The organism is Corynebacterium callunae DSM 20147 (assembly GCF_000344785.1).
GTDB classification, from domain to species: domain Bacteria; phylum Actinomycetota; class Actinomycetes; order Mycobacteriales; family Mycobacteriaceae; genus Corynebacterium; species Corynebacterium callunae.
The window spans coordinates 1,094,410-1,209,752 of record NC_020506.1; the positions used below are offsets into that span (position 1 = coordinate 1,094,410).

At 52.3% G+C, this 115,343-nt stretch carries 98 protein-coding genes and 1 tRNA gene (2 of these 99 only partly in view); 60 read left to right on the forward strand and 39 right to left on the reverse strand.

Going from position 1 to position 115,343, the window contains the following annotated elements:
- The 3 genes in view from dapD to H924_RS05255 are tightly spaced (at most 42 nt apart) and all read right to left on the reverse strand, a layout consistent with a single transcriptional unit that may run on beyond the window.
- Nucleotides 1-112 carry the 5' end (the start) of a 2,3,4,5-tetrahydropyridine-2,6-dicarboxylate N-succinyltransferase gene (gene dapD / locus H924_RS05245; protein WP_015650921.1) on the reverse strand. Its footprint begins 809 nt before the window's first position, so only the first 112 of its 921 coding nucleotides appear in the window; the start codon lies at nt 110-112; the stop codon falls past the left edge of the window.
- Nucleotides 113-140: 28 nt separating this feature from the next.
- A complete protein-coding gene (aroP, locus tag H924_RS05250; RefSeq protein ID WP_029703157.1) occupies nt 141-1,541 on the reverse strand; it encodes an aromatic amino acid transport protein AroP in 1,401 nt (466 codons plus the stop codon).
- 42 nt (nt 1,542-1,583) lie between these two features.
- The gene (locus tag H924_RS05255) at nt 1,584-2,534 is read right to left on the reverse strand and encodes a DapH/DapD/GlmU-related protein (protein WP_015650923.1); all 951 of its coding nucleotides are present in this window, start codon (nt 2,532-2,534) and stop codon (nt 1,584-1,586) included.
- 50 nt (nt 2,535-2,584) lie between these two features.
- Between H924_RS05255 and dapE the strand changes: the two genes are divergently transcribed.
- The 7 genes from dapE (at nt 2,585) to H924_RS05285 (ending at nt 7,608) form a co-directional block, all read left to right on the forward strand.
- The gene (gene dapE / locus H924_RS05260; protein WP_015650924.1) at nt 2,585-3,706 is read left to right on the forward strand and encodes a succinyl-diaminopimelate desuccinylase; all 1,122 of its coding nucleotides are present in this window, start codon (nt 2,585-2,587) and stop codon (nt 3,704-3,706) included.
- A gap of 54 nt (nt 3,707-3,760) precedes the next feature.
- Nucleotides 3,761-4,531 carry an LOG family protein gene (locus H924_RS05265; protein WP_015650925.1) on the forward strand — a complete coding sequence of 257 codons (771 nt, stop codon included), beginning with the start codon at nt 3,761-3,763 and terminating at the stop codon, nt 4,529-4,531.
- A 21-nt stretch (nt 4,532-4,552) separates the two neighbouring features.
- On the forward strand, nt 4,553-5,386 hold the full coding sequence (gene folP / locus H924_RS05270) for a dihydropteroate synthase (RefSeq protein ID WP_015650926.1): 834 nt from the start codon (nt 4,553-4,555) through the stop codon (nt 5,384-5,386).
- Nucleotides 5,383-6,108 carry a glucosyl-3-phosphoglycerate synthase gene (locus H924_RS05275; RefSeq protein WP_015650927.1) on the forward strand — a complete coding sequence of 242 codons (726 nt, stop codon included), beginning with the start codon at nt 5,383-5,385 and terminating at the stop codon, nt 6,106-6,108. Before folP ends, H924_RS05275 begins: the two co-directional genes overlap by 4 nt.
- 6 nt (nt 6,109-6,114) lie before the next feature.
- Entirely contained in the window at nt 6,115-6,414 is a 300-nt protein-coding gene (locus tag H924_RS05280) for a hypothetical protein (RefSeq protein WP_015650928.1), read from the forward strand.
- 92 nt (nt 6,415-6,506) lie between these two features.
- The gene (locus tag H924_RS13905) at nt 6,507-6,674 is read left to right on the forward strand and encodes a DUF3117 domain-containing protein (RefSeq protein WP_015650929.1); all 168 of its coding nucleotides are present in this window, start codon (nt 6,507-6,509) and stop codon (nt 6,672-6,674) included.
- Between the two features lie 64 nt (nt 6,675-6,738).
- Nucleotides 6,739-7,608, forward strand: a complete 870-nt coding sequence (locus H924_RS05285) for a methyltransferase domain-containing protein (protein ID WP_015650930.1) — start codon at nt 6,739-6,741, stop codon at nt 7,606-7,608.
- Nucleotides 7,609-7,662: 54 nt separating this feature from the next.
- Here the strand turns inward: H924_RS05285 and H924_RS05290 are convergent, their stop codons facing one another.
- Together H924_RS05290 and glgA are read right to left on the reverse strand one after the other, a co-directional pair.
- Nucleotides 7,663-9,168 (reverse strand): GH32 C-terminal domain-containing protein, encoded by a 1,506-nt coding sequence (locus H924_RS05290; protein ID WP_015650931.1) that lies wholly within the window; start codon nt 9,166-9,168, stop codon nt 7,663-7,665.
- 161 nt (nt 9,169-9,329) lie between these two features.
- Nucleotides 9,330-10,502 (reverse strand): glycogen synthase, encoded by a 1,173-nt coding sequence (gene glgA, locus H924_RS05295; protein ID WP_015650932.1) that lies wholly within the window; start codon nt 10,500-10,502, stop codon nt 9,330-9,332.
- A gap of 117 nt (nt 10,503-10,619) precedes the next feature.
- On the opposite strand from glgA, the gene glgC reads away from it, so the two are divergent.
- Nucleotides 10,620-11,849 (forward strand): glucose-1-phosphate adenylyltransferase, encoded by a 1,230-nt coding sequence (glgC, locus tag H924_RS05300; RefSeq protein WP_015650933.1) that lies wholly within the window; start codon nt 10,620-10,622, stop codon nt 11,847-11,849.
- Nucleotides 11,850-11,891: 42 nt separating this feature from the next.
- Here the strand turns inward: glgC and H924_RS05305 are convergent, their stop codons facing one another.
- Nucleotides 11,892-12,533 carry an O-methyltransferase gene (locus tag H924_RS05305; RefSeq protein ID WP_015650934.1) on the reverse strand — a complete coding sequence of 214 codons (642 nt, stop codon included), beginning with the start codon at nt 12,531-12,533 and terminating at the stop codon, nt 11,892-11,894.
- Nucleotides 12,534-12,678: 145 nt separating this feature from the next.
- On the opposite strand from H924_RS05305, the gene sigE reads away from it, so the two are divergent.
- The 3 genes from sigE (at nt 12,679) to tatB (ending at nt 14,484) form a co-directional block, all read left to right on the forward strand.
- Nucleotides 12,679-13,320, forward strand: coding sequence for an RNA polymerase sigma factor SigE (gene sigE, locus H924_RS05310; RefSeq protein WP_029703154.1), 642 nt, complete (start codon nt 12,679-12,681; stop codon nt 13,318-13,320).
- 141 nt (nt 13,321-13,461) lie between these two features.
- Nucleotides 13,462-13,977 carry an anti-sigma factor family protein gene (locus tag H924_RS05315; protein WP_015650936.1) on the forward strand — a complete coding sequence of 172 codons (516 nt, stop codon included), beginning with the start codon at nt 13,462-13,464 and terminating at the stop codon, nt 13,975-13,977.
- A gap of 30 nt (nt 13,978-14,007) precedes the next feature.
- Nucleotides 14,008-14,484, forward strand: coding sequence for a Sec-independent protein translocase subunit TatB (gene tatB / locus H924_RS05320; RefSeq protein ID WP_015650937.1), 477 nt, complete (start codon nt 14,008-14,010; stop codon nt 14,482-14,484).
- 61 nt (nt 14,485-14,545) lie between these two features.
- Here tatB and H924_RS05325 read toward each other — a convergent pair whose 3' ends face one another.
- From H924_RS05325 to H924_RS05335, 3 genes are read right to left on the reverse strand one after another with little or no spacing between them, the layout of a single operon-like run.
- Nucleotides 14,546-15,670 carry an Mrp/NBP35 family ATP-binding protein gene (locus H924_RS05325; protein WP_015650938.1) on the reverse strand — a complete coding sequence of 375 codons (1,125 nt, stop codon included), beginning with the start codon at nt 15,668-15,670 and terminating at the stop codon, nt 14,546-14,548.
- Nucleotides 15,671-15,698: 28 nt separating this feature from the next.
- A complete protein-coding gene (locus H924_RS05330) occupies nt 15,699-16,286 on the reverse strand; it encodes a DUF1003 domain-containing protein (protein WP_015650939.1) in 588 nt (195 codons plus the stop codon).
- Nucleotides 16,279-17,571, reverse strand: coding sequence for a magnesium transporter MgtE N-terminal domain-containing protein (locus tag H924_RS05335; RefSeq protein WP_015650940.1), 1,293 nt, complete (start codon nt 17,569-17,571; stop codon nt 16,279-16,281). The genes H924_RS05330 and H924_RS05335 overlap by 8 nt, the downstream gene beginning before the upstream one ends.
- An 84-nt stretch (nt 17,572-17,655) precedes the next feature.
- On the opposite strand from H924_RS05335, the gene H924_RS05340 reads away from it, so the two are divergent.
- Together H924_RS05340 and H924_RS05345 are read left to right on the forward strand one after the other, a co-directional pair.
- The gene (locus tag H924_RS05340; protein ID WP_015650941.1) at nt 17,656-18,153 is read left to right on the forward strand and encodes a general stress protein; all 498 of its coding nucleotides are present in this window, start codon (nt 17,656-17,658) and stop codon (nt 18,151-18,153) included.
- A 15-nt stretch (nt 18,154-18,168) separates the two neighbouring features.
- Nucleotides 18,169-18,843 (forward strand): type 2 periplasmic-binding domain-containing protein, encoded by a 675-nt coding sequence (locus tag H924_RS05345; protein ID WP_015650942.1) that lies wholly within the window; start codon nt 18,169-18,171, stop codon nt 18,841-18,843.
- 77 nt (nt 18,844-18,920) lie between these two features.
- Here H924_RS05345 and H924_RS05350 read toward each other — a convergent pair whose 3' ends face one another.
- The 5 genes from H924_RS05350 to H924_RS05370 form a co-directional block, all read right to left on the reverse strand.
- Entirely contained in the window at nt 18,921-22,616 is a 3,696-nt protein-coding gene (locus H924_RS05350) for a multifunctional oxoglutarate decarboxylase/oxoglutarate dehydrogenase thiamine pyrophosphate-binding subunit/dihydrolipoyllysine-residue succinyltransferase subunit (protein ID WP_015650943.1), read from the reverse strand.
- A 142-nt stretch (nt 22,617-22,758) separates the two neighbouring features.
- The gene (locus tag H924_RS05355) at nt 22,759-26,469 is read right to left on the reverse strand and encodes an ABC transporter ATP-binding protein (protein WP_029703151.1); all 3,711 of its coding nucleotides are present in this window, start codon (nt 26,467-26,469) and stop codon (nt 22,759-22,761) included.
- Between the two features lie 151 nt (nt 26,470-26,620).
- Complete coding sequence (locus H924_RS05360) at nt 26,621-27,337, reverse strand: hypothetical protein (protein WP_015650945.1); 717 nt, start codon at nt 27,335-27,337, stop codon at nt 26,621-26,623.
- A gap of 28 nt (nt 27,338-27,365) precedes the next feature.
- Nucleotides 27,366-28,172, reverse strand: coding sequence for a shikimate 5-dehydrogenase (locus tag H924_RS05365; RefSeq protein ID WP_015650946.1), 807 nt, complete (start codon nt 28,170-28,172; stop codon nt 27,366-27,368).
- 79 nt (nt 28,173-28,251) lie between these two features.
- Nucleotides 28,252-28,722: a thioesterase family protein gene (locus H924_RS05370; protein WP_015650947.1), complete on the reverse strand. Its 471-nt coding sequence runs from the start codon at nt 28,720-28,722 to the stop codon at nt 28,252-28,254.
- 108 nt (nt 28,723-28,830) lie between these two features.
- Here H924_RS05370 and H924_RS05375 point away from each other — a divergent pair, with 108 nt between their 5' ends.
- Together H924_RS05375 and H924_RS05380 are read left to right on the forward strand one after the other, a co-directional pair.
- Nucleotides 28,831-30,510, forward strand: coding sequence for a carboxylesterase/lipase family protein (locus H924_RS05375; RefSeq protein ID WP_015650948.1), 1,680 nt, complete (start codon nt 28,831-28,833; stop codon nt 30,508-30,510).
- A 134-nt stretch (nt 30,511-30,644) separates the two neighbouring features.
- Entirely contained in the window at nt 30,645-31,496 is an 852-nt protein-coding gene (locus tag H924_RS05380; protein ID WP_015650949.1) for a hypothetical protein, read from the forward strand.
- Between the two features lie 56 nt (nt 31,497-31,552).
- Here the strand turns inward: H924_RS05380 and H924_RS05385 are convergent, their stop codons facing one another.
- Entirely contained in the window at nt 31,553-32,050 is a 498-nt protein-coding gene (locus tag H924_RS05385; RefSeq protein WP_029703149.1) for a hypothetical protein, read from the reverse strand.
- A 126-nt stretch (nt 32,051-32,176) separates the two neighbouring features.
- On the opposite strand from H924_RS05385, the gene H924_RS05390 reads away from it, so the two are divergent.
- Both H924_RS05390 and H924_RS05395 read left to right on the forward strand, forming a co-directional pair.
- Nucleotides 32,177-33,394 (forward strand): MFS transporter, encoded by a 1,218-nt coding sequence (locus tag H924_RS05390; protein ID WP_015650951.1) that lies wholly within the window; start codon nt 32,177-32,179, stop codon nt 33,392-33,394.
- Nucleotides 33,391-34,743, forward strand: coding sequence for a DHA2 family efflux MFS transporter permease subunit (locus H924_RS05395; protein WP_015650952.1), 1,353 nt, complete (start codon nt 33,391-33,393; stop codon nt 34,741-34,743). Before H924_RS05390 ends, H924_RS05395 begins: the two co-directional genes overlap by 4 nt.
- Here H924_RS05395 and metE read toward each other — a convergent pair.
- Entirely contained in the window at nt 34,736-36,976 is a 2,241-nt protein-coding gene (metE, locus tag H924_RS05400) for a 5-methyltetrahydropteroyltriglutamate--homocysteine S-methyltransferase (protein WP_015650953.1), read from the reverse strand. The two genes, H924_RS05395 and metE, sit on opposite strands and share 8 nt — an antisense overlap.
- 609 nt (nt 36,977-37,585) lie before the next feature.
- Between metE and H924_RS05405 the strand changes: the two genes are divergently transcribed.
- Both H924_RS05405 and H924_RS05410 read left to right on the forward strand, forming a co-directional pair.
- Complete coding sequence (locus H924_RS05405; protein WP_015650954.1) at nt 37,586-37,933, forward strand: hypothetical protein; 348 nt, start codon at nt 37,586-37,588, stop codon at nt 37,931-37,933.
- Between the two features lie 74 nt (nt 37,934-38,007).
- Nucleotides 38,008-38,895 carry a patatin-like phospholipase family protein gene (locus tag H924_RS05410; RefSeq protein WP_015650955.1) on the forward strand — a complete coding sequence of 296 codons (888 nt, stop codon included), beginning with the start codon at nt 38,008-38,010 and terminating at the stop codon, nt 38,893-38,895.
- Here the strand turns inward: H924_RS05410 and H924_RS05415 are convergent.
- Nucleotides 38,892-39,689, reverse strand: a complete 798-nt coding sequence (locus tag H924_RS05415) for an alpha/beta fold hydrolase (RefSeq protein ID WP_029703148.1) — start codon at nt 39,687-39,689, stop codon at nt 38,892-38,894. The two genes, H924_RS05410 and H924_RS05415, sit on opposite strands and share 4 nt — an antisense overlap.
- A 214-nt stretch (nt 39,690-39,903) precedes the next feature.
- Here H924_RS05415 and H924_RS05420 point away from each other — a divergent pair, with 214 nt between their 5' ends.
- Complete coding sequence (locus H924_RS05420; RefSeq protein WP_211208121.1) at nt 39,904-41,409, forward strand: condensation domain-containing protein; 1,506 nt, start codon at nt 39,904-39,906, stop codon at nt 41,407-41,409.
- On the opposite strand, the gene H924_RS05425 is transcribed toward H924_RS05420, so the two are convergent.
- Both H924_RS05425 and H924_RS05430 read right to left on the reverse strand, forming a co-directional pair.
- Nucleotides 41,402-44,314 (reverse strand): DUF3427 domain-containing protein, encoded by a 2,913-nt coding sequence (locus H924_RS05425; protein WP_015650958.1) that lies wholly within the window; start codon nt 44,312-44,314, stop codon nt 41,402-41,404. The two genes, H924_RS05420 and H924_RS05425, sit on opposite strands and share 8 nt — an antisense overlap.
- Nucleotides 44,311-44,709, reverse strand: coding sequence for a (deoxy)nucleoside triphosphate pyrophosphohydrolase (locus H924_RS05430; protein ID WP_015650959.1), 399 nt, complete (start codon nt 44,707-44,709; stop codon nt 44,311-44,313). The genes H924_RS05425 and H924_RS05430 overlap by 4 nt, the downstream gene beginning before the upstream one ends.
- Nucleotides 44,710-44,867: 158 nt before the next feature.
- Here H924_RS05430 and H924_RS05435 point away from each other — a divergent pair, with 158 nt between their 5' ends.
- Nucleotides 44,868-46,067, forward strand: coding sequence for a hypothetical protein (locus tag H924_RS05435; RefSeq protein WP_015650960.1), 1,200 nt, complete (start codon nt 44,868-44,870; stop codon nt 46,065-46,067).
- A gap of 11 nt (nt 46,068-46,078) precedes the next feature.
- On the opposite strand, the gene cydC is transcribed toward H924_RS05435, so the two are convergent.
- The 4 genes from cydC to H924_RS05455 are packed head-to-tail and all read right to left on the reverse strand — an operon-like array spanning nt 46,079 to nt 51,766.
- Nucleotides 46,079-47,635 carry a thiol reductant ABC exporter subunit CydC gene (gene cydC, locus H924_RS05440; RefSeq protein WP_015650961.1) on the reverse strand — a complete coding sequence of 519 codons (1,557 nt, stop codon included), beginning with the start codon at nt 47,633-47,635 and terminating at the stop codon, nt 46,079-46,081.
- On the reverse strand, nt 47,632-49,176 hold the full coding sequence (locus H924_RS05445) for an ABC transporter ATP-binding protein/permease (RefSeq protein ID WP_015650962.1): 1,545 nt from the start codon (nt 49,174-49,176) through the stop codon (nt 47,632-47,634). Before H924_RS05445 ends, cydC begins: the two co-directional genes overlap by 4 nt.
- On the reverse strand, nt 49,173-50,222 hold the full coding sequence (gene cydB / locus H924_RS05450; protein ID WP_015650963.1) for a cytochrome d ubiquinol oxidase subunit II: 1,050 nt from the start codon (nt 50,220-50,222) through the stop codon (nt 49,173-49,175). Before cydB ends, H924_RS05445 begins: the two co-directional genes overlap by 4 nt.
- A gap of 2 nt (nt 50,223-50,224) precedes the next feature.
- A complete protein-coding gene (locus tag H924_RS05455) occupies nt 50,225-51,766 on the reverse strand; it encodes a cytochrome ubiquinol oxidase subunit I (RefSeq protein ID WP_015650964.1) in 1,542 nt (513 codons plus the stop codon).
- A 321-nt stretch (nt 51,767-52,087) separates the two neighbouring features.
- On the opposite strand from H924_RS05455, the gene H924_RS05460 reads away from it, so the two are divergent.
- Nucleotides 52,088-52,810: a hypothetical protein gene (locus H924_RS05460; protein WP_015650965.1), complete on the forward strand. Its 723-nt coding sequence runs from the start codon at nt 52,088-52,090 to the stop codon at nt 52,808-52,810.
- An 86-nt stretch (nt 52,811-52,896) separates the two neighbouring features.
- Here H924_RS05460 and H924_RS05465 read toward each other — a convergent pair whose 3' ends face one another.
- Nucleotides 52,897-54,303: an amino acid permease gene (locus H924_RS05465; protein WP_029703145.1), complete on the reverse strand. Its 1,407-nt coding sequence runs from the start codon at nt 54,301-54,303 to the stop codon at nt 52,897-52,899.
- 315 nt (nt 54,304-54,618) lie between these two features.
- On the opposite strand from H924_RS05465, the gene H924_RS05470 reads away from it, so the two are divergent.
- Complete coding sequence (locus H924_RS05470) at nt 54,619-56,832, forward strand: DEAD/DEAH box helicase (RefSeq protein ID WP_015650967.1); 2,214 nt, start codon at nt 54,619-54,621, stop codon at nt 56,830-56,832.
- Nucleotides 56,833-56,953: 121 nt separating this feature from the next.
- Here the strand turns inward: H924_RS05470 and H924_RS05475 are convergent, their stop codons facing one another.
- From H924_RS05475 to H924_RS05480, 3 genes are all read right to left on the reverse strand, one after another.
- Nucleotides 56,954-58,597 carry a phosphatase PAP2 family protein gene (locus H924_RS05475; RefSeq protein ID WP_245533904.1) on the reverse strand — a complete coding sequence of 548 codons (1,644 nt, stop codon included), beginning with the start codon at nt 58,595-58,597 and terminating at the stop codon, nt 56,954-56,956.
- Between the two features lie 27 nt (nt 58,598-58,624).
- On the reverse strand, nt 58,625-58,885 hold the full coding sequence (locus tag H924_RS14550; RefSeq protein ID WP_245533905.1) for a hypothetical protein: 261 nt from the start codon (nt 58,883-58,885) through the stop codon (nt 58,625-58,627).
- 279 nt (nt 58,886-59,164) lie between these two features.
- Nucleotides 59,165-59,848, reverse strand: a complete 684-nt coding sequence (locus H924_RS05480; RefSeq protein WP_015650968.1) for a TetR/AcrR family transcriptional regulator — start codon at nt 59,846-59,848, stop codon at nt 59,165-59,167.
- A gap of 202 nt (nt 59,849-60,050) precedes the next feature.
- On the opposite strand from H924_RS05480, the gene H924_RS05485 reads away from it, so the two are divergent.
- Nucleotides 60,051-61,112, forward strand: a complete 1,062-nt coding sequence (locus H924_RS05485) for a maleylacetate reductase (RefSeq protein ID WP_015650969.1) — start codon at nt 60,051-60,053, stop codon at nt 61,110-61,112.
- Between the two features lie 105 nt (nt 61,113-61,217).
- On the opposite strand, the gene H924_RS05490 is transcribed toward H924_RS05485, so the two are convergent.
- The 3 genes from H924_RS05490 to putP all read right to left on the reverse strand — a co-directional run bounded on the left by H924_RS05490 (nt 61,218) and on the right by putP (nt 63,917).
- Complete coding sequence (locus H924_RS05490) at nt 61,218-61,691, reverse strand: hypothetical protein (protein ID WP_015650970.1); 474 nt, start codon at nt 61,689-61,691, stop codon at nt 61,218-61,220.
- A gap of 66 nt (nt 61,692-61,757) precedes the next feature.
- Nucleotides 61,758-62,309, reverse strand: a complete 552-nt coding sequence (locus H924_RS05495; protein WP_029703143.1) for a GmrSD restriction endonuclease domain-containing protein — start codon at nt 62,307-62,309, stop codon at nt 61,758-61,760.
- Between the two features lie 45 nt (nt 62,310-62,354).
- Nucleotides 62,355-63,917, reverse strand: a complete 1,563-nt coding sequence (gene putP / locus H924_RS05500) for a sodium/proline symporter PutP (RefSeq protein ID WP_015650972.1) — start codon at nt 63,915-63,917, stop codon at nt 62,355-62,357.
- A 301-nt stretch (nt 63,918-64,218) separates the two neighbouring features.
- On the opposite strand from putP, the gene H924_RS05505 reads away from it, so the two are divergent.
- The 4 genes from H924_RS05505 (at nt 64,219) to H924_RS05520 (ending at nt 72,067) form a co-directional block, all read left to right on the forward strand.
- The gene (locus H924_RS05505) at nt 64,219-67,323 is read left to right on the forward strand and encodes a DEAD/DEAH box helicase (RefSeq protein WP_015650973.1); all 3,105 of its coding nucleotides are present in this window, start codon (nt 64,219-64,221) and stop codon (nt 67,321-67,323) included.
- A complete protein-coding gene (locus H924_RS05510) occupies nt 67,316-68,194 on the forward strand; it encodes a hypothetical protein (protein WP_015650974.1) in 879 nt (292 codons plus the stop codon). Before H924_RS05505 ends, H924_RS05510 begins: the two co-directional genes overlap by 8 nt.
- Nucleotides 68,195-68,264: 70 nt before the next feature.
- Nucleotides 68,265-69,440 carry a metallophosphoesterase family protein gene (locus tag H924_RS05515; RefSeq protein ID WP_015650975.1) on the forward strand — a complete coding sequence of 392 codons (1,176 nt, stop codon included), beginning with the start codon at nt 68,265-68,267 and terminating at the stop codon, nt 69,438-69,440.
- A 5-nt stretch (nt 69,441-69,445) separates the two neighbouring features.
- Nucleotides 69,446-72,067, forward strand: coding sequence for an AAA family ATPase (locus H924_RS05520; protein WP_015650976.1), 2,622 nt, complete (start codon nt 69,446-69,448; stop codon nt 72,065-72,067).
- 76 nt (nt 72,068-72,143) lie between these two features.
- On the opposite strand, the gene H924_RS05525 is transcribed toward H924_RS05520, so the two are convergent.
- Nucleotides 72,144-72,683: a YceI family protein gene (locus H924_RS05525; RefSeq protein WP_015650977.1), complete on the reverse strand. Its 540-nt coding sequence runs from the start codon at nt 72,681-72,683 to the stop codon at nt 72,144-72,146.
- A 259-nt stretch (nt 72,684-72,942) separates the two neighbouring features.
- Here H924_RS05525 and H924_RS05530 point away from each other — a divergent pair, with 259 nt between their 5' ends.
- Together H924_RS05530 and H924_RS05535 are read left to right on the forward strand one after the other, a co-directional pair.
- A complete protein-coding gene (locus tag H924_RS05530; RefSeq protein WP_015650978.1) occupies nt 72,943-73,428 on the forward strand; it encodes a MarR family winged helix-turn-helix transcriptional regulator in 486 nt (161 codons plus the stop codon).
- A gap of 144 nt (nt 73,429-73,572) precedes the next feature.
- Nucleotides 73,573-73,785, forward strand: a complete 213-nt coding sequence (locus H924_RS05535) for a PspC domain-containing protein (RefSeq protein WP_015650979.1) — start codon at nt 73,573-73,575, stop codon at nt 73,783-73,785.
- Nucleotides 73,786-73,835: 50 nt separating this feature from the next.
- Here the strand turns inward: H924_RS05535 and H924_RS05540 are convergent, their stop codons facing one another.
- Entirely contained in the window at nt 73,836-74,252 is a 417-nt protein-coding gene (locus H924_RS05540; RefSeq protein WP_015650980.1) for a hypothetical protein, read from the reverse strand.
- 427 nt (nt 74,253-74,679) lie between these two features.
- A tRNA-Arg gene (locus H924_RS05545) sits at nt 74,680-74,752 on the reverse strand.
- A gap of 246 nt (nt 74,753-74,998) precedes the next feature.
- Between H924_RS05545 and argS the strand changes: the two genes are divergently transcribed.
- Nucleotides 74,999-76,651, forward strand: a complete 1,653-nt coding sequence (gene argS / locus H924_RS05550) for an arginine--tRNA ligase (protein ID WP_015650981.1) — start codon at nt 74,999-75,001, stop codon at nt 76,649-76,651.
- Nucleotides 76,652-78,019, forward strand: a complete 1,368-nt coding sequence (lysA, locus tag H924_RS05555) for a diaminopimelate decarboxylase (RefSeq protein ID WP_015650982.1) — start codon at nt 76,652-76,654, stop codon at nt 78,017-78,019.
- An 88-nt stretch (nt 78,020-78,107) separates the two neighbouring features.
- Here the strand turns inward: lysA and H924_RS05560 are convergent, their stop codons facing one another.
- Nucleotides 78,108-78,695, reverse strand: coding sequence for a hypothetical protein (locus tag H924_RS05560; RefSeq protein WP_015650983.1), 588 nt, complete (start codon nt 78,693-78,695; stop codon nt 78,108-78,110).
- Between the two features lie 356 nt (nt 78,696-79,051).
- Between H924_RS05560 and H924_RS05565 the strand changes: the two genes are divergently transcribed.
- Complete coding sequence (locus H924_RS05565) at nt 79,052-79,708, forward strand: response regulator transcription factor (protein ID WP_015650984.1); 657 nt, start codon at nt 79,052-79,054, stop codon at nt 79,706-79,708.
- Entirely contained in the window at nt 79,701-81,938 is a 2,238-nt protein-coding gene (locus tag H924_RS05570; RefSeq protein WP_015650985.1) for a hypothetical protein, read from the forward strand. Before H924_RS05565 ends, H924_RS05570 begins: the two co-directional genes overlap by 8 nt.
- Before the next feature lie 48 nt (nt 81,939-81,986).
- Here H924_RS05570 and H924_RS05575 read toward each other — a convergent pair whose 3' ends face one another.
- Nucleotides 81,987-82,694, reverse strand: a complete 708-nt coding sequence (locus tag H924_RS05575; RefSeq protein ID WP_015650986.1) for a hypothetical protein — start codon at nt 82,692-82,694, stop codon at nt 81,987-81,989.
- Nucleotides 82,695-83,151: 457 nt separating this feature from the next.
- Between H924_RS05575 and H924_RS05580 the strand changes: the two genes are divergently transcribed.
- A complete protein-coding gene (locus tag H924_RS05580) occupies nt 83,152-84,489 on the forward strand; it encodes a homoserine dehydrogenase (protein ID WP_015650987.1) in 1,338 nt (445 codons plus the stop codon).
- A gap of 9 nt (nt 84,490-84,498) precedes the next feature.
- Entirely contained in the window at nt 84,499-85,428 is a 930-nt protein-coding gene (thrB, locus tag H924_RS05585) for a homoserine kinase (protein ID WP_015650988.1), read from the forward strand.
- 41 nt (nt 85,429-85,469) lie between these two features.
- Here thrB and H924_RS13645 read toward each other — a convergent pair whose 3' ends face one another.
- Together H924_RS13645 and H924_RS05595 are read right to left on the reverse strand one after the other, a co-directional pair.
- Entirely contained in the window at nt 85,470-86,030 is a 561-nt protein-coding gene (locus H924_RS13645; RefSeq protein ID WP_015650989.1) for a TetR/AcrR family transcriptional regulator, read from the reverse strand.
- Between the two features lie 77 nt (nt 86,031-86,107).
- Entirely contained in the window at nt 86,108-87,823 is a 1,716-nt protein-coding gene (locus H924_RS05595; RefSeq protein WP_029703135.1) for a long-chain fatty-acid--CoA ligase, read from the reverse strand.
- A gap of 556 nt (nt 87,824-88,379) precedes the next feature.
- Between H924_RS05595 and rho the strand changes: the two genes are divergently transcribed.
- The 23 genes from rho (at nt 88,380) to H924_RS05705 (ending at nt 109,913) form a co-directional block, all read left to right on the forward strand.
- Nucleotides 88,380-90,758, forward strand: a complete 2,379-nt coding sequence (gene rho / locus H924_RS05600) for a transcription termination factor Rho (RefSeq protein WP_015650991.1) — start codon at nt 88,380-88,382, stop codon at nt 90,756-90,758.
- A complete protein-coding gene (gene prfA, locus H924_RS05605) occupies nt 90,758-91,834 on the forward strand; it encodes a peptide chain release factor 1 (RefSeq protein ID WP_015650992.1) in 1,077 nt (358 codons plus the stop codon). Before rho ends, prfA begins: the two co-directional genes overlap by 1 nt.
- 3 nt (nt 91,835-91,837) lie before the next feature.
- Nucleotides 91,838-92,674 (forward strand): peptide chain release factor N(5)-glutamine methyltransferase, encoded by an 837-nt coding sequence (prmC, locus tag H924_RS05610; RefSeq protein WP_015650993.1) that lies wholly within the window; start codon nt 91,838-91,840, stop codon nt 92,672-92,674.
- A gap of 115 nt (nt 92,675-92,789) precedes the next feature.
- Nucleotides 92,790-93,440 (forward strand): L-threonylcarbamoyladenylate synthase, encoded by a 651-nt coding sequence (locus H924_RS05615; protein WP_015650994.1) that lies wholly within the window; start codon nt 92,790-92,792, stop codon nt 93,438-93,440.
- Nucleotides 93,441-94,604, forward strand: coding sequence for an MraY family glycosyltransferase (locus H924_RS05620; protein ID WP_015650995.1), 1,164 nt, complete (start codon nt 93,441-93,443; stop codon nt 94,602-94,604).
- A 101-nt stretch (nt 94,605-94,705) separates the two neighbouring features.
- Nucleotides 94,706-95,143 carry a hypothetical protein gene (locus H924_RS05625; RefSeq protein ID WP_029703132.1) on the forward strand — a complete coding sequence of 146 codons (438 nt, stop codon included), beginning with the start codon at nt 94,706-94,708 and terminating at the stop codon, nt 95,141-95,143.
- A 637-nt stretch (nt 95,144-95,780) separates the two neighbouring features.
- Nucleotides 95,781-96,593, forward strand: a complete 813-nt coding sequence (gene atpB / locus H924_RS05630; RefSeq protein ID WP_029703129.1) for a F0F1 ATP synthase subunit A — start codon at nt 95,781-95,783, stop codon at nt 96,591-96,593.
- Between the two features lie 138 nt (nt 96,594-96,731).
- Entirely contained in the window at nt 96,732-96,974 is a 243-nt protein-coding gene (locus H924_RS05635; RefSeq protein ID WP_003854855.1) for an ATP synthase F0 subunit C, read from the forward strand.
- Nucleotides 96,975-97,004: 30 nt separating this feature from the next.
- Nucleotides 97,005-97,577, forward strand: a complete 573-nt coding sequence (locus H924_RS05640) for a F0F1 ATP synthase subunit B (RefSeq protein WP_015650998.1) — start codon at nt 97,005-97,007, stop codon at nt 97,575-97,577.
- A 5-nt stretch (nt 97,578-97,582) separates the two neighbouring features.
- Nucleotides 97,583-98,398, forward strand: a complete 816-nt coding sequence (locus H924_RS05645) for a F0F1 ATP synthase subunit delta (RefSeq protein ID WP_015650999.1) — start codon at nt 97,583-97,585, stop codon at nt 98,396-98,398.
- Nucleotides 98,399-98,458: 60 nt separating this feature from the next.
- Nucleotides 98,459-100,102, forward strand: coding sequence for a F0F1 ATP synthase subunit alpha (gene atpA / locus H924_RS05650; RefSeq protein WP_015651000.1), 1,644 nt, complete (start codon nt 98,459-98,461; stop codon nt 100,100-100,102).
- A 57-nt stretch (nt 100,103-100,159) separates the two neighbouring features.
- A complete protein-coding gene (locus H924_RS05655) occupies nt 100,160-101,137 on the forward strand; it encodes a F0F1 ATP synthase subunit gamma (RefSeq protein ID WP_015651001.1) in 978 nt (325 codons plus the stop codon).
- A 3-nt stretch (nt 101,138-101,140) separates the two neighbouring features.
- Complete coding sequence (gene atpD, locus H924_RS05660; protein WP_015651002.1) at nt 101,141-102,592, forward strand: F0F1 ATP synthase subunit beta; 1,452 nt, start codon at nt 101,141-101,143, stop codon at nt 102,590-102,592.
- A gap of 11 nt (nt 102,593-102,603) precedes the next feature.
- Nucleotides 102,604-102,978: a F0F1 ATP synthase subunit epsilon gene (locus tag H924_RS05665; protein WP_015651003.1), complete on the forward strand. Its 375-nt coding sequence runs from the start codon at nt 102,604-102,606 to the stop codon at nt 102,976-102,978.
- Nucleotides 102,979-103,225: 247 nt separating this feature from the next.
- Nucleotides 103,226-103,708 (forward strand): DUF2550 domain-containing protein, encoded by a 483-nt coding sequence (locus H924_RS05670; protein ID WP_015651004.1) that lies wholly within the window; start codon nt 103,226-103,228, stop codon nt 103,706-103,708.
- A 26-nt stretch (nt 103,709-103,734) separates the two neighbouring features.
- Complete coding sequence (gene nucS / locus H924_RS05675; protein ID WP_015651005.1) at nt 103,735-104,427, forward strand: endonuclease NucS; 693 nt, start codon at nt 103,735-103,737, stop codon at nt 104,425-104,427.
- A gap of 8 nt (nt 104,428-104,435) precedes the next feature.
- Complete coding sequence (locus H924_RS13910) at nt 104,436-104,723, forward strand: hypothetical protein (RefSeq protein WP_081602472.1); 288 nt, start codon at nt 104,436-104,438, stop codon at nt 104,721-104,723.
- A gap of 19 nt (nt 104,724-104,742) precedes the next feature.
- Nucleotides 104,743-105,051: a thiamine-binding protein gene (locus H924_RS05680; protein WP_015651006.1), complete on the forward strand. Its 309-nt coding sequence runs from the start codon at nt 104,743-104,745 to the stop codon at nt 105,049-105,051.
- Nucleotides 105,052-105,096: 45 nt separating this feature from the next.
- The gene (locus H924_RS05685) at nt 105,097-106,020 is read left to right on the forward strand and encodes a tetratricopeptide repeat protein (RefSeq protein ID WP_015651007.1); all 924 of its coding nucleotides are present in this window, start codon (nt 105,097-105,099) and stop codon (nt 106,018-106,020) included.
- A gap of 151 nt (nt 106,021-106,171) precedes the next feature.
- Complete coding sequence (locus tag H924_RS05690; RefSeq protein ID WP_015651008.1) at nt 106,172-107,311, forward strand: LLM class flavin-dependent oxidoreductase; 1,140 nt, start codon at nt 106,172-106,174, stop codon at nt 107,309-107,311.
- Nucleotides 107,312-107,368: 57 nt separating this feature from the next.
- Nucleotides 107,369-108,151: an ABC transporter permease gene (locus H924_RS05695; RefSeq protein WP_015651009.1), complete on the forward strand. Its 783-nt coding sequence runs from the start codon at nt 107,369-107,371 to the stop codon at nt 108,149-108,151.
- Between the two features lie 8 nt (nt 108,152-108,159).
- A complete protein-coding gene (locus tag H924_RS05700) occupies nt 108,160-108,912 on the forward strand; it encodes an ABC transporter ATP-binding protein (protein ID WP_015651010.1) in 753 nt (250 codons plus the stop codon).
- A 32-nt stretch (nt 108,913-108,944) separates the two neighbouring features.
- Nucleotides 108,945-109,913, forward strand: a complete 969-nt coding sequence (locus H924_RS05705) for an ABC transporter substrate-binding protein (protein ID WP_015651011.1) — start codon at nt 108,945-108,947, stop codon at nt 109,911-109,913.
- 68 nt (nt 109,914-109,981) lie between these two features.
- Here H924_RS05705 and glgB read toward each other — a convergent pair whose 3' ends face one another.
- Nucleotides 109,982-112,177, reverse strand: coding sequence for a 1,4-alpha-glucan branching protein GlgB (glgB, locus tag H924_RS05710; protein WP_015651012.1), 2,196 nt, complete (start codon nt 112,175-112,177; stop codon nt 109,982-109,984).
- A gap of 117 nt (nt 112,178-112,294) precedes the next feature.
- The gene (locus tag H924_RS05715; protein WP_015651013.1) at nt 112,295-114,322 is read right to left on the reverse strand and encodes a maltotransferase domain-containing protein; all 2,028 of its coding nucleotides are present in this window, start codon (nt 114,320-114,322) and stop codon (nt 112,295-112,297) included.
- Nucleotides 114,323-114,474: 152 nt separating this feature from the next.
- Between H924_RS05715 and H924_RS05720 the strand changes: the two genes are divergently transcribed.
- On the forward strand, nt 114,475-115,343 hold the 5' portion of the coding sequence (locus tag H924_RS05720; protein WP_015651014.1) for an ABC transporter ATP-binding protein. The gene runs 10 nt beyond the window's last position; only the first 869 of its 879 coding nucleotides appear in the window; its start codon is at nt 114,475-114,477; its stop codon lies off the right edge, out of view.

The window sequence follows — 115,343 nt, forward strand, 5'->3', positions numbered from 1 at the left end:
GGTCTGAGGACGCAGAAGACCCGACACCTAGTTCAGGTGCCGGGTACCAAACGTCAAGAACGTCGCCATTAGCGGTTAGGGTCGCAATTCCAGTTGCGGATGCAGAGGTCATGCCCTCCAGGATAATTTCAGGCTGATCATCACTTCAAGTCGGAGGTGTGTTTTCTTCCACCACGAAGTCGGCTGTTGACCGTAAAGAAGGACAAAGCTACCAAGAAACCATAAACAATAATCACTGAAAAGACCTGGCCGCGGCTGGATTCATCGGCAAGCATGAGCAGAATTAGACCAGCAATGAGCACGAGGGTGAAAATGCCTAGCCCCGGGTGCGCCCACATGCGCACAGTTGAGATTTCGCCATTGGCCTCGAGTTCTTTTCTTAGCTTGAGCTGGGACAGCGCGATCATGATCCACACCACGATCAAGCAACCACCGACGGCATTAAGCAAAAAGTCAAGCAGGCCAGCAGGGTTCCAATACTGCAATCCAACAGACACAAAAGCAAAGAACATGGACAGCAAGACGGCATTAGTTGGCACGTTATTCTTGCTCAGCTTGCGGAAAATCTTTGGCGCATCTTCACGCTTAGCTAGGGAATAAACCAGACGAGAGGTGCCATAAATCTGTGCATTAAATGCAGACAACAGCGCCATCACAATCACGGCTTCCATAAATCCAACCACTCCAGGGATATTAGCCATGGCCAAAATCTGGGTAAATGGGGAGTCTGCTGCGGTATCTGCGCCATCAATGGTTTCATAAGGCATGAGGAAGGTAATGACCAGCACGGAGCCCAGGTAGAAAATGGAAATGCGCCAGATCACCGCACGCACCGCCAAAGAGATCGCCTCGCGAGGTTTATCAGACTCAGCTGCAGCAATGGTGATCAGCTCAATGCCACCAAAGGCGAAGGCTACGGCCAACAAACCAGAAGCAACGCCGGAAAGGCCATTTGGCATAAAGCCGTGTTCGCCAAAGAAATTGGTGGTTCCAATGAAGTTTGTTCCAGGCAGCAGGCCGAAAATCAAAGCGACACCCACAATGAGGAAGGCGATGATTACAGCGACCTTGATAAACGCGAACCAATATTCAAATTCGCCGAAGCCGCGCACAGCAGCCAGGTTAACTACGGCAAAAAAGACGACACAGACCAGCGCAGGAATCCAAGGATCAACACCAAACCAAGCGCCCATCATGGCAGAGGCGCCGGTCATTTCAGCGCCCATCACCATGACCAGCATGAACCAATAAAGCCAGCCGAGGGAGAAACCCGCCCAGTGCCCAAAAGCATCTTCGCCATAACGGGAGAAAGATCCTGATGAGGGGCGTGCTGCTGCCATCTCACCCAGCATTTGCATAACCAGCACAACAATTGCGCCGGCGATGATATACGCAATAAGAACAGCGGGACCGGCAGCGCGAATGCCTACGCCGGTGCCCAGGAATAATCCCGCACCAATGGCGGAACCAAGACCCATCATTGTGAGGTGGCGGGTCCTTAATCCGGTCCCCAGCCCCTCTTTAGTTTCGGTGGTAGCCATGAGATAACCGTAAACCCACCAGGGCTTGGAAATGAAACAGGGTTAGATTTCTCGACGCGCTACTGGTTCGTGGTGGCCTGGCTCGCGCTTAATGCTCCAATTGTCTTCACCTTCAATGGACTTCACAGTGCGCAGTTCATTAAAGTCCGGGAACCAAATTGGGGTATCGCAGTCCAGCACGATGTTATTGCCAATATGGCAACCATTTCCCAAGCTCACGCCGATAATTCCAGAGCTGACTCCGAAGGTGCAATTGGTGCCAATATCAAGGCGGAGGCGACGCTGGTTTTCATCACGGGGAGACATAATGGTGGAGGACAAGCCGATTTCAGAACCTTCGCCAATGACTACACCTGAGCTGAGGCGACCTTCCACCTTGGCGGCACCGAGGGTACCCGAATTGAAGGAGACAAAACCTTCACGCAAGACAGAAGTACCCGGCGCTAAGTAGGCACCCAGGCGGACACGTTCTGCCTCGGAAATGCGTACCCCGGAAGGAACCACATAGTCCACCATGCGGGGCAGGCGGTCCACACAATAAACGTGGATGAGGCCTCGGGAGCGTAGTGCACCGCGGACCCATTCGAAGTTATCGGGCAAACATGGCCCCTTGTTGGTCCACACCACATTGGAGAGTAGTTCTAGGGCATTGGACATATCCAGCTCATGGGGGCGGACCAAACGATGGGAGAGAAGGTGCAAACGAAGATAAACATCATGAGCATCAACAGCAGGCGCAGAAAGGTCAGGAATAACGGTACGAACAGCAACCTGTTCAACCAATCGGTCTTGATCAAGTTTGATCAATTGCAGCATTCGTGGGGTGACATCGCTGGCACCTAAGCGGGTGGTTCCGACCTCGAGGGGATAGCGCTCCGACCAAAATTCAGGATCCACCAACTTTGGATCTGGGTACCAGGTATCCAATACAGTGCCGTCCATGGCGATATTTGCGATACCAATTCCTTGGGCGCCGATAAAATTTTTGCTCATTTTGTCTTTCACTTTCAGTCTGTACTGGAAAGATTTGTAGGCTGGTGGTTATGCAACTAGATCAGAATGAAAAAATTGCGCCAGAACTTGATCTGCTCGGCGATCCCATCACGTTGACCCAGCACTTGGTTGATATCCCAAGTCCTTCTGGAGAGGAGCGTGAAATCGCAGATGCCATTGAAGCGGCTCTTCGAAAGCTAAATCTACCGGGTGTAGAAATACTTCGCTTTAATAATAATGTGCTGGCCCGCACAAATAGGGGATTCGCTTCCCGCGTCATGTTGGCAGGCCACATTGATACCGTGCCAATTGCCGATAATGTGCCAAGCCGCACCGAGGACGGCATCATTTATGGCTGCGGAACGGTGGACATGAAGTCTGGCATGGCTGTCTACCTCAACACCTTTGCAGTGCTGGCAACGTCAGAGGATTTGAAATATGACCTCACTTTGATTGCTTATGAGTGCGAGGAAGTTTCTGCGCACCGTAATGGACTTGGTCATATTCAAAAGCAGTATCCAGAGTGGCTAAATGCCGATATTGCGCTATTGGGTGAGCCCACCGGTGGCTGGATCGAGGCTGGTTGCCAGGGCAATATTCGCATCAAGGTAAGTGCCCATGGCGTTCGTGCACACTCCGCACGTTCCTGGTTGGGGGATAACGCAATGCATAAACTCTCCCCATATATCGCCAAAGTTGCAGCTTATGAGCCTTTGCAGGTTGAAATTGACGGCCTTACCTACCGCGAAGGCCTCAACATTGTCCACTGCGAATCCGGCGTTGCCACCAACGTGATTCCAGATTTGGCATGGATGTACGTCAATTTCCGCTTTGCTCCAAACAGGCTTATCGACGAAGCGATTGCCCATGTAGTCGACACTCTAGGCCTCGAGGGGGCTGAAGGTATCGAGTGGGAGCTGGAAGACGCCGCAGGCGGCGCGCTTCCAGGACTGGGTAAGGAAGTAACTCAGGGACTAATTGAGGCAGTTGGTAGGGAAAAGATTCGTGCCAAGTACGGCTGGACCGATGTTTCGCGCTTTTCTGAGATGGGCGTGCCAGCATTGAACTTTGGTTCCGGCGACCCTAGCTTTGCGCATAAACGTGATGAGCAGTGCCCAGTTGAGCAGATCACCGAGGTTGCAGATATTTTGCGCGCTTACCTGAGCGCTTAGTTGTGTTCGGGGTTATCGTGGAACTCCATTCAAAAACTTTTGAGGAGGGTAACGATGGCCCCAAAACAAACGCCAAATCCAGATAAGAATCGCAATTTGGTTGGACCTGTGTTGCAGCGTCGCCAAAGTTCAGGAACCTTTGATCAGCGCTTGTTGGAAATGCGCGCCGATCACGATTGGAAGCACGCTGATCCATGGCGTGTATTGCGAATTCAATCCGAGTTTGTCGCTGGTTTTGATGCTTTGCATGAGATGCCAAAAGCTGTCACTGTGTTTGGTTCAGCTCGCATTAAAGAAGGCCACCCCTATTATGAGGCTGGCGTAAAGCTGGGCGAAAAACTCGTACAGGCCGATTATGCGGTAGTCACTGGTGGTGGCCCTGGCCTCATGGAAGCCCCTAATAAGGGCGCTTTTGAAGCCGATGGATTATCTGTTGGCTTGGGCATTGAATTACCTCACGAACAAGCACTAAACCCCTATGTGGATTTGGGCCTAAACTTCCGTTACTTCTTTGCTCGCAAGACCATGTTTTTGAAGTATTCCCAGGCCTTTGTGTGTTTGCCTGGCGGTTTTGGCACCCTCGATGAGCTTTTTGAGGTGCTCTGCATGGTGCAAACCGGCAAGGTTACCAATTTCCCTATTGTGCTAATCGGCACTGAATTCTGGGCAGGAATGGTGGAGTGGATCCGCACCCGGTTGGTTGAAGAGGGCATGATCGCGGAACAAGATATTGACCGCGTTCTTGTTACCGATGATGTGGAAGAGGCAGTGAAATTCATTGTTCATGCTCATGCAGGATTGGATGTAGCGCGCCGTCATAATTAGGCAGTGGCTACATTAGGTTCTATGAGTTCTTTGCCGGTCATCATGGCCATTGTTAATCGCACCCCTGATTCTTTTTATGACAAGGGTGCGACTTTTGCTGATTCTGCAGCGCTTGAACGAGTCTCAAAGGTGATCGCAGAAGGCGCTGGAATTATTGATATCGGCGGAGTTAAAGCAGGTCCAGGCGATTTTGTCGCTCCGGCTGAGGAAATCGATAGGGTAGTGCCCATCATTGCAGCAGTGCGGGAGAAATTCCCAGACATTGCTATTTCTGTTGATACCTGGCGCGCCGAGGTTGCTGATATCGCAATCCAAAATGGTGCAACCTTGGTTAATGACACCTGGGCTGGGCACGATCCACAATTACTTGAGGTCGCTGGCCAGCATCGAGTGGGATATGTGTGTTCGCATACCGGTGGAGCAATTCCACGCACCAGGCCTTATCGGGTGCATTTTGATGATGTGGTTGCTGATGTCATTAAGGAGACCACCGCATTGGCGGAAAGAGCAGTAAACGCGGGGGTTCCTGAGGATCAGATCTTTATTGATCCCACCCATGACTTTGGGAAAAACACTTTCCACGGATTGGAACTTTTAAGGCGCATTGATGAGATTGTGGCCACTGGCTGGCCCGTCCTTATGGCTTTGAGTAATAAGGATTTTATTGGCGAAACCCTCGATCGCAGCGTCGAAAAGCGGGTTCCAGGCACGCTGGCAGCCACCGCATGGGCTGCCGCGCACGGCGTCGCGGCTTTTCGGGTGCACGAGGTGGCTGACACCTTCGATGTTTTGCAGATGACCGCAGCAATTAAGGGCGAAGTCGCGCCACTGAACACCACAAGGGGCCTAGTATGAGCAGCATTAGCGTGGTAATTCCGGCTCTCAACGAAGGCCCCACCGTAGCCGCCGTGGTGCAAGCAGCGTTGGTCGATAACCCACTTGAGGTGCTGGTTATTGATGCGGACTCCACGGATAACACCGCTCAAGAAGCGCGCCGAGCCGGCGCCAGGGTGCTAAATTGGCGTGAAATTATGCCCCTGGAACCAATCCCTGGCAAAGGCGAATCCCTCTGGCGTGGCGTTTTTGCAGCGCGCGGCGAGGTCGTGGTTTTTGTGGACGCAGACCTTAGAAGTTTTCGCCCCGGCATGGTCAAGAAACTAGCTGCCCCCTTTGCCGACCCTAAGATTCACCTGGTCAAGGCTGATTATGAGCGCACCTTTGGGGACCGCCCAACCGGCGGAGGGCGCGTTACTGAACTCACTGCAAAACCGCTGCTACGCATCCTTTTCCCCGAGCTCAACCACATCCAACAACCACTCGGCGGCGAATACGCAATCCGGCGCAGCACCGCGCGTACTCTACCTTTTGTGGCAGGGTACGGGGTTGAAGTGGGGTTGCTTATCGACGTCGCCCGCCGCCACGGGGTTGCGGCCATAACGCAAGTTGACCTGGGCAGTCGCAGTCACAATCACCAACCGCTAGTGGCTTTAAGCAAGATGGCAGACGTGGTTGCTGCAACTATTTTGCAGCGCAGTGGTTCTAACATGACGATCACCCAGCGTGATCCACTAGACTGAGCAATCATGTTGACCTGGCTTCTCATGATTATCATTCTTGCGGCATTGATTGTGGTGCTTACCTGGATCTTTGCCAAATTCTTTGGGCGTGGCGAACAATCCCAACCCATGCCGGAAAATAATGATGTCATTGAGCACAATCGCCATGCTGTAGGTGCCGGCGAAATTGATGACATCATGTTTGAAACCGTGCTGCGCGGATATCGCCAAGACCAGGTTGATGATGTTATTGCCCACCTAAAATGGCAGGTTGATTCTTTGAATGCACAGCTTGCTGAAAAGGCAGCTACGCAGGACTTTTCCTAGGGTGCACGGGCAAAATTTACTAAAACCAGCTAAAATGGTCTTTTAGCCGCGTTGAATCGCGGGTTTTATCGTTGTGAGGAGCTGGAATCAATATGGCAGCAATGAAGCCTAGGACTGGTAGCGGACCAATGGAAGCCGTCCAAGAAAGCCGCAAGATTGTCATGCGGATCCCCTCCGATGGTGGTGGACGCCTCGTCGTGGAGCTAAACAAAGAAGAGGCTGCCGAGCTTGGCGCCCTGTTGTTGGAGGCATCCCAGTAACAGCCTGTGCAATTGCCATGGGTAGTATTTGTTAATCCACCCCGTCCCAAGGAGTAATGCACACGTGCTTTCCCACATCATCGATGTTCTAGCAGACCCCATTGACGGCACCGCTTTAGAAGGTGTCGACGATTTCACCAGGTTGGTGTCTGAATCTGGCCATTCATATGACGTTGCCCGCCAGGGTTATGTCACTTTGGCTGGAGGAGCGGGTCTTCGCTATTCCGGCGATGACGCCCAGATGATCGCTGATAGGGAGACCTTCCTCTCCGGCGGACATTTTGCGCCTTTCGTTGAATCCATCACCAATCACGTGCAAGCAGTTTTTGATGCTGCAGAGCTCGGTGATGATCAGCAACCGGTAGTTTGTGAAATTGGTGCAGGTACCGGTTACTACCTTGCCCATACTTTGGATTCAATTACTGATTCCCGCGGTATTGGCATTGACGTATCCGTACACGCGGCAAAGCACCTGGCTAAGGTTCATCCACGAGTTGGCGCCGTTATTGCTGACGCTTGGGCGCGTTTGCCCATTAAAGATGAATCCGTAGATGCCATCACCGTTATCTTCGCACCCCGCAATGCAGCTGAGTTCGCCCGCATTCTCAAGCCAAAGGGCCAAGTTATTGTGTTGACCGCAGAGATCGGCCACCTCTCTGAACTGCGTGAGCCACTGGGCATTATCGACGTAGAAGCTGGCAAAGTTGATCGCATGATCGAACAAGCCGCAGGCCATTTGCGTCCTGTTGGCGAAAGTGAATTAGTTGAGTTTGAAATGACTTTGGACCAGCAGTCCATTGCTTCTCAAATTGGCATGAGCCCTTCGGCTCGCCACATCAAGCCTGAGGCATTGGCAGAGCGTATCGCAGCCCTTCCTGAAAAGATGCAGGTCACTGCACGCGCCCGCATCACTTGCCTGGAGCGGATTAGCTAAATGCTCCACATATAAAAGAGGACAGCACCATGAGGTGCTGTCCTTTTGTGCTATTTAGCGCACTGGGCCTTCATCCGGTTCGTCGATGTCTTTGAAGTCATAAATATCTTCAATATCTAATTCAACTGATGAGAAATCATCTGGGAAATGATTTTCTTGGCGGATAATCTTGGCTTCTCCAGCAGTGCTGATATCAAACTTCTGGAAGGGGCCATTGTCAAAATAGACACGGCTGGCCATGGAAACATAACCACCATCAGCAAAAACCTCAACCGTGGAACCGTCCACAATAATAAACAGTGAATCGGTGTCATCGTCAGTTAGCGGAGCAATGGCCATCGGATCACCCGCATGGTTGGGGTTCATTGACCTATCAATGACCAACTGATTGTGGTGGTGGGCGATGGTGGCAGCAATTTCTCCTGCCTGATCCAACAAGGCAACCTCTACTGAACTACCTGCTGGGATTTCACAAAGCGCTGTCCAACCTGCAGCAGCCTCAGACTCGTGAATGGCATCCAACAATCCTTCTGGAGGGGTTTGGAAGAGAGTGCCGTCTTGCAATGTAACTACGCGTGGCACCGAGATAACATTTGCCCAGCCCTCTTTAATCCAGCTGAGATGCTCGGTGGGAGAGTCAAGACGGCCAACACCATTCATTAGACCAAAGATATGAGCGGCTTCATAACGATCGCCCTCACTGATGGTGTCCTCGGTGTAATTGGTATTACGGGGACGAGAGAAATCATGCCCGAAGTCAATGCGGGTAAAAGGAGTGGTTACCTCAAATACTGTGCCATTTAGCTGGCCCACCAAATAACCTGAGACATCAATGCCATCTTGTTCGATGGTGACAATGACAACGTCATAAATCTCATGGTCAACTTCGTCGCGAAGGCGAATCATTCGTGGCGCAACGAGCACCTGGTCCTTGGCCAATCCGGAGAGTCCACTAAAAGTGAGTTGGCCCTTGAGATTCCATTGCCGGCCATCTTCAGAATCCAGCACGATCACCTGGGGTGCATCAACTGGGCCACAGACTGCGAGCATAAGCCAGCCTTGGTGTCCTTCATCGCGGTTGCTGTGGTTTTCCCAGCCGGGAATCACACAGGGGGAGCGGAACTTCTGATAGCCGTCGATATCGCCGACAACTTCACCAATGCGCACAACCTCTGGATCAAGCTCGAGAACATCTTCATTGACGAGCTCGATCGTGGCACGAATGTCATTGATATGGGCAACTTGGATAGTTGAGGAGGAACCAACTACCGAGGTGAAATAGAGATCAACCCCATCTTCGCGAGCAACGACGGAACCTGCGCGTACCTGAGTTTCATCACCTTCAGGTGCCAATACGTCATCACAAATATCCCAAACAAATGGGGTGCGCTCCGCAAATTGGTGTGCCCACCGGGGCCCGAGCTCAGGTGAGGGACGGTATTGGTGGAAGACATGCCACGTATTGCCATCGAGCAGCACACCAGCTGGTGCAAAAAGCACACCTTCTTCTGCGGTGATGTGGAGTTCTGGTCGGTGATAATGGTCAGGGGTATTCGCCATGTGTGAGTATCCTCGCTTGTCACGTGGGTATATCTGCTTATTCAGGCTAGCGATTCTCCTGGAGGTGGGGGAGAAAGACCAGGTAGGAGGCTTATTAAGGGCAAAAGAAAGCCAGGGTGAGGTTATTTAAAACATTCACCCTGGCTTTAGAAGTTGGTTAATTACATTAGGGACTTGTAGACATCAATGGTTTGCTGCGCGATCGCAGACCAAGAGAATGCGTCGATAGCGCGGGTACGGCCAGCTTCGCCAAAGAGCGCTGCACGACGTCGATCGGCAACCATAGTGTTAACAGCCTCGGCGAGATCCCTTTCAAAGGTCTCGACATCATTTTCGTTATAGTGGACCAAAGAGCCGGTGGAACCATCAACCACAACCTCAGGAATACCACCCACATCGGAGGCAACGACAGCAGTGGAACATGCCATTGCTTCGAGGTTAACGATGCCCAGTGGCTCATAAATGGAAGGGCAGACAAAGGTATCGGCTGCGGTGAGGATTTCCTGGATCTTAAACCTGTCCAGCATTTCCTGCACCCAGTACACACCTTCGCGCTTGCTTTGCAGTTCTTCTACCAAAGCAGTGGTGCGGGCTTCAATTTCAGGAGTGTCAGGTGCGCCCGCGCATAGCACCAGCTGCACACCTTCATCAAAGTGCGCAGCTGCCTTAATAAGGTGCTCAACACCCTTTTGGCGGGTAATTCGACCAACAAAGGCGACGATGGGGCGAGTTGGGTCAACACCGAGTCGGCTTAGTACGGATTCTTCAGCATCGGCAAAGGTAGGGCGTGGCTGCCACAGTTCGGTATCGATGCCGTTGAGGACAACGCGTACCTTGTCTGGCTCAATACGGGGGTAGGCCTCGAGGATGGAATCCTTCATTTTGGAAGAAACTGCGATGACAGCATCGGCATATTCCATGGCATTTTTTTCAGACCAGGAGGAAACGTCATAACCACCACCAAGCTGCTCACGCTTCCAGGGACGATCTGGCTCCAAGGAGTGTGCGGTAGCGATATGCGGAATGCCGTGCAAGCGGGCGGAAAGGTGGCCACCTAGACCTGTGTACCAGGTGTGGGAGTGCACAACATCAACATTTGAGGTTGCCTCAGCCATCCGCAGTCCGGTGGACAGGGTTTTAATGGCTGGGTTGGCGTTTTCTAAGGCAGGGTCTACACCATGGACAAAGACTCCTGCTTCATCGCGGGGTGCACCCATGCAGTGGACATCTACCTCGGTAATTTCACGCATAAAGCGCGTGAGTTCGGTGACGTGGACTCCTGCGCCACCATAGACCTCTGGTGGATATTCTCTTGTCATCATTGCGACTCTCATGACGTTGAGATTAGTTATCTGATCCGTCGCCCGCAGGGATACTGCAATGGGGGCATAAAAACGGGGCTACGGAAAAATAGTTTTTCCGCTTTCAAGCGCCGACAGAAGTTTCCCTTTATGGTTGAGGGTGTGAAGGGTAGACCAAATGTATTAGCAATCGTCCTCGCTGGTGGCGAGGGTAAACGCCTATTTCCGCTGACAGAGGACCGTGCCAAGCCAGCAGTTCCCTTTGGTGGAAATTACAGACTGATCGACTTTGTCTTGTCGAATCTGGTTAACGCCGGTTTCCTCAAGATTGCGGTGTTGACGCAGTATAAGTCGCACTCTTTGGATAGGCATATTTCGGTTTCTTGGAATGTTTCGGGCCCAACGGGTCAGTACATTGCTTCGGTCCCAGCGCAGCAGCGCCTGGGCAAGCGGTGGTTTACTGGTTCCGCGGATGCAATTTTGCAGTCCCTTAACCTTATTTCCGATGAGAAGCCTGACTATGTCATCGTCTTTGGTGCTGACCACGTATACCGCATGGATCCGCGCCAGATGCTCGATGAGCACATTGCTTCCGGCAAGGCAGTTTCTGTAGCAGGCATCCGAGTGCCTCGTGCAGAAGCAACTGCTTTTGGCTGCATTCAGTCTGACGAAGATGGCAACATCACCGAGTTCTTGGAGAAGCCAGCTGATCCTCCAGGTACCCCGGATGACCCTGAGGTTACTTATGCGTCTATGGGTAACTATATTTTCACCACCGAAGCGCTCATCAAGGCTCTTAAAGATGATGAAAATGATGAGAATTCCGACCATGACATGGGCGGAGACATCATCCCTTACTTTGTGAAGCGTTCTGAAGCTCATGTGTATGACTTCTCTGCTAACAAGCTTCCCGGCGCTACCGAGCGTGACAAGGGTTATTGGCGCGACGTAGGTACCATCGATGCATTCTATGAGTGCCACATGGACCTTATTTCAGTGCACCCAATCTTCAACCTCTACAACTCTGATTGGCCGATCCACACCACCTCCGAGGGCAACCTGCCACCGGCGAAGTTTGTACAAGGCGGCATTGCGCAGTCTTCAATGGTTTCTTCGGGATCCATTATTTCTGCGGGTACTGTTCGTAACTCTGTGCTTTCCAACAACGTTATCGTGGAAGAGGGAGCCACCGTTGAAGGTGCTGTCTTGATGCCAGGTGTACGTATCGGTAAGGGTGCGGTTGTGCGTCATGCCATCTTGGATAAGAACGTTGTTGTGCGCGATGGCGAGCTTATTGGCGTTGATCATGAGCGCGATTCTCAGCGCTTTAAAGTCAGCGCCGGCGGCGTTGTCGTAGTTGGTAAAAACCAGGTTGTTTAAACCCAGATAAAAAATTAGGAGGCCTGCGGGCCTCCTATTTTTTTATTTCTTGGTGATAAGAGTTAATCCGGCACCCAGTGGTAAGCGGGTGATAAGTGCACCCTCAATGCTGCGTACATATTCATCTGCTTCGCGGGCAGCGACGGTGTCGCGGTCTTTACGGGTTTCATCGCTAACAGTTCCATCAAGTAGGGCGTCGGCCAGTACCAACGTGCCACCTGGTCGAAGTAGGGGCCAGGCTGCGTCGAAAAGCGCCTTAAGGTCCATGGGGGAAACCTGGGCAAAAACGAGCTGGTAGCTGTCATTGGCTAGGCGACTCATGACGTCAAGGGGGCGCGAAAGTAGGAAACGCACGCGGCTGGTGGAATATCCGGCTTCGCGGAAGAGGACTTTGGCTTGGCGCTGATGTTCGGATTCAGGGTCAATGCAGGTGAGTGTGGTTCCTTCACGCAGGCCACGGAGAATATAGAGGCCTACGAGGCCAGCAGCTGGGGTGATGGCGATAGCGCCCGTGGAACCTTCGCCATTGGTAGTGGCGGCGAGGGTGGAGAGGAGCTGGCCGGTCATCTCATCTGGGGTGGGGAGGTTGAACTCGGCGGCGTCTTCACGAGCGCGGGCGACGGCAGGGTCGGTCTCAGTAGTGGACTCGACATAGTTGCGAAGGAACTCGAAGGCATTACTCACGCAGCCTAGTTTAGGCCTAAACTAGGGCAAGACCAGGATTTTACACGCGGATTAGCCAAGAGAATTTGAACTAGGTTCATTATTGTCAGTGGATGCACAGGTTGTAATCTAGATTTCCCAAGTTCAGTAGGGCAAAATGGTCTTTATGAAAAAGAAGTCCCGCGATTATGCACCTGCTGAGATTGAGCCTGTCCCTACGGATACCGCTGAGGAATTAACAGGAACTGCAGCTTTTGATGCGGGGCAGGCAGAAATGCCTACCTGGGGAGAACTCGTCGCAGAGCATGCCGATAGCGTTTATCGTCTCGCTTTTAGGCTTTCGGGCAATCAGCACGATGCCGAAGACCTCACCCAAGAGACTTTTATGCGTGTATTTAGATCTTTGAAGAGCTACCAGCCCGGTACTTTTGAGGGCTGGTTGCACCGCATCACCACCAACCTCTTCCTTGATATGGTTCGACACCGTGGCAAAATCCGCATGGAGGCGCTGCCGGAGGACTATGAGCGCGTTCCCGGTAACGATATGACTCCGGAACAGGCTTATAACGTGGCTAATTTGGATCCAGCCCTGCAAAAGGCTTTGGATGAACTTAGCCCCGATTTCCGTGTAGCTGTAGTGCTTTGTGATGTTGTGGGCATGAGCTATGACGAAATCGCGGAGACTCTTGGTGTCAAAATGGGTACTGTGCGTTCTCGTATTCACCGAGGCAGGAGCCATCTGCGCGCTAGCCTTGAAGCTGCAGCTTTGACCAATGAAGAAGTATCCCTCCTGGTTCCAACTCATTAGTAGATCCGCATTTGTGGGGAACTAAGTTTGTTGTCTGGGCGTTGAAAAGATAAGTATCCTGGCGAGATAGGTGATATCTCACCAAAGATAAAGACTGCTCAACGCATTATTCACATGAGAAACAGGAGGTAATCGGAAAAGATGAATAACTCCGAGACCACCGGGAATCTCCAGGGCTCGCGGCTGAAGGCAAAAGCTTCGAAAAAGCTCCAGCCTTTTGCCCTTGATTCGGTAAAGGCTACGGCTAGCCGGGAAGTCAGGGAAGTCACGGGCAAGCTGCAAGAGAAAACCAAAAAGCTAAAACAGCCTAATAAAGAGTTTTCTTCCGTCGAGCATCTTTCTGCCGACGCAGCAGCAATGTTTGTGGATAATGAGCTATCACGAGGTGCTATGCACCGCGCACGGCGTCACATTATTCACTGCGCAGAGTGTCGTGAGGAAATCAATCGCCAACGTAAGACGGTTGAATATTTGCGTAATGAATGCCGTCGTCCGGAGGTTTCCGCACCGCTGGATTTGAAGGCAAAATTGGCCAGCTTGGCAAATGAATGTGCCCCGGGTCCGGGAGCAGAGAATTTGGCAATGCAGCGTCCAGAATCTTTTGTAGCTAAAGTTGAGTCCGTGGTTCGTGCGGTTCGTCGCACTCAGGGCCGCTAGATTTTTATCCTTGAGTGAAAGACAGGTCTGATGTTTTCAAGCGTGGGCTGGGGAGAAATTTTCCTGCTTGTAGTCGTGGGCCTGGTTGTAATTGGCCCTGAGCGGCTACCCCGAGTAATCCAAGATGTGCGTGCTGCTATTTTTGCTGCTCGTACCGCAATCGACAATGCGAAGAAAACTTTGGATGATGATTTCGGTTCAGAATTTGATGATATTCGTAAACCACTTACCCAGGTCGCGCAATACACGCGTATGAGCCCAAAAACAGCAATTACCAAAGCGCTTTTCGACGGGGACAATACGCTTGTAGATTCCTTTGATCCGAAAAAGATCATGGCAGCTGATACTGAAGGTGCTGCTCAAAGAAATAATGAGACACCTAACAACAATGCCACTGTGGTGCAGCGTCCTGATTCACAGCAATCGCAGCCAGTACAGCAAAGCACACAGCAGCAAAAGCAAGGCCCAAAATATTCCGGTGGCGTTTCCTGGACCGATATTCTTTAGAAGAGTTATACAAAGCAAATTTCCCTCCGCACTATTGTGGAGGGAAATTTTTTAATGCTTTTTACTTAACGCCCAATCCAAGGGTTTTGCCCACAATGGAAACCTTGCGCTTAGCCAGGTGATCGGCAATCCCATTGATTGCGATAGCAGTGGGGGAGGTTGGCTCGGAAATCGCAATTGGATTTCCCACATCGCCACCGATGCGCAGATGTGGATCCAAAGGCACAGAGCCAATAACCTTGACATCTTCGCCGGTAATGGCAGTGAGGCGATCAGCCACTTTCTGTCCGCCGCCAGAGCCAAAGACATCCATGGTGGAACCATCAGGCATCACCATGGCGGACATGTTCTCAATAACACCAGCAACCTTTTGGTTAGTCTGCACTGAGATGGTGCCAGCACGTTCTGCAACCTCAGCAGCAGCTGCCTGCGGGGTGGTCACAATGAGCAGTTCTGCATTAGGAATCAGCTGTGCCACGGTGATGGCAATATCGCCGGTTCCTGGTGGCAGGTCGAGCAGCAAGATGTCGAGGTCGCCCCAGAACACATCGGTGAGGAATTGCTGGATCGCACGGTGCAGCATTGGGCCACGCCACACCACGGGAGCATTGCCCTCAGTAAAGTGCGCAATGGAGATCATTTTTACGCCATGAGCCTGTGGCGGCATGATCATGTCATCAACCTGGTGTGGACGCTGATCAGAACCCAGCATGCCAGGCACAGAGTGGCCGTAGATATCGGCATCAAGAATGCCTACGGAGAGGCCCTTCTTTGCCAAAGCAGCTGCCAAGTTTACCGTCATAGAGGATTTACCAACGCCACCTTTGCCGGAAGCTACTGCAAATACGCGGGTGGTAGAACCTGGTTGCGCAAATGGAATAACGGGTTCGGAGGTCTCACCGCGGAGTGATACACGCAGTTCACGCCGTTGTTCATCGCTCATGACATCGGTGCTTACCTGCACCTTGCCAACACCGGGCATGTCTTTTAAGGCTGCTTCGGTATTGGTGACGATGGTGGTTTTCATCGGGCAAGCCGCAATGGTCAGGTAGACCTCCACCTGAACATCAGAACCGTCAATGGCCACAGATTTGACCATGCCCAGCTCTGTGATGGGCTTACCGATCTCTGGATCCTCTACGCGGGATAGCGCGCTGCGGACAGCGGATTCGGTTACTTGAGACATCACCTATTGATAGTAGTACTCGGGTTGGTTAGTCCCTAAAATTATCGGCTACATCACCCTGGGTGGGGTCGGAAAGATCATTGGGACCCGAGCCAAGAGTTTCATGCTGAGCTGCAATACGAGCTGCCGCCTCATCGTCCAATTTGGCTTCTATACGTTCCAAGAGGCTGCGTAGATCATCCAGCTCGTGGCGCAGATAATCGCGGGTAACTGTTTCGCCCAGGGCCAAACGGACACCAGCGAGCTCACGGGTGAGAAATTCAGTATCAGCTTTGGTTTCTTCAGCACGGCGTCGATCAGCCAAAATGGTTTGCTTATCGCGGTCTTCTTGGCGGTTTTGGGCCAGCAAGATCAGCGGAGCAGCATAGGCAGCCTGTGTGGAAAAGGCCAGGTTAAGCAGGATAAAGGGGTAGTGATCCCAACTCCACGCCCAGCCACCGATGTTGAGCAAGATCCACGCGATCACAAAAAGCGTTTGCCAAAAAAGGTATTGGCCGGTGCCAAAAAAGCGGGCGATATTTTCGGCATAGGCGCCAATGGCATCGTCATCAAATTTAAGCTTATTACGGCCAGCGATGCGGGGTGTATCAAGTTCGGAACGGTAGTAATCAGCCATTGGTGGGCTCCTCTCCCGGGCGCAGACCAGCGTCACGCCAGTCCTCGGGAAGCATATGGTCTAGCAGGTCATCGACGGCAACGGCGCCCAAAAGGTGCCCGTTTTCATCCAATACAGGTCCGCAGACAAGGTTATAGGTAGCAAAAAACCTCGCCGCGGTTTCCTGGGTGTCATCGGCATAAAGCGGTGGCAGATCTGGATCCAAAATGCCACCGATGAGGCTGGAAGGAGGCTCACGCAATAATTTTTGCAGGTGCACACAGCCGAGATATTTGCCGGTGGGCGTGGCTGTGGGAGGGCGCACCACAAAGATCAGCGAGGCTAAAGAGGTAGGAAGATCTGGGTTTCGAGCCATCGCCAATGCCTCAGCGACGGTGGTTGCGGGATCCATAATCAGTGGCTCAGGCGTCATCAACGCACCAACTGTGTCGGGGGAGAAGTGCATCAAACGACGCACCGGTGCAGATTCCTCAGGATCCATCAAATCCAAAAGCACATCGGCCTTGTCATGGGGCAATTCCCCCAGCAAGTCGGCGGCGTCATCGGGATCCATCTCCTCCAAAATGTCCGCGGCACGTTCAATATCAAGCTGTTCAATCAACTCAGCCTGGCGATCCTCAGATAGTTCCTGCAGGATATCCGCCAGTTTTTCGTCGTCAAGCTCCTCGGTGACCTCCGTGCGCTGCGCGGTGGGCAGGTGATAAAGCTGCTTTGCGACGTCCGCAGGCCTCATATCCTCAAACCCTGCGATGAGTTCAGCGGTGTCATTGGACTCACCGACACCACCTGCGGTGATGCCGTGGACGTGGTACCACGGCACCGTGTGCAGCACGGGTCGACGCCCAAATTTAGGGCGCTCACCGAAGACGGCGACGCGGGTAATAATCCAATCGCGGGTACGGGAGAGCTCCAATTCCACATCGGCGATTTCCACGGCACGTCCATGAAGTTTTTCAAATTCTGGATCATCGGTGTGCACTTTGGCGCCGATAATATCGCCAATAATTTGTAGCTCACCAGTGCGCGGGCGGAAAGCACGCAGGGACACCGAACCTGTGATGAGGGTGACGTCCTTGGGCTCGATGGAGGCAATACGCAGCATAGGCACAAAGATTCGGCGTTTATTGTTGATCATCTCAACTACGAGCCCCAAGGCGCGGGAATCTTGGCCGTGGGGGCGAATAATCACCACGACATCGCGTACGCGACCAATTGCATCGGTATCTGGTCCGCGTACCACCATCCCGGCGAGGCGGCCTGCGTATAATCGGGTAATTCCACTCATGTGTTCCCATCTTAGGGGAACGTTTTGGCTGGTGTGTGCGTTGTCTACTTAGAGTCAAAAAACTTTAGAAGGAGACAATACAAAATGGCTGCAGATACCCCGGACAATAAGGTACTCAACTTTCAAAAAACCCGACCAGAGGGCTGGCCCGTGGGAAGCTTCCAAACTTATGTTGAAGCTCAGGAAGCGGTTGATTATCTAAGCGATAATAATTTCCCGGTTGGTGAACTCACCATTGTTGGTGTGGACCTGATGGAAGTTGAACGTGTCACCGGGCGTCTTAGCTGGGGCAGAGTGCTTGCAGGCGGCGCTGCCTCTGGTGCCTGGTTGGGTGTTTTCTTTGGTACCGTGCTGGCGTTGATGTCTGGAGATTGGGTATCTTCCATCGCAATTGGCCTGTTCATGGGCATTATTTTTGGCACTGTGGGCGTTGCAGTTCCTTATGCTGCAACCCGTGGCAAGCGTGATTTTACTTCCTCCACCCAAATTGTGGCAGGCCGTTATGATGTCATTTGTTCACCACAGCGTGCAACAGAAGCTCGCGACATGATTGCACGTAAGTCCGCACAATTTGGGGCTTAAGTTAAGCTGTCAGCTATGGAAAACCTGGGGAAGAAGGCTCTAACAACTGCACTTGTGCTGAGTTTGGGGGCGGCATTAAGTGCTTGCACTCTGGAAGCTCGGGAGCCTCAACCTCCAGTGCCACTAGGTGAGGTTAACTACCTGCAGATTCTTGTTCCTAAGGATGATCCAGAAGGCCTAGTGCTGGGCAATCTTTATGAAACCGCGCTAGATGATCGCGGGCGCGCCACGTCCATTCAAATTACTGATGGCGGCCTAGACGCGCAGCTTAATGATCTGCGTGCTGGGTCTACAGATCTGGTGATTGGATGCTCCGGAAATATTTTGGAGTTTTATAATCCAGATTTAGCGGCGCAACTGAAGTACGAATATGCCCAGCAGAGCAGTGTGGATAAAAACTCTGGGGAATGGCGTGAGAAGGTTTATGACGCTCTCCAAGGAAGTTTGCCCACCTCGCTGGCAGCCACGGACCCATCCAATGCCGTGGGCTGTGCTGAGTCAACCGAATTGCCACAAAATATTGTGCCGATTTATCGCAAACCTAATTTACCCCGGCAAGATCGAGACGTGCTCAATATTGTTAGCGGAGCAATTAGTACTGAAGAACTCCAGACTTTAGTTAAAGATTCCAGCAATGATCTTTCGATGTCTGAAACGGCTTTGGAATTTTTAAGGTCTAAAGGATTTTAAAACGTAGACATAAAAGTGCCCGGTCGCTCCCTTTAGGGGAGTGACCGGGCACTTTGTGCTAGCTAGAGCTTAGCTGACTAGATGCGGAAGGCATCGTCGATAAGCTTCTTCTCTTCTAGCTGGTGAACCTTGGCGATACCGGTTGCAGTAGAAGACTGTGCGCGGCGGGATACGCGACGCATAGGCAGCAGATCTGGAATCAGGGAACGCAGGTGTTCGTTGTAGAAAGGCCATGGACCCTGGTTTGCTGGCTCGTCCTGAACAAAGAGGATTTCCTCAGCGTTAGGGTAGCCGGCGAATGCCTTGGAAAGGCGGTTGAAAGGAATTGGGTGCAGCATTTCGATGCGTACGATCGCAACATCGTCACGGCCGTCCTGTTCCTTACGCTTTGCCAACTCCCAGTAGAGCTTGCCGGAAACCAGCATGATCTTCTTGACCTTGGAAGCATCTGCCACGTTTGGATCGTCGATGACTGACTGGAACTTGGTGGTCTCAGTGAAGTCTTCTGGAGCAGAAGAAGCAGCCTTGTTACGCAGCATGGACTTAGGAGTGAAGATAACCAAAGGACGCTTCAGCTCGGAAAGTGCATGGCGACGCAGCAGGTGGAAGTGGTTAGCAGGGGTGGAAGGCTGAGCCACAGTCATGGAACCTTCAGCACAAAGCTGGAGGAAACGCTCGATACGAGCAGAGGAGTGGTCAGGGCCCTGGCCCTCGTAGCCGTGTGGCAGGAGCAGGATCAGCTTGGAGGTCTGTCCCCACTTTGCCTCACCGGAGGAGATGTACTCATCGATGATGGTCTGTGCGCCGTTCGCGAAGTCACCGAACTGGGCTTCCCAAGCAACAACTGCATCTTCGTTTCCGACTGAGTAGCCGTACTCGAAGCCCACGCCTGCGTACTCGGTCAACGCGGAGTTGTAGACCAGGAACTTGCCCTCGCCCTTTGCCTGAGCCAATTCGTGCAGTGGGTTGAATTCCTCTGCAGTGTTGGGATCAATGGCAACTGCGTGGCGTTGGGTGAAGGTACCACGGCGGGAATCCTCACCTGCAAGACGAACAAGCTTGCCGGAGTTAGCCAGGGAGCCGAAGGCGAGCAGCTCGCCCCATGCCCAGTCGATGCCACCTTCGGTAACAGACTTGGTGCGCTTCTTAGCAACTGGAGCAACACGGGGGTGGTAGGAGAAGCCCTCTGGGGTGTTGGCAAATGCCTGGCCAAGTTCCAGCAGCTCCTCGCGGGAGATGTTGGTGTTCAGACCGTGTGGCAGCTCCTGGGAGCTGGTGATGCCAGACTGTTCCTGCGGCTGCTTCTTGCCTGCGTCCTTAACCTCGTTGAATACAGATTCCATCTGGTCGTGGAAGTCACGAATAACTGCTTCTGCATCCTCAGGGGAAAGATCGCCACGGCCGAGCAGATCCTCGGTGTACTGAGCGCGGACTGTCTCGCGACCGGTGATCAGCTCGTACATCTTAGGCTGGGTCATGGAAGGATCATCAGCTTCGTTGTGGCCACGTAGACGGTAGCAGACGAGGTCGATGAAGACGTCCTTGCCGAAGCGACGGCGGTATTCGGTAGCCAGCTGGCCAACCCAAACAACTGCTTCTGGGTCGTCGCCATTGACATGGAACACTGGGCAGCCGAAAGCCTTGGCATAGTCGGTTGCGTAGTACATGGAACGGCTGGAATCCGGGGTGGTGGTGAATCCGATCTGGTTGTTTACCACGATGTGGATGGTGCCACCGACGTCGTAGCCACGCAGCTTAGCCAGGTTGATGGTTTCTGGAACGATGCCCAGACCAGCAAATGCAGCATCGCCGTGGAGCAGCAGTGGAACAACGGTCTTGCCCTCAACACCCTTGTCTAGGTAGTCCTGCTTTGCGCGGACGATACCTTCCACGACTGGGTTAACAGCCTCGAGGTGAGATGGGTTAGCGGTGAGGGAGACCTTGATCTCGCCATCGCCGAACATCTGCAGGTGCTGACCCTCGGAACCGAGGTGGTACTTCACGTCGCCGGAGCCACCGATCTGGCCCTGCTCCATCTGGCCTTCAAACTCGTTGAAGATGGAAGCCAGTGGCTTGCCAACGATGTTGAAGAGGACGTTGAGGCGACCGCGGTGTGGCATACCGATAACAACTTCGTCGAGGCCCTGGCCTGCGGCGGTGTCGATGGCGGAGTCCATCAGTGGGATCAGGGATTCTGCACCCTCAAGGGAGAAGCGCTTCTGGCCGACGTACTTGGTCTGCAGGAAGTTCTCAAATGCCTCAGCAGCGTTGAGCTTCTGCAGGATGTACTTCTGCTCAGCCTGGGTTGGCTTTGGCATACCTGCTTCGAGGCGGTCCTGCAGCCAGGTGCGCTCGTCACGGTCGAGAATGTGGGAGTACTCGGAGCCAACCTTGAGGGTGTAAGCAGCACGCAGGCGAGAGAGCACCTCGCGCAGGGTCATGGTCTCTTTGCCACCAAAACCGCCGACGCTGAAGGTACGGTCCAGATCCCAGATGGTCAGGCTGTGAGTCTCAATGTCCAGGTCGCGGTGATCTGGAACTGGCATACCTGGCTGTACCCAAGGAAGTGGGTTGGTATCAGCGATCAGATGTCCACGGGAACGGTAAGCCTCGATGAGCTGCATAACGCGGGTGTTCTTATCAACACCGGTGTTTGGCAGGTCCTGTGCCCAACGCATTGGGGTATAAGGCACATTCATTGCCTCGAAGATCTCATCCCAGAACTTGTCGTCGGTAAGCAGCTGAGACATGGTGCGCAGGAACTCGCCGGAAACTGCACCCTGGATGACGCGGTGGTCATAGGTGGAGGTGATGGTGACAAGCTTGCCAACGCCGAGCTCGGCGAGACGATCCTCGGATGCGCCCTGGAATTCTGCAGGGTAGTCCATGGAGCCAACACCGATGATGGTGCCCTGGCCCTTGGTCAAACGAGGAACGGAGTGGCGGGTGCCGATGCCACCTGGGTTGGTCAGGGAAACGGTTACACCCTGGTAATCGTTCATGGTCAGCTTGCCCTGGCGGGAACGGGAAACGATGTCCTCATAAGCTGCGAGGAACTCGGAGAAGTTCATCTTCTCGGTTTCCTTGATGGCAGCAACTACCAGCGCACGGGAGCCATCCTTCTGAGGAAGGTCGATGGCTAGGCCGAGGTTAATGTGCTCAGGCACAACCAAGGTGGGCTTGCCGTCGATGACATCATAAGAGTTGTTCATGTCCGGGTGAGCCATAACAGCCTTCACCATGGCGTAGCCGATGATGTGGGTGAAGGAGATCTTGCCACCGCGGGTGCGCTTGAGCTGGTCATTGACCATTGCGCGGTTTTCGAACATAAGGCGTGCAGGCATATCGCGCACGGAAGTTGCGGTTGGAATCTCAAGGGAGATGTCCATGTTCTTAGCGATGGACTTAAAAATGCCCTTGATAGGGAATTGGCCAGCCTCAGGTAGAGATTGTTGCTTGGACAAAGGAGACTCCTTGGCCTTTGGTGCGGCCTTCGGTTGGGCCTGCTTGGTGGCTTGAGATGGTGCTGCCTTAGCGGCAGGCTTTTCTGCGGGCTTCTGAGTGGTCTTCGCAGCAGACTTGTCAGCTGGTTGTGCAGATTCAGCTGGTGCTGAATTCTGTGCTTCCGCTGCAACGGGGGTAGCGTTCGGGGCCCCCTGAGCCTCGAATAGATCTCTCCATTCCTTGTCCACGGACTGTGGGTCCTTCTGGAACTGCTGGAACATCTCGTCCACCAGCCACGCATTCTGGCCGAAAGTACTAGCGCTGCTCACGGCAGGTACTCGCCTCTTTTCCTTGCTTCTTGAGGGTTTTATTGAGCTTGTTTTTATCTACTGTAACGCTGGTTGTTGGCACAAAGGCCTAGCACCCCAGTTGTAGCACTAATTTGTTGACAGTTCCCATTAAAATAACCTGTTAACCAATTAAATGCCACATGCGGGCGTAGGTACCTCCGGCAGACAGCAGCGTCTCGTGAGATCCATCTTCGATGATACGTCCTTGATCAACTACGAGGATACGATCGGCCCTACTTGCCGTCGCCAGGCGGTGCGCAACGATGATGCTCGTGCGACCTTGAGTGACCCTTTCAGAGGCATTCAAAATCACCATTTCAGTAGCAGGATCAAGTGTTGACGTCGCCTCATCTAACAACATAATTTCCGGCTCAATTAATTCCGCACGCGCTAAGGCGATGAGTTGGCGCTGGCCAGAGGATAGATTGCGGCCACGCTCACCGACATGATGGTTAAAACCATCCGGGATAGCAGCGATTGCGTTAAGGGCACCCACCCTGCGGGCCGCTGCCTCAATAGTGCTTTTCGACGCAAACCTGTCGCCGTAGGCAATATTTTCTGCGATTGTGCCACTGAAGAGGTAGGCCTCCTGTGGCACATGTCCGATCGTGCGCCTCCACTGCTTGAGTGGGAAGTCCGCGATGTTGATATCGCCCGCGCGCACACTACCCTCATTTGGGTCATAAAGACGTGAAATCAACTTCACTACAGTGGATTTTCCGGCACCAGTTGGGCCGACGATAGCCACAGTGGAACCTGGCTCAAAATCCACGGAGACATTACGCAGAATTGGGGTGTCAAGATAGCCAAAGGTGACGTCGACAAGCTCAATCTTTTGGGTGGCCGCGCTCTGAGCGCCAGTGTGGGTGCCGGCGTCGGGGACGCTGGGCTGAGTGGCCAGTAATTCGGTGATGCGGCGGAATCCCACAGCTGCTTGCTGATAGGAGTCAAAGATTTGGCTAAGTTGTTGGATCGGACCAAACATCAGGCCCATATAGAGCACAAAGGCCACCAAAACGCCGGTACTGATCTCACCGCGGGCAACTTGGACTGCGCCAAAGCCCAGTACGCCAGCCTGCGCGATTTCCGAGATAGCGCTGATGCCAGGGAAATAAATGGCAATCGCGGTTTGTGATTGGACTCGCAAACGACGGTACTCATCTGCCTCATGAGCGTAATTGGCGTTGACTTTATCTTCCATGCGGTGCATTTGAGCGGTACGCAAGCCTGCAATTGATTCATGAAAAACGGCATTCACCTGGCTGGATTGCTCGCGCGCGGCGGTATAAAGCCGGGAGCTAATGCGTCGGAAAATCAGCGTCAAAATCACGATCAGCGGCACAACAGAAAGAGCAGCCAAAGCCAAACTGAGATCAGTAAGCGCGAGCATGGCAACCACACCGACCAACGTGCCCACCGAAACCACTGTTTGGGCCAACCCTGTTTGCAGGAAAGAAGAGAGGTTATCGATATCGGTGGTCATGCGCGTCATGATGCGACCAGACATGGTGCGTTCAAAATAGTCCATGGACAAGCGCAAAAGGTGCACAAAGGAACGCAGGCGCAGTCCAAAGAGCAAACGTTCACCAGTACGAGCGGTAATGATGGTGTTGACCACGGCCGCCACCCAAGAAATCAGCACCACAATGGCACCGATAATGGCGATTACCCACAAGGTAGTGGTGTCCTGAGCTTGGACACCATTGTCGATGGCTTTGCGCATCAGTGTTGGGAAAGCCAAGTCCGCTGCAACGCCAACCAGAAGGAGTGCGATCACTCCGGCGATAAGCCAACGCACCTGCTTAAAGAGGTTGAGCAATTTGAAACCTTGGGTGCTGGTGCGCAGTCGGGTGACATCAACCTTGGGATCTTCGGTGGCAGGTGGGAGCGCCTCGATTTGAGCAAGGAGTTCCGGCGTAGCAGGCACCGCCATTCCGCGTCCACCACCACGGCCTCCGCCTCCGCCACCTGCGGGCTGCAAGATACGGTATTGCTTTTCAAATTTCACCTCCGGCCACAACTGCTCAGCAGCAGGTAGGGAAGTGGTGTGGGAGGTTTCATCATCAAGCTCAAACTCTGGAGCCTGTTCCTCTTTAAAGCCCATGGCCATCAAGTGCGCAAAGCGTTGATTTTGGCTCAGTTCTGCAAGAGTTCCATAGGCTGTGAGCTGACCTTTTTCCACCAATCCAACACGATCGCCAAGCTCCAGGGTGGAGTGACGGTGCGCCATGATGAAAATTGTGACATCCGAAAGCTCTTTTCTTAAAGCTTGGAAGATGCGGTCCTCAGTTGAAGCGTCGATAGCAGAGGTGGCGTCATCAAGCACCAGCACTCGGGGATGGGCCAGGAAAGCCCGGGCGAGTGCAATACGCTGGCGCTGCCCGCCAGAAAGGGTAAGTCCACGTTCGCCCACAACTTCTTCATAACCGTTCGGCAGCTCTGCGATGAAGTCATGTGCCTGCGCGAGCCGGGCTGCGTGCTCAATTTGTTCATCACTTGCGTCAATGCCCATGGCGATGTTCTCGCGGATGGAGGTTGAGTAGAGAAAGGGCTCATCAAATACAGCAATAAGGTTTTCCCGAATATCGGTGTCCTTAAGCTGTGGGAAGGGGAAAGTACCTGCGGCGTGGGTGAAGGAAATGTGGCCGGACGTTGGCTGATAAAACCCACCAGCTAATTGCACAGCCATGGTTTTGCCAGCGCCAGCTGGACCCACTAAAACAGTAGTCTCACCAGGCTTGATCTCTAGATCAAAGCCATTGAGCACTCCCTCAAACTCTACGTTTTCAAATTTCAAACCAAGGGGACCTGCTGGCAGCTGTGCGGGATCTGCCGGGTCTTCGTGGCTGGGTTTAAGGTCAATGACCTCAAAGATTCTTTCCACCGAGGACAACGCCAATTGAATGCGCATGAGCATGCCAGATAGGGACCTGGCCACCGCGGACAAACTGGTGAGATAAGAAGAAAAAGCCACAAAGGTACCGACGGTGATGTGGCCGGTCATAGCCAAATAACCGCCAGCCACGATGTTAAGTACTAGTGCAATCTGTGGCAGCTGCTCCACCATTGGGATAAATCGGGCGGTGAGGCGAGCGGTGCGCATGCGCTGGGCAAAAAGTTCACGAGCAGTTTTTTCTAGCTGCTCTACCTCACGGTCTTCTTGAGCAAAGGCTTTAACCACGCGAATACCGGTGACGGTTTCTTCCACATGGGTAGTCAAGTCTGCAGCCTTTTGTTGCGCTGACCAGGTGGACGCAAAAAGCGCGCGCCGGGAAAGGGCAACTGCCCACAACAAAAGCGGCACCAAAATGGCGGCGATAATAGTTAAGGGTGGAGAAATTGCCACCATAATGGCCAAGGTCAGCACCAATTTGATGACGTTGCCAATGAGCATAGGCAACATGGCAACCAAACCCTGCACCATGTTGATATCTGAAATAGACCGGCTGACAACTTGGCCAGTTCGAATATTGTCTTGGCCGGGACCGTCCAAGCGCTGCAAAGAACGCATAGTGTGCAAACGAATATCGTGCTGCACCCCGATGCTCAATTTGCCCGCGGTATAGCGCCTGCCAAATTGGCTGACATAACGAGCCAAGGCCAGCACAATAATGAGCGTAATAACGCCGGCTAGCACGCTCAAGCCACTGGGCGTCCACCTCTCAACCACAGTGGTGGTCAGCGTATCGCCGGTATTACCCAACGCAATGTCGATCGCGCCACCGGTGAGAAGTGGGAGGGTGAGTTCAAAAAGCGTGGCTGCAATCGCGGAAATTATTGTTAGCGAGGTCAGCCACGGCCGTTCCCACGCCACCGCTATCAGCTGCCGGATACGGTTTGGGGAGCGAGTTGACGCTTTTGTGGCGCTACTGGCTGAGGTTGCTTTGGTGGCGTGGTTGCTCAAATACGTGCCTTTCAAAAAGGGGAGGGAACTACAGGTGGAGGAGGTCCTTTCCGTGGGGGTCGTTGCAGTTGCTAGCGGTTTAGAAGCTGGAAGGTACAGGACCTAAGGAATCGTAGGCATTGCCGATGGTCTTTTTAGCCATCTTGCGGTTTGCCAGGGTGCCCATTACAGCACCAATACCCAAAGGCAGAATCTTGCCAATCCATGCTTTACGGAATTGCTTGCCAATGCGGTTGAGACCAAATTTGAGCAAGCGGCTATTAACTTCAACGAGGTTTCCTACCCGCAGGCGGGAAATGGCGATTCCAGGAACCTTGGAAGGCTTGGAAATATCGCCCACTGTGGCATCCACAATGGCGGTGCCAGAAGCTCCCAACAAGACCACCAACACTAGGGCTCGGCGGCGCTCAGAATGATTGATATCAATTCCGCGCAGGTGAGCTGAAGCCATGGTGTAGAAAGCTGCTGCATCCAGGAACACCAGGGATTCAGCGCCAACGGCGAGCGCGCCGGTGACAAAACCAATGCCAGGAACGGCAGCGGCTACGCCTACACCTGCGCCAGAACCAGTGGCCAGGCGCATAAAGTGCTTATCAATAAGCACCTGAATCTCGGCAGGATTGGCCTTAGGGTTTTGTTTACGCAACCAGTTGACATATCCCTCAATGACGCTGGTTTGCATATCTACCGCTTTATCGAGCGCAGCAATGAGGTATTTCCCACCGAAACCGGCGTTTTCTTCGAGAGTCATGGGATCGGATCCGAGGGCATCGGTGATGATCTTGGATTCAGACATATCAGTACCTCCTAGTGCTTAAGCTGATTTACTTGGAGAACTCCTCCGCAGCAATAATCTGCTCTTCGGTAGGACGAACTCCGGTGTACAAGTGGAACTGCTCGGCAGCTTGCAGTGCTGCTACCTCTCCGCCATCGATGGTTGCTTTGCCCATAGACCGAGCCAACTTAATAAGTGGGGTCTCAATAGGAAATGCAACGCAGTCAAAAACTACATCGGCTCGGGAAACTTCATCCTCGCTGAAAGATACAACGTCTGCATCAGGGCCATTCATTCCCAGCGGCGTGACATTGACCAGGAGGCGAGCAGTTTCTGGAACCGTGGAGGAGTAGTCCCAATTATAACGAGATGCCAGCGCAGCGCCGGTTTCGTGATTGCGCGCCACAACAGTTCCGTGTAGACCAAAATCAGCCAAAGCCGCCGCAACTGCATTGGCCATTCCACCAGAGCCCTTGATAGCCACTGGGAGTGCCGGATCAACGTTGTGCTTTTCCAAGAGGAGATAGACAGCGGTGTAATCGGTGTTATATCCGGTGAGGTGTCCATCGTTATTGACAATGGTGTTGACGGAACGGATGCGCTCAGCAGAAGGATCGAGTGCGTCGATCAGGGGGATGACATCACTCTTATAAGGCATTGAAACGCCAGCTCCGCGGATATTTAGTCCGCGGATACCGGCGACTGCAGCGGTGATGTCCGCAGGGGCGACCGCCTTATAAAGGAAGTTCAGGCCCAATTCAGCATAAAGCCAGTTGTGGAAGCGAACACCGTGGTTAGATGGGCGAGCTGCAAGTGAGATACACAGGGTGGTGTCCCTGTCGACGCGGTTTACCATGGAAGCAACTTTATACGTCTTCCAAGGCTTCCTCGTAGAACTTCCTATTTGAGCTTCATAAACGGCGTTTCTTAAAAGGCTATTTGCTTGATTCTTTTAGCTCGTTGGCACCAAATTGGGAGGCTAGATTGTTTGCATGGGACACAAATTGCTGCCTAGATATTAATGCACGTTTATGCGTACCGGCGCCTTGTACGGTATCCCCAGCGGTGACAATTACCTTCCATTCAACAGAGCGCTTTCCGACGCCCACTACCTCAACCTTGACTTCTAGGGTTGCGCCCTCAGTTGCTGGGGCGTCATGGGAGATATCAATACCGACACCAAGGCTAATGGTGTTGTCATCAGAGATGGAGTCTTTAAGGTGCTCCATGCAAGCCCATTCGATGAGGCCCACAAAAAAGCCGGTGGCGAAAACTCGGGGCATAGCCGAGAATAGCTCGGATTCAGGGTAAAGATCAGGCACAGCTTTGTTGTCCGGGACGACGTATTCAAAAGTGAAAGTATCGCCGATCTTGATAGGACCATTTTCTGCAAGATTAAGTGTCATGAAAGTGAAGTATAGCTACCTTTCTCTTATATCGTTGCTTGGATCACATCAGTTAATTTCCGGCTAAATTCGTTGCCAGCTTAGATATTGAGGCCTAGCCTTGGGATTATGAATGGTTCAGCGTGGATTCCTCGGGATTCAGTGCGCATAGCAAATAGCGCTGCCGGTTCAATGTTGGCGAATGAAATGGTGATTCCCACCGAAACTGGTTTTGTCAAGGGTGTTAAAGGTCCCGGACTTAAAACCTGGCGTGGCATTCCCTATGGTCGAAACACCGGTGGAAAATATCGTTTTCGTGCACCACGTCCCGCAAAAAAGTGGGATGGCATTCGTGATTGCTCCATGTTCGGTGAGGTTGCAGTCCAACCCACATATTCGTGGACAGATAAGGTTCGTGGCTCTGAAGATTGCTTGAATCTTGACATTGTGCGACCAGACTCCACTGAAAAACTCCCAGTGGTGGTCTATCTCCACGGAGGTTCTTATATTATGGGCTCCTCCAGTGAAAAGGCATTGCGGGGATATGACCTGGTTAAGAACATGAATGTGGTTTATGTGTCGATTAATTTTCGACTCGGTGCACTCGGCTATCTGGATCTGCGCTCAGTAGGAGAAGACTGCGTAGCCAACCCGTCATTGCATGATCAACTGTTGGCTTTGCGATGGGTACAGAAAAACATCGCTGGTTTTGGTGGCGATCCTGAAAACATCACCTTGATGGGGGAGTCTGCCGGAGCCGCCGCTGTAGTTACTTTGATGTGTGTTCCTGCAGCACATGGACTTTTTCACCGCGCAATCGTGCAATCTGCACCCATTGCATCTGTACATTCCACAGTGCAATCAAAGTTTTGGGCTCGTGAACTTATTTACCGAATGGCCTTGCCCCGCGAGACAACCCTCAAAGAACTACGCCAAGAAGATGCAGCTGACCTGGTGCGCGCCGGGCAATCCATGATGTGGCGCTCTGGTGAGTTATTGCAGCTTAATTCTTGTTATGGACCCACTGTGGATGGCTCCCTACTGCCAGATCATCCTTTAAGCATGTTTGAACAGGGCCTTCAGATGCGCATTCCACTGATCATCGGCACGAATGATGGAGAGACCTCATTTTCCAAAGCCTTTTATTTGCGCAGCTCAGCCCGGCGTCGAGCAGCGCTGCGGATGTTGTCGGTTTTTGATCCAGACCATGCTCCCGCAGTTGTGGAGGCTTATGATGGGGCCGAATCTCGCGCTGAGTTTGCAGATTTGCTTGCCGACGCACTCTTTTGGGCGCCTTCCATCAGACTGGCCCAATCTCACGCACTAAGTGATGAACCAACTTGGATGTATCGCTTTGATTATGCGCCTGATTCCATGAGGAAATTAGGCCTGGGCGCTATCCATTCCTTTGAACTAAATGCGGTTTTTGGCGATCATGAATCTTCCCGCTCAATGAGTTTGGCAAAAATTGGTGGTGGCATGGATGACTTGGAGGAAATTACCCAGTTAGTTCAGCACCACTGGAAGGAATTTATCTATACAGGAAAGCCTGGAAAATCCTGGTCACCCTACCGAGGGGGTACTGATCAGGAACCCGCCCGCGGAACTTTTGTCATTGATAGAAATTCCCGAATCGCTTGGGATCCACGTCAAGAAAAACGCTTGGCTTGGGAGAATTATGACATGTTGGAGTGGGGTACAGGTCGGCCCGATCTAGCAGATGAACTTGACTTCATAAAGGTCGATGAAGAGGTGGAAGAGCCTCAATTGCGGTGGTTGGGATTGATGCAAATGTTTGGGAGCAGATAAATTTTTGCTGCAATAATTAATAATGTTCTTTGGGGGTGTGATTTCCTAGGCACAGATTCCTTGTGAGCGCTAGGCTAGGCGACAGTGTCTGAGGGGACGTCCCCAGCACAAACCAGATGGAAGGTCATCAGAACATGAGCTTTTTCGAGGACATCGCAGCTGGGCTTGATAGTGATGGTATCGAGTCCCGCGTTAATGGCGACACAATGTTCGTTCCGATCACCTCTGACTTGGAGATCCAGTTTGTGGAGATCGATTCCCTTTTGCCTGCTGCCAATGTTTATATTGCGGCAGCCAATGTTGATGAGGATGACGAGGACTTTGAAGCCGTTTTAGTTTCGGTGGTGTTTTCTGTTGAGGATGCTGTTGCAGCGGTTGCTAAGCATGTTGCTACCGACCAGGTGGTGACGGTGCTAAGGGATCTACTTGAAGGTACTGATGAGCGTCTTCAGGATCTGGAGTTCTTCCAGGATTCACTTAATGCAAATCTGGTTCGTGCAGAAGTTGGCCAAAATTCTGAGCTGCAGGTGCTCGTTGAGGTCGAAGATGGTGTTCCCACCGCAACCGTGAACTTTATTGCGATTGGTGAGTCCTTTGAGGACTTGGTTGACCAGGCTATTGAAGAGCTATGGGAGGCTGACGGCGATGCAGTTCTTTCCGAGGAAGATCGTCAGCGGATGTTTGCTGATCTCACCTCGGAATTAGAGCTTGCTACCGATGAGGTTTTGGATCTGGGTACTTTCACCGATTTTGATCGTCTTTTTGACATCCTCTCCCTAGCCGATGATCAGGCCGAAGATTGGGAAGCTCAACTTGTTCCTTTTGATGAGGAAGAGTTTGATGAACCAGATGTCTACGATCTCTTTGTTGACGATTCCATCGAAGAAGAACTCGAAGGCGATCTTGACGAAGATAATGACGAGGACGATGACGACTTCGAAGAAGATGAAGATGATGACGAGGAAGAAAAAGACAAGCTTAAGTAGTCTTTAGATCCTTAAATCTCCCACCCAATGCGTCCTGTTTTAAGCAGGACGTATTTTTATGCCGCATGTGGGGCGTGTTGGAAAAGCGAGGCAGGGGAGTAGACGGGACGAAAATCTGCATCAACTAGCCAGCAGAAGGTGGGGGTTGGTTCGTCGATAAGCTCATGGACGCTGTGCGTGCCTGCATTATTAAGCAGCGCTCGGATCCAGCCCTCGGCCAATTTGGAGGACACCTTAAAGCCCTCTGGGCTGCTGATGCGTGCGGTGATGAGGTAAGCGGGTTCGCGGGTGGCGCCTGCTTCTTTGACAATGCGACGTGCAGCAGGTCCGGCGCGGTGGCGGGAAAGTGTGAGCTTAAGTTGATCATGGCCGGCCAAAGTTGGGAGTGTAAGGCTTGGTGGCCGCCAAGTTGGTATGGCTCGGGCAAGTGAGCGTGGGTGGCGCATCATGGAGTGGATATCGCTTAGGGCGCCGGGAAAAACTTCGATGAGAAGCTCGGCATAACGAGCTGGGGAAATGATAGAGGAAAGGGTGCGGTTCAAGTGGGTGATCATGGCTGTGAGTATAGGACTGAACTCGGACATGCATTCGAAAATTCTAAGAACATGTGTTCGATAAATTCTTTAAAATACTGGTCAGCTGGCTAAAAGTTTAAGCTAGGGCTAGCCTTGACATTCGATATGTCGAACCTCAAAATTGAACCTGAATCCAAGCCCAAGATCCCGGAGCAGATCTGGGTGTTGGTTGTTGCCGCCTTTATTATTGCCCTAGGGTATGGCCTTATTGCTCCGATTTTGCCGCAATTTGTGGTCACTTTTGATGTCAGTTTGGCAGCTGCTAGTGCCGTGGTCTCGGTTTTTGCGGGCGCACGATTGTTCTTTGCTCCGATGTCGGGGCGTTTGGTGGATAAGCTCGGTAGCCGCCGGGTATATCTCACTGGTCTTGTCACTGTTGCTATAACTACTGGCTTGGTGTCAATTACACAGGAATATTGGCAGATTATTTTGCTGCGCGGAATTGCCGGCATCGGTTCCACCATGTTCACGGTTTCTGCGATGGGGCTCATCGTAAGGATGGCGCCGGTAGAAATTCGCGGTCGGTGTTCTTCGGTTTATGCCAGTGCATTTTTGTTCGGCAATATTATCGGGCCGGTCGTAGGGGCAGGTTTGTCAGCGCTGGGTATGCGGTGGCCTTTTTTCATCTACGGCGTTTCTGTTGGCCTAGCCGCACTGATGGTGTGGTCGCGTATGCCCAAGATCAATGATTCCCTGAAAAACCGAGGTCAGGTGGTTCAAGAACCACTGGGCTTTGCCGAAGCAATTAAGGATTCCGCTTATCGCTCAGCTTTGGTGGGTGCTTTTGCCAATGGCTGGTCAAACTTTGGCGTAAGAGTTGCCACGCTGCCACTTTTTGCCGCCGCGTATTTCAGTAGTGGAGCTGCTGTAGCTGGTTTTGCCATGGCAGCCTTTGCAGCTGGCAATGCTGTGTGTTTGCAATTTGCTGGTGACTTTTCAGATCGGGTGGGCCGCAAGCCTTTGATCATTGCAGGTCTTATAAGCAATGGTATTTTCACGTCATTGCTGGCCTTTGGCCATGAAGTATGGCTATTTATCGTGATCTCCGCGTTGGCCGGCGCTGGAGCTGGTTTGCTCAACCCCAGCCAGCAGGCAGTTTTGGCAGACGTTATTGATTCCCGTCCGGGAGGCAAAGTACTGGCTAACTTCCAAATGGCGCAGGACTTTGGTGCAATTATCGGACCAATTTTGGTTGGGTATATCGCAGCGCATGTGGGCTTCCAAGCAGGATTTATGCTCAGTGGCCTCATCAGTATTATCGCTGCGGTGGTATGGATCTTTGGCCGTGAAACCCTGCCAAAAGCAAAGGTAGAAAAATTATGACGGCACCAATTGCGGAAAACAGAGCCTGGAAAGCACTGGGGGCATTAAGTGTCGGTCTTTTCCTGACTCTATTGGACCAATCTTTGGTCGCGGTGGCCCTACCTAAGATTCAGGAAGATTTGGATGCCTCGCTTAATCAAGCGGTGTGGGTATCAGCTGTTTATCTTTTAACTTTTGCGGTGCCACTTCTTATCACTGGTAGGTTGGGCGACCGTTTTGGGCAGCGGAATGTGTATCTAGCTGGCATGACGCTTTTTACCGCAGCAGCTGTGGCCTGTGTTTTTGCACCCAGCATTGAGTTGCTCATCTTGGCCCGCGCAATTCAGGGCCTGGGTGGATCTTTGTTAAACCCGCAGCCTTTGAGCATTATTCACCGAATTTTTGCTCATGATCGCAGAGGTGCTGCCACTGGTGTGTGGAGTGCGGTGGCTTCTTCGGCAGGATTGTTTGGGCCAGTACTTGGTGGCGTGTTGGTGGGCTGGATCAGTTGGCGTGCAGTGTTTATGGTCTATGTGCCCCTCGGCTTGATCTCTATCTTTATGGTGGCCAGATATGTGCCCAAGTTGCCCACTGGCACCTCAAAGATTGATTGGCTTTCTGGGCTGGTTTCACTGATCGCAGTTTTGGGAGTGGTGGTTGCACTCCAACAAGGTCCAGAACTTGGATGGAGTGTGTGGATTTGGGTCAGCCTGGCTATTGGATTGCTCGCAGCCGCGCTTTTTGTGTGGATGCAAAGACATTCTCATGCGCCACTAATGCCACTGCGGCTTTTTGAAACCCGAAACTTTTCTCTCGGCGCTTTTGCGGTGTTCAGCCTGGGCTTTACGGTCTATTCGGTAAACCTGCCGATTATGTTGTATCTGCAAACTGGCCAGGGCTTGTCTTCGCAGGTTGCGGGGCTGTTTTTGGTCCCCATGGGCGTGATTTCGGTGATTATGTCACCAATTATTGGTGGGGTGGTGGATAAGGTTGCGCCTGGAACAATCTCTAAAATCGGCTTCGGCTCACTGATTTTAGCTATGGCACTTTTCACAATCTTGATGTTCCAAGATGCAACGCCTGCCTGGCTGCTCATCCCCATTGTGTTCTTTGGCATTGCCACCGCCATGAGCTTTGCTCCCAACTCAGCAATTTCCCTGCGGGATGTGCCTTCAGATTTGGTGGGTTCAGCCTCTGGTTTTTATAACACGTCTCGGCAGGTGGGTGCTGTTTTGGGCGCTGCGACCTTGGGTGCTGTGATGCAAATGGGTGTAGGCACGGTGTCTTTTGAAATAGCCATGGCTTTGGCTATCGCTACGACACTCGTGCCCCTCATCTGTAGTTTCTTAGCGATGAGCCAATTTAAATAGCAGCACCCAGTTCAGCGCGGGCTTTTTCAGCTGCGGCTACCAATACCTTCAGCGCTGCCTCAACCTCAGGCCAACCACGGGTTTTGAGGCCACAGTCTGGGTTGACCCAGAGCTGGCGTGGGGAAACTGACTGCAAGGCAGCATCCAACAGGCCAGAAACCTCGGAAAGTGCAGGCACGCGAGGGGAGTGGATATCCCACACACCAGGTCCCACGCCGAGTTCAAAGCCGGAGGACTTTAGCGCGGAAAGTACTTGCATATCGGAGCGAGCTGCTTCGATGGTGGTGACATCGGCATCCAGCGCAATTACCGAGGAAATAACCTCGTTGAATTCGGAGTAGCACATGTGGGTATGGATCTGTACCTCATCCGGTGCACCAGCGGTGGCCAGACGGAAGGAATCCACAGACCACTTCAGGTATGCCGGCTTATCAGCTTCACGCAGTGGCAAAAGCTCGCGGATAGCGGGTTCATCAACCTGGATGATTTGGGCACCGGCTGCAATAAGATCTGCGATCTCTGCACGCAGTGCCAATGCAACTTCATCAGCGGTAGCAGCCAAAGGCTGATCATCACGCACAAAGGACCACGCCAGGATGGTGACAGGTCCGGTGAGCATGCCCTTGACGTGCTTCTTGGTCAGGCTCTGGGCATATTCAAACCAGGAAACGGTCATTGGAGCTGGGCGGGACACATTGCCAAAGAGCACTGGTGGGCGCACACAACGGGAGCCGTAGCTTTGTACCCAACCATTGGCGGTGACTAGGAAGCCGTCGAGGAGCTCGGCGAAGTACTGCACCATGTCATTGCGCTCTGGTTCACCATGTACCAGTACGTCGAGGCCAAGTTCTTCCTGCTTCTTAATAACCAGATCGATTTCACCGCGCATTGCTTCTTCATATTCCGCCTGGGTCAAAGCGCCGGAACGCAGACGCGCACGCGCGGATCGAATAGCAGGAGTTTGCGGGAAGGAACCAATGGTGGTGGTAGGAAGTGCTGGCAGCTGCAAAGCTTCTTCCTGCAGCGCAACGCGGGTGGCAAAGCTGCCACGCGCACGACCTGGCAGCTCCTGAGTGCTGGCCGCAGTACGGGCAGAGGTGCGTCGAGAAGCAAGGGCGGTGGAGGCGGCATCAAAGGCTGCGGTATCGATATTGCCAGCCAGGGCCTGTGCAAGCAGGGCTACTTCGCGGATTTTCTCAGCGCCAAAGGCCAGCCAATCGCGCACCTCGGTGTCGATATTTGGCTCGGCGTCCAGGGAATAAGGAACGTGGAGCAGGGAACAGGAGGTTGAAACCGCAATAGGGCCACGGGCTGCCAGGCGCTTGAGGCTGGCGAAGGCGGCGCAGAGATCGGTGCGCCACACATTACGGCCATCAACAATGCCTGCTACCAACAGTTCCTCGCCCTTCCAAGCCTCCAAAGCGGTAATGCCATGGGTTACTAGATCCACGCCAATTGCGCCGAGGCCGATGCCAGCGAGGGTCTCTAAAGCCTGGTCACCGGAACCAAAGTAGGTGTTGACAAAGATACCTTCGCGCGCAGCTAACTTCTGATAGCCAGCGCGGACCTGGGCCAAGAGCTCGGCGGAAAGGTCAGTGACCAGCGCTGGCTCATCGATTTGCACCCATTCAGAATCCAAGGACTGCAGCAAACGGCCATAGACCTCAAAAAGTTCAGACAGGTGATCGAGCGGATCAGAACCATCGGTGGTGCGGGAAAGGGAAAGGAAAGTCAGTGGGCCAATGAGTACGGGGCGCGCATTAACGCCACGCACCTGCTGGCAGTGGAGATCCTCAATCAATGCGGAAGCATCAAGGACAAAACGAGTATCTGCAGCAAGCTCAGGAACCAAATAGTGGTAATTGGTATCAAACCACTTGGTCATGGCCTGCGCTGGTTGCTCGGCGGTACCGCGAGCGGCAGCAAAATAACGATCGATCCACAGGGGGAGACCATCATTGGCGTGATCGGGGATGGAATCAAAACGTGCAGGTAGCACACCCAAAAATGCTGCGGTATCGAGCATTGCGTCATAGTAGGAACGCCCCGCAAAAGGCACCGAATCTAGGTCGGTGAGGGCATCGGATGCGGAGTTGACCAGCTGGCGGGCGGTCTGCGCGAGGGCGCGACCATCAGTGGTGCCATTCCAAAAGCCTTCGAGAGCGAACTTTAGTTCACGCTTCGCTCCGATACGGGGAAGGCCTGCGACGGTGGAAGAAAAATTGGAAGTCATGAAATCAGACTTTCTGCTTGAGCCGAACGTGCGGATCCCGGCTAGGACGCACGGCAATCCCTGGGGACTTCTCCGATTGTGGGTGCGGGAAATCGCGGGGTGTGCAGAAAGCTGCCCCGGGGGTTTCCTCATCCATTTATCGAGGTCGTCCCACCTACCGCGCTGTGCGCGTTCCTCATCATCCGGGGCTCCAGGGAGAGGATCAAAGGTGAACCGATTGCGATTCCCACCAAACACTAGACTGCTTAGTCTGTCAAGGGTTACGCGGGAATTAAATTCACGATTGCGCTTTTCGACGCCGCCCCTCACTCAGGACCACCGCACCCCGGCGGGGTGCTGGAATGTGCCAAACCTCATAGTCAAATCTGGAAAGTGACCTAAGGGTAAGCTACCCCCGCGCATATTTTTGAGTCTCTCTATAGAAACTCTGATCATAATGCTGTGACCTGCTTGAATCTAAAAATTTTAGAAAGGGGAGGAGTGTGGCCCTTTATTTTGCGGCTTAGAACTTTGGTATGAATTGGGGGTAGGTCACACTTTGAAGCTTTTGGCTCAAGATCACCCCAAAATCCTTTGGAGAAAGCATTTGTATCATGCAAAACTTATCTGGTGATTATCATTGCAAGCGTTGTTCTCCTCCTCGTTGGCGCAATGTTGGCAATCCTTGCCGCTGCGCTGCTTAGTGCCGGCGACCCTTATGGACGCATCTCCTACTATTTCGGTATACCGGATGAATATAACTTCACCGCCTATACCTTCCGCTTTGTGGCATTCTTCCCACTCATGCTGTCTGCAGCGATGGCAACCACCTTCTTTGGTGTGTGGGCAATGCTGATTATTCCCCTCGGCTATTACCCATCTTTGATGATGGTGCGCCAGCACAATAAGCAAGTTGCTGCGATGTGGGAATTCATCTCAGTTAATGCCTTTGTGGAAACACATTCTCCACTCGTTTAATATCCAATCCTTTTTAGCCACCTACCCCAAGGCGGGGCAGGTGGCTTTTTTATTTAGGGACTAACCTAGAATTCATGTCTTTCCCAGCTCAGCATTTTTCAGACGTAGCCCTAGTAATTGAAGGCGGGGGCACGCGAAATGCCTATACCGCAGCTGTTATAGATCAATTTATTGAGCACAATATTCACTTTGGCTGGGTGGGCGGCGTCTCTGCTGGATCTTCACATGTGGTGAATTATCTTTCCGCAGACCGCTTTAGAACTGTGGCGAGTTTTGTAGATTTTGCAGCAGACCGCAATGCCTCGGGCATTCGCCCGTTCCTGCGGGGCCGGGGCTACTTTAATGCGGAATATATTTATGAAACCGCCCCCGGTCCAACGCAGCCTTATCCCTTTGATTTTGCAACCTTAAGTGCAGATCCCACTCCTTTCCAGATTTCTGCGGTGCGTGCTGATACTGGTGAGACCGTGTACTGGGGCAGGGAATCGGCAACGGATCTTAACTCACTGATGAAGCGGGTGAGAGCATCTTCCACCATGCCTGGCTTTATGCCACTGACTTATATTGATGGCGCACCCTATGTTGATGGTGCAGTGGGTGAGACCGGTGGCTTGATGCTGCAGCCAGCTATCGATGCAGGATTTAAAAAGTTCCTAGTGTTGGCTTCCAGGCCACGTGAATATTGGCGCCCAGAAATTGCGCGGCCCGGGTTTATTAGGGCAGCGCTGCGGAGATATCCTGCGATTGCAGCTGCCACCATTGGCCGGCCTGCGCTCTATAACGCCACCAAGCAGCGCATTTTGGAGCTCGAAACAGCAGGCCAAGCCTATGTGTTTTTCGCAGAGGATATGAAGATCCAAAACACTGAAATCAACTTGGCCAAGTTGCGTGCCACCTTTGATTCAGGAATGCGCCAAACCAAGAGGGATTGGCCCGCCATGATGGATTTTTTGCAAGCCTAAAAATCCAGGCCTAGATCATCACAAAGGTGCTTGGGCCATTGCGAAACCTCCGCTGGGGTGGCGGCGATGCGCAATTGGGCATCATTTAATAAGCGGGTGAGTTCCACGGCGGTGGAAACCGGGTGACCGGGATCGTCCACCCAACACAAGATTGTGGTGGGCACATTGATCTGGGCGATTTCTTCGCGGGTGGGAAGATCACTGGCTGCCGCACCGCGATAAGCCCAAGGTAGTAGTTCGATTGGAACATCGGGAACGGTATCAGGAACACCGACAGTAGCTGGAGGCTTGGCATTTAATTGCTCGGCTCTAAGCAAAGCATCCATTCCATGCGTCTCAATAAATTCCGCACGGGAGAGGTAATCAGCGCCCTGAGCTTTACGAGTATCCCACGCCGTAGGTGGCAGCATGAGGGTTAATCCACTAAAAAGTGAAGGCCTGCGAACTGCTGCATGCAATAACGTGGCGCAGCCCATTGAAGGTCCAACACCATGGACCTGTTCCCCCGGAAAGTAGTGATCAAGTACGGCGAGTAGGTCGTCGCAAAGCGTCTCCCAGTTGTAGTCCTGCGCGCGTTGCCGGCCGGTGGATCGGCCGTGCCCACGGGCGTCATAACGCAAAAGGCGGGTGCCTGAAAGGCCCCGTCCGAGGTCGAGGTCTAATAAGCGATCGCGGTCGCGCGAGGAGGTCAGGCCGTGTAATTGAATGACTGGATGGCCGTGCTCATCGCTGTAGGAAAGGGAAAGTGTGGCACCGGGGACCTCAAAGGTACTGTGCTCTAGCGGCGTCATGATCGCTCCAATCAGCAGGCCAATTAACAGGTTTCTGTCGAATTATAGATATTTAGCTTATGATAGCGCTATGAGGCTGACACATGTAGACCAATTGAAACTTCCCTTCGGAAAATTACATAGCTACCACGTTCGCGCCTCCGCGCCGGGCGAGGCTGTACCAGTGTCCTTTGACCAGGGCAGGCACGTCGGCGCCGGCGAGCGCCCTGGCAGCTGGATGGCTATTAGTATTTCATTGCCTAAGGCCATTAGCCACAAAGAATTAGAAAAAGCTTGGCTTAATGTCATCGAACGCCACGGCACCTTGCGCACTACTTTTAGCACCGGACCAACCGGCAAAGTGCAGGCACATCGCATTGAAGTAAGCCCGGGAAGTTGGGTGGAACATCCCATCGCCCCCGGTGAATCCATTAACGATGTGGTGCGCAGCGTGCTAAACCGCCAGTGCTCGCCATATTCCCGGCCTTCCCATAGCTTGTGCATTATTGATGCCGCACCACGTCCAACGGTAATTATCGGCAGTGACCACTCCCATGTGGATATGTGGTCAATGCTGGTCATTGTGCGTGATCTGATGGCTACCATTACAGGCTCCACGATTACTGGTGCAACGCTGCATGAAATGCCATTGTCCTTTGAGGAACACACCCTTGAGCTGCAGCAATCGCCACCGGCTCCGCCAGAAATTCACCAGCGGTGGAAGGAAATCCTGGAAGCTGGCGAAGGCAAGATGCCACGATTCCCGCTGCCATTGGGTAATACCGTCACCATGACCGAGCGTGTTGAAGTCCGCGATATTTTTGGCGTTAATGACCTAGCTATTTATTCTGCTCGCGCGCGTAGTGAATCCGTGAGCACGTTGTCCATGACCACCTCAATCATGGCTGAGGTTACCCAGGAAATTGCCGATCAACCCTTACGCGCAGTCTTCCCAGTGCACAGCCGTTTTGATGAGCGTTGGCACGATAGTGTGGGCTGGTTTATTACCAACTCCGTTATTGAGCTCACCGCTGCAGGGCCCAAAGCTGCCGCAAAGTCAGTGCGTGAGGCCGTGCAGCTGGGCAGTTATCCGCTGGCAGAAGTTTTGAAGCCGTGGGGAGGCATGCCCGAAACCTCAGGCATGCTGGCCATTTCTTGGCTTGACCTGCGACGCCTGCCGGTAAGCATTGACGATATCGGGCTGGACGCCCAGTATGTCAGCGCCGCCACCCGCACCGATGGCGTGATGATCTGGTTTATTCTGGACCGCTCCGGCGCGCATCTGCGCTGCCGTTACCCGGACACCACCGAAGCCCGCGCCAATGTGGGACGCTGGCTAGACGGCATTGTGGCCCGCATGCGCACCATGGCAGCAGGCGTGCAATTGACTGAGGAGTTCCAGCTCAGCCGTGGTCACCGCGAGGACCTCCCGGAGATCGCGCGCCTGTTGGGCAATGGGGAAGCAGCACCTTTGGAGGCTTTGGAGACCGCCTTTGACGTGCTCACCCATGAGTCATCACATTTCCTCGCCGTGGTCCGCGACCGCGCTGGAGCAATAGTTGCCACCATGCAATTGACCATCGTGCCAGACCTTGCGCACGGCGGTGGCCTGCGCCTTGACGTGGAAGGCCCGCACGTAATTCCCGAGCTGCGCGATAGCGGACTGAAGGAAAAAATGCTGGCCTGGGCCGAGCAACACGGCCGCGCACGCGGGGCGCGGGTTGTCGAAACTGCAGCTATTTAACGCTTTTCGACGAGGTGTTGAGGTATTCGTAGAGGCTCTGTTCCACCGGAGTCTCGAAACGCAGATCCATACTCACTACTGGAAGCTCGGCTCCTTCTTTTCCAGCCATTACTTCTTGTTGGCTGTTTTGAGAATGAGCCTGGCCCAGGTAAAAGAAGTCTGTGCCTTCCTGATCATCCTTTTTCACAAACACATAAATAGGCATGCTGTTTGAGGTAATCGATAAGACTTCAGCGCTTTCTAAAGTCCGTTTACTCCTGGAATACCAGTGCAAGGTCTGTGGATCTTTAAGCTCATCCCCATAATTTGTACTGGCAGAGACATCCTCGGATTTGTGATAGGTGACAAAGATCGGGCAGGTCGAGGAGAAGCGATCTACCTTGTAACCATAAATTGTGCCTTCATGATTCTTTTCCCAGTTGAGAATTCGGCACACATCTTTGCGGGTGTATCTTTCGCCAACAATGAGTTCACCAGCCCAAAATCCACTATGGCGAGAGGTATAGAGCCCGGTCTCGATGATGTCTAAGACGTGGGCTTGGAAGCTCTCGGAGGCGTGCTCTGGCCTGGTTACTTCTGGACTTGACTTGAAAGCATTTTGGAATTCTGGAGCTAAGAAGTAGGTGTCTCCAACTTTGCGGATAAGAGGGTTTTCTCCGTATTTCTGCACCTGTTGGGAAGTAAAGAATTCCAAGACTAAAATCCGCTCGACGGAGCTAATGGTTTCATTGTCGTTCTTGGTTAATTGAGAGGCAAGGAGTTCGCGGTACTCCGTGACACTGAGCTGGCCAAATTTAAGGAGCTCTCGGAGCAGCAAGAGCTCATGGGGCCTCTTGCCATTGAGCAGCTCATTGGTGAGCAAAGTGAGGAAGTTTTCTTCCATTTTGGTGGGAGCTACGTCAACTAGTTTCAAAGAAAATAACAGCGACCAATAATTTTTATACTTCGAGGCAATAACTACTGGATCAACCGTATTAAAACGAGCAAGATCCATGAGCTGTGGCAAGTGGTTGAGTCGATCTTTTAGCTGAAGAATGTCATTTTTGAATTCTGCCTTGGTTTCCAGACGCGCCCGTTGGAGGGATTCCAAGATTCGTGCTTGGGCAATAGGATCAAAATTCACACTGGATACGCCGGCAAGAGTTCCTACCGTCTCATTGTCGATCATGCGTCGGCGAATGCTGTCTTTATTCCTGGAATTGTCGCCAAAAAGCGCGATAGGGATGAGATAGTTATTGTCGTAGTTTCCAATAAAGTCAATAACCCGGAGATGGTCTTTAGCAGGAGATTTTCTTAGACCACGACCCAACTGTTGGGTAAAAATAATACTGGACTGGGTGCCTCTGAGCATGACAATTTGATTGAGTGAAGGAATATCAATTCCCTCATTAAAAATGTCGACGGTCAGGATATAGTCCAGCTCGCCTGCTTCCAGTCGTGCCACCGTATCTTCACGCTGAGAGATGGAATCATCACCGGTCAAAGCCGCAGTTCGCAACAGTTTGCCATTCAGCATGCAGTGATTGAGCAAGCGGGAAAGCTCATGTGCTTCATCCTTCTTGCTGCAGAAAATTAAGCCTTTCACGTGTTCTGGGAAGCCATATTTTCTCAGGGATTCAACAATGTGTTTGACCCGTTCTTCACTCACCAGGGTGCTTAATTTGCTGAGGTCCGAAATGGTTTCATTATTGATGGTGAAGTCCGTGACTCCGTAATAGTGAAAGGGGACCAGCATATCCTCTTCAAGTGCAGCTTTAAGTCGGATTTCATAGGGAACGTTGAAATCAAAGAGCTCAAAGATATTAAAGCCATCAGTGCGTTCGGGCGTTGCACTCAAACCCAAAAGGAATTTAGGGGTGAGGTAATCCAGCAGTCGGAGGTAAGACTGGGCGCCGGCACGGTGGACCTCATCAATGATGACTAGATCAAAAGCATCAGGTGCGATCTTCTTGAGAGTGGATTCTTGAGTCAAAGATTGGATTGTGGCAAAAGCATAAGGATGATCTAGCTGCTTTATAGATCCAGCGATCTTGCCAAAACGGTCCTCTGGCTCTTCTAAGACCTTGATAAATTCTTGGCGTGCTTTGTCTAAAATCTGCTCGCGGTGCACCACAAATAGCACACGCCTGGGTTTTAACATGCGGGTAGCGAGAGCCGCCAGAATGGTCTTTCCAGTACCAGTCGCAGAGATGATCAAACCGCGAGATTCGCCTCGATTAACCAACTCCAGAAGTGACTCTAATGCTTCTTCCTGCATCTTATTAGCCACGATGCGGCCAGAATTGGAAGTCTGCTCTAAAGGAAGGCGAGTGGAAATCAGACGCTCAGGAGCGCGTCGATTAGCTTCGTATTCGCGAATCCAGTCCTCAGTGAGCGGAATTGACCTTTGAAGTTGCATTCCAATTGCATTGTCCAACTGGAATGCAATATCGCCATCGGGACTGGTGGAGAACTTAAGATTCCATTCTCGATTTACAACGAGAGCTTTCTCAGTAAGGTTCGAGCTTCCCACCAGGGCTGTTACTCCCAGATCATGGTTAAAGACATAACCTTTGGAGTGGAATCCATCATCTTGATGGATAAAAACTTCAACGTTGTCCAAGAGCATGAGCTCTCGAAACATTGATGGATCATTGAAGTCTAGATAACGGGACGTGATGATCTGCCCAGTACCTTTAAAATCAAGCAATGCTTGCTTCAGGAGGGCAATACCGGTGCTCGAGATAAAAGCCACCGAGAATGTAAAAGTGCGTGATCGCCGAAGCTTCGACTTAATGGCGTGCAGCATGGTGTCGGGTGGATCATTGGAAATCAAAAGGGGATTTAGAAGCTGTTGTGAAGATATTGAACTATCTAAAAACCCAAATTGGGTGTCTTTCCCCAGTGCACTTTCAAAGGTAGTCATGCAGACAGTTTTTCCACGATGATATTGACTGCCGGGATATCCGCAGGAGCCCACTCAAGGGAATTCATCTCTGCTGGGGTGACCCAGCGGATCTCAGCATGTTCGGTTAGTTTAGGTTCGCCAGCTTCAATGGTGCAGAAGTAGGTGGACAAGATCACGATGCCGAAATCATATTCATGTTCTGTCGTTGTGACGTGGTCGCCGATCGTGGCAGTGCATTTAAGTTCTTCTTGGAGCTCGCGAGCTAATGACTCTTGAGGAGTTTCGCCTTCCTCAGTTTTTCCACCAGGAAATTCCCAATAGCCGGGAAGTGACATTTGAGGACCGCGCTGTGCTGCAAGGATCAAGTTATCCCGCATGAGTACTGCGCCGGTTACATTAATTCGCTTCTTCACTATTCTCCTCCGAGGTACCGTTTAGAAAGGTCCATGCTAACACTTGAAAGATTGCAAGCATGCGGTACAGAGAACATTTAGAAAGTCGTATCTTAAATTTTTAGACTAAATGTTTGATTCCGTATTCGTATGTCCGGGGTCTATTCTAAGCTGCCTTTATGCCTGCTTTAGATTCGATACAACTCGGCGAGGAAGTTCGCGCAATCACCAATAGTTTCTTGGAAGCTGTACAACAGTTTCTGGAGGAAAGAGCCAATTCTCTATTGGCTTCTTGTGAGCGAATGAGAACGGCAAGTTCAATAGAAGATCTCGAAATCGCAGTTGAAAGTTCCTGCATTACGCTTGAAGAACAAGCTGAATTTTTTGATGAGTTGTTCATTGAACTTCAAAGGGAGCTTTTCGAAAAAGAAAATTCCGTAATTGAAGCAGCTTGGGAGGCTGCAGATCTTGAACTGAGCAGCGAATGCGAATCAATTGAACTCTCTGCCGAAAATGTGCGTGATTTGTTGGAGGCCGCAATCGTCGATTGTCGAAAATTCTATGGATATGCCAAGTCTTCGATGCCGACAAATGAAGAATTTGAAACTCAATTGCGAAAAGTAGTTAGTGTTCATCGTCGTCATCTCTTGGATTGGTACAGGCTCAATGCAAGTATCGAAAGTCTTGAAGATCGGATCGTTGCAGCGGAAATTAAGAGCTGGCTGGACTATTTAGCAGAGACAGCACGACGTCTTCAGATCAAAACCAGAACGGGGCCCAAAGCCCCAACTCCGGTGTATATCGAATTCGAACCTGAAGTTTCCGTTCTGGACCCCGTAGATTCTGAAGCCAAAGTGAACCTCCAACGTCCTTCCCTAGAGATACCCAAGGGCCGGAAGACTAGGGCGAAAAACGTCATGGTCGAGAAATCACAACCTCAGTCGAAACCAGAAGAAGAACTCTGCGTAGAAAAGCCATTTTCGAGTGCATACTTGGATTTTTTGAAAGATGACTATTACAAGTATCGCCAGATCTGGAATCGATATTCTCAAGATATTCGAAATAATGCTGAGCGAAATAAACTGCATGAGCTTTTGAATGTTATGAATGCGAGAAGATCATCACTTGCAAAGTGGGAAAGGGAACAGAGTTTCTTGGGATCAAATCCTGAGTCTCTCAAGAAAGAATTTGCATGGTTCCGTGAGACCAAAAAATCTGAACCACCTCAATCTGAGACACAGAAGAAGATGATTGCAATTCTTAAGGACTTAGATAAGAACCCCGGGCACCGGGTTACCGCGAGATTTGGTGAAAATCTAAATCGAAAAATTTTTCTTACTGCCGGTAGAGAAAACCCGAGAGCAAAAAAACTTATCTAAGACGACCAGTATCACCTCACATGCCGAACCACCACAACAGTTCTCTTAGCTAATGCTCCAGGGAGTTCGTCTCGGGATAGCAATGCGAGCATTTCGGCGGAGCCTTCGGCATCAAGATGCTCAGTCGGTTCGTCGAGAAGCAAAATGGGGGCGTCACTTAACAGCGCACGTGCAAGCAGCACCCGGCGGCGTTGACCGCCGGAAAGGCTATGTGCTCCCTGGCGTAGCACGGTGGAAAGTCCCTGTTCCAGGCCGTTGACCCAGTCGCTCAAGCCCACGGCCTCTATAACAGCAAGCATGTCTGAGTCTGTGGCGGTGGGTGCGCCGAGGGCTAGGTTATCGCGCAGGGTGGTGGCAAAGATGTGGCCGTCCTCCGGGCTGAAAAGCACGGTGCCAGCAAGATGAGCAGGGGAGATGCCGTCGATCTCTACGGATCCAGCGCGGGGAGTTAAGAAACCGGCGAGGGTAAGCAAAAGCGTGGTTTTACCGGTGCCAGAAGGTGCGATTATCTCGTGGCGGGAGCCGAATGGGAGGTCTAGATCGCAGGTTCCAAGATCGGAATCCCAGCCATAAACCAGACCATGGGCCCGCAGATGTGGAGTGGCGGAGGCAACTCGCAGGGCAGGTGCCTGTTCCACTGGAATTTCCGCGATCTCTGCCAATCGCTGGGCAGCGCCGGCAGCACGCGTGCGGGCGACGGCAGCATCAGGCAGCAAGGACACTGACTCAAACGCAGCCAAAGAAAGCAACACCAATACGCCTAACCACTGTGGGGAATAGGAATCGCTGCTATAAAAACCACCTGCTACCAGTAACACTGCAACAACGGTAAAACCGTGCAGCCAGATGGAACTAGCGGCTCCAATGGCCGTGGCGCTAGCGCCGGATTCATCGGCAGCAGCATAGGCGGTGGCGGCGCGATCAGCAGTAGCCAAGGCCTGAGGCATCTCGCCGCGTACTCGCAAACCGGCTTGATCAACTAAAACGTGGTCAATGGCGGAGGTGTATTCGGCAAACGCTGTGGCACGGTTTTCCTCAGCAAGGCGTACCCCGCGTGCTGCCAAAGCGGGGGGAATTATGGCAGCGAGAGATAGGCCAAGCAGCAAAACCAGCGCGACGGCCCAGCTCAAAAGGCCAGCAAAAGCAATGGCTAACACGCTGGTCAGTGCCGCAACACCAGTGGGCACGATGGTGCGGACAATCACATCAGAAAGTGAATCAATATCAGCACCCAGCCGGCTTAAAAGCTCACCACGTTTGAGGGACATTGCCTGTGCCGGAACTGCGGCTAAACGCTCATAAGCAGCAGCTCTGGTACGACTTGCCACATTAAGTGCTAATTTATGGGAGACAATGCGCTCGATATATCTAAACAGTGCGCGGCTAATGCCCAAGGCTCTAACAGCAGTAACTGCCACCGTGAGATCCATAACCGGTGGCATCTCCCAAGCCTTGGTGATTAACCAAGCAGAAACCACAGTCAAGGTGATTGACGCCAGCATGGTGACAGTGCCAGCCAAAATAGGTGGGACTAGTTCCCGGAAGCGAATGGGGGAGAGCTTATTCATTGCACATTCACCACCACATCAGCAACTGCTTTAAAGAGAGGATCGTGGGAAACCACAACCACAGTGGCCCCTTTATCAGCAGCAAGGCGCAAGCGCTCGATGATGAGTTGGGCATTTTCTGGGTCGAGGTGTGCGGTGGGCTCATCAAGCAAAACCAAGTCTGCAGGCCCACGGGAAAGCTCTCTATCAAGGGCTAAGCGTTGACGCTGGCCAAGTGAAAGCTGGGAATTATCGCCCACTAACTCTGCATCAAGTACGGGGCGTTGCGGTAAATAGGCACAATGCTTCCACAACTGCTCGCCTTTAAGCTCTTGACCAGCAGAATCAGCCACCTTGATGTGACCTGAGATTCCAGATGTGGCAAGCCCCAAAATTGCTAAAAGTGTGGTGGATTTACCGGAGCCATTTTCACCCCACAGCACGGTGAGCGCGCCGGGGTGAGCTGCAAAGCTCAAGTTTGATGGGTGCACACCATCGCGCCCCTGGGCGCTTAAACCGCTGACTATAAGGCTGAGCCCTCCGCTGACGTGGTTGGCTGCGGGGGAGGCGTCGATAAGCGGGGTTGTTTTATTAAGAAGTGTGAGGATTTCATCGGTGGCGATGAGGCCATCTTGGGCGTCGTGGAAGCGGGTGCCTACTTCGCGGATGGGGTTATATACCTCGGGGATGATAATGAGGACGCTCAGTCCGATGGCAAGGGTGAGCTCGCCGTCGAGGAGGCGGAAACCGATGCCGACAGCTACCAGCGCCACGGAAAGGGTGGCCAAAAATTCCAGCACAAAACTGGAAAGGAAGGCGATTTTTAGTACTCCCAAAGTGGATGTCGCGTGGCTGCCGGAAAGTCGGCGCACTTCAGTGGCCATTTCGCGGTGGCGACGGAAAATGCGCAGAGTGGGCAGGCCAGCGATGAGGTCGAGGAGTTGATCGCTAAGTGTGGCCAGATCGCGCAGGCGTTGCTCAGTGCGGCCGGCGGTCAAGGTGCCAACCAGCCACATAAAAAGCGGAATGAGCGGCAGAGTAAAAACGGCAATTAATGCAGAGCCTAAATCAAGGCTTAAAATAACCGCCAAAATTAGGGGAGTGGCGATTATCGTGGCCGCAAGCGCGGGCAAAAATCCGGTGAGATAAGGCCCCAAACCATCCAAGCCCTGGGAAAGCCGGATCCGCCAGGCTGCCTGATCAATGTCACGCGGATCCATGCTGGCCAGGTGTTTAAGCGTTTTTGCACGCAGATCCACAATGGTTTTTGCGGCTGCCTGTTGCGCATAACGGGTATGCAGCCAGGTGAGGGCGCCGCGGATTATCACCGCTGCGATAAGGTAGACCACGGTGCTCATAACAAGGCTTGAGCCTGGATTTTCAATCAGTGCCGCTGTTGCAGAACCCACCAGTAGGCCGATTGCTACGGTGCTTAAGGTCTTGGCGGCGCTGAGCACGCCAGCCAGCACCACCCAGTTACGGGTGGTGCGTGAGACCTTTAATAAACGCCAATCAACCGGGCCGCGGAAGGTGGGCTTTTCTAACTCTGCCGTCTCACTCACGCCACTACGCCTGCTGAACTTGCTGTACCTGCTGTACCTGCGCTCTCGGCGCTAAGTGGTGGGGCGCTAATGCGCTTTCTAAATACCCAATAGGTCCAGCCCTGATAAAGCAGCACCACAGGCACCACAAATACCGCTGACCAGGTCAGAATATTTAAGGTGTAATCGCTTGACGCTGCGTTCCAAATATCAAGGTCAACACCGCCGGCCAGGGTAGTTGGCATAACGCGAGGGAAGAGCGCGCTAAACATCAGCACCGCCACTCCAAGCACAGCCACTGAGGTTGCTCCAAAACCTAGGAAATCTTTGCCCTTAATCAGCCCAAACCCGCCGACTAGTACCGCCACAATGATCAATAGCGCAATAATCCACGACCATTGCTTGCCATAAGACAACGCCGTCCACAGGGCAAAGGGGGCGCCCAACACCGCACCAAGCGTTACGACGCGGCCCGCCACCCGGCCGGCATCGGTGCGCACCCGACCTGCGGTTTTGAGGCGGATAAAAGCAAGGCCGTGCATGCTAAAGAGGGCGGTAAAGGCTGCCGCGCCAAGTAGAGCATAAGGATTAAAAATCTCCGGTAGTGCAGCTGCCGCATCAATGCGGTGATCTGCCTCGATTGGCATGCCACGCACAATATTGGAGAAGATGAGACCCCACAGCAGCGCTGGAGCCCAGGAACCGATAAATACCGCGCGGTCAGACCACTTAAACCAGCGGGGATCATCAACCTTCTTGCGCCACTCCAAACCAACCACGCGCAAAATTAGGGAAACGAGGATGAGGAAAAGTGGCAAATACATTCCAGAAAATAGGGTGGCGTACCACTCTGGGAAGGCGGCAAAAAGGGCGCCGCCAGCAGAGATCAGCCACACTTCATTGCCATCCCACACTGGGCCGATGGTTTTAATAACCGTATTGCGTGCGTCTTTATCCTTGCCGATGACGGGAGCTAGAATTCCCACGCCAAAATCGAAGCCCTCCAGCAGAAAATATCCTGCAAAAAGCACGGCGATAACTATGAACCAAAAAGTATTAAGATCCATGATTACTTCTGCTCCTGGTTTTCGCTTGTCAGCGCACTAAAACGCAAGGGGGCGATGGGCAAATCCGAACCAACTGGGGTGGCAGGTCCGGTGTGATCACTTTCAGTAGGGCCAGATTCTGCAGGCGGACCGAGCAAAACAGCGCGTCGAATCAGCCAGAACCACACCACAAAGAGCACCAAGTACAAGATGGTAAATCCAATGAGCGTGAGCCACACTTGCCAGGTGGCATGGTCAGAAACACCCATATCCACCGTCATACGAATCATCTCCGTACGGGAATCACCTGCGGAATCCGGATTGGGATGTACCACCCAAGGCTGGCGACCCATTTCCGTAAACACCCAACCTGCGGAGTTAGCCAGGAAGGGGAAAGGCAAAGCTGCCAGGCTGCCGATCTGGAAGAGACGCGCAATCTTGCCCTGTGGGGTGCGCTTTTTACGAAGCAAAAACCACGCGATTGCAGCAATTGCCAACGAACCCAGCATCAGGCCAATCATGGCGCGGAAAGACCAATAGGTGACAAAGAGGTTAGGGGAGTAGTTGCCCGGGCCATAAAGTGCCTCAGCCTGGGCTTGGAGATCCTTCACACCTTTCAACGTGACACCGGTGAATTTTCCTTCTGCCAAGAAAGGCAGCACAAAAGGAAGTTCCAGCAGGTGGATGACGGAATCGCAGTTATTGTGCGTACCGATAGTCAAAATTGAGAAATTGGGATCAGTAGTGGTGTGACACAGTGATTCAGCCGAAGCCATCTTCATCGGTTGCTGCACAAACATAAGTTTGGCCTGCGCATCACCGGTTAGACCAAGGCCAACAGAGGCCAACACAGTGGTCCACCAACCAACCCACAAAGCAGGTCGGTGCATGGAGTGACGATCTTCCTCAGGAATACCGGCCTTTTTAGCTTGGACCTTGGCACGAATCAGCCACCAACCGGAAATACCTAGAACAAAGGTGCCACCTGTTAGGAAAGCGCCAGCAACTGCGTGGGGGAAAGCAGCAAGAGCAGTGGAATTAGTAAGCAAAGCCCAGAAATCCACTAACTCTGCGCGGCCGGTTTCCGGATTGAATTCTGCGCCCACCGGATGCTGCATAAATGAGTTGGAAACAATGATGAAGTAGGCCGATACATTCGTGGCAATAGCGACGATCCAAATGGAGGCAGTATGCAGCCAACCAGGGATTTTACCCCAGCCGAAGATCCACAAACCTAAGAAAACTGATTCCAAGAAGAAGGCAACCAAGCCTTCCAAGGCAAGCGGCCCGCCGAAAACATCACCGACAAAGCGGGAATATTCCGACCAGTTCATACCAAATTGGAACTCTTGGACAATGCCGGTAGCGACACCAAGTGCAAAGTTAATAAGTAGAACAGTGCCAAAAAAACGAGTAGCGCGATACCAGTGTTCTTTCCCTGTGACCTGCCAAAAGGTTTGCATTAGCGCAACCAATGGAGCCAAGCCAATTGTCAAAGGAACAAAAATAAAGTGATAGACGGTGGTTATGCCAAACTGCCACCGTGCGATGTCGACGACATCCACAGTTGGAACTTCCCCTCGTGGGTAGGTTGATTTAAATGACAACCAAGGACATGTGAGCCTCGGGCGGTCTATAAGAGATTTGTCGGCAGGACCCTTGGTAGAGTTCCCAAGCAATTAGGTGCGCTGTGGAAATCAGCCCCGAAGGAGGTCAATCCTCTTTTCTAAATTGTCTTAGATCACGGGGTAATCACAGCATAGCGAAAACATGCCCCAGAAAATGAGGTCTTTCAAAGCTGAGAGTCACCCGTTAGGTTTTGAGGTACGTAGCAGACCATAGACACGTTCCCTGTTGATTCCTTCCGAGAGCTTTAAGGGCGACCCATGAATTTCCCCCGGGCATTATTGGCTGCAGCTGTGGTTGCAGCAACTTCTTGTACAGTACTTTTGCCACTATCTTCGGCACAGGCTGCCACTGTGAAGGTAGATGGTGACCTTTGTTTTATCTCCATTGGGGTGCAGGATATGGCTGCAATTCGGGCCGAGCTTCTACAATCCGATCCTTTGCGCCTGGAGCGGATTAAAGCTGTGATTCCTGGCATTGATCCGGAATTGAACCTAATAAGTTTGGAATTGAGGGCTCAGGCACTGGAGCGTGGAACCATAAAGATCGAGGAACTTAGTGTGGCTGGGCAAGAGGCCTGGTCAGATTTTTATTTGACAGGTAGGCAAGCTGGATTTACCCAAAATGATCTTTCCGCCTTGATCATTTCCATTGCAGCTCCGGAGTTCTTAGCGGTGCAATTAGATAGAGAATTCACCCCAAAGTTGGTGGGGGAGAACTCAGTTTCCCGTGTTGACGCTGCCGAGTTTGTTCTGCAGCTAGAAGGTTATCCCGCAGGTCTTGGCGTTGATCTAGCCAACTCTAAGTACTTTAACTACGCCATAACTACGCAGGTCAAAAACATCCTTGCTCCGGGTGTGAGCAGCTTTGAAGTGCTGGTAGATGGAGTAACACAACCCTATGACGATTGCGCAGCGGGACGATCGGAAAATCCAGATAATCCGTTTAACACCGGTGGCGGTAGCTCTTTCGGAAGCAGCTAGTAAATAGAAAAATGCTCAGTGCAAAAAGCACTGAGCATTTTTTGGTCTTAACTAGAAGTTTTAACTAGATACGGATCGGCTTGATCTTAAGCGTGACGCGGATTTAGTTCCTCATAGTTAATTGGTGCAATCGCTTTTGGACGACCACTAACAAAGTAGAGGACGGTCATAACAACCAAGAACCCAACGCCAACAGCTAGTGGTAGGTGGTAATCGGCGTACCACACCATGATTCCGAAGGTGAAGGCGATGAACGCAATAGCAAAGTATTGGCCAAAAGGATAAAAAGGCACAGGGAACTTTAGGGAACTGACTTCTTCAGCAGACATCTTGCGGCGTGAAGCTACCTGCGCGAGCAGAATCATCAGCCAGACATACACAGTGGCAAAGGTGGCCAGAGAAGCGACAATCTCAAAGACACGCTCTGGCAGCACAGCATTTAGCACGACACCCAAAATGAGCACCACGATCATGATGGCAGTGGTCATCACTGGTACACCATTTTTGGAAATCTTGCCCATGATCTGTGGTGCGAGGTTCTCCTTTGCAAGGCCAGTAAGGACGCGGCCTGCGCCAAAGAGGTCAGCATTAATAGCAGAAAGGGCAGCGGTAATAACCACAATGTTAAGCAAAGCAGCAGCCCAGTTAACTCCCAAGGTGTCAAAAATCTGAACGAAGGGGGATTCTTCGCCAGTAATAGACTGCCAAGGGTTCAGCGCCAAGATAACCAGGATCGCGCCTACGTAGAAGAGCAAGATGCGGACTGGAACAGTGTTAACAGCTTGTGGGATGGACTTTTCAGGATCTTCAGCTTCAGAGCCAGCTACACCGATGATTTCAGTGCCACCAAAAGCGAAGAGCACCAGAATAAAGGCTGCAATCATGCCTTCGACGCCGTTAGGGAAGAATCCGCCGTGCTCCCAAAGGTTAGATACACCAGAAACTTCGGTGTTGGTTCCAAGTCCAAAAGCCAAGATGGCGGCGCCGCCGATAATCATGGCAACAACTGCGGTGACCTTAACAATGGTGAACACAAATTCCAGCTCGCCAAACCAACGAACTGAAGCCAAGTTAGCTCCGCCAACGATGAGCAAAGTGGCTGCAACCCAAATCCACTGTGGAGTGTTGGGGAACCAGAAGCCCATATAGATGCCAACTGCGGTGAGGTCAGCTAGACACACAATGAGCATCTCGAAGGCGAACATCCAGCCGGTGATGTAGCCGGCCCAACCTCCGAGGTGTGCGCGGGTATAAACCGCGAAGGAACCGCGAACGGGGTGGTGCACGGCCATCTCGCTGAGTGCGCGGAGCAGGAAGTAGACGACAGCGCCGCCTAATAGGTAAACCAGCAATACTGAGGGGCCAGCAGCTTGGATGGCTCCGGCGGAACCATAGAACAAGCCCGTGCCAATTGCCGAACCCAGCGCGATGAAGTGAATGTGGCGTGCTCGCAGCCCTTTATACGTTTGGGTTGGAGCAGGTGAAGCATTCAACGTCATGCTGACCTCTTTTCAGTTAGGGTGATCGAATTTGAACGCAGATCACATTACTCTGTTCCCGCCAAAAAATAGTGGTCGTATAGTTTGCCAACGTTTGGCCACGTGGAGGGAAAGGACTCAAAATAAATCAATAGTGTGCCAAGTCACCTATAAACCCATAGAAATTGCCAATAGTGGGGTAGATATGACCATTTTTGGGACAAAATTGTGAACTGTATCCCATTTACCCAGCTCAGGTACTTCTTGTCGGAGGCTAATTAATAAGGAGCTCTGGAGTTTCGGGGAAATATAGCGTAGCTTAGAGGAACAATGAGAAATACCGAGAACGTCAACGGCGACGTAGAACAGCCGAATAACGTAATTTCGTCGGAATCTCAGGAAACCCCGCAAGGTGACTCAGCTTCAGCTGACTTCGCTCTCGAAACCCCAAACAACAATGTTGCAGGCACCACCGTGTCTGAGGGTAGCGAAGAGATCACCAGGGTTGCGGATAATTCTGAGGACGCCGACTCTGCTACTAAGGCAGACAACGCGAGCAATGTAATCAATGAGAATGTGAACGAGGACTCCTCGGAAGATGTAACCCCATCTTCAAACGAGTCATCCTCTACGGAAGCCAAGACTGGCTTCGATGCACTCGGATTGCCAGAGCAGATTCTAGCTGCTGTGCGCAAGGTAGGTTACGAGACTCCTTCCCCCATCCAGGAACAGACCATCCCGATCCTTATGCAGGGTCAGGACGTAGTTGGTCTAGCACAGACCGGTACCGGTAAGACCGCAGCTTTCGCGCTGCCAATCCTTTCCCGTATTGATAAGTCCATGCGTACCCCGCAGGCATTGGTGCTAGCACCTACCCGTGAACTTGCACTGCAGGTTGCGGATTCCTTCCAGTCCTTCGCCGATCACGTTGGCGGCGTTAACGTACTGCCAATTTATGGTGGTCAGGCTTATGGCATTCAGCTTTCCGGCCTTCGTCGTGGTGCCCACATCGTTGTTGGTACCCCAGGTCGTATCATCGATCACTTGGAAAAGGGCTCCCTGGATATCTCCAGCTTGCGCTTCCTCGTGCTTGACGAAGCTGATGAGATGCTCAACATGGGCTTCCAAGAAGATGTGGAACGCATCCTCGAAGACACCCCAGATGACAAGCAAGTTGCTTTGTTCTCTGCAACCATGCCAAATGGTATCCGTCGTCTCTCCAAGCAGTACCTCAACAACCCTGCTGAGATCACTGTTAAGTCTGAGACCAGGACCAACACCAACATCACCCAGCGCTTTATCTCTGTTGCACACCGCAACAAGATGGATGCTCTTACCCGCATCCTTGAAGTAACTGAGTTTGAAGCAATGATCATGTTCGTGCGTACCAAGCACGAGACTGAAGAAGTTGCTGAAAAGCTGCGCGCGCGCGGATTCTCCGCAGCTGCCATCAATGGTGATATTGCTCAGGCACAGCGTGAGCGCACCGTCGATCAGCTCAAGGACGGTCGCCTAGACATCCTTGTTGCAACCGACGTTGCTGCCCGTGGCCTTGACGTTGAGCGCATTTCCCACGTGCTTAACTACGACATTCCAAATGACACCGAGTCCTACGTTCACCGCATTGGCCGTACCGGCCGTGCAGGACGTTCCGGCGAGGCAATCTTGTTCGTAACTCCTCGTGAGCGTCGCATGCTGCGCTCCATTGAGCGTGCAACCAACGCACCGCTTACTGAGATGGAATTGCCTACTGTTGATGAGGTTAACGACTTCCGCAAGGTTAAGTTCGCTGACTCCATCACCAAGTCCTTGGAAGACAAGCAGATCGATATGTTCCGATCCTTGGTCAAGGAGTACTCCCAGGCTAATGATGTTCCTCTCGAGGACATCGCTGCAGCTTTGGCTACCCAGGCTCAGTCCGGTGACTTCCTGCTCAAGGAGCTCCCACCAGAGCGTCGTGAGCGCACCGACCGTCGTCGTGACTTCGACGACCGTGGTGGAGATCGTGGCGGACGTGGACGTGACCGTGACCGTGGAGATCGCGGCGACCGTGGCGATCGTGGTTCACGCTTCGACCGTGACGATGAGAACCTGGCAACCTACCGCCTTGCAGTTGGCAAGCGCCAGCACATTCGCCCAGGTGCCATCGTTGGCGCCCTGGCAAATGAAGGTGGACTTAACTCCAAGGACTTCGGCCGCATCACCATTGCAGCTGACCACACCTTGGTTGAGTTGCCAAAGGACCTCCCACAGAGCGTTCTTGACAACCTGCGCGACACCCGCATCTCCGGACAGCTCATCAACATCGAACGCGATGCAGGCGGACGCCCTCCTCGTCGTTTCGAGCGCGATGACCGTGGTCCACGTGCAGATCGTGGCGAGCGTGGCGGTGACCGTGGTGGATTCCGCGGTGGCCGTGACCGCGATGATCGTGGTGGACGTGGCGGTGACCGTGGTGGATTCCGCGGTGGCCGTGACCGCGATGATCGTGGTGGACGTGGCGGCGAGCGCGGCGGCTTCCGCAGCCGTGGCTCACGCGACTAGTTAACATGCTTTAAGGCCCGTACTTCATAATTTGAGGTGCGGGCCTTTTGCTTGTTTAAAAGATTTAAAAGACACTATCGACGAAAAACCTGGTGGTTTAGCCGATAGTGTCTTTTTGCATTTAGACCTTGAGAAGATCCCGCAGATTTTGTGGAAGCAGTGATGGAGAGATCATTCCATTGTTAACTGCACCGGTAAATAGACCGCCTAGCGCTGCGGCTAGCCCACCAAGAGCAGCAATAATTCCAATGAATTTCAGCAACCCGTTGTCTGCAGAGGAATTTCCCGTTGCTTCCGCAGGGGAGTCCTCTTCATTGGTAGTAGAAAGAGTTACTTCGCCATTGGCATAGGAAACCTTTACGTCTGAAGCTCCTGTAACCTCAACGGAATCAAATTCGCCCTCAATAGCGGAGGCCTGGAGTACCGTGAAACCTTCAGCAAGATCCGCGCCAGCGGGAAGTGTAACTTCCAAAGTGCCGTCGAGATCAGCAGTGCCCAAGTTTTCTACTCCGGTACCGTCAAGTTTCAATGTTGCATCGTCTTCAATTGCTAAATCACCGGTTCCAAGTGCATTAGCGGTGGTAGCTACCAAAGTGCCGCCTGCAAGAGTGGTACCGCCGGTATAGGTGTTTTCACCAGACAAAGTCAGCTCACCAGATCCGTCCTTGGCCAAAGAACCTGCACCTTCGATGTCATTTTGCCAATTGTCAGCCGCAGAGAATCCACCATCTTCGGCGTTCATGGTGATCGCAACATTGGTGTTGAATGCTCCATAGCCTGCTTGAGCTGCAAAGAGATTAAGTCGACCCCAACCTTCTTCGTCGTTGACCACAGGATAACCAGATTCAATTCCGGTGGAGTGCAAAACCCAGCGACGCTGCTCATCATCTAGATAAGGCAGGCGGGTTTCGAGGAGAGCTTCAGCACCCTTAGGTACACGCATTGTTTCGGTGGTATCGCCAGTTTGAGTAAACCCAAAGGTGAGGTATTCGGTGTACTCAGCTAATTGCTCGTCATAAGTACCTTCATTAGCAATAATGTCGGCCTGGTTGCTGATCCACGTCTGACCGTCGACAAGCGCTTTTGCTTTGACCTCGTCGAGGGCAGCATCGTTGAGTGCACCTGCAGTGATGGCGGTGGAAAGCACCCGGCCGCCCATTACATCCAAGGGAGAGTGCATACCGAGTTGGACGCGGCTGGTGCCGATTTCAGCTGCAGTTAAAAGGAGCTCATCATACTGCTGGGGAAATGCATAAGCGAGTCCATTAACAGCCATATGGCCAGCACTGGTGTGCCCGGATGGGAATCCACCATCAGAGGCAGCTTCAGCTTCATCCTTTCGCAATGAGTAGGCATACTCCGGCATATCTACACCTGCACCCCATGATCCTGCCTCAATAGAACCAGTCCAGCGGTAGGGACGTGGGTACTGGAAGTAAATCTTGGAAGGATTGGATGAAGCGGAGTGTCCGCGGATTGCTTCGATAAGCTGCACGGTGGACCCTAGTTCACCATCTGAATCGGCCCAGCTGCCGTTTGTATTGCCACCATCTTCTTGCTTGGTTGTGTAGGCCTCGGCAGGCACGGTATCTGGAATGGTTGTGCCAGCATTAACTGCGGCCCGATAAGCCTCGGCGTAAGCTCCCAAACCATCCGTAGCGGTGTAGTTCTGGTTGCGGCGGTCAATTACATATGCGCGCACTTGCTCTTCATCGCTTGCTGCGGTGGAAATGTCAATGGATTGCTGAATATTTGAATCGAGCACTGTCGGATTAGCTTTAGTGCCATTGTTTCAGGTGGTTCCAGGAGTCCACAATTCAAACATGCCGGACAAAACACCGATGCCAGCATTGGTTTCTGCACTTTGTAGTGAGGTGTTATTGGTGTTCCAGCTATCTACAAAGTAGCCATGTGGGCCAGCGTGAGGTGCAATCGCAGTTTCGTCGAGTAGCGCGGATGTTTGTGCAAAAGCTACTGGCTTTACTGCAGTAGTTGCAATGAGGGTGGTGCAGAGCAAAATGCCGCGGGAGCGGCGCGAAGTTGAATTCTTCATGGAACCGTTTCTTTGTAATCGGAGTTATCCAAACCTATAAACCGTGGTCATGAATGAGTAGGAAAAGCAGCTATTTAGTTTCCAACTGGTTCAGCGGTGGGCAAGTTCTGTGGATTAGATAAGCATGAAATCGATTGCCTAGGGTGAAAACAAATGTTCACACTCCGAACTGGCAATCTGTTTCAACTTATGGAAATTAGATTTCCTCCGGGTTAAATCTCAAAGATCATCCCATTAACTTCGTTTTTGCCCAGTGAAACATTTTTCAATAAGCATGCTTTAAAAGGAAATGTCACGCAAAGATCGAGAGGAAATCATCTTTGCCTCAATAGAAGTCATGCCAACCATGCGCAGCATTGCAGTGGCAAAGATTTCATCATGTTTTTCCATCGGTAATATTGGCGAACCCTTAAGCCCGAGATCAATCGCTGAAACCAAAGCTCCAAAGGTGCAGGAGGTGGCAAGATCAAGATCGTCAATCTTAAAGCGACCAGCCTCGAGACCGCGGAGCAGATCACGGCGGGCACGAGGTCCAAGGATTCTGGTTAGTAGGGGGTGTGTGCCGCCCATTTGGACTACAAGGTCACCCCAGACACGGTCGTTCAGTGAATACCTAATTAAATGTCTAAGGGATGCAGCATAAACCTCGGCGGGATCTTCAAGGGTGCTTAGTGCCGTATCAAGTGCATCGCCTAAGGATTCAAATGAATCTTTGGCAACTGCTTCTAGAAGTTCTTCGCGGGAGTGGAAATAGTTATAAAAGGTTCCTGTTCCCACATGGACTGCCTCGGTGAGCTCAGCAATCGTAATATTGTCAAAGCTGCGCTGTGTCATCAAAATTCGAGTTGCGTTAATTAAGCGGGCACGAGTTTGTTCTTGCTTTAGGCTGCGTCCCTTAGTTGTGCCACCACTTTTAGCGGCCGATGATTCGGCATCAAAATACTCTGTATCGTGGTGGCTCATACGTGAACCCTAGCGGTTCTGTTGTTATGTAGATATGGGGGTTGAAATAGGGGGTAAAACAACGGTGTTTTAAAGCCTAATACTTAGCAAATGCTTAACAAAAGGTCTCTCTAGCAGCGTAATCTTGGGAAAAACTTAGAAAAGCCAATTCGGCAGAAAATTGCCGAAAAATTCATTTAGCACCCCCAACGTAGGAGTAAAAGTGGCATTAAATTTTGACCATCACACCCTTGGGCAGAGGGTTTATTTTGGGGCGGGTCGCGCCAATGAATATCTCAAAGCGGCTCTCAAAGATCTTGACTCCAAGAAAGTTATGGTTATCGCCAGCGGGTCAGCGCTCCGCGCAGCACAGGAAATTGCCGCAGGCGTTGAGGTTGCGGTCTGGCATAGTGACGTTGTTATGCACGTGCCTTTGGCCTCGGCAGAAAACGCAAGAGCAGTAGCTGCAAAACGTGATATTGATGTTCTTGTCTGTGTGGGTGGGGGATCAGCCACTGGCCTAGCCAAAGCCATTGCCCTAACCATGGGAATTCCTATAATCGCGATTCCGACCACCTATGCAGGATCAGAAGCAACCAATGTGTGGGGTTTAACGGAGGATTCTCGAAAAACCACTGGTGTAGATAATAAGGTACTGCCCACAGTCGTCATTTATGATTCTGAGCTCACGCTTTCACTGCCGGTAGAAATGTCTATTGCCTCAGGGTTAAATGGCCTGGCACATTGTATTGATTCTTTGTGGGCACCGCGCGCAGATCCCATTAATGCAGCCCTGGCTTTGGAAGGCATCCGAGCGTTGGCTGCAGGCTTGCCTAAAATTATGAACAATCCACAAGGAATTTCCGGGCGCGATGAGGCACTCTATGGGGCATACCTTGCCGCGGTGTCATTTGCTTCCGCAGGTTCTGGGCTTCACCATAAGATCTGCCATGTTCTAGGAGGCACCTTTAATCTGCCCCATGCACAAACTCATGCCACGGTACTGCCGTATGTCTTAGCCTTTAATGCACCTTTTGCACCAGAGGTAGAAAAGCGTGCAGCCACAGCATTGGGTAGCAGCACTGCGCTGGAAGGATTGCAAAAATTGCGGACGCAGCTTAAGGCACCCCAGAAATTAACTGATTATGGTTTTAGTGCTGCCGGAATTCCGGAGGCGGTTTCAATAATTTTGGAAAACATTCCAGCTAATAATCCACGTCCCGTTACTGCAGAGAACCTCACCGAGCTGTTAGAAAAAGCTTTGGTGGGAGCGGAACCAGCTTAAAACCGCCACCTCCGCCGCAGTGTTGAAGCCACGCACTGCGGGGCGGCGTCGATAAGCATTAAAAAAACCCGCACCTAAAAAGTGCGGGCTTAAAGACGTGAAATTTTAGATGAACATCAAAACTGCGATGATCACCCAAAGTAGTGCCCAGATACCAGCGAACATGGAGAGCTGGCCCTTGGCTTTGTCCCAATTGGCTACCTCGTAGGTCTTGGCAGCTTGCTCATCAGCCTCGAGCAGGCCAAGAGCGCCCATCATCTTCTTCTGACGTGGGAAAATAACGAAGAGCAGCAGACCCCAGGCAACAACGCTGAGCGCGATAGCGGCGTGGAATTGACCCTCGGTCTTAAAATGAGACCAATTCAGCAGCATGATCGCAATGCCCAAGAGGGGAACGAGCAAGGAAAGCATGCCATAGGACTGGGAAATCTTGAATAGGGTTTTAGCAGAACCCTCCGACTGCTTATTGCCGTTGTGGGCATCAAGCGCGCGGACATGGAACTGAGAAGTGGCAACGGTGGCTGGGCCGAGGAAGAGGATCGCTGCAAGAACGTGCAGGATAACCATGATAGTGGTCACGGGCTGGTGGACCTTTCAATTATTAATGGGCAATAACAATGCTTAATAACTAGCCTAACCAGCCACCTAAAATTTCGCGAACCCACATTGCTTTTGCGCAATGCGCACATCGGCAGCAGGCAAGGGGAGGTGGTAGGCATTGGCCACCCCAAAGAGCTTTTCGACGTACCAACATCGCACCCGTGGATTTTGGGGCAACCACTCGCTGGGCAGCTGATCGCCCTTTGTTTGATTTTGCTCCCGAGACACCAGCACCAAATTGATTGGGTCATTGGCAAAAGTAATTCTTTGGGCAGCTGTCCAAGAATGTGCGCCCAAATCCCAGGCAGCGCTAAGTGGGAAAATATGATCAACCTCTGCATTGTTGAGGTCTAGCGGGGCGCCGGAATAAGGATCAATTGTACCCGCCTGAGCAACAACGCCCTCACGCACGCCTGTGAGCCACCCACCAAACATGGCGTCACGATCATAACCAATGACAGTGGCGCGTTGGTTGACCTCTTTAACAGCCGGCAGATCAGCTGCAGAAGTGCCGAGATCCCAGCTGAGGTAGGGAAGCACACTAAAAAGTCCCAGGAGAATACTAAAGGTGGCGAGTAACCGAGTAAATGTCTTCACATTCTGGTTAGACTCGCCACCTACTAGATGGGGTTCCCGCTGGCGCTAAATTTCTTTAGCTGCCTGACGGAAATCGATATCTTCCTTAGACTCCACAACCTTGGAAAGCTTGCGAGCAGTTTCAAACTCGTCCAGGATTTCCTGCTGTGGTTCTTTGGTTGCCATGGTAACCACAACCATCACTACTGCTGCAGCGATGAAGCCCGGGACGATCTCGTAGAGGGTATCGCTCAGTGGGGACATACCCCATCCGATAGCCACCACAGCACCGGTGATCATGCCGGAAATGGCACCAGGAGCATTTAGGCGCTTCCAATAAAGCATGGCCAAAATAATCGGACCGAAGGCAGAACCGAAGCCAGCCCAGGCAAAGCCAACCAGACCCAAAATGGAATCCGAAGGATTAACGGCCATCAGTCCTGCAACAATCGCCAAGACGATAACGGTTGCGCGAGAAAGCGTAATCAGCGTCTTTTCGCTCAAGTCATCCTTCTTCACAGCCTTGAGCAGATCCTCAATGAGGGAAGAAGCGGTAACTAACAGCTGGGAAGACATAGTGGACATAATCGCTGCCAAAACGGCGGTGAGAATCAAACCAGCAATCAGTGGGTGGAAGAGCACATTTGCCAGATCCAAGAAGATGGACTCATAGGATTCAGTATCGGTGACGGTGTGCTCTGGATGCTGCGCAAAGTACACAGTAGAAATCAGTGCGGTAAAGGTGGCACCAAACAGGCACAAAATCATCCAGGAAATACCAATGCGACGGCCTTGCTTAGCTTCCGCAGGGGAGCGCAACGCCATAAAACGCACGACGATATGCGGCTGGCCGAAGTAACCCAAGCCCCAGGCCAGGTTGCCCACAATCGCTGCAAAAGAAACTCCAGAGATCAGTGAGAAGTAGGTGGGGTTACCAATGCCATCGGTATATGGGCCGTAATCATTAGATGCCGCGAAGCTCCAAATATCGGCTGGATTGGCCAGCGCAAAGTAGGCAAAAAGCGGCACGATAATTAGCGAGAAGAACATGATTGTGCCCTGGACAGCGTCGGTATAAGACACCGCCAAGAAACCACCGATAAAGGTGTATAGCACGGTTACACCAGCGACCACTGCCATGCCTACCCAATAATCGCCACCGAAGGTGGATTCCCAGTACACGCCACCAGCAACCATGCCGGAGGAAATATAGAAGGTGAAGAAGATAATGATGATCAGTGCTGCCACGATGCGCAAAGTGCGGGACTTATCGCGGAGGCGGCTTTCAAAGAAGGACGGTAAGGTAATGGAATCGCCAGACACTTCAGTATAAGAGCGCAGACGCGGGGCAACCCACATCCAGTTAGCCCAAGCGCCGATGGTCAGACCAATTGCAATCCACAGTTCTGACATACCTGTGACATACAGCGCGCCGGGTAGACCCATAAGTAGCCAACCAGACATATCCGAAGCGCCAGCAGACATTGCAGCTACAAAGGGATTAAGCCCACGGCCTGCCAGCATGTAGTCGTCGTATTTCTCAGTCTTGCGGTAACTCCAATATCCGATGAGCACCATGACCAACATGTATATAATGATGGCGATGATGAACCAGGTGTTATCACTCACGAGGTTCTCCTTGTAGTTGAGGGGGCAAACTCGGCAGTTCTTATTTTTAATAAGAAGCTGTGAACTAAAACACTAACTCACAGCTAAGCCATATAGCAGCCCTAAGACTAAATCACCCCCTAGTGGGCGCAGGTTATTTGGTGCCACCAATGCAGGTGCGGGGAAAGATTAGGGGGCTTTTCGACGCAAAATCTTTTGCTAATCCCTTGCTATGCAAAAGAACACGGTAGGCTAGTGTAGTTGTCCGCCGCTTTCGCACATGGATACGAGAAACTGTCCCCAAACTGGTAGAAAAGAACTCATGACGTCTCACCTGCTTCACGGTCTCTGGATCAAGGATCGCGGACTGCAACTATGGATTGAGCAGGTCGACGGGCACCGGATTGTGCTCCCGGAGGCCGTATCACCAGGCACTTTTCCGCCTGTGGTTGACCAGATTCTGCAAGATAAAACCTTCCGCGCGCGTATGAATGTGCACCTGCGTACGCCCAAAGGCAGACACGTGGAGCTACCTACACCTACCGCAGCTTTTACTCCTGAAGAAGCGGTTATGGTTTTTTCCCAGCTCAGTTTCCTCAAAGCTGAAACCCCAGCTGCCACCCGGGCCCAACGGGAATCAATAGCCCCAGATTTATGGTGGTTAATTTCCATGTACCAAGGCCTGGCGCGATTTGTGCAAGCCGGTCGAGTAACTCTGCGCACCGTCATGATGGATAATTCGTGGTGGCCCCAGTGGCAGCTTTCTGCCAGCCTCTCTGAACGAGGTTGGCTAGCTGAAATGAACCACGCGGCCCCAGGAATTTTGCTTAAAAATGGTGGACGGGATCTCGCTGACACCATGGCTAATGAGCTGCCACATTGGATTGCCAATGCAATTTTGCGCGATTATCGCGATGAAGTATTGCCCTATCCACGCCATGAGTTCTTAGATTCTTTGCTGTTTAATCATCCTTTGCGCAAGGGATCCACGGTTTTAACACATGCGCTAAACCAGTGGAAAAACACCATCACCTCATCCACTTTGCAATTGGTGATTCTGGTGGAAGAACCACCTGCAGATTCCGATTATGAGGACCCCATGGATTCGGTCTGGCCAGTGCGCTTGATGGTGCGCACTGGAGTGGACGCCCCACAGCCAATCCAAAAAGGCGCAATCGATAGTGGCGGAATGGAGCAGCTACGCAACCAATTTGAAACCGCCAAGACCGTAACCTTTTTGCTTGATCCAGCGCGTGATGATGCCATGCTGGCGCATTCGGTTGACATTGTGCAAAAAGGCGATTGGGATATCTTCCTCACCACCGCCGAAATTGTGGATTTTATTACCCATGATGTAGCCAAATTGCGCAAGGCTGGCATTCCCGTCATGCTGCCAAAGGCGTGGAGCACTTATGAAACGCGGGCCCAGGTGGAAGCCCGCACCCCAGGCGACCCTGCTGATTCCTCTACCAAGGCCATTATTGGTTTAGACCAGCTGGTGGAATATAACTGGCGCATTAGCGTCGGTGATATTCAGCTTTCCGATGAGGAAATGCGCGAATTGGTGGAATCCAAATCAGGACTTATCCGCCTGCGCGGTGACTGGGTCATGGCCGACCAAGATGCTTTGCGACGCATCACTGGCTATATGGATGAACTTGCCAAATCCTCCCAAAAGCGCGCTCGTGCTGAGATGGAAAAAGTGGCGATGGAAGCCAAACTTGCTGAAGCAGCAGGGGAGGAAGGCTGGCAATTATTGGCTGCCAAGGCTGAACAATTGCGCAAAGACTTTAATGAGAAATTCTCCGGTGAAGGCCAAGGCGAAGTTACCCTGGCTGAGCTGCGTGAAATTGCGCTTAAAGCAGCCGAAAATGAGCCGGTCGAATTCACCGGTTCGCAGTGGTACAACTCTCTCCTTGGTGGTACTGAAACTCCAGCGCCAACCCGTGTAGACATTCCTGAGACAGTGCATGCTGATTTGCGTGAATATCAGCGTCGCGGCGTGGACTGGCTGTATTGGATGTCGGAAAACAATCTCGGAGCTGTGCTTGCCGATGACATGGGCTTGGGTAAAACCCTGCAGCTATTGGCACTTCTAGCCGTCGAAAGGCACGAACACCCAGCCGACATTAAAGGCCCCACCCTGGTGGTATGCCCGACTTCGGTGGTGGGAAACTGGGCTGCTGAAGCACAGAAATTTGTGCCTAGCCTCAAGGTTGTTATGCACCATGGGCCGCAGCGTCTTGGTGATGAAGAGTTCTTAGCAAAAGCCCGGGCAGCTGACCTTATTGTTACCTCTTATGGCGTGGTATCTCGTGACTTTAAGCTACTGGGAGAGGTAGGTTTTGACCGTGTAGTGCTAGATGAAGCGCAGGCGATTAAGAATTCTTCCACCAGGGTGTCCAAAACTGTGCGATCTTTGCCTTCCAGGCACCGCGTGGCATTGACTGGTACGCCAGTGGAAAACCGACTTTCAGAGATGCGTTCCATCCTGGATTTCTGCAACCCCGGAGTACTGGGTTCCGCATCATTTTTCCGCAATCACTTTGCCAAGGCGATTGAACGCGAACAAGATTCCGATATGACAGAGCGTTTGCGCCAGCTCACAGCACCCTTTATCTTGCGACGCCTCAAAACTGATCCTTCGATTATTGATGATCTGCCGGAGAAATCAGAGAAGATTATCCGCGTTGATATGACCACCGAACAAGCCTCAATTTATAAGGCCTTGGTGGAAGATGTGCAAAAGCAGCTAGACCAGCGTGAAGGAATGTCGCGCAAGGGTTTGGTGCTGGCAACCATTACCCGCATTAAGCAGATCTGTAACCACCCAGCGCACTTCTTGGGTGACGGTTCCGCTATCACCATTAAGGGAAGGCACCGTTCTGGCAAGGTTGAGGCCTTGATGAAGCTCATTGATGACGCTGTCAAAGAAGAGCGCCGCATGCTGATCTTCACCCAATACACCGCCTTTGGGCGTATTTTGGCCCCATATCTTTCCGACCGCTCGGGTACTAATATTCCATTCCTCCACGGTGGTGTTACCAAACCGGGGCGTGACCGCATGGTGGCAGAATTCCAAGCTCCAGATGGTCCACCTGCAATGATTTTGTCGCTTAAAGCAGGTGGTACCGGCCTTAACCTCACCGCGGCTTCTATCGTGGTGCACATGGACCGGTGGTGGAATCCGGCGGTGGAAAACCAGGCGACAGACCGCGCCTTCCGCATCGGCCAGCAAAACAATGTTGATGTTTATAAAATGATCACCGCCGGAACCATGGAAGAATCTATCCAGGACATTCTCGACGGAAAAATGCATTTGGCCAGCGCCATTGTTGGTGAAGGTGAAGGCTGGATTACCGAGCTGAATCCTGAAGAATTGGCGATGCTCATGAGCTACCGGGAAAAGGAGGGCGCAGATGAGTGACTTTAAGATGTCCTCCGACAAGCCACGCCGCGTCACAATGGACAACGTTATTTATGCCAACTTTGGCAATAAACAACGTGTGTCCACTCCAGAAGATCGCGCCGAGGTTGTTACCCGATATCGGGGCAAACAATTTAGCCCTACGGGCCAGCGCACCGTTGAGTTGACCTTAAAAAATGCAGACAATGGACGCCAAACCCGTGGTGAGCAGTACTACCGCAATGGCAATGTCACTGGACTTAATGTGCTGGAAGGCCGCGTGGAGTGCACTGTGGCAGGTTCCCAAAATGAACCCTTCACCGTGACATTAACCTTCCCTTATCGCAGCTCAGCAAAGTTGCGCGAAGCCTATGCCTCTATTGCAGATACCACCAATGGCCTGCGTTTGGTAAGAGATGGTCACTTGACTGCCTCCATGTTGGACCACCTAGTGGGCAATAGTGATGAATCAATCTACTTTGATTGCACCTGCCCCGACCGCTCATTGGTATGCAAACACGCAGTAGCCAGTGCCTACTATGTTGCGGAGAAAATGACAGCCAATCCAGCATTAGTGCTGGACATGCGTGGTCAAGGAATGGCTGGCCTGGAAGCACTGATTCGCACCTATCACACCAAAGTGGAGGAAGAGCCGGAGGATAATCAAAGTTTTTGGGAGGGTAAAGAGCTCCCAGATCTTCCCGATCCGAAGATTGCACCTGCTATCGATGATTCCGATATCAACTATTTGCACAAGGCTTTGCGCTTGGTCTCGTATACCTCGCTTGAGCAATTGCGGGCTGTAAGTGACATTGAAGATATGTATGAAATCTTGGTGAGCAATCATCCAGATAATCGGGCAAAATTCAGCGAAGAAGAAGCCCCAGAATAACTAGCTGCAGCCCAAAATTGGGAGCTTGGGCTGCACTTTTAGTACCCTCTTTCCGATGCGGGTGTCCCCGGTGTCCCAGCTTGATGATGAAATGGCAGTCATGACAACACAGATAAAATTCCTTCATTCTTCTGATTTGCAAATTGGCATGACACGCTGGTTTTTATCCGATGAAGCACAGGCACGTTTTGATGATGACCGGATTCGAGCAATTGAAAAAATGGGGGAGGTTGCGCGCGCACAACAATGCGAATTTATAGTTCTTGCAGGCGATGTTTTTGAGCAAAACTCCCTGGAACAGCGCACCAGTGGCAGAGCTTTGGAAGCCTTGCGCTCATTAAAGATGCCTGTCTTTTTGCTGCCCGGAAATCACGATCCACTGACGGCAGATTCTCTCTTTTACCGCGCGGAAGCAATTGAGGGAGTGACTGTGCTGGCTGATAACACCATCCATGAACTTCGCCCTGGAGTAGAAATTGTGGGTGCCCCATTGCTTAATAAAACCGCAGCGACTGACCTCGTGGCTCAAATGCTTGACACCTTGGAACCCACAACAGCGATTAGAATTGCCGTTGGGCACGGGCAGGCTGAAGCTCGCACCACCGATCATCGTGCTGATCTGATTGATCTTGGCAACGTTGAAGACAAATTGCGTGATGGCACCATTGATTATTTAGCACTTGGGGATACTCACTCCGCACAACCTGTTGGTACTTCCGGCAAAATGTGGTTCTCTGGTGCCCCTGAAACAACAGACTTTCATGATCTTGACCCTGAGAAGACTGGCGGTGAGGTCAACTCTGGAAAAGTCCTGGTTGTTGAGGTCTCCAAGGGCGAGGTTGCCGTTGAAGAGGTGGAAATTGGGAAGTGGACTTTCCATGCTTTATCCCGCGAGATTTCTTCCAGCGCTGATGCTGAGGAGTTTTTAGAAACCCTGCGTGCCTATCCAGATAAATCACGCACTGTCATTAAGTACGGGTTGCAGGGCACCATCTCCTTGGAAATCAACCGCCAGCTTGAAGAAGGTCTTGCGTCTTTAGAGGATGTTTTTGCCTCCCTCAAACCGCGTGAACGCACCACAGATCTGGTTTTAGAACCAGGAGCTGAGGAAATCGACCAAATGGCGCTGAGCGGTTATGCCGCAGAAGTAGCGCTTGAGCTGGTGGATGCGGTGAGCCAAAATCCGGGTTCAGAAGTAGACCGTGATGCCCTTAACCTATTGTTCCGTTTGAGCAGGGAGTCTTAAAAATAATGCGTATTCATGCCCTCACCATTGAAAACTTCCGTGCAATCGAGCACCTCAAACTCCACGACATTCCAGATACCGGTGTGGTGGTTATTCACGGCGATAATGAAAAAGGCAAGTCCTCTATTTTGGAGGCAATTCAGATCGTCTTAAAAGAAAAGCACAAGGCTAAAAACAAATTCACCAAGCCAATTCAACCGGTGGACCGAGATGTGCCGGTTAAAATTACCTTGGACTTCTCAGTAGGTCCCTACCGCCTAGTCATTGCCAAAACCTTCCTTAAAACTCCCTCATCCGAGTTGGAGATTATTTCTCCGCAGCGCGCAAACTACCGCGGTGAAGAAGCAGACTCCCAGCTAGATCAAATCCTTGACGCTCATTTAGATAAGACACTGCTCAACACGCTTTTGATGAAGCAGGATGAGGTTAATGAGGGGATTAATGCCGTCGGCATTCCTTCCTTAACGAGCGCGCTAAACACCCAAAACGGTGGCGCCGCTGATGCTCAAGAAGATACTGCCTTGATGCAGGCGGTTGAAGATGAGTATCTGCGTTATTTCACCAAGAAGGGTCAGCAGTCCACCCGCTTTAAAGCTTTTGTTAACGAGGTAGCGCAGCTTAAAGAAGAGGTAGCCATTGCACAGGGTGCAGTATCAACCTTGGCTGAGCAGGTAGCACGGGTGGAACGTTTGGAAGCAGATCGCACCGCAGCCAAACTCAAACTGCCTGCTGCAACAGAAGAAAAGGCCGAACGTTTAGCAGAGCTGCAGGCTGCTCAAAAAGTTCAAGCCCAGGCAGAAGAAATTGCCGCCCGTCTATTGCAAGCCACAACAAATGTGGAACAAGCCAAGAAAGCCCAGGCAGATCGCACAAACCTGCAGGAAAAACGGGCGCGAGCTACCGCTGAGCTGGAAAAACTTAGCCCACAATTAGCAGATGCTGAAGCCGCGGCAGAAAAAGAAGCATCCGCTCTTGCCGAGCTCCAAGAAACGCTTGGGCAAGTGCGCGAGGCAGAGACTGCAGCCATCGCAGCCGTGCGGGCAGCTCGCAAAAAGGTCACCGCCAAGGCTCAAGGTGAACGCCGGGACGAGCTAAAAGCGCTGCTGGAAAAAGTGGATGAGCTAGATGCACAATTGCTGCACTTGCGTACCACTGCGCACGGCACCAAAACCTTTAGCAGTGCAGATATTGATGCATTACAAAAGGCAACCTCTGAGGTAGCTGCGTATACCACCTTGGCCAAATCTCGCAGCGGCAGCATTTCTTTGCAAGCCACAAATCCGCTTGAGATTAGCGTTGATCAAAAAACCATCGCTGTTGATGCCAACGGTCAAGAACTTGAATTGGATAAAGAGACCTCCATTGTGGTCGGAGATCTCACGCTAATTATCAACCCTGGCGCAGCAATTGCAGAACGCCATGCAGAATTGGAATCTGCCGAAGCCACACTTGCAGAACTCCTTGACCGCCTGGAGGTTGAGAACATTGAACAACTGCGCCAGCTGTTTAATGAGCAAGAAAAGCGCGCCGCGGAGATTGAATCCCTTAATAATCAACGCCTAGCGCTCGTTGGCAGTCTAGATATTTCCAGCGTACGGGCCGAATTAGAGGCACTGAGCAATGACGAGGAACTAGAAGATCTAGAAATTTCTCTGGAACAAGCGAAGGCAGATTTAGAAGCTGCTGAGACTCTCCGCGAAGAAGCAGGGGAGAACCTCAAAGTTGCCAATGCGGCGCTCGATGGTGTGCGTTCCCAGCCCGCAGACAAAGCATTGGTTATTCTCAAGACCAAGATTGAGGCTTTAGAAAATAACGTTGCAGCGGTTACTAAGGAATTGGAACTTGCCACGCAGGCGCAAAGTGATGAGGATATTGCGGAAAAGCTGGAACAAGCAGCGCAATCTCTTAAGACAGTGACCGAAGAGCAGGAAGAGATTAATCGGCGCTTGGCTCTTAATGATCCAGAGACCGCACAGCTGCTTTTTGCTGGTGCAGAGGCCAATGTTGCTTCTTATAACGAGACCATTAGTAATGCCACCACAGAGTTGGTGCGTTTGGAAGGCCACATTTCGGTGGCAGCTGGCGCTAATGAACGTTTTGATAAGGCGACTGCTGCATTGGAGGCTGCGGAGCATCGCCTGGATTCTGAACAGCGTCGCGCCTTGGCCGCACAGCGTTTACATGATGTGATGGTTAATCACCGTGAGCAATCTCGCCGACGATATGCCGCTCCTTTTGCAGAGAAACTATCGAGGCTGGCAGCACGCGTTTTCGGGGAGGAGACGGAATTCAATTTGAATGAGGATCTCTCCATCGGAAGTAGGTCTATCGGTACACGCACGGTTGATTTGGGCAATCTTTCCGGCGGTGCGCAGGAGCAATTGGCTATTTTGACTCGTTTTGCTATTGCGGATTTGGTGGCAGAAGCTGGTGATAACACCGCAGTGCCAGTGTTTATTGATGATGCTCTCGGGAGCACCGACCCTGGCCGTCTGACCAAGATTTCTACGCTTTTTGGGGATGTCGCCCGCGAAAACCAGGTCTTTGTACTCACCTGTGTACCGGAGCGTTATAACTATGTTGCTCCAAAAACCATGCTTAGTATCGATAGCTTAAAAGCCCTTTAAAAGCGCGCTTTTCGACGAAAAAACCGCTGGTTTCCATATGAATGGAAACCAGCGGTTTTTAAAAGATCTTTAGAACTTAAGCCTGCTTGATTGCGGAGCCGTCGATCTCGATCTTGATCTTCTCGGAGACAAGAACGCCACCGGTGGAAAGAGGAGCCTGGAAGTCAACGCCGAAGTCCTTGCGGTTGATCTCGGTGGTTGCTTCGAAGCCAAGACGAACGTTGCCGAATGGATCCTCAGCAACGCCACCGACCTCAACGTCAAGGGTGACGGACTTGGTGGTGTCACGAATGGTCAGGTCGCCGGTAACGGTGCCTTCGGAATCGTTCTTGATGACGAAGGAGGTAGCCTCGAAGGTCATTTCTGGGAACTTATCAACTGCGAAGAAGTCATCGCCCTTAACGTGAGCATCGCGGTCAGCGTTGCCGGTGGTAACGGAAGCGGTCTTGATAACAACCTTTGCGGAGGAGTTCTCAGGGTTGTCGCCATCAACGATGATGGAGTCGGTGAACTCGGTGAACTCACCGCGGACCTTGGTCACCATTGCGTGGCGAGCAACGAACTTGATTTCTGTGTGTGCAGGATCGAGGGCCCAGGTGCCGGAAAGAATGCTCATGTGTTTAATTCCTTAAAAAGAAGTGATGTGACTTACGTTTAAATGGTACCTACACGTTCAACGCTTCGCCGTCTGTGTGGTTCGTAAACTATCATAGCCCCATATGGTGACGTGTCAACAATAATCGCTAAAAAACTTGAAATGGAAACTAAATGCGCTGGTAGGAGTATGAATGAAATTCCTGAACAGCTAATCTCTTTAAGGCAAGTAAAGTGAACATCACTTTGTTTAAAGTGCTTTAAAGGTTAAAGTAGCTGACATGACAACACCACGATGGCTCAACGAAGAAGAGCAACAGCTCTGGCGAAAAATCCTCGCCTTTGTGCGCAAAATGGAGCGCACGCTCGATGAGACCCTCTTGGAAAACCATGAGCTCACCAGTTCTGAATATGCAGTGTTGGTAAGCCTCTCGGAAGCTAATGGTCACGAAATGCGATTGCGTGATATCTGTCAAGATCTTGACTGGGACCGCAGCCGCACCTCGCACCAAATTACCCGAATGGACAAAAAGGGTCTTGTTGCAAAAGTTAAATGCGCCGGCGATGCACGCGGTGTGATCGTAGAAATCACTCCAGAAGGGGAGCGACGCCTTAAAGATGCCGTTCCTGCTCATGTGGAAACGGTACGCAGCCTCATTTTCGACCCAATGCAAAAGGGTCAAATGGAGGTTTTAGACAAGTATTTTACTGAGGTGCTCAGCTCCCAAGCCTGCATCGATAAAGACGCTGAATCGAAAGTCGAGTAGTACCTTACCCCTAGGGGTGAGGGTGGCGTCGACAAGCATTTTTAGGGGTTTTTAGGCGGGTCATCCCTGATGACCGGGCGGGAAAAAGCGAGCACAATAGGTTGTAGTGAAGTTTTCACCCCCACCTAAAAGGAGCTGCTTAACATGTCTTTCCCTACTCAGTCTCGACGCCTTGCACGTAGTACTACCGACAAGTGGATTGGCGGTGTGGCCGGCGGATTGGCAGAAACCTATGGCTGGAACTCCAACTATGTGCGTCTGGCGTTTGCCGCGTCAATTCTTTTCCCGCTGCCTGGCTCACAGATTCTGATCTACGGCCTGGCCTGGTTGCTGATTCCATCCCGGGCAAAGATATAAAAAGTTCCCTCACTGTTCAAAATGTGAACTGTGAGGGAATTGCCGTTTATTTAGGACTTGCTAAAAGACCTAGACAAACGCTCGAGGCCTTCATTGTCATCGCCATAAAGCTCTTTCAAAGACCAGCTACGTTTTGGAGTGTGAATCTCCAAAAGGGCAGCGCTGCTCTGGAAAGTCGTTCGATCAAGCGCGTTCACGTCCTGGTGGTTAAGAGTAACCACAGACAAGGTGAAGCTGCCGGGGGAAATGAAGGGGATCATCACCTGGGATGCACCATTGTTAAAGTGAATCCGAGCGTCTGCACACAATTCCGCAAGTGGGGTATGTGCAGTAGCGGGGATGACAGGCGTTTGCGGATCAAAATCACGTATAGAGCCCAAATCTCCATTTAGAGCTTTGAAATAGACGATTGCGGTTAGCAGTCGAAGCTCAGTGGATCGCTTCGTTGAGACTTCTCGCAATTTCACGTTTTCCTTTCCCAACATTTTTAAAGCAGTGAAGTGACCAGGGGAGCTTCGCTAATGAGGGTTTAAATAGAAACCCGGGCACTTTTCTAAGTGTGCTCTCCGTTATTGAGCTGTGCTCTACCGCACGGTCGTTATTTATAGAACTTTAACTGAATTCCTAGAAAACGCGAGAAATATTTGAAAATGGTGATGAAAGCCACTATTTGATCACACTTTTCCCAGCTAAGAGAAGGTAAATTTCTAGGGGATCAAGAATATAAATAAAAGGTTAAAGGGGTAATTGTTGTTATTTCGTTACCGAAGTGGGGGTAGTAGGAAGGGGTCGGGCAACAATTACAGCGGTTTCTAGATTTTGCCGTGGCCTAGAAACTAAGAAAACCCCAGCACCTCAACTTGAAAATAAGTCAAAGTGATGGGATTTAAGAAGTGCCCCCGATAGGAGTCGAACCTACGACCTTCGGTACCGGAAACCGGTGCTCTATCCACTGAGCTACGGAGGCAACGCTACTTTCAACACAAAGTTCTAAGAACATCGCAAGAAAACAACGATGTGATTCTAACACCACGACCTTAGCGGTAGACAACTTAGGGCTGGCGGAATCTGGAGCTTGAGCGTCCAGCACCCAGCCAGCAACCGTCGCCGTTTTGTTCCTCATACTTCACAAAAACACTCAGAACGCCGTTTTGACCCCAAATTCGGCCCCGTATTCTGTGCTTAGCGTGTGGCTCGGCTAGAATTTTACCCCATGACACCAGCTGATCTCGCAACACTGATCAAGGAGACCGCGGTTGAGGTTTTGTCCTCCCGTGATCTCGATACTTCTGTTCTTCCAGAACAGGTCGTTGTGGAGCGTCCGCGAAACCCTGAGCATGGCGATTACGCGACCAACCTTGCTTTGCAGGTAGCTAAGAAGGTCGGCCAGAACCCACGGGATTTGGCAACCTGGTTGGCTGAAGCTTTGGCAGCTAATGATGCCATTGAATCAGCTGAAATTGCAGGTCCAGGCTTCCTTAATATCCGTTTGGCAGCGGCTGCGCAGGGTGAAATCGTAGCCAAGATTTTGCAGCAGGGGGAGAACTTCGGCCATTCCGATCACCTTTCCCACCTGGATGTAAACCTTGAGTTTGTTTCCGCGAACCCCACTGGACCAATTCACTTGGGTGGCACCCGCTGGGCTGCCGTTGGTGATTCTTTGGGTCGCGTTTTGGAAACATCAGGCGCAAAGGTAACCCGTGAGTACTACTTCAATGATCACGGTCGCCAGATTGACCGCTTCGCCATCTCTCTCATGGCAGCAGCAAAGGGCGAGCCAACTCCTGAAGACGGTTACGGCGGAGACTACATCCACGAAATCGCAGCTGCGATCGTCGAAAAGCACCCCAACGTGCTAGACCTCGACCCTGCTGAGACCCAGGAGCTTTTCCGCGCTGAAGGCGTGGAAATGATGTTTAAGCACATTAAGGATTCGCTGCATGAGTTCGGAACTGACTTTGATGTCTACTTCCATGAGAACTCCCTCTTTGAATCTGGTGCGGTAGAAAAGGCCGTTCAGACCCTTAAAGACAATGGCAACCTCTACGAAAATGAGGGCGCTTGGTGGCTGCGTTCCACTGACTTCGGTGATGATAAGGACCGCGTTGTCATCAAGTCCGATGGCGATGCAGCCTACATCGCTGGCGATATCGCCTATGTTGCAGATAAGTTCTCCCGTGGCCACAACCTCAACATTTATATGCTGGGCGCTGACCACCACGGTTATATCGCACGCCTGAAGGCCGCAGCTGCAGCACTGGGTTACCAGGCAGATGCCGTGGAAGTTCTCATTGGCCAGATGGTGAACTTGCTCCGCGACGGTGTTGCTGTTCGTATGTCCAAGCGTGCCGGCACCGTGGTTACCCTCGATGACCTGGTAGAAGCAATCGGCATCGATGCCGCTCGTTATGCCCTGATCCGTTCCTCTGTGGATTCTTCCTTGGATATCGATCTCGGCTTGTGGGAGTCCCAGTCCTCTGACAACCCGGTCTACTATGTGCAGTACGGACATGCTCGTTTGTGCTCCATCGCGCGTAAAGCAGAGACCTTGGGCATCACCTATGAGGGCGCCGATCTTTCCCTGCTTAGCCATGACCGCGAAGGCGACCTCATCCGTACCCTCGGAGAGTTCCCAGCTATCGTGCGTGCAGCTGCTGATCTGCGCGAGCCACACCGCGTTGCTCGTTATGCAGAGGAGTTGGCGGGAACCTTCCACCGTTTCTACGACGCTTGCCACATCCTGCCTAAGGCAGATGAGGAAGCAGCTCCAATTCACGCTGCCCGCCTGGCACTAGCAGCAGCTACCCGCCAGACTCTTGCCAACGCTTTGCGCCTTGTCGGTGTATCCGCCCCGGAGAAAATGTAAATGAGCAACGCCACTGAGAACATCGATTCAGCCACTCCTGTAGAGCGGTTTAATGAGCTCCCAGCCCACGTATGGCCTCGTAATGCGGTACGCCAAGAAGATGGGGTAGTAACCGTCGCAGGTGTTCCACTGCCAGATTTGGCCGAGGAATATGGCACGCCTTTATTTGTGGTGGATGAGGATGATTTCCGTTCTCGGTGTCGCGATATGGCTGCAGCTTTCGGCGGCCCAGACCATGTGCACTATGCGTCCAAGGCTTTTCTTACCAAGACCATTGCTCGTTGGGTAGATGAAGAGGGCCTGTCCCTCGATGTTGCGTCCCTCAATGAATTTGGTGTCGCTTTGGCAGCTGGTTTCCCAGCATCACGCATTACTGCACACGGCAACAACAAGTCCGTAGATTTCCTACGTGCCTTGGTGCAAAACGGTGTAGGGCATGTGGTGCTGGATTCAGCTCAAGAGCTTGAGCTTCTTGATTTTGTGGCTGCTGGTGAAGGCAAAGTGCAGGATGTTCTCATCCGCGTTAAGCCTGGCATTGAAGCACATACCCATGAATTTATTGCCACTAGCCATGAGGATCAGAAGTTCGGTTTCTCTCTAGCTTCAGGTTCTGCTTTTGCCGCGGCTCAGGCTGCCACCAAGGCGGAGAACTTGAACCTGGTTGGCTTGCACTGCCACGTTGGCTCTCAGGTCTTTGATGCAGAGGGCTTTAAGCTGGCTGCGCAGCGCGTGCTTGGCCTGTATGCACAGATCCACAGTGAGCTCAATGTGGCGCTGCCTGAGCTAGATCTCGGTGGCGGATACGGCATTGCCTATACCGCCAACGAGGAGCCACTTGATGTAGCAGCAGTTGCTGCTGATTTGTTGAGCGAGGTTGCCAAGGTTGCGGCCGAACTCGGCATCGCAGCTCCAACCGTGTTGGTCGAGCCAGGCCGTGCGATTGTGGGACCTTCCACAGTTACCGTTTATGAGGTGGGCACCATCAAGGACGTCCACGTTGACGATGATTCCACGCGCCGCTATATCGCCGTTGACGGTGGCATGTCGGATAATATTCGCCCAGCTCTGTATGGTTCCGAGTACGACGCTCGCATTGTCTCTCGCTTCAGCGAGGGCGACTCTGTGCCTACCCGCGTGGTCGGTTCCCACTGCGAATCCGGCGATATCCTCATTAATGATGAGCTCTATCCTGCAGATATAACCAGTGGCGATTTCCTCGCCCTGGCTGCAACCGGTGCTTATTGTTATGCGATGGCCTCTCGCTACAACGCCTTCACCCGCCCTGCGGTTGTTTCCGTGCGCGCCGGTAACACCCGTTTGATGCTGCGCCGCGAGACCCTCGACGACATCCTTTCCCTCGAGGTCTAAAAAGAAAACGCTTTTCGACGCCTCCCTCGCTGCCACTCATCGTAGGGCGGGGAAGTTGCCGAAAAGCGTTTCTTTTTATCTGTAGTGCTTAGCTGCTGCCGAAGGAGCTGCCACCAGCGCGCGGGGTATCGGTAGGGGCGCCACCGCTGTAAAGACGGAAAGTTCCGGATTTTCCATCGATACAATTTTGAAACGCGGTTCTTTCGGAAACTAGAAGCACATTGTCGCTTTGCTCTTCGAATGTTTTGACAAAATTCTTGAAGGCTTCGGAAGCATTTTCAAGTGCTTCATCGGGAAAAAGAGAATCGTTAAATTCTTCTAATTCAATTAATTCTCTTGCCTCTGCTTTTGTGATGACCCGATCTTCACCAAAGATTTGGCCACCTTCATCAATCAAAGTGCTCGGGTCGACCTTTGCAAATGCGTTAAACATCGAAAATAAATAAAGGGTTCCATCGATTTCACTTTCTGTCATGCCGTTCTTCAAAGCTTCGTCAGAGATGGATTGCCTTAGTTGGTAGAATTTTTCTTCCGTAGCGGAGTCTGTGCCAATTAGTCCAATCAGTTGGTCAATCTCATCAGCGGCTTCCGGCAATGCTGCCTTAAGGGCGTAGTTCAAAGAATTGGCTTGAGTTGTATAAAAAGCAAGAACATCTTTGTAATCCTGCTCAGTCATAGTATAAGTACAAACTTCACCTTCAACCTTGAGTTCATAGGCGTTTGCTGCTGGTGCACTGAAGCCGGCAATTCCGCAGGCAGCTGCGGCAACTAGAGCGATGGAAGCTTTCTTGCTTGATTCTCATATTAATCCCCTAAGTGAGAAGTGACAGGTTCGCAGGAAGAACTTCCTGATGTAGATATCTTTACCTGTGTAGCATATTTTCTAAAAGCCCCTATTTTTGGGGGCAGGAGATGGCATTTCATTCATGATTGATGCATGTACTCTGGGGGAAATGGCGTATTTTTAAGAAAGGCGTACCAGATTTTCCAATCTGGGAAGAAAAATTGCTATAAGTGTCTTAATATGTAGAAATGACTGTGAAAATCATAGCAATTGATGATCATCGAGTATCACTATTGGGCGTGAGCGCGCTCTTTGCAGGTGATAATCGTTGCGATTTGGTGGGAGCATTTTCTGAGGTTTCCATGGCGTATGATTTTCTTAAATCAGCACATGGTAGGGAAGTCTCCGTGGCACTGCTCGATTTGCGGCTGGGTGATGCCTCTGATCCATATGACAATGCAAGAAGTCTCCAAGAATTGGGCGTTAAGGTGCTGATTTTTTCTTCACTTGATCGTCCTTTCTTAATCCGCCGAGCTCTCCAGGCCGGGGTGCAAGGAGTTATTTCCAAGACAGCCTGTGATGAAGAGATTGTTCAAGCAATTTTGACGGTGCACAGCAGAGATACCTATGCCAATGCGGAATGGGCCAGTGCTATTGATTCTGATCCGCTATTGGGGGCGGTCGATCTTTCGCCGCGCCAATTAGAGGTACTTGAGCTTTATGCTTCTGGGGAATCTGCCAAGCGGGTAGCTCGGCTCACAAGCCTCTCAGCAGATACAGTGCAGGACTATATCAACCGGATTCGTCAGAAATATAGCATGGTAGGACGGCCAGCTAACTCCAAAATCGATTTATATTTGCGTGGGATAGAAGACGGTTATATTCCCGGCCCTTCTGATGTCTAAAAAACAGTTTTCACCAGATGATAAGGCCTCTGCTGAATTTTTTGATGCAGTGCCCAGACGTCAGTATGAGCTCATTGCTCCGCAGGTGCATGATTATTTAGAAGCGTCTGGAGAAGCTACAAATTCTTTGCGACGCATTGTTGCCTTTGGTGGAGGCCTTTCGTGGCTGCTGCTCTTGATAGAAGCAGGCATCTTGAGTTCGTTCAGTGTGGCGAATATCCTCCTCGGAGGCAGTGTTTTTATCGTGCTGGTGGTAGGCATTTTTAATTTTAAAAAAGCGCTTGTGCCGACGATGACTGCTGCTGGCGGCATCTTTATAGTTTTGGTGTTGCTGCATACTGTGCAAACAGTGATGTATGGGCACAGTAATTTAAGTGAGCTACGGCTGGGGGACTATGCGGCGTTGCCTGCCGCCATCTTTGTTGCCGCGCGCCCGCGGTGGACGTCGATAAGCATTAGTGTGCTGGGTGGATCGATGTTATCTGCAGCCTTTAATTACGGGTTTAATTGGGATTTTTCGCTGCTTGTTGAGATGACAAATGCAGTGGTGATCACGCTACCGCTGTGTTATGTGGTGATGAGGATGCTTAAAACTGCGCAGCAAATAGATCATGGCGCGCAGCAGACGATTAGAAATGCGGAAGTCTTGGCTACTCAAACTGCGCTGGTGGAGTTGGAAGCGCGGTTCTTATCCTTTATTCATGACAAAGTGTTGGCGCAATTAAATGCGATGCGGCGGGGAACTATCGCGATTAATGCAGAGACCATTGCGCAGTCATATTCCTTGGAGGATGTGCATTTGCTGCATCGTTTGCGCGCAGTTGATGGGGTGGTTTCTGAAATCCTAAATGCGGCAAGGGAAGAATATCCCGCTATTTCTGTAGAGGTTGATTTTCCAACCCGAGGTTTTGACATCCCTGCTGAAGCTGCCAGTGCGCTGGTTGATGCGATTCGACAGGCTGCAAAAAATATTGCGCTTCATGCACCTGGTGTATCGGCCGAATTAAGAATTAAGGCTAACTGGGAAACTGAAGCTCTCTTTGTGAAAATCAAGGATCATGGCAGCGGATTTGTTTTGGCAGATATTCCCTCACATCGCGCTGGGATTTCTTTAAGCATTTTGGGGCGCATAAATCAATTGGCCGGCGGCTTTGCAACGGTGACAACTGCACCCGGCCATGGGACCGAGGTAGATGTCCAATGGAAAGCGCTGCAGGATACAGAAAATAATCAATTGGATGAAATTCCCTCGATCTATCAAACGATGGGATATGCCGAACTTTATCGGCCACTACCTGCACTAATCGTATGGTTCTTGATCTTGGGTATCTCTTTGCTGGTTGATCACGCGCATCCTTGGTTTTGGATAGCCGGACTTGCAGCTGCAGCGATAACATTGGTGGTGTTGATTGAAGATGAAACCGCGCGCTTGTCGCTGCGCAACTCCATGCTGGTTGTACTCGGTATTTGGAGTTTTTATGCCTTGGCCATTTCATCCGGGGCAGAGGATATAAGCCGCTGGCCGGTGAATTGGTTTATTCCGAGCGCTACCTTGATGTGTGTGCTGTTGTCAGTACGATTCCAACCTCTAATGGGCTTGGGATCTTGGCTGGGGTGTGTCTTAATCGGCCAGGTTTTTAGTTCCTTTGGCTGGGCCTCTACCCAATTAATTTGGACTGCTTCATTGCCTTTAATTTTGGCGATTCTGCCCGGAGCTTTATTGCCCATGCTGGTTAGGAAGGTATCAGCAGGATTACCCTTGTTGATCACCACTGGCAGAATTCGTGCTGCGCGCCGGGCTCTATCGGCAGTGGAAAAAGAATTTATAGAAACCACCCGCACCTGGTTGGAGGAGCGCCTGGGATTTTTGCTGGTGCCTGGACTTAATGAAGCTGATCAAAAAACTGGCGCACTATTAATGGAACTGCGTTTAAGAGATGCTCTTAGATCACCGCTATTTGATCAGCCAGCGATAACTGCAGCAGTGTGGCAAGTTCGGAAGAGGGGAGTGCAGGTTAGCCTCTTAGATGACCTTTCCGGCAATGGTGGATCCCCGGTACAAGATGCACGTATTGATACGCTCCAAGAAAAACTTTTGAGAGCCTTGGATGAGCTAAAACAAGGCGATGCGATTACGGTACGAGTTTTCCCGCCGGGGCGATCTACTTTTGGATTGATGCGGATTACTAAAGCTGGTTCTGAGCAGGTGGAAGTAGAAAGGTTCTATTAAGTTTCCTTGCAGATCCACGTTTAGCTGTGGTTTTTCGTCGAAAAGCGCTTAGCTGCTGCCAAAACTGGAGCCACTGGCTGCCCGGGTTGACGGTACCTCGGGGGAGATGAAGATGCTTCCGGCCTCTCTATTTACACAGGCGATATATGGCGTGGCGATGGTTTGCAGGATTTTGGTGATAGAGCTGACGCGGGGCTCCACTAGCGTCCGGGCAGTTTCAGAAGTTAAAGCTGCAGTGATCTCCGCACCGGCATAAAAACTTTGGAGATCGGCAACCTGCTTCTCAGCCTTTTGCTGAGGAATGTTGCGACTGCCGGCCAAAGCTTGGGCATCAGTTGCTAACCAATTGGTGAAATATTCGTCCCACACAGCTGCAAAAATGACGTAGCTTGCTTCCCTAAAAGTAATTCCTTTGGCTTCCATAGCGTTGATGACACGTTCATAAGCTGCTGCATCACTTTCGCTAATACCAGTCAAAGAAAAGTCATTATTTCGAATCATGGAGCCACCAAGTGCTGTGATTGCGGTGGTGATATTGGCTTCCTGCTCTGGAAATTCCGCAATGAGTCGCTCAGAAGTGGAATCTTCCTGATGGAAATAGAAGTCTAGGCCCGCTAATTCAGCCTCAGAAAACGTGATAACGCAGGTGTTTTTATTTACTTCCACCTCAGCAGCACTCGCCAGCGGAGTGGCCAAAAGTGAAGAGCCGAGAATTGTGCAGGCAAGAAAAGAGCTGGCAATGGCGTGGATTCTCAAAGTGGAAGGTCCTTAAAAACTAATGTCGAATCTATATATTCCCAAGTGGACTTGGCCAGTGGGAAATTTAAGTGTTTCACTCAGAGATAAATTCGGAATAACGATGATATTAGTCCCAAGTTATCCAATATAAAAGATTAAAGCGGTAGTAAACCAGAGAGTGTAATTATACGGCCAATGGTTCTGGTATTACCTATCAGCATAAATGATCAATCTTTGGCTACTAATTGGTGGCGCTGAAATATCTTCCAAGCTTTCCGCGCTTAGATTTTCTGCTAGTGGGAAACTTGTTGGTAGCTAGTGGGTAAGTAGATGAATTGAAAGAGTGGAAATATCTCCCAAAAGTGAACAGCTTGGTCTATAGTGGCTTAGTATCCTTTTTCTCAGCGGCGATCCCACGTAGGGTGGCTATTTGAACTAGGACGATAAAGCTCGACCACGATTATTTTGGAGAATCATGACCTCAGCACCTGCCCCCAGCTTCAACCCCGGCAAGGGCCCCGGCTCACCAGTCGGTATTGCTCTTCTTGGATACGGAACCGTTGGCTCTGAGGTGATGCGTTTGATGACAGAATACGCAGATGAGCTGGCACACCGTATTGGCGGACCTTTGGTTCTTCGCGGTGTTGCCGTTTCTGATACCTCCAAGCCCCGCGAAGGTGTGGCACCTGAGCTGCTTACCGAAGATGCCTTTGCCCTAATTGAGCGCGAAGATGTCGACATTGTTGTTGAGGTTATCGGCGGAATCGATTACCCACGCCAGGTTGTGCTCGCCGCGTTGCGTGCTGGCAAGTCCGTGGTTACCGCCAACAAGGCTTTGGTAGCAGCACACTCTGCTGAGCTTGCAGATGCCGCTGAAGAATCCAACGTTGACCTCTACTTTGAAGCTGCCGTTGCTGCTGCTATCCCAGTAGTTGGACCACTGCGTCGTTCCCTTGCAGGCGATCAGATCCAGTCTGTCATGGGCATTGTTAATGGCACCACCAACTTCATTTTGGACGCAATGTACTCTACCGGCGCCGGCTATGAGGAGTCCCTTGCAGAGGCAACCCGTTTGGGTTATGCCGAGGCTGACCCAACCGCAGACGTTGAAGGCCATGACGCTGCTTCCAAGGCAGCCATCCTTGCTTCCCTTGCTTTCCACACTCGAGTTACCGCTGATGATGTGCATTGTGAAGGCATCACCAAGATCAGCGCTGCAGATATTGAAGCCGCCAAGCAAGCCGGCCACACCATTAAATTGCTTGCCATCTGTGAGAAAATTACCGATAAGGAAGGACGTCAGGCCATTTCTGCGCGCGTGCACCCCACCCTGCTTCCCACCTCTCACCCTTTGGCCTCCGTTAATAAATCCTTTAACGCCATCTTCGTAGAAGCAGAGGCCGCCGGACAGCTGATGTTCTACGGCAATGGTGCCGGTGGTGCGCCTACCGCCTCTGCTGTGCTTGGCGACGTCGTCGGTGCGGCCCGTAATAAGGTGCATGGTGGTCGTGCGCCCGGCGAGTCAACCTATGCAAATCTGCCTATTGCAGATTTTGGCGATACCCCAACCCGCTACCACCTCGACATGGAAGTGGAAGACCGCGTAGGTGTTTTGGCTGAATTGGCTAACCTCTTTGCAGAGCAGGGAATTTCACTGCGTACAATCCGACAGGAAGAGCACGAAAATGGTGCCCGCCTCATCGTGGTCACCCACGCCGCGTTGGAATCTGATCTCAGCCACACCGTTGATTTGCTCAAGGCTAAGCCGATTGTTAAGGCAATCAACAGTGTGATCCGCCTCGAAAGGGACTAGTTTTACTCCATGGCTATTGAACTAAACGTCGGCCGCAAGGTCACCGTCACCGTGCCGGGTTCATCTGCGAACCTCGGCCCAGGCTTTGACACCCTCGGACTTGCACTTTCTGTCTATGACACCGTGGAAGTGGAAATTATCCCCTCCGGGTTGGAAGTAGAAGTTTTTGGCGAAGGCCAAGGCGAGGTGCCACTTGATGGTTCACACCTGGTTGTCAAAGCAATCCGAGCAGGCCTTAGGGCTGCCGACGTTGAAGTTCCCGGCCTGCGCGTAATCTGCCACAACAACATTCCACAGTCCCGTGGTTTGGGATCCTCAGCTGCCGCGGCAGTAGCAGGAGTTTCCGCAGCAAATGGTTTGGCAGATTTCCCCCTTAGCCAAGATCAAATTGTGCAGCTTGCTTCTGCCTTTGAGGGACACCCCGATAATGCCGCGGCCTCCGTGCTCGGCGGGGCAGTGGTTTCTTGGACCACCTTGTCCGTAGATGGCAAGAGCCAGCCTAAATACGCTGCCGTGCCAATTAAGGTACATAAAGACATCAAGGCCACGGCCTTGGTGCCAGACTTCCACGCCTCCACCGAAGCTGTGCGACGAGTACTGCCCACCGAGGTTACGCATATCGACGCCCGCTTCAACGTTTCCCGCGTGGCCGTTATGATCGTGGCCCTCCAGGATCGTCCTGACCTGCTGTGGGAAGGCACTAGGGATCGCCTGCACCAGCCTTATCGAGCAGATGTTTTGCCGGTGACCGCAGAATGGGTCAACCGTTTGCGCAACCGCGGACACGCCGCTTATCTTTCTGGCGCTGGCCCCACCGCAATGGTGCTCTCCACTGAAGCTGTGCCAGATAAGGTGCTGGAAGATGCTCGTGAATCTGGAATTCGCGTTTTGGAGCTAGAAGTAGCCGAAGGCGTAAAGGTCGAAGTAAACCGAGCTTAAACTTAAAAAACCGAGTGCTTAAAGGCACTCGGTTTTTTGGTTTATTTAGGGCCGATATAACTCTCTGGCAAAACAATGCGCTCCAGCGCAAGAGCCACGAGGGTATCAGGATGAGCCTCAGCTTCAGAATTTCGGTTTAGCACCATGCCAAGCCACAAGGCATCTGTAATGCGCGTGGTGGAATCATCAAAAAAGCGCGAATAGATCTCGTTATAGGACGCTAACCAGTCTGAAAATACCCCTGCCACAGCTTCAGAGTGCAGGGCTCGGCAATAGATTTCTACGCCTAAGACAATTGTCTTGTCATTGGGGGAAAAGACCCGAAGCAATGCAGCTTGGGCGCTTTCAAAGGAATCTACCCCTTGGAATTGCCGGGCGCACCAGTTGACATTGTCCACCACAAATTGTTCAAAGGCGGCGTGAATCAGGGTGTCTAGATCCTTAAAATGATAAGTGATTGACCCCAAAGGAACCCCGGCAGCTTCTGCAATTTTGCGATGTGTTGTATCGGCGACACCAAATTCACAAATAACCTGTAGGCAACCTTCGATAATTTTATCGTGGCGACTGGGGCCGCTTCCTATTGGATGTGAATCAGGCATAGAAGATATTCTACTGAAAAAGACTTAAGAGAATTGCTTTTTCCGCCTGCAAGGCGGCGTCGAAAAGCTTTTTCTTTTTATTTCTCGCCTGGACCCTTCAATTTAATAACCTCGAAGTCTCCGTCGCGCAGGTGCAAACGCAGATCCTTTTTGTCATATTTGCCCACTGAGGTCTTATCGATCTCATCCACAAAGGTCCAGTATTCCGGCAACATCCAATTGGGCAAACGGTCTTTAAGCTGGGAACGCAGCTTCTCCGCAGTCTCACGGGTGGGCTCGATGCCGGGATAGAGCAGCGTAACAGCCAGCGGACGCTCCACCCACTTATCATCTGGGAAGCCAATTACTGCACATTCAACTACCTCATCGGTTGCCATAATGAGGTTTTCCAATTGGCTCGAATAAATCCACTCACCACCCGAACGGATAACATCGCGAGCGCGGTCTTGAATGGTCAAGAAGCCATCGCTGGTAACCGAGCCGACATCGCCGGTTCGCAACCAACCATCAGCGGTAAAGAGCTCGTGGGCATCATCTACCTCAGAATCGCGGAAGGTATGTGCAAGTCCGCCATCATCTTCCATGGGGGAATGGAAATAGCTGGCGGTCACCCACGGACCACGCACCTGAATTTCACCCTCATTGCGGTCTGTGGAGGCCATAACCTGACCATCATTAACCACTCGATATTCCACCGAAGCCGGGAAGCGGCCCTGAGAAACACGATAAGTCCACCTGGTTTCACCAGATACACCTGAAGGCGGACGAGATACAGTACCGACGGTGGAAGTCTCCGTCATACCCCAAACGTGCACCACGTCCACACCATAACGCTGCTCCCACATAGTGATCACGATGGGCGGAACCGCAGAACCGCCCACATAAAGCTCACGCAAAGACATACGCTCTGGCGGGTGTTTGAGATAATGCACCATCAACTGAATCCACAACGTTGGCACACCGTGAGCTACACGAGGCAAGGTAGTGGAAATAATCTTGGCCAGGGTAGGGGCCGAAAGATCAGCTCCTGGCAGGACGAGGGGAGTGCCCGACATAAACGCAGCGATTGGCACACCCCAGCTGAGCACGTGATAAATAGGCACACAGCACAAGAAAGTCTCACCGTGTTCCACAGCTAGGGAATCAGTGGTGCGAATGCTCATGGACTGCAAATACAAAGAACGGTGGGAATACACCACGCCCTTTGGCGGACCAGAAGTACCGGTGGAATAGCAGATTGCAGCTGCAGTGCGCTCATCTTGTACTGGCCAGTTATAGGAAGTGGAGCGACCATCAAGTAGTGCTTCATAGGAATAGGCGTCTAGGCCTGCTGGCAGCAACGCAGCTGCGGCTGAAAAATCATTATCTCCAATAAAAACCACGGCTCGAACTTTGGGGCAGTCAGCCACAATCTCTGCTAATTGCTCCGCTAAACGAGGATCAGCAATGATGACCTCGGCCTCGGAGTGGTTGAGGATAAAAGAAATCTGATCATTCATCAATTGCTTATTCAGCGGATTAAACACAGCACCCATGCAGGCTACCGCGAACATAGCTTCCATATGTTCGGCGCAGTTGTACAACAAGGTAGCCACACGCTGATCTCCGGTAATACCCAAAGAATCATGAAGGGCATGTGCCAGTGCTGCAGCACGGGCACCAACACCGCTAAAAGTCTGTTGCACCTGCTCGCCACCGTCCCAGGTAGTGATGAGCGTATCGCCATGCACGGTGGAACCGTAGGTGAGGATTCTGCTGAGGGAAAGGGGAACATCCTGCATCGTGCTGAGCATGTATTCAACAATAGCGGGGTGGGAACAAACTTTTGGCCAGAGACTGGGCAAGATGGTCAAATAGCTGAGAAACTGCCCACATTTTAGGGCTCCACATACATAAGGTCCGGTATATACAAGGGCGATTGAGACACTTGGGAAAGAATGCGCTAATATAGGCCATCAAGACCGAGGAAACGCTTCCCGGTGCACACCAATATCCTTCGCAGTACCTGCTGAGATCCCACAATATTGCGGCTGACTCTCATCGCGGGGCAGAGGATTACTTTTAAAGCACCCGGAGCTGTGGATATTTTTCCCAGCCACATCTTGGTCTGGAAGACAACATCAAAAAGCGCACTACATACCGTGCACTGATGTATTAGCTTCCTCCAGTGTCATCTTGCGCAACCATTGTTGTGCGCGTAATTAGTGCTGCTTAGAGCAGCACAGTTACCAGCTCAGCTATAAGCCTGATGCCACTTTCAACTACACAGAAGCCGCGTTCGGCCCAACGTCCAACCCGAAAAATCCGGGTAACCCCTCAGATGGCCTGAACTGCTATGAAAGGAAATCTGTGACTGACACAGACAACACCGCAGCGAATCAGGGAGAACTGACCTCCCTTCGACTGCCGGATCTGCGCAAAATTGCGGCAGACCTTGGTCTCAAAGGCACCTCTGCGCTACGCAAAGGCGATCTCTTAAACGCGATCAACGCAGCACAAGCTGGTAAACCAACTGCAGCTGCAACCGCCCCAAAGCGAGCTAGCAAGCGCACCGCTGCACCTGCAGAAACTCCAGCTCCTGCTGAAGCGCCTGTTGAAAACGCAGAAGCCACCGCGCCTGCACCACGTACTCGGGGTCGTCGCAGCACCAAACAAACTCCCGCAGCTCAGCCTGCAGCAGTAGAAACCAGCACTGCAGACAACGCTGCAACCCCAGAGGCTGCAGAAGCTCCAGCTCCGCGCCGTGGACGTCGTCGCGTTAGCGCCACCAACGTCACCGCCGCTGCTGAGCCGGCACCAGCGCAGGCTGAAATCCCAGTAGTTACCGCTGCTGAGACTGCTCCGGCCAACACCGAGGCTGCTAACACTGAGGCTGCAAATAGTGCACCTGCCGCCGGCGAAGACCAGGACAACCGCTTTGAGTCTCGTTCCGCAGCGCGCCGGGCACGTCGTAATCGTCAGCGCCAGACCCAGGACCATGCTCAGAGCAACCGCGAGCCACGCGAGGTTCGTGAAGTTGAGGAAGCAACTGCTGCGCCTGTAGTTGAGCGCGAGCAGGCAGCTGAGGCTCCAGCACAAGCTGTGGCAGAACCTACTCAGTCGGTAGAAAACACCGTTGAGGACACTCGCGAGGATAACCGCCGTGAGCGCGGCAACCGTCGCAACAACCGTAATGATCGCAATGATCGTGGCTCCCGTGACAACCGCAACTCCCGTGATGAGAACACCACTGACCAGGCTGCGGGCGTCGAAAAGCAGGATAACCAGGCTGACAACGGCGAGGATCATAATGAGGATCGCCGTTCCCGCAACAACCGCAATAACCGCGACCGGAATGACCGCAATGATCGTGGAGACCGTAACGATCGTGGCGATCGCAGTGAGCGTAATGACCGCGATGATCGCAATGGTGACGATGATGATCGTCGCGGACGCCGTGGCCGCCGCAACCGTCGTGGCCGTGACCGCGATACTCGCGACAATCGGGACAACCGCGACAACCGCGAGAACAACCAAGACACTGACAACGGCACTCAGCATGAAGAGCAGCTGCAGCCAGTCGCCGGCATCTTGGACATCGTTGATACCAACGTTGCGTTTGTTCGCACCACCGGTTATCACGCTGCGCCTTCCGATGTTTTTGTTAACAATCAGCTGATCCGCCGAATGAGCCTGCGCTCTGGCGATGCCATCATCGGTCAGGTTCGTATGAACCAGGGCAGCACCAACAACCACAACAACCACGGTGGCCGTAACCGCCAGAAGTACAACAACCTGGTGCGCGTGGAAACTGTGAACGGTTTGCCAGTTGAAGAAGCTCGCAACCGTCCTGATTTTGGCAAGCTGACTCCGCTGTACCCGAACCAGCGTTTGCGTTTGGAAACTGAGCAGCGCATTTTGACCACCCGTGTCATTGACTTGATCATGCCTATTGGTAAGGGCCAGCGCGCGCTGATCGTTTCCCCACCAAAGGCCGGCAAGACCACCATCTTGCAAAACATTGCCAATGCAATCTCCACCAACAACCCTGAGTGCTACCTCATGGTTGTCTTGGTTGACGAGCGTCCAGAAGAAGTGACTGATATGCAGCGCTCCGTGCGTGGCGAGGTTATTTCCTCTACCTTTGACCGTCCACCATCAGAGCACACCGCAGTGGCAGAGCTGGCTATTGAGCGTGCAAAGCGCCTGGTAGAGCAGGGTCAAGACGTTGTTGTCTTGCTTGACTCCATCACTCGTTTGGGCCGTGCTTATAACAACAGCTCACCAGCATCGGGACGTATTCTTTCCGGTGGTGTGGATTCCAATGCGCTGTACCCTCCAAAGCGTTTCTTGGGTGCTGCCCGCAATATCGAAAACGGTGGTTCTTTGACCATCATCGCTACCGCCATGGTGGAAACCGGTTCCGCCGGCGATACTGTGATCTTCGAGGAATTCAAGGGCACCGGCAATGCGGAGCTCAAGCTGGATCGTAAGATCTCTGAGCGTCGTGTATTCCCAGCTGTTGACGTTAATCCTTCCGGTACTCGTAAGGATGAGCTGTTGCTCAATCCTGATGAGGCGCGCATTATGCACAAGCTGCGCCGCATCCTGTCCGCGCTGGATAACCAGCAGGCTATTGATCTTTTGATCAAGCAGCTTAAGAAGACCAAGTCCAATGCAGAATTCCTGATGCAGGTTGCTTCCAGTGCACCTATGGCAGGAACTGAGAAAGAGGAGGAATACTCCTAATGGCATCGCAGGTTTCTGCAGTAGATGACATCCTGGCCGAATACCACGGTCTAGAACAGCAAATGGCTGACCCCGAGCTGCACAATGATCCCGCAGCTGCTCGTAAAGTAGGCAAGCGCTACTCCGAGCTGCAGCCAATTATCAATGTGCACCGTGAACTCACCGCTGCTCAAGATGATTTGGAAGCCGCCAAGGAAATGGCTCATGAAGATCATGAGTTCCAAGCGGAAGCAGAACGCCTGGCAGCTGAGGTTGTTGAGCTTGAGGAAAAGCTCGCTGACCTGCTAGCTCCACGTGACCCTCACGATAGCGAGGACATCGTGATGGAAATCAAGGCTGGCGCCGGCGGCGAAGAAGCAGCACTTTTTGCTGGTGACTTGCTCCGTATGTACCAGAAGTTTGCCGATAAGCACGGTTTCTCCATTGAGGTTTTGGACTCTGCAGAGTCTGACCTCGGTGGCGTTAAGGACATCACCTTGTCTATCCGTTCCCGTCAGCCTTCTCGCGATGGCGCTTGGAGCCAGTTTAAGTTTGAAGGTGGCGTGCACCGCGTACAGCGTGTGCCCGTGACCGAATCTCAGGGACGTATTCAGACCTCTGCAGCTGGTGTTTTGGTTTACCCAGAACCCGATGAGATCGAAGACGTGGAAATCGACGAAAAGGATCTGCGTATCGACGTTTACCGTTCCTCCGGTAAGGGTGGCCAGGGCGTTAACACCACTGACTCCGCTGTGCGTATTACTCACCTTCCCACTGGCTTGGTTGTGACCTGTCAGAAGGAACGCTCTCAGATCCAGAACAAGGCCCGCGCAATGCAGGTTTTGGCTGCTCGTCTGCAGGCTTTGAAGGAAGAGGAAATCGAAGCTGAGGCAGCTCAGGGACGTGCCGCTCAGATCCGTACCATGGACCGCTCCGAGCGTATTCGCACCTACAACTGGCCAGAAAACCGCATCAGTGATCACCGTATTGGGTTTAAATCCAATAACCTTGACTCCGTGCTTGACGGTGAACTTGATGATCTTTTCACTGCACTTCGAGCTGCTGAGCGTTCAGCACGCCTTGAGGCAGAAGGCTAAAAAATGCTCACCCTCGGGGAAGCACTGCGCGACGCCACCACCACCCTTGAAAAGGCGGGGGTGGCGTCGCCACTTAATGACGCCCGCCTGATTGCAGCACATCTACTTGACTGCGGGCCCTTGGACATAGCGCTGCGCATGCGCGATGAAGTGCCTGAGGGCTTTGGCGAGGCTGTTGCACGGCGCGCTCAGCGCGAGCCGCTGCAACATATCCTGGGTAGCGCACCGATGGGACCACTGGATTTACACGTCGGACCTGGGGTTTTTATTCCCCGCCCAGAAACGGAGGTTCTCGCTGACTGGGCCGTGCGGCAGGCGGCGAGCGTCGACAAGCCCGTTATTGTAGATCTGTGCACCGGTTCCGGTGCCCTAGCAGCCTATATCGGCCATGAGCTTGTCGACGCCCACCTCACCGCGGTGGAACTCGATCCGGGGGCTTTAACGTGGGCGCGCCGCAACCTCATGGAATTTGCTCCGCACGTTAATTTGGTCGCTGGCGACGTTACCGATGCTGAAATTTTGCCTGGTTTGCACTCCACGGTGGATATTGTGGTGTCCAATCCGCCTTATGTTCCAGAAACTTTAGAGCTTGACCCAGAGGTATATCAGGATCCGCATATGGCCGTTTTTAGTGGTGATACTGGCATGGATGTCATCACGGAAATGGTTCATTTGATCTTTAGTTTGCTGCGTTCTGGGGGAGTAGTTGGTGTGGAACATGATGACACCACCTCCGCGCAAGTGCAGGCAGTTTTCCGTGAACATGGTGGTTTTGGCAACATTGAGGTGTTAAAAGATCTTGCTGGCCGAGACCGCTTTGTGACAGCGAGTAAGCTGTGAGCGAGTAAAGGCTCTTTTGCGGGCTTGGGCTTTAATTTTTAGGGCCTGTGGGCCCGTGGGTCCGTGGGTCCGTGGGCCCGAAATATATTTTTGATTTTCAATTGAGGAGGAAACAGTGAGCAGAATTTACGATTGTGCAGAACCAGAATCTCGGGCAGCCGGCCTCAAAGCAGCAGTAGATGCTGTTAAAACCGGCCAGCTGGTAGTCCTGCCAACCGATACTCTTTATGGATTAGGTTGCGATGCCTTCAACAACCAGGCTGTTGCCAACCTCCTAGCCACCAAGCACCGCGGACCGGATATGCCCGTCCCAGTGCTGGTCGGCAGCTGGGATACCATCCAGGGCTTGGTTCACACCTACTCTGCACAAGCTAAAGCTCTGGTAGAAGCTTTCTGGCCAGGTGGACTGTCCATCATCGTGCCACAGGCTCCAAGCCTGCCATGGAACCTTGGCGATACCCGTGGCACCGTCATGCTACGTATGCCTTTGCATCCAGTTGCCATTGAGTTGCTACGCCAGACCGGCCCAATGGCTGTATCCTCTGCCAACATTTCCGGCCAGACCCCACCAAGCACCGTTACTGCGGCACGCCAGCAGCTCAACCAAAATGTGGCGGTTTATCTTGACGGTGGCGAGTGCGCCATTGGTTTGCCTTCCACCATTGTTGATATCTCGGGCGATCATCCAAAGATTCTGCGTGAGGGAGCAATCAGCGCTGAGCGCGTCGGAGAAGTGCTAGGGGTGACGGCAGAGAGCCTGCGCTAAATGGGAGTCGGTTTCGCAGGGATTCCGCTGCGCGAACTAGGACTAATCATCCTGGTCGCAGCGGCAATTACCTACCTCAGCACCGGGATTATCCGGATCCTCATGGTCAAAAGTGGCCGGTTAAATGAGATCCGCGATAGAGATGTCCACGTCATGCCTAAACCACGTCTTGGTGGAGTGGCTATGTTCAGTGGATTCCTTGGTGCGGTATTCCTTGCGGACCAGCTTCCAGCCTTGACAAGAGGCTTTATGCCCATCACTCCAGAGATGAATGCCGTCATCTGGGCAGGCTTTGTCATTGTGGTGGTGGGTGCACTTGATGATCTCTTTGATCTTGATGCGATCACCAAGTTAATTGGCCAGATTGTCGGTGCTGTCACCATGAGTCTCTTGGGACTTACCTGGACAATTCTCTATCTTCCCTTTGGGGGAGGAACCACATTACTTATCGACCAAGTCCAGTCCACTATCTTGACAACACTGTTTACGGTGGCCTTGATTAACGCTTTGAACTTTGTGGATGGCCTCGATGGACTCTCTGCTGGTGTGGGCATGATTGCCGGCGCAGCCATTCTGGTTTTCTCCCTCACCATTCTTTTTGACCAAAATGGTGCGGTTTCCGCTTATCCGCCGGCCATTATTGCAGCAGCCTTAGTAGGTATTTGCGCCGGCTTTTTGCCTCATAATTTTGAGCCTTCGCGCATTTTTATGGGTGACTCTGGCTCCATGCTGATTGGTCTTTTGCTGGCTGCTGCCTCCACATCTGCTTCCGGCAAAATCAATATGAGCCTTTATGGCACGGTGGATATCATCGCGCTGATGTCACCAATTATCGTGGTGTTGGCAGCCGTAGCAGTTCCACTTTTGGATCTAGTGATGGCTGTTATTCGTCGTGTCAGTAGGGGAGCGTCACCGTTTTCGCCGGACAAAATGCACTTGCATCACCGTCTGCTCGCCATCGGACATACTCATCGTCGCGTGGTTTTGGTGTTGTATATGTGGGTAACTGTAGTGGCTTTTGGAGCTGTAAGTTTTTCCATTGTGCCCCCACTTTTTGCCACCCTTTTAACCATCGTTGGGTTGGTGCTGGCAGCTGCGCTAACCTCCATTCCTGTATTGCGCAGCCGGCACTATAACCCGCGCCATGCCAATCCGGCTGCCTAAACAATAGTTAGTTTAAGATTCCCTTTAAGATTTTTAAGCCAAAACCGGTAGGATTCCCCCTCGTGACTAACCAACAGCCCCAAGATCCCACTGCACAGTCTGTGCCAGATTCTGCGGATTCACCTTTTCAAATTTCCCAATATGACGATCACCGCCGGCCTTTGCAGCGTGCAGTGAAGTTTGGAACCATCGCCCTGGTGGTTCTTACCGTTGTTTCCTTGGCCATTTGGGGAACCACTCGAGGCTTGCCGGGAGTGTGGGGTGTGTTGATTGGTGCCGCAGTTGGAGGCGGATTTGTCCTGCTCACTGCGCTCAGCGTGTTGGTTACCGCCAATTCCAATGTCACCACCACCGGGGCTGTGGTGCTGGGTAGCTGGCTGCTAAAGATCGTCATTTTGGTGATCGTGCTAGCCGTTATTAAAGATATGACTTTCTATGACAATGTCGCCCTTTTTGTCACAGTGGTGATAGCCCTTTTGGCTGTTCTCCTTACCGAAGTTTGGGGAGTTATTACCTCACGAGTCACCTACGTGGGCTAAAAACGCTTCTCGACGAATCCCGGGGGCTTTAAGCGCTAGACGCTTAAAGCCCCCGGGATTTTTGGCTTGCACCACATTAGAGGGTAGGGAAGTAGGGGTGGAGGCCCGAAATCATTCATGTGTTGGTTGCCACAGGGTAAAAGTGAAAGAGATTGAAACCGCACATAATTGGGCCGTTTTCAGATGTCTTCTGGGAAAAGAGCAGGTAGATTTTAGGTTTTAGCCCATGAATAGCTGGCAAAAAACTGCTTAAATAATTCGTGGGATTCTTTATCAGCTACCCCCGTTTACCCGCAAGTCGGGCTTTGTGACACACATAACACCTGCTAATCGTTCCCGCTCACGCGCTATTTCTTCGAACTAAGTAGTGGGAAGTAAGTTTTGCCCCCGCCCCGTTTGAATAAAAGCTAAAAACACCTGTTAATCTATAACGCGGGTTGAACCGAGAAACCTCCCAAGGCAGCAGACACTAAGCCGCAGGGGGTTTTGCGGAGCACGTCCCCTGTGATCGTTGCGCTGATGTGCGACGGAGTCCGTGGCGATTGCAGCGAGTTTTTCAGACGTCCATCGCACCGTGCATAACAAAGAGTGCACGGCCCGAACACGGGAGAGAACGCTGAGCGTTACAACACTGTCCATGAAGGGTGAATTTCACAGCCCGAATTTGGACGACGAATTTTTCCCGGGGCACGTAACCGAAAATGGCGACGTCGTGGACATGTTGTTCACCGATTTCGCCAATGGTTGGTTCGCACTTGATCGCATTATGTTGATCCGTCTTCTTATGACGGCAATTATTGTGATCTTCTTCCTTTTGGCCATGCGTAAGCCAAAGCTTATTCCGCATGGAGTCCAGAATTTTGCAGAGTATGCGCTCGATTTTGTTCGTATTCACATCGCTGAGGACATCCTTGGAAAGAAGGAAGGCCGTCGGTTCCTACCGATTATCGCCACCATCTTCTTTGCTGCCCTCTTGATGAACTTGACTACCATCATTCCAGGCCTGAACATCTCGCCGAACGCTCGTATCGGTTTCCCCATTGTTATGGCGGTCGCCGGCTACATTGCCTTCATCTACGCAGGATCTAAGCGCTACGGATTTGCGAAGTACGTTAAGTCTTCCATTGTGATCCCGAATATTCCTCCAGCTCTTCACGTGCTGGTGGTTCCAATTGAGTTCTTCTCTACCTTCATCTTGAGGCCAATTACCCTGGCGCTTCGTTTGATGGCTAACTTCCTTGCCGGCCACTTGATTCTGGTCCTGCTGTACTCCGCCACGAACTTCTTCTTCTGGCAGATGAACGGCTGGACTGCAATGTCTGGCGTTACCATCATCTTGGCAGTCCTCTTCACTGTGTACGAGCTCATCGTCATCTTCCTGCAGGCATACATCTTTGCCCTGCTGGTTGCTGTCTACATTGAGCTTTCCCTGCACGCGGATTCTCACTAGATGAACAAATAAAAAGGTCGACGAGATACTGCCTTAAAACAGGGGAGTATCAAGCCGAGCGGACCACACGGTCAACTGAATAACCCCACTAAACACTTCACGCCCGAAATTCGGGCACCAGAAAGGGAACGACACCTCATGAACGAGATCATCCTGGCTCAGGACGCAACCGAGTCCACCATCACCGGCCTTGGCGCTGTCGGCTACGGCATCGCAACCATCGGCCCAGGCCTCGGCATCGGCATCTTGGTTGGTAAGGCACTCGAGGGCATGGCACGCCAGCCTGAGATGGCCGGACAGCTCCGTACCACCATGTTCCTGGGCATCGCCTTCGTTGAGGCCCTGGCACTGATCGGCCTCGTTGCTGGCTTCCTGTTCTAATCAGCTAACTTAACCGAAAGCTGGTAAACCATGGCGAATCCCATTTACTACCTTGCGCATGCAAACGCAGAGTCCCTGCCGCTCGAAAGTGGCAACTCCATTCTGTGGCCTAAGGCTTATGACATCGTCTGGTCCCTCATCCCGTTTTTGATCATCCTGTTTGTCTTCTGGAAGTTTGTTCTTCCGAAGTTCCAGGAGGTCCTGACCGAGCGTGAGGACCGGATCAAGGGAGGCATTCAGCGTGCCGAGGCTGCACAAGCCGAGGCGAAGGCTGCCCTTGAAAAGTACAACGCACAGCTCGCTGAGGCCCGTACCGAGGCTGCAGAGATCCGTGAGCAGGCGCGCGAGCGCGGCAAGCAGATCGAAGCAGAACTGAAGGACAAGGCCAACGAAGAGAGCAACCGCATCATCGAGTCCGGTACGAAGCAGCTTCTGGCACAGCGCGAGCAGGTCGTTAACGAACTGCGCCGCGAAATGGGCCAGAACTCCATCAACCTTGCCGAGCACCTACTTGGAGATCAGCTCTCCGATAACGTAAAGCGCTCTGGCACGATTGACCGCTTCCTTGCCGATCTCGACACTGTGGCACCGACCGGAAAGTAGGCGACATGCACGCAGCGAGCCGTGAGGCACTGGCAAAGGTATCGTCCGATCTGGACACTGCTCTTGCAGCAGATAACACCGTGGCAGTAGCCGCCCAGGCTGGAAACGAGCTGTTCGACGTCGTCGAGATCCTCGATGGCGACCGCGCTCTGCGTGTGGCTGTGGCTGATTCCTCCAAGGACGCGCAAAGCCGCGTCGGCCTCATCGAGGCCGTGTTCGGTGGAAAGGTGAGCCCATCTGTTCTCGAAGTCCTCAAAGACGCCGCAGAGCAGACTTGGTCCACCCCACGCGAGTTCCGTGCTGGACTCGTCCAACTTGGCCGTCGCGCCCTGCTTCGCTCAGCTGAGCAGCAGGGTCTGCTAGGCCAGGTAGAAGACGAACTGTTCCGACTAAGCCGCATCCTAGATCGTGAAGGCAAGCTCACTCAGTTGCTTTCTGATCGCACCCAGGAAGCTGCAACTCGCCGCGAACTGCTAGCCAAGGTGCTTTATGGCAAGGTAACCGCTGTTACCGAGGCATTGGCACTGCAGGTTATTGGTCGCCCCGAGCACAACCCAATTGATGACATCGCCGCTTTGGCAGCCAACGTAGCTGAGCTACAAGGTCGCTCCGTGGCATATGTTGTCTCTGCGGTTGAACTACACGAGGGACAGCAGCAGGCATTAGCCGAAAAGCTGGGACGTATTTATGGTCGTGCGATGAGCATCCACTCCGAGGTTGATACCAGCCTCCTCGGTGGAATGATCATCCGCGTCGGAGACGAAGTTATTGACGGAAGCACCTCGGGTAAGCTCGAGCGCCTTCGTGCAACCTTCGCTTAAAGACACGACGAATTGACAAATTTAGTAATGCTGGAAGAAACAACCGAGAGCAGGAAGAACATGGCGGAGCTGACGATCTCCTCCGATGAGATCCGTAGCGCGATTGCGAACTACACCTCGAGCTACTCCGCGGAGGCCTCCCGTGAGGAGGTCGGCGTGGTTATTTCGGCCGCTGACGGTATTGCCCAGGTTTCGGGCCTCCCGTCTGTTATGGCGAATGAGCTCCTCGAATTCCCGGGCGGCGTCATCGGCGTCGCACAGAACCTCGACACCGATTCCATCGGCGTTGTAATCCTGGGTAACTACGAGCTAATCAAACAAGGCGACCAGGTTCGCCGCACGGGAGACGTTCTGTCTATCCCCGTCGGTGAGAACTTCCTGGGTCGCGTTATCAACCCCCTTGGCAAGCCGATTGACGGTTTGGGCGAAATCGTAGCTGAAGAGGACCGCGTCCTCGAGCTTCAGGCACCTACCGTGCTTGAGCGTCAGCCTGTCGAAGAGCCTATGGCCACCGGTATCAAGGCTATCGATGCAATGACTCCGATTGGCCGTGGTCAGCGCCAGCTGATCATTGGTGACCGTAAGACCGGTAAGACCGCAGTCTGCATTGACACCATCCTTAACCAGAAGGCTAACTGGGAGACCGGCGACAAGACCAAGCAGGTTCGCTGCATCTACGTCGCAATCGGCCAGAAGGGCTCCACCATTGCAGCCCTGCGTAAGACCCTTGAAGAGCAGGGCGCTCTTGAGTACACCACCATTGTGGCTGCTCCTGCCTCTGATGCTGCAGGCTTTAAGTGGCTTGCACCATTCGCTGGCGCTGCTCTCGCACAGCACTGGATGTACCAGGGCAATCACGTCTTGGTCATCTACGATGATCTCACCAAGCAGGCTGAGGCATACCGTGCCATCTCCCTCTTGCTGCGTCGCCCACCAGGCCGCGAAGCATACCCAGGTGACGTCTTCTACCTGCACTCCCGTCTGCTGGAGCGCGCTGCAAAGCTGTCTGATGATCTAGGCGCAGGTTCCATCACTGCACTGCCAATCATTGAGACCAAGGCAAATGACGTTTCCGCCTTCATTCCTACCAACGTAATTTCCATTACCGATGGTCAGGTATTCCTTGAGTCCGATCTGTTTAACCGTGGCGTTCGCCCGGCAATTAACGTCGGTGTTTCCGTCTCCCGTGTCGGTGGCGCAGCTCAGACCAAGGGTATGAAGAAGGTTGCCGGTTCACTCCGTCTGGACTTGGCTGCTTACCGCGACCTGGAAGCTTTCGCTACCTTCGCATCTGACCTGGACTCTGCCTCCAAGGCACAGCTTGAGCGTGGCCAGCGCCTCGTTCAGCTGCTGATCCAGGCTGAGAATGCTCCTCAGTCCGTTGAGTACCAGATTATTTCTCTGTGGCTCGCCGGCGAAGGCGCTTTCGACAACGTTCCCGTCGAAGACGTGCGTCGTTTCGAGACCGAACTGCACGAGTACCTCGGATCCAACGCTGCTCAGGTTTATGAGCAGATCGCAGGCGGCGCTCAGCTGTCTGATGAGTCCAAGGAATCTCTGCTCAAGGCAACTGAAGACTTCAAGGGTTCTTTCCAGACCACTGATGGCTCCCCAGTTATCAATGAGCCTGAGGTAGAGGCACTTGACGCTAACGAGGTTCAGAAGAACCAGCTTTCCGTTTCCCGCAAGGTCAGCAAGAAGTAAAGGCAGCGAGCCTACACTCTATGACTGTCCAAGCAACTGAAGGGAGGCGTGTGAACCATGGCAACAATTCGTGAATTGCGTGACCGAATTCGTTCGGTTAACTCAACCAAGAAGATCACCAAGGCTCAAGAGCTCATCGCCACCTCTCGCATCACCAAGGCACAGGGTCGCGTTGCGGCAGCTGCGCCGTACGCCGAGGAAATCCAGCGTGTGCTGGAGCGTCTCGCGTCGGCAAGCTCCCTCGACCATCCCATGCTTCGTGAGCGTGAAGGCGGCAAACGAGCCGCCGTGCTCGTGGTCACCTCTGACCGCGGCATGGCCGGTGGCTACAACCACAACGTGCTGAAGAAGGCTGCGGAGCTCGAGAAGCTCCTCAGCGAGCGCGGCTACGAAGTGGTTCGTTATGTCACCGGTAAGAAGGGCGTGGACTACTACAAGTTCCGCGAAGATGCCGTTGCGGGCGCCTGGACTGGATTCTCACAGGATCCAGACTGGAACGCTACCCACAACGTCCGCCGCCACCTCATTGATGGCTTTAGCGCCACCTCTGAGGGAGAGGCTGCATATCGCGAGGGCCTGAATGTGGCAGAAGGCCAGGATATCCAGGGCTTCGACCAGGTTCATGTGGTCTACACCGAGTTCATCTCTATGCTGACTCAGAATCCAGTAGTGCACCAGCTACTGCCAATCGAGCCAGTCGTCGAAGATGATATTTTCGAAAAAGGCGAGGATCTGTTGTCCTCTTCCGGCGATGTCGAACCAGATTATGAGTTCGAGCCGGATGCTGACACTTTGCTTGAGGCACTGCTTCCGCAGTACATCTCGCGTCGGCTGTTCTCCATCTTCTTGGAGGCCGCAGCTGCAGAGTCCGCTTCACGTCGAAACGCGATGAAATCTGCTACTGATAACGCAACGGCACTGGTCAAAGACCTGTCCCGTGTGGCCAACCAGGCACGTCAGGCACAGATCACCCAGGAAATCACAGAGATTGTCGGTGGCGCTGGTGCGCTCGCCGACAGCGGAGAAAGTGACTAGATTATGACTACAGCTCTTGAAGAGCAGAACGCACAGCAGGCAGCTACTGCCGGCCGTGTCGTGCGTGTCATTGGCGCGGTCGTCGACGTGGAGTTCCCCCGCGGCGAGCTGCCAGCACTGTACAACGCACTGACTGTTGAGGTTGCCCTCGAATCAGTCAAGAAGACCATCGTCCTCGAGGTTGCCCAGCACCTCGGCGACAACCTTATCCGTACCATCGCTATGGCTCCTACCGACGGACTTGTCCGCGGTGCTGCTGTAACCGATACGGCTAAGCCAATCTCCGTTCCAGTCGGCGATGTTGTTAAGGGTCACGTATTCAACGCTCTGGGCGACTGCCTGGACGATGTTTCCCTGAACACCAACCCTGACATCGAGCGTTGGGGCATCCACCGTGAGCCTCCATCATTCGATCAGCTCGAGGGTAAGACCGAGATCCTGGAAACCGGCATCAAGGTTATTGACCTTTTGACCCCTTACGTTAAGGGCGGCAAGATTGGTCTCTTCGGTGGTGCAGGTGTGGGTAAGACCGTTCTTATCCAGGAAATGATCACCCGTATCGCTCGCGAATTCTCCGGTACTTCCGTATTCGCAGGCGTTGGTGAGCGTACCCGTGAGGGCACCGACCTCTTCCTCGAAATGGAAGAAATGGGCGTTCTCCAGGACACCGCACTGGTCTTCGGCCAGATGGATGAGCCACCAGGAGTCCGTATGCGCGTGGCACTGTCCGGCCTGACCATGGCGGAGTACTTCCGCGATGTGCAGAACCAGGACGTGCTGTTGTTCATCGACAACATCTTCCGTTTCACCCAGGCTGGTTCCGAGGTTTCTACCCTTCTGGGTCGTATGCCTTCCGCCGTGGGTTACCAGCCAACCTTGGCTGATGAAATGGGTGTGCTCCAGGAGCGTATTACCTCCACCAAGGGCCGTTCGATTACCTCTCTGCAGGCCGTTTACGTCCCTGCCGACGACTACACCGACCCAGCCCCAGCGACCACCTTCGCTCACTTGGATGCAACCACCGAGCTTGACCGCTCCATCGCTTCCAAGGGTATTTACCCTGCAGTGAACCCGCTGACCTCTACCTCTCGTATTCTCGAGCCTGCTATCGTTGGCGAGCGTCACTACGAGGTTTCTCAGCGTGTCATCGGCATTCTGCAGAAGAACAAGGAACTCCAGGACATCATCGCCATCCTTGGTATGGACGAGCTGTCTGAAGAGGACAAGATCACCGTTGCTCGCGCCCGTCGTATCGAGCGCTTCCTCGGCCAGAACTTCTTCGTTGCTGAAAAGTTCACGGGTCTTCCAGGTTCTTATGTGCCACTGACTGACACCATCGACGCTTTCGAGCGCATCTGCAACGGCGACTTCGACCACTACCCAGAGCAGGCCTTCAACGGCCTCGGTGGTTTGGACGATGTCGAAGCTGCTTACAAGAAGCTGACCGGAAAGTAAGGTAGAGACACATGGCTGAAATCACCGTTGAACTGGTGTCTGTGGAGCGCATGCTCTGGTCGGGTCAGGCCAGCATTGTGACTGCTCAGACCACCGAGGGTGAGATCGGCGTGCTGCCCGATCACGAGCCTCTTCTTGGCCAGCTGGCTGAGAATGGTGTTGTGACCATCCAACCGACCAATGGCGACAAGCTTGTTGCTGGCGTGTCGGGTGGATTCCTCTCCGTATCCAAGGCAAAGGTGACGATCCTCGCGGACTTCGCCGTCTGGGCGAATGAGGTTGATACCGCATCCGCCGAGGCAGACCTTAATTCGGACGACGAGCTGGCCAAGGCACATGCCGAGGCTGGGCTGCGCGCGGTCCGCCGCAGCAGCGAAGGTCTCTAAACCTCCGTTTAGCTGTTAATCGCCCTGTAGTAGTTTTCTACTACAGGGCGATTTTCTTATATTCTTGCTTGTCGACGCGCCCCTGCACGGCCTTTCCAGACCCCCAAGAGGGGGGTGGGCGAGCGGGCAGATACTTATAGATACTGGGTCGGAATTACCCCCGTAACGGCAATTTTCGCACTCTGAAACAATGTGAGTAGGATCGTTAGAAATCGTTTTTCTTTGTGCAGGGAGGACTTAAGACACCGTGGAATTTATTACTTGGGCCTTGGTGATCGTTGCAGTTCTTGCTGTTGTGCTCGCAGCCTGGCGTTTTTTCACCCTGCGTTCACGTGGCACCACTGTCATCTTGCGCCACCTGCCACAAAATGGCCTGCACGGCTGGCGCCATGGCACCTTGCGTTATAACGCGAATGATCTTGAGTACTTTAAGCTGCGCTCTCTTTCTCCTATGGCTGACCTTATTCTCAACCGCCTTTCGGTAACCCTCCTTGATCGCAGGGAGCCTACTGCCGAAGAGGCGGTTTTTATGTCTGAAGGCTCCCGCGTTATTCACATCAAGTCAAAAAATGAAGAAATTGAACTTGCCCTAGATAGCCATGGAGAGATGGCCTTTACCGCTTGGCTGGAAGCTGCCCCAGATGCTCGCTCTGAGCATTCCATTAGTGCTCATGAGTTGCAGCGTTTCCGCTTTGGTGAATTTGGCAAAGGCACCCAAAAGGATAAATAGTCACCCAACCTTGTTAAGGTGGGTGCATGCGTCTTGTCATCGCCCGTTGTTCAGTTGATTATGTCGGCCGCCTGGAAGCTCACCTTCCCGTGGCCGATCGCCTTTTAATGGTTAAGGCAGATGGTTCCGTGTCCATCCATGCCGATGACCGTGCGTATAAGCCCCTTAACTGGATGACACCACCGTGCAGCCTCCAAGAAACCCCCATCATGGATGAGGATGGACAAGCAACCGGTGAAAGCCTTTGGGTGGTGGAAAACAAGAAGGGTGAGCAGCTGCGCATCACTGTTGAGCAGATCCATTCCGAGCAAAACTTTGAACTCGGAACTGATCCGGGCTTGGTAAAAGATGGCGTGGAGGATCATCTGCAGCAATTGCTGGCAGAACATATCACCACCTTGGGTGACGGTTACACGCTTATTCGCCGTGAGTACCCTACAGCTATTGGACCTGTTGATATTTTGTGCCGCAATGCCGATGGTCAGACCGTGGCCGTGGAAATTAAGCGACGCGGTGGTATCGATGGTGTAGAGCAGTTAACCCGCTATTTGGAATTGCTCAACCGCGATGAGTTGCTCAAGCCTGTGCAGGGCATCTTCGCGGCTCAAGAAATTAAGCCCCAGGCCAAAACCTTGGCGGAAGACCGTGGCATTAAATGTGTCATCTTGGATTACCAGGCCTTGCGGGGCATTGAATCCAATGAGCTCACCCTTTTCTAAATACGCTCATGCCACGTCGAAATAAACGAAACAATATCCAATCGTCTCATGTTTTGCCACCAGATGGTGCGGTGTACTGGGGAACCCAAACCCAGGAGGGTCCAAGTTGGTCTTTTGGGGAGCCCTATTTGGTACGTCAAATAGGTTCCTCCGCAGCTAAGAAGTTTTATATTTGTCCTGGCTGTAACCAAAATATTCCGCCTGGTGTGGCTCATATTGTGGCGTGGCCCAAGGAGACAGGTGGCAGGGCTGATGATCGCCGTCATTGGCATAAGCCGTGTTGGGATCGTCGCTAAAAAGGGTAGGCTGGCAGCTATGATTGTTGCTTTTTCTGTTGCCCCCGCAGTAACCGATAACCCTGATGCAGAGATGGCAGATGCCGTCACCGAAGCGATCCGCGTGGTCCGGGCTTCTGGACTTCCCAATGAAACGAATGCCATGTTTACCCTCATTGAAGGGGAGTGGGATGAGGTATTTGCCGTAATTAAGGAGGCTACCGAGGCAGTCTCCAAGGTCGCTCCACGTACCTCATTAGTTATTAAGGCTGATATTCGCCCCGGACATACCGGACAGCTCACCCGCAAGGTCGAGGCAGTAGAAGAACGGCTTGCCGCAGATCATTAGGATAGTGGGCATTAATAGCAAATTTAAAGGAAGCGTGATTTTAAGGTGACTACACCACATCGTTTTGTCAGTGGCGCAATTGACTTAGGTGAAGTAAAAGCACGTGCAGAGGCACGCCAAAAGGCTCATGAACAGGGTCCTACCGCAGGTGGCATTGCATCTTCTATTGATGTGACCATGGAAAACCTGGAAAACGAGGTTTTGCGACGCTCCACCCAGGTGCCAGTAATTGTGTTGGTTGGTACTCCACGTAGCCCTGACTCTGAGCAGTTGAAAGCAGATTTCACAGCACTCGCCGCAAATGCGGGATTGAAGTTTATCTTTGCTTATGTCAATGCTGATACCGATGCTGATGTGGCTCAGGTTTTCGGTATTCAGGGTTTGCCAACGGTAATTGCAATTGCTGCAGGTAGGCCATTGGCCGATTTCCAAGGTGGTCAGCCAGCTGAAGCCTTAGCGGAATGGGTCGGCCAGGTGGTACAAGCAGTGGGACCACAGCTAGAAGGCCTACCAGCTGACGCCACGGCACCAGCAGATACGGCAGCTGAGCCGGAGGATCCTCGTTTTGACGCGGCCACCGATGCACTAAACCGTGGTGCTTTTGAAGAAGCCATTGCGGTTTATGATGCCATCTTGGAAGAAGAGCCACATAACCTTGATGCCAAGCAAGCTCGCGATACTGCAAAGCTGCTAGGCAGGCTGAGCACGGTGGCGCCAGGGGAGGATGTAATTGCTGCAGCTGACGCTGATCCAGCATCTTTGGAAAAGGCCTTTGCAGCCGCTGATGCTGCGGTGGTGAATGGACAACCTGAAGCTGCCTTTGATCGACTCATTGCATTGTTGATGCGCACCGCCGGCGCCGATAAAGATGCTGTCAAAGATAGGCTATTAGAGCTTTTTGGCATGTTTGAAGCTACTGATCCGCGGGTACTGACTGCACGCGGACAGATGGCAAGTGCTTTGTTCTAAGCCATTCTTATAGCCACCCCATTTCCTAATGGGGTGGCTATTTTTATAGACTAGTCGGTCTAGAGGGCTTTAAAAGACCAGGTAGTATCTATTATTTCCAAACTGGTTTTAATGCTACTGGATAGACTGTGCGGTCTGTTTATATTGTGGCATGACATTAACATTCCACTGGTTCCTATCCACCTCCGGCGATTCCCGCGGCATAATTGGCGGCGGTCACGGCGCCGAAAAGATCGGCACCTCCCGACCTCTTAGCCATAGTTACCTCAAGCAAATGGCATTGGCCGCAGAAACCAACGGTTTTGAATCCGTGCTCACTCCCACAGGCACCTGGTGCGAAGATGCCTGGATCACCGATGCTTCCCTCATTGAGGCCACTGAAAAACTAAAATTCTTAGTTGCTTTACGCCCTGGACAAATCGGGCCAACACTTTCCGCCCAGATGGCTGCCACCTTCCAGCGTCTGTCCAATAATCGTTTGCTTATCAATGTGGTTACCGGTGGTGAGGACGCAGAACAGCGCGCCTTCGGAGATTATCTAAATAAGGAAGAACGCTATGAGCGTTGCGGGGAATTCTTAGATATTGTCAGTCAGCTGTGGCGCGGGGAGACGGTGACCTTCCAGGGCAAACATCTGCAGGTGGAAAATGCGCGGTTGGCCAATCCACCGCAGGTCATTCCAGAGGTGCTTTTTGGTGGATCTTCCGCAGCTGCTGGAACTGTCGCTGCGCAATTTGCCGATACCTATCTCACCTGGGGCGAACTTCCCGCGCAGGTAGGGGAGAAGATTAACTGGATCAATGGCCTCGCAGCGCAACATCGACGCGAAGTTTCCCATGGCATTCGTTTCCACGTAATTACTCGCGATACCGCTGAAGAAGCCTGGGCAGTGGCAGAAAAGCTGATTGAGCATGTTACTCCCGAACAAGTTGCCAAGGCACAGGCGGGATTTGCCACCTCTGCTTCTGAAGGTCAGCGTCGCATGGCTCAATTGCATGGAAAGGGGCAGATCTTTAATGCCAAGACGGCAGCTCGTGATCTTGAGGTTTATCCCAACGTGTGGGCTGGAGTTGGGCTGCTGCGCGGCGGAGCCGGCACGGCACTAGTTGGTTCGCATAGCGAGGTTGCTGATCGAATTGAAGAATATGCCGCCCTTGGCCTCGATAATTTCGTGCTCTCCGGATACCCCAACTTAGAAGAAGCATTCCACTTTGGTGAAGGGGTTATCCCCGAACTGCTGCGCCGTGGCGTTGCAGTTAAAAACCACCCTTCCTTGGTAACCGCGAGCTAAGCGCGGCGCTTAACCCCCGCCAAGTTGACGTCGATAAGCATTTTTAAAGGACCTCTAATGACTGCATTAGCAACCCGGCCCCGCGTGGCGGTGCCCACCCGAATTATTTCCCCAATTGTTGTGTTGGTGCTGTGGCAGCTTGGCTCGATGCTCGGGCTGATCTCCGAGCGCGTGCTGCCGGCGCCCATCACCATTGCCAGCGCGGGCTGGGAGGTGCTAGTTAACGGGAAGCTTTTCGACGCCTTGATGATCTCTGGACAAAGGGTCATTATTGGATTTTTAATTGGCGCGATTATTGGAATTAGCCTTGGTGTGATCACCGGAATGTCTCGCCTGGCAGATACCGCAATTGATCCATTGCTGCAGGCTGCGCGCGCTTTGCCACACCTCGGCTTGGTACCGCTTTTTATTATCTGGTTCGGTATTGGCGAACTGCCAAAGGTGCTAATTATCAGCCTTGGTGTGCTGTTTCCGCTGTACCTCAATACCGCAAGCGGCTTCCGCCAGATTGATCCAAAGCTGCTCGAAGCGGGCGAAGTAATGGGCTTTAATGTGCGCCAGAAATTGCGCAATATTGTCATCCCTTCCGCCGCCCCGCAGCTGTTTGTGGGACTGCGCCAAGCAAGTGCCGCGGCCTGGCTCTCATTGATTGTTGCCGAGCAAGTTAATGCTCGTGAAGGCCTGGGCTTCCTCATTAATAATGCGCGCGATTTTTATCGCACAGACCTGGTGATCTTTGGACTAATTGTCTACGCCACTTTGGGCTTGCTTTCAGAAGCGCTCATTAGAGCCTGGGAGCGCCACACTTTCCGCTATCGCAACAACGAAACTGCAAGGTAGGACTCAAAATGACCAGCACACTTTCTGCACCCACCCACACTTCTACCGCCGCTCGCGTAGAAAATCTGCACAAATCCTATGGCTCCAAAGAAGTTCTGCGAGGCATCGATTTCCACATTGCATCCGGCGAAGTTGTAACCCTTATTGGTCGCTCCGGTTCGGGAAAATCCACAATACTGCGAGTGCTCGCCGGACTATCTGGGGCACATAGTGGCACCATTGAGGTCGCTGGCAATCCAGCGGTTGCTTTCCAAGAACCACGCCTTCTGCCCTGGAAAACAGTGCTCGACAATGTGGCCTTTGGGCTTAACCGTAGTGATTTAGCTTGGGAAGAAGCACGGCAAAAAGCTAGTGACCTGTTAAAAGAAGTGAATTTACCGGATGCTGACAACGCCTGGCCTTTAACCTTAAGTGGCGGACAAGCACAGCGCGTGTCACTGGCGCGAGCTCTAATTTCAGAGCCTTCATTGCTGCTGCTTGATGAACCTTTTGGCGCACTTGACGCACTAACTCGACTGACCGCCCAAGACCTGCTTTTGCGCACTGTAGATTCCCGTAACCTCGGTGTTTTGCTGGTCACCCATGATGTTGGCGAGGCTGTTGCACTTGCCGATCAAGTGATTTTGCTCGATGAAGGCGAAATCACCCACACCCTGCACATTAATATTCCCGGGCCAAAACACACCCGCCGCAGCCACCCAAGCTTTGGAGCTCATACCGCTCAGCTTTTGGACTGGCTTGAAATCACCACCCCTGCCTAAATACGCATCTTAAAAAGGAATTCTTTAGCAAAATGAAAAGCCACAAGATTATCTTCGCCACTGCTCTTATTGCCCTCGGATTGGGTGTGACCTCTTGCTCTTCAGCTTCTAGTGAAGCTCAACCAGCTGCCGATGGGAGCATTGATCTCAGCGGAGTTACCCTCAACGTTGGAGACCAAATAGCCGGCACCGAACAGGTATTGGAGGCATCAGGAGAACTTGATGATCTGCCCTATGACATCGAATGGTCCTCCTTTACTTCCGGCCCGCCCCAAATAGAAGCACTTAATGCTGGCCAAATCGACTTTGCCATCACAGGTAACACTCCACCGATTATTGGTGGACCAACCAATACCAAGGTGGTTGCTGCCTATAACAACAGAGCCTTGGGTGATGCGATTTTGATTGCTCCTGATTCCATAATTTCCAGCGTGGCTGATCTTAAAGGCAAAAAGATTGCCGTTGCTAGGGGATCAAGTGCCCATGGGCACCTCATCCTGCAGTTGGAAAAAGCTGGAATCAGCCTTGATGAGGTGGAACTAAACCTGCTGCAGCCCTCAGATGCCAAAGCGGCCTTCCAAAATGGCCAGGTGGATGCGTGGGCAGTGTGGGATCCTTATACCTCACAAGCTGAACTAGAAGGCGCAAAGGTGCTTACTAACGCCGCTGGAGTATCTGCAGGTTATGGCTTTGGCGTAGCAAGTGATGAAGCCCTAGCCGACCCGGCAAAAGAAGCCGCACTTGATGATCTGCTCACCAGGGTCTCGGAAGCTTATGTGTGGGCCAGCGACAACCCAGATGAGTGGGCACAAATCTACTCCGATGAATCCGGTTTTGATCTAGAAGCCGCCAAACTAAATACCCGCAGCTTGCGCCTCCAAGTGCCTTTAGATGATGAGGTAAATACCTACCAAAATGCCCTCATTGGTTCTTTTGTGAGTGCAGGCTTGCTGGAAGATTTTGATTTTGACAGCATTGTGGATCGCCGTTTTGAAGACTAAATAAAATGGTTCGTGCCCTGCCACTTGACGGTGGCAGGGCACGAACCATTTTTACTTGCTTAAGGGAATTAGCCTTCCCATGAGTAATACTGTGCACTCATAGCTGGAATTTCTACTTCGAGGGCATGGGGGAACCCATCCCAGCCAGTATCACTTGCTTGGAGGGTTGATGGGAGCTCATTACCTGCACCGAAGAACTGTCCTTCATCGGTGTTAAGAGCAAGCTTCCACTGACCGCCTGCAGGAACACCCAACTTATAAGCCTGCTGAGTGGTGCCGGAGAGGTTAAAGACACAGAGCATCTGAGAGCCGTCGGTGCCAAAGCGGGTAAAGGCCAAAATATTGTTGGCCGCATCATCTGCCTTATTCCAGGTAAAGCCTTCACCCTGGAAATCTTGGGTATGAAGTGCTGTGGCAGAGGTGTAGGTGTTGTTGAGATCGCGCAACAAATCTCGAATGGCACCGTGGTATTCGCCCTGCCAACCATCAACAATATCCCAAGGCAAACCATGTGCCTCAGACCATTCTTCAGGCTGTCCAATTTCTTGTCCCATAAACAGCAATTTCTTGCCGGGGTGCGCCCACATATATGCCAAGAGAGTGCGAAGCCCAGCAGCTTTATTCCAGGTATCGCCTGGCATTCTGGTCCATAGTGAACCCTTGCCGTGGACTACTTCATCATGGGAGATAGGCAACACAAAGCGCTCAGAGAAGGCATATACCAGTGAGAAGGTGAGCTCATTGTGGTGGAAAGCGCGATGGATAGGATCCTTAGAGAAGTACTCCAAGGTGTCATTCATCCAACCCATATTCCACTTGAGGGAGAAGCCCAGGCCACCATCCCAGGTTGGTGCAGTGACACCAGGCCAGGAGGTTGATTCTTCTGCAATGGTGAGTGCTCCTGGGTGCAAGCGCAGCAGGGTAGCGTTCATTTCCTGCAAGAATTGGACGGCTTCTAGGTTTTCGCGTCCGCCATAGATATTGGGCTCCCACTCGCCAGCTTCACGGGAATAATCCAAGTACAGCATTGAGGCCACAGCGTCGACTCGTAGACCGTCAATGTGGAACTCTTCAATCCAATACAGGGCATTGGCAACTAGGAAGTTACGGACCTCATTGCGACCAAAGTCAAAGACATAGGTGCCCCAGTCCTTTTGTTCGCCACGGCGCCAATCGGGGTGCTCATAGAGAGCTTCGCCGTCAAAGCGGGCCAAAGCCCAGTCATCCTTGGGGAAGTGGGCGGGAACCCAGTCCATGATGACGCCAATGCCACGAGCGTGGAAGGCATCAACCAATGCTCGGAATTGATCGGGAGTGCCCCAGCGTGAGGTAGGTGCGTAGTAGCCAGAAACCTGGTATCCCCATGAACCGCCGAAGGGGTGCTCGGAAACCGGCATAAATTCCACGTGGGTATAACCCAGATCCGCTACATAATCCACCAATTCGGTGGCGAGGTCTTCATAGTTAAGGCCCCAGCGCCAAGACCCGAGGTGGACTTCATAAACGCTCATAGGGGAGTTGGCAGGATCGCTGCTAGCGCGCTGCTCTAGCCACTGGGAATCCTGCCACTCATAGGAGGAATCGACCACAATGGAACCCGTTGCGGGAGGCAACTCAGCAGCACGTGCCATGGGGTCAGCCTTATCGCGGCGATGCCCGGCCTTAGTTTGGACGGCAAATTTATAAACTTCACCAGTGCCGACTCCAGGGATAAAGACTTCCCACAGGCCTGATCCGCCCATGGAACGCATGGGGTGCTGGGAGGCATTCCAGCCGTTAAAGGTACCAACTACGGCAGCGCCAATGGCATTGGGAGCCCACACAGTAAAGGCAGTGCCCTTTACAGTACCCAGGGAGGTTTCATAAGTTTTGGTGTTGGCACCCATGACATCCCAGAGGCGCTCATGGCGACCTTCAGAAATCAGGTAAATATCTAGCTCACCCAGAGTAGGCAGGAAGAAATAAGGATCTGCCTTTATCTGTGGTGCCAGACCTGGCCAGGTAATGCGAAGGCGATAGTCTAGGGTCTCGCGGGTTTCTAGTTCCGCTGCGAATATGTCATCACCAAGGTTGACCATCTCAACGGAGGTGCCGTCGAGTAGCAATTCAACCTTTTCCGCGCCGATTTGGCGGGTGCGCACTACCGAGCCTTGTGCTAGTTGATGCCATCCATAAAAACCATGGGGGTCATGGTGGTTGCAATTTCGCAGTCGGACTAGGTCCGCTTCAGGAATCTGAAGGTGGCTCGCGGGATCTACGCTCATAGATAAAAGTCCTTATAACGGGGGAAATCTTTAGATAATCAAGCTCTTAGTTCGAAAGTACCGGAGTTAGCCAAGCAGGGGGCGGTAATCAGAAACCCGCCCCCAATTAGGACTAAATTAGGCGCGATATTCTTCGATGGTGCGCCAAGCTACAGGCTCACGGCGCGCTGCAGGTAGCTCAGGCAAAACAAAGATATGTGCTACATCGCGCAAAGGCTCCAAGCGGACAAAGTTGCTATCGCTCCAGACATAACGTGCACCGGTGATGGCGTCACGAACCTCAAACTGGGCTCCCTTATCCAGACCTAAGGCAGCCATATCCAGATTGACGGTGGCCTCACGTGCACTGCGTGGATCGAGGTTAACTACCACCAGCACAGTATTTCCAGTCAAGGCATCAACCTTGGAATAGGCCAAGATTTGATCGTTATCAGTGTCGTGGAAGTGCAGGTTGCGCAATTGCTGCAAAGCAGGGTTTGCGCGACGGATCTTATTGAGCAGGCCAATATAATCCTCGAGCGAATCTCCACGTCGCAAAGCGCCTTCAAAATCACGGGGGCGCAGCTCATACTTCTCGGAATCCAAGTACTCCTCAGAGCCTGGCTTTACCGCCTGGTGCTCAAAGAGCTCGTAGCCGGAGTACACACCCCATAGTGGGGACATGGTGGCTGCAAGTGTCGCACGGATTGCAAACATTGCGCGGCCGCCATGCTGCAAAGACTCATGCAAAATATCTGGAGTGTTCACAAAAAGGTTGGGGCGAGCTACATCTGCCATCCGTGAGATCTCGGTACCGAACTCAATGAGCTCTTCCTTAGAGACTTTCCAGGTGAAATAGGAATAACACTGGGAGAAGCCAATCTTGGCCAGACCATAAAGACGCGCCGGGCGTGTGAAAGCCTCGGCCAAGAAAATTACCTCAGGGTTGGTCTTGTGAACCTCTGCGATAAGCCACTGCCAGAAATTAGCAGGCTTGGTGTGTGGGTTATCCACGCGGAAAGTGGTAACGCCGAGGTCGATCCAGAACTTCACCACACGGTAGATTTCCTTGTAAATCTTCTCCGGGGAGTTATCAAAGTTCAGCGGATAAATATCCTGGTACTTCTTTGGAGGATTCTCGGCATAGGCGATGGTGCCATCGGCCAGCACCGTAAAGAAATCCTGGTGCTCTACAGCCCATGGGTGATCTGGAGCGGCCTGCAAAGCCAGGTCCAAAGCAATCTCCAAGTTGAGCTCTCGGGCGCGAGCAACAAGTGCCTTGAAATCTTCCTCAGTGCCCAAATCTGGGTGGAAAGCATCATGGCCACCGTCCTTGGAACCAATTGCCCAAGGGGAGCCCACATCATGAGGCTCTGGGGTCAAAGTATTGTTGCGACCCTTACGGTTGACCTCACCAATGGGGTGAATCGGAGGGAAGTAGACGGTATCAAAGCCCATCTTTGCCACGCGGTCGAGCGCTGCGGCAGTGGTGGCGAAAGTGCCGTGAACTGGGGTGCCATTGTTATCCCAACCACCGGTGGAGCGGGGGAATAACTCATACCAGGAGTTCACCAGCGCTTCTCGACGCTCCACTGCGACCTGCAAGTTCTCGCCCCGGGTGAGTAACTCGCGCAGCGGGTTAAGCTCTAATAACTGCAAGACCGGCGCAGAGAGCGCTGGGGCGATGCGCGCGCGCAGATCACCGCCACGCCTGAGGACAGAGGCGACGTCGAGAAGCGTTATTCTTTCGGCCTTGGGCAGCTCTAGCGCGGCGGCCTCAAAAAGCTGCGCGCCGTGCTCGAGGTCATTATAAAGCTCCTCGGGGGACTGACCAGCCTCAATCTTGGTGGTCACTGCATGGCGCCAAGTGGCCATGGGATCCGACCACGCATCAACGCGGAAAGTCCAAGTACCAGGCACATCTGGCACAAAAAAGGCATTTGATTGATCTTGGTTATGAGGAGTGGGGCGCATAGGAATCTGAATTGGCTCAGCCGCAATTGCCGAATCTTCGGGACCTTGCACATTCAAGGTCGCAGCAATTGCATCGTGGCCCTCGCGCCACACCACTGCGGATACAGGGACAATTTCCCCGACCACAGCCTTTGCTGGGTTTCCATCTAAGAGCTGGGGTCGAACATCATCGATTCCGAGACGGCCAGTCACAGTTTTCTCCTCAAAACGCGGTGTGAAGTGCTGCAGGTTGCAATACTTAAAACTCAAAGGAAGCAATCGGGGGTAGTTCCACCGGTGCAAACCCTCCCAAAAGTTTAGTGGAGCTGTGTCAGTTCCACACGGAAGAAGAGAAATCAGCCAAGATGGACGATGTGACTAACATTTCAAATAACACCGCAGCAGCAGGAAATACCCCCCAAGACGAGGAATTCAATGAAGATCTCCTTATTGATTTCCAAGGGGTAGTTTTTAAGCGAAATGGCAAAAACCTCGTTGGCCCTGTCGATTGGCAGGTCGAATTAGACGAGCGGTGGGTCATCATCGGACCAAATGGTGCCGGCAAAACCACCCTTATCCGTATGGCCGCTGCAGAGGAATTCCCCTCTGGGGGAATCGCCCGGATTATGGGCGAAAGAATTGGCAAAACCGATATGCGTGATCTCCGCGCCATGATTGGTGTTAGCTCCTCCGCCTTAGGAAACCGCATCCCAGCTGAGGAAAAAGTGGCAGACCTTGTTATTTCAGCAGGTTATGCCATTTTGGGTCGCTGGCGTGAAGATTATGATGAGACGGACTTTGGCCAAGCAACCACCATTTTGGAACAAGTGGGAGCTATGCACTTAGCAGACCGCAACTGGGGCACCCTTTCCGAAGGTGAACGCAAGCGAGTGCTCGTTGCCCGTGCGCTAATGACCAACCCTGAGCTGCTTATTTTGGATGAACCGACCGCTGGTATGGATCTCGGCGGACGTGAGGACTTGGTGTCCTACCTAGGCGAACTTGCCATGGACCCAGACGCTCCCGCAATCGTGATGATTACCCACCACGTGGAAGAAATTCCCGCTGGCTTTACCCACGCTTTGCTGCTTGATGAAGGCGAAATTGTAGCGCAGGGACTTATTAATTCCGTTCTAACTAACGAGAATCTTTCTAAGGCATTCCACCAGCCAATTCAGGTTGATCGCATTGGAGAACGCTATTTTGCCCGCCGGGTGCGCACCGCGCGCAGCCA

What these genes read in the sequence shown, in the direction of transcription:
- cydC (WP_015650961.1), bottom strand. Translation starts at nt 47,635, where the DNA reads ATGAATAAGCTCTCCCCCATTCGCTTCCGGGAACTAGTCCCACCTATT.
- metE (WP_015650953.1), bottom strand. Translation starts at nt 36,976, where the DNA reads ATGACTTCCAATTTTTCTTCCACCGTCGCAGGCCTTCCCCGTATCGGA.
- H924_RS05695 (WP_015651009.1), top strand. Translation starts at nt 107,369, where the DNA reads ATGACTGCATTAGCAACCCGGCCCCGCGTGGCGGTGCCCACCCGAATT.
- H924_RS05520 (WP_015650976.1), top strand. Translation starts at nt 69,446, where the DNA reads ATGCGTATTCATGCCCTCACCATTGAAAACTTCCGTGCAATCGAGCAC.
- H924_RS05360 (WP_015650945.1), bottom strand. Translation starts at nt 27,337, where the DNA reads ATGTCTGAATCCAAGATCATCACCGATGCCCTCGGATCCGATCCCATG.
- H924_RS05345 (WP_015650942.1), top strand. Translation starts at nt 18,169, where the DNA reads ATGGAAAACCTGGGGAAGAAGGCTCTAACAACTGCACTTGTGCTGAGT.
- argS (WP_015650981.1), top strand. Translation starts at nt 74,999, where the DNA reads ATGACACCAGCTGATCTCGCAACACTGATCAAGGAGACCGCGGTTGAG.
- H924_RS05290 (WP_015650931.1), bottom strand. Translation starts at nt 9,168, where the DNA reads ATGGCGAATACCCCTGACCATTATCACCGACCAGAACTCCACATCACC.
- folP (WP_015650926.1), top strand. Translation starts at nt 4,553, where the DNA reads ATGAGTTCTTTGCCGGTCATCATGGCCATTGTTAATCGCACCCCTGAT.
- glgA (WP_015650932.1), bottom strand. Translation starts at nt 10,502, where the DNA reads ATGAGAGTCGCAATGATGACAAGAGAATATCCACCAGAGGTCTATGGT.
- thrB (WP_015650988.1), top strand. Translation starts at nt 84,499, where the DNA reads ATGGCTATTGAACTAAACGTCGGCCGCAAGGTCACCGTCACCGTGCCG.
- H924_RS14550 (WP_245533905.1), bottom strand. Translation starts at nt 58,885, where the DNA reads ATGAAGAATTCAACTTCGCGCCGCTCCCGCGGCATTTTGCTCTGCACC.
- H924_RS05535 (WP_015650979.1), top strand. Translation starts at nt 73,573, where the DNA reads ATGTCTTTCCCTACTCAGTCTCGACGCCTTGCACGTAGTACTACCGAC.
- atpD (WP_015651002.1), top strand. Translation starts at nt 101,141, where the DNA reads ATGACTACAGCTCTTGAAGAGCAGAACGCACAGCAGGCAGCTACTGCC.
- H924_RS05460 (WP_015650965.1), top strand. Translation starts at nt 52,088, where the DNA reads ATGAATTTCCCCCGGGCATTATTGGCTGCAGCTGTGGTTGCAGCAACT.
- H924_RS05280 (WP_015650928.1), top strand. Translation starts at nt 6,115, where the DNA reads ATGTTGACCTGGCTTCTCATGATTATCATTCTTGCGGCATTGATTGTG.
- H924_RS05640 (WP_015650998.1), top strand. Translation starts at nt 97,005, where the DNA reads ATGGCGAATCCCATTTACTACCTTGCGCATGCAAACGCAGAGTCCCTG.
- H924_RS05470 (WP_015650967.1), top strand. Translation starts at nt 54,619, where the DNA reads ATGAGAAATACCGAGAACGTCAACGGCGACGTAGAACAGCCGAATAAC.
- cydB (WP_015650963.1), bottom strand. Translation starts at nt 50,222, where the DNA reads ATGGATCTTAATACTTTTTGGTTCATAGTTATCGCCGTGCTTTTTGCA.
- H924_RS05655 (WP_015651001.1), top strand. Translation starts at nt 100,160, where the DNA reads ATGGCAACAATTCGTGAATTGCGTGACCGAATTCGTTCGGTTAACTCA.
- glgC (WP_015650933.1), top strand. Translation starts at nt 10,620, where the DNA reads ATGGTTGAGGGTGTGAAGGGTAGACCAAATGTATTAGCAATCGTCCTC.
- H924_RS05385 (WP_029703149.1), bottom strand. Translation starts at nt 32,050, where the DNA reads ATGATCACCCACTTGAACCGCACCCTTTCCTCTATCATTTCCCCAGCT.
- H924_RS05560 (WP_015650983.1), bottom strand. Translation starts at nt 78,695, where the DNA reads ATGACTGAGCAGGATTACAAAGATGTTCTTGCTTTTTATACAACTCAA.
- H924_RS05565 (WP_015650984.1), top strand. Translation starts at nt 79,052, where the DNA reads ATGACTGTGAAAATCATAGCAATTGATGATCATCGAGTATCACTATTG.
- aroP (WP_029703157.1), bottom strand. Translation starts at nt 1,541, where the DNA reads ATGGCTACCACCGAAACTAAAGAGGGGCTGGGGACCGGATTAAGGACC.
- H924_RS05665 (WP_015651003.1), top strand. Translation starts at nt 102,604, where the DNA reads ATGGCTGAAATCACCGTTGAACTGGTGTCTGTGGAGCGCATGCTCTGG.
- H924_RS05700 (WP_015651010.1), top strand. Translation starts at nt 108,160, where the DNA reads ATGACCAGCACACTTTCTGCACCCACCCACACTTCTACCGCCGCTCGC.
- H924_RS13905 (WP_015650929.1), top strand. Translation starts at nt 6,507, where the DNA reads ATGGCAGCAATGAAGCCTAGGACTGGTAGCGGACCAATGGAAGCCGTC.
- H924_RS05395 (WP_015650952.1), top strand. Translation starts at nt 33,391, where the DNA reads ATGACGGCACCAATTGCGGAAAACAGAGCCTGGAAAGCACTGGGGGCA.
- H924_RS05620 (WP_015650995.1), top strand. Translation starts at nt 93,441, where the DNA reads ATGGGAGTCGGTTTCGCAGGGATTCCGCTGCGCGAACTAGGACTAATC.
- H924_RS05680 (WP_015651006.1), top strand. Translation starts at nt 104,743, where the DNA reads ATGATTGTTGCTTTTTCTGTTGCCCCCGCAGTAACCGATAACCCTGAT.
- H924_RS13910 (WP_081602472.1), top strand. Translation starts at nt 104,436, where the DNA reads ATGCCACGTCGAAATAAACGAAACAATATCCAATCGTCTCATGTTTTG.
- prfA (WP_015650992.1), top strand. Translation starts at nt 90,758, where the DNA reads ATGGCATCGCAGGTTTCTGCAGTAGATGACATCCTGGCCGAATACCAC.
- H924_RS05275 (WP_015650927.1), top strand. Translation starts at nt 5,383, where the DNA reads ATGAGCAGCATTAGCGTGGTAATTCCGGCTCTCAACGAAGGCCCCACC.
- H924_RS13645 (WP_015650989.1), bottom strand. Translation starts at nt 86,030, where the DNA reads ATGCCTGATTCACATCCAATAGGAAGCGGCCCCAGTCGCCACGATAAA.
- H924_RS05480 (WP_015650968.1), bottom strand. Translation starts at nt 59,848, where the DNA reads ATGAGCCACCACGATACAGAGTATTTTGATGCCGAATCATCGGCCGCT.
- H924_RS05370 (WP_015650947.1), bottom strand. Translation starts at nt 28,722, where the DNA reads ATGACACTTAATCTTGCAGAAAATGGTCCTATCAAGATCGGCGATACT.
- H924_RS05340 (WP_015650941.1), top strand. Translation starts at nt 17,656, where the DNA reads ATGGCTGCAGATACCCCGGACAATAAGGTACTCAACTTTCAAAAAACC.
- lysA (WP_015650982.1), top strand. Translation starts at nt 76,652, where the DNA reads ATGAGCAACGCCACTGAGAACATCGATTCAGCCACTCCTGTAGAGCGG.
- atpA (WP_015651000.1), top strand. Translation starts at nt 98,459, where the DNA reads ATGGCGGAGCTGACGATCTCCTCCGATGAGATCCGTAGCGCGATTGCG.
- prmC (WP_015650993.1), top strand. Translation starts at nt 91,838, where the DNA reads ATGCTCACCCTCGGGGAAGCACTGCGCGACGCCACCACCACCCTTGAA.
- tatB (WP_015650937.1), top strand. Translation starts at nt 14,008, where the DNA reads ATGTTTTCAAGCGTGGGCTGGGGAGAAATTTTCCTGCTTGTAGTCGTG.
- H924_RS05255 (WP_015650923.1), bottom strand. Translation starts at nt 2,534, where the DNA reads ATGAGCAAAAATTTTATCGGCGCCCAAGGAATTGGTATCGCAAATATC.
- H924_RS05265 (WP_015650925.1), top strand. Translation starts at nt 3,761, where the DNA reads ATGGCCCCAAAACAAACGCCAAATCCAGATAAGAATCGCAATTTGGTT.
- H924_RS05525 (WP_015650977.1), bottom strand. Translation starts at nt 72,683, where the DNA reads ATGAGCATTCTTTCCGGCACCTGGGCCCTCGATCCTGCACACACAGAA.
- H924_RS05390 (WP_015650951.1), top strand. Translation starts at nt 32,177, where the DNA reads ATGTCGAACCTCAAAATTGAACCTGAATCCAAGCCCAAGATCCCGGAG.
- H924_RS05435 (WP_015650960.1), top strand. Translation starts at nt 44,868, where the DNA reads ATGCCTGCTTTAGATTCGATACAACTCGGCGAGGAAGTTCGCGCAATC.
- H924_RS05325 (WP_015650938.1), bottom strand. Translation starts at nt 15,670, where the DNA reads ATGTCTCAAGTAACCGAATCCGCTGTCCGCAGCGCGCTATCCCGCGTA.
- sigE (WP_029703154.1), top strand. Translation starts at nt 12,679, where the DNA reads ATGAAAAAGAAGTCCCGCGATTATGCACCTGCTGAGATTGAGCCTGTC.
- H924_RS05315 (WP_015650936.1), top strand. Translation starts at nt 13,462, where the DNA reads ATGAATAACTCCGAGACCACCGGGAATCTCCAGGGCTCGCGGCTGAAG.
- H924_RS05425 (WP_015650958.1), bottom strand. Translation starts at nt 44,314, where the DNA reads ATGACTACCTTTGAAAGTGCACTGGGGAAAGACACCCAATTTGGGTTT.
- glgB (WP_015651012.1), bottom strand. Translation starts at nt 112,177, where the DNA reads ATGAGCGTAGATCCCGCGAGCCACCTTCAGATTCCTGAAGCGGACCTA.
- H924_RS05365 (WP_015650946.1), bottom strand. Translation starts at nt 28,172, where the DNA reads ATGGTAAACCGCGTCGACAGGGACACCACCCTGTGTATCTCACTTGCA.
- H924_RS05645 (WP_015650999.1), top strand. Translation starts at nt 97,583, where the DNA reads ATGCACGCAGCGAGCCGTGAGGCACTGGCAAAGGTATCGTCCGATCTG.
- H924_RS05330 (WP_015650939.1), bottom strand. Translation starts at nt 16,286, where the DNA reads ATGGCTGATTACTACCGTTCCGAACTTGATACACCCCGCATCGCTGGC.
- dapE (WP_015650924.1), top strand. Translation starts at nt 2,585, where the DNA reads ATGCAACTAGATCAGAATGAAAAAATTGCGCCAGAACTTGATCTGCTC.
- H924_RS05420 (WP_211208121.1), top strand. Translation starts at nt 39,904, where the DNA reads ATGGCTATTAGTATTTCATTGCCTAAGGCCATTAGCCACAAAGAATTA.
- H924_RS05635 (WP_003854855.1), top strand. Translation starts at nt 96,732, where the DNA reads ATGAACGAGATCATCCTGGCTCAGGACGCAACCGAGTCCACCATCACC.
- H924_RS05530 (WP_015650978.1), top strand. Translation starts at nt 72,943, where the DNA reads ATGACAACACCACGATGGCTCAACGAAGAAGAGCAACAGCTCTGGCGA.
- H924_RS05580 (WP_015650987.1), top strand. Translation starts at nt 83,152, where the DNA reads ATGACCTCAGCACCTGCCCCCAGCTTCAACCCCGGCAAGGGCCCCGGC.
- H924_RS05690 (WP_015651008.1), top strand. Translation starts at nt 106,172, where the DNA reads ATGACATTAACATTCCACTGGTTCCTATCCACCTCCGGCGATTCCCGC.
- H924_RS05335 (WP_015650940.1), bottom strand. Translation starts at nt 17,571, where the DNA reads ATGAGTGGAATTACCCGATTATACGCAGGCCGCCTCGCCGGGATGGTG.
- H924_RS05410 (WP_015650955.1), top strand. Translation starts at nt 38,008, where the DNA reads ATGTCTTTCCCAGCTCAGCATTTTTCAGACGTAGCCCTAGTAATTGAA.
- H924_RS05375 (WP_015650948.1), top strand. Translation starts at nt 28,831, where the DNA reads ATGAATGGTTCAGCGTGGATTCCTCGGGATTCAGTGCGCATAGCAAAT.
- H924_RS05380 (WP_015650949.1), top strand. Translation starts at nt 30,645, where the DNA reads ATGAGCTTTTTCGAGGACATCGCAGCTGGGCTTGATAGTGATGGTATC.
- H924_RS05595 (WP_029703135.1), bottom strand. Translation starts at nt 87,823, where the DNA reads ATGCTCAGCACGATGCAGGATGTTCCCCTTTCCCTCAGCAGAATCCTC.
- H924_RS05705 (WP_015651011.1), top strand. Translation starts at nt 108,945, where the DNA reads ATGAAAAGCCACAAGATTATCTTCGCCACTGCTCTTATTGCCCTCGGA.
- H924_RS05510 (WP_015650974.1), top strand. Translation starts at nt 67,316, where the DNA reads ATGAGTGACTTTAAGATGTCCTCCGACAAGCCACGCCGCGTCACAATG.
- H924_RS05505 (WP_015650973.1), top strand. Translation starts at nt 64,219, where the DNA reads ATGACGTCTCACCTGCTTCACGGTCTCTGGATCAAGGATCGCGGACTG.
- H924_RS05570 (WP_015650985.1), top strand. Translation starts at nt 79,701, where the DNA reads ATGTCTAAAAAACAGTTTTCACCAGATGATAAGGCCTCTGCTGAATTT.
- nucS (WP_015651005.1), top strand. Translation starts at nt 103,735, where the DNA reads ATGCGTCTTGTCATCGCCCGTTGTTCAGTTGATTATGTCGGCCGCCTG.
- atpB (WP_029703129.1), top strand. Translation starts at nt 95,781, where the DNA reads ATGAAGGGTGAATTTCACAGCCCGAATTTGGACGACGAATTTTTCCCG.